Annotated in this window: 97 protein-coding genes and 2 pseudogenes (1 of these 99 running past the window's edge); 67 read left to right on the top strand and 32 right to left on the bottom strand. The window is 68.0% G+C overall.

What is annotated here, in order from left to right; all coding sequences use genetic code 11:
* A partial coding sequence (locus ACPW96_RS04165; RefSeq protein WP_425882125.1) for a M6 family metalloprotease domain-containing protein occupies positions 1-1598 on the bottom strand: 1598 nt, incomplete at its 3' end.
* Positions 1599-2106: 508 nt separating this feature from the next.
* Here ACPW96_RS04165 and ACPW96_RS04160 point away from each other — a divergent pair.
* The 4 genes from ACPW96_RS04160 to ACPW96_RS04145 are packed head-to-tail and all read left to right on the top strand — an operon-like array spanning position 2107 to position 4272.
* On the top strand, positions 2107-3204 hold the full coding sequence (locus tag ACPW96_RS04160) for a C1 family peptidase (RefSeq protein WP_425882124.1): 1098 nt from the start codon (positions 2107-2109) through the stop codon (positions 3202-3204).
* A 41-nt stretch (positions 3205-3245) separates the two neighbouring features.
* On the top strand, positions 3246-3458 hold the full coding sequence (locus ACPW96_RS04155) for a hypothetical protein (RefSeq protein ID WP_425818668.1): 213 nt from the start codon (positions 3246-3248) through the stop codon (positions 3456-3458).
* Positions 3459-3488: 30 nt separating this feature from the next.
* Positions 3489-3908: a hypothetical protein gene (locus ACPW96_RS04150; RefSeq protein WP_425882123.1), complete on the top strand. Its 420-nt coding sequence runs from the start codon at positions 3489-3491 to the stop codon at positions 3906-3908.
* A 4-nt stretch (positions 3909-3912) separates the two neighbouring features.
* The gene (locus ACPW96_RS04145) at positions 3913-4272 is read left to right on the top strand and encodes a protease inhibitor I42 family protein (protein ID WP_425818672.1); all 360 of its coding nucleotides are present in this window, start codon (positions 3913-3915) and stop codon (positions 4270-4272) included.
* Between the two features lie 46 nt (positions 4273-4318).
* On the opposite strand, the gene ACPW96_RS04140 is transcribed toward ACPW96_RS04145, so the two are convergent.
* Positions 4319-5038, bottom strand: coding sequence for a hypothetical protein (locus ACPW96_RS04140; RefSeq protein WP_425882122.1), 720 nt, complete (start codon positions 5036-5038; stop codon positions 4319-4321).
* A gap of 239 nt (positions 5039-5277) precedes the next feature.
* Between ACPW96_RS04140 and ACPW96_RS04135 the strand changes: the two genes are divergently transcribed.
* From ACPW96_RS04135 to ACPW96_RS04080, 12 genes are all read left to right on the top strand, one after another.
* Entirely contained in the window at positions 5278-6660 is a 1383-nt protein-coding gene (locus ACPW96_RS04135; protein ID WP_425818676.1) for an ABC transporter substrate-binding protein, read from the top strand.
* Positions 6660-7628 carry a carbohydrate ABC transporter permease gene (locus tag ACPW96_RS04130; RefSeq protein ID WP_425818677.1) on the top strand — a complete coding sequence of 323 codons (969 nt, stop codon included), beginning with the start codon at positions 6660-6662 and terminating at the stop codon, positions 7626-7628. Before ACPW96_RS04135 ends, ACPW96_RS04130 begins: the two co-directional genes overlap by 1 nt.
* Positions 7629-7637: 9 nt before the next feature.
* Positions 7638-8471: a carbohydrate ABC transporter permease gene (locus ACPW96_RS04125; protein ID WP_425882121.1), complete on the top strand. Its 834-nt coding sequence runs from the start codon at positions 7638-7640 to the stop codon at positions 8469-8471.
* A complete protein-coding gene (locus ACPW96_RS04120) occupies positions 8471-9730 on the top strand; it encodes a glycoside hydrolase family 32 protein (RefSeq protein WP_425882120.1) in 1260 nt (419 codons plus the stop codon). Before ACPW96_RS04125 ends, ACPW96_RS04120 begins: the two co-directional genes overlap by 1 nt.
* Before the next feature lie 117 nt (positions 9731-9847).
* Positions 9848-10864, top strand: coding sequence for a LacI family DNA-binding transcriptional regulator (locus ACPW96_RS04115; RefSeq protein WP_425818683.1), 1017 nt, complete (start codon positions 9848-9850; stop codon positions 10862-10864).
* A 64-nt stretch (positions 10865-10928) separates the two neighbouring features.
* A complete protein-coding gene (locus tag ACPW96_RS04110; RefSeq protein WP_425882119.1) occupies positions 10929-12596 on the top strand; it encodes an ABC transporter substrate-binding protein in 1668 nt (555 codons plus the stop codon).
* A gap of 61 nt (positions 12597-12657) precedes the next feature.
* Positions 12658-13635 carry an ABC transporter permease gene (locus ACPW96_RS04105; RefSeq protein WP_425818687.1) on the top strand — a complete coding sequence of 326 codons (978 nt, stop codon included), beginning with the start codon at positions 12658-12660 and terminating at the stop codon, positions 13633-13635.
* A 12-nt stretch (positions 13636-13647) separates the two neighbouring features.
* Entirely contained in the window at positions 13648-14691 is a 1044-nt protein-coding gene (locus tag ACPW96_RS04100) for an ABC transporter permease (RefSeq protein ID WP_425882118.1), read from the top strand.
* On the top strand, positions 14688-15605 hold the full coding sequence (locus ACPW96_RS04095; RefSeq protein ID WP_425882117.1) for an ABC transporter ATP-binding protein: 918 nt from the start codon (positions 14688-14690) through the stop codon (positions 15603-15605). The genes ACPW96_RS04100 and ACPW96_RS04095 overlap by 4 nt, the downstream gene beginning before the upstream one ends.
* Positions 15602-16636, top strand: a complete 1035-nt coding sequence (locus ACPW96_RS04090; RefSeq protein ID WP_425882116.1) for an ATP-binding cassette domain-containing protein — start codon at positions 15602-15604, stop codon at positions 16634-16636. Before ACPW96_RS04095 ends, ACPW96_RS04090 begins: the two co-directional genes overlap by 4 nt.
* Positions 16633-18117, top strand: coding sequence for a glycoside hydrolase family 32 protein (locus ACPW96_RS04085; RefSeq protein ID WP_425882115.1), 1485 nt, complete (start codon positions 16633-16635; stop codon positions 18115-18117). The genes ACPW96_RS04090 and ACPW96_RS04085 overlap by 4 nt, the downstream gene beginning before the upstream one ends.
* Before the next feature lie 60 nt (positions 18118-18177).
* Entirely contained in the window at positions 18178-19275 is a 1098-nt protein-coding gene (locus tag ACPW96_RS04080) for a glycoside hydrolase family 172 protein (RefSeq protein WP_425882114.1), read from the top strand.
* Between the two features lie 137 nt (positions 19276-19412).
* Here ACPW96_RS04080 and ACPW96_RS04075 read toward each other — a convergent pair whose 3' ends face one another.
* Both ACPW96_RS04075 and ACPW96_RS04070 read right to left on the bottom strand, forming a co-directional pair.
* Positions 19413-21032 (bottom strand): M28 family peptidase, encoded by a 1620-nt coding sequence (locus tag ACPW96_RS04075; RefSeq protein WP_425882113.1) that lies wholly within the window; start codon positions 21030-21032, stop codon positions 19413-19415.
* 166 nt (positions 21033-21198) lie between these two features.
* Positions 21199-21696 (bottom strand): MarR family winged helix-turn-helix transcriptional regulator, encoded by a 498-nt coding sequence (locus ACPW96_RS04070; protein ID WP_425882112.1) that lies wholly within the window; start codon positions 21694-21696, stop codon positions 21199-21201.
* An 89-nt stretch (positions 21697-21785) separates the two neighbouring features.
* On the opposite strand from ACPW96_RS04070, the gene ACPW96_RS04065 reads away from it, so the two are divergent.
* The 3 genes and pseudogenes from ACPW96_RS04065 to ACPW96_RS04055 all read left to right on the top strand — a co-directional run bounded on the left by ACPW96_RS04065 (position 21786) and on the right by ACPW96_RS04055 (position 24927).
* Positions 21786-23435 carry an FAD-dependent monooxygenase gene (locus tag ACPW96_RS04065; RefSeq protein WP_425882111.1) on the top strand — a complete coding sequence of 550 codons (1650 nt, stop codon included), beginning with the start codon at positions 21786-21788 and terminating at the stop codon, positions 23433-23435.
* A gap of 216 nt (positions 23436-23651) precedes the next feature.
* Positions 23652-23969: pseudogene (locus ACPW96_RS04060) on the top strand (GNAT family N-acetyltransferase); the annotation flags it as partial.
* 214 nt (positions 23970-24183) lie between these two features.
* Entirely contained in the window at positions 24184-24927 is a 744-nt protein-coding gene (locus ACPW96_RS04055; protein ID WP_425882110.1) for an ATP-binding protein, read from the top strand.
* Positions 24928-25002: 75 nt separating this feature from the next.
* Here the strand turns inward: ACPW96_RS04055 and ACPW96_RS04050 are convergent, their stop codons facing one another.
* On the bottom strand, positions 25003-27447 hold the full coding sequence (locus tag ACPW96_RS04050; RefSeq protein WP_425882109.1) for a glycoside hydrolase family 2 TIM barrel-domain containing protein: 2445 nt from the start codon (positions 27445-27447) through the stop codon (positions 25003-25005).
* Between the two features lie 302 nt (positions 27448-27749).
* Here ACPW96_RS04050 and ACPW96_RS04045 point away from each other — a divergent pair, with 302 nt between their 5' ends.
* Positions 27750-29594, top strand: coding sequence for a hypothetical protein (locus tag ACPW96_RS04045; RefSeq protein ID WP_425882108.1), 1845 nt, complete (start codon positions 27750-27752; stop codon positions 29592-29594).
* 104 nt (positions 29595-29698) lie between these two features.
* Here ACPW96_RS04045 and ACPW96_RS04040 read toward each other — a convergent pair whose 3' ends face one another.
* Positions 29699-30721: a LacI family DNA-binding transcriptional regulator gene (locus tag ACPW96_RS04040; RefSeq protein WP_425882107.1), complete on the bottom strand. Its 1023-nt coding sequence runs from the start codon at positions 30719-30721 to the stop codon at positions 29699-29701.
* A 343-nt stretch (positions 30722-31064) separates the two neighbouring features.
* Between ACPW96_RS04040 and ACPW96_RS04035 the strand changes: the two genes are divergently transcribed.
* The 7 genes from ACPW96_RS04035 (at position 31065) to ACPW96_RS04005 (ending at position 41404) form a co-directional block, all read left to right on the top strand.
* A complete protein-coding gene (locus ACPW96_RS04035) occupies positions 31065-32594 on the top strand; it encodes an ABC transporter substrate-binding protein (RefSeq protein WP_425882106.1) in 1530 nt (509 codons plus the stop codon).
* Positions 32595-32617: 23 nt separating this feature from the next.
* Positions 32618-33559 carry an ABC transporter permease gene (locus tag ACPW96_RS04030; RefSeq protein WP_425882105.1) on the top strand — a complete coding sequence of 314 codons (942 nt, stop codon included), beginning with the start codon at positions 32618-32620 and terminating at the stop codon, positions 33557-33559.
* Complete coding sequence (locus ACPW96_RS04025; RefSeq protein WP_425882104.1) at positions 33556-35349, top strand: dipeptide/oligopeptide/nickel ABC transporter permease/ATP-binding protein; 1794 nt, start codon at positions 33556-33558, stop codon at positions 35347-35349. The genes ACPW96_RS04030 and ACPW96_RS04025 overlap by 4 nt, the downstream gene beginning before the upstream one ends.
* Positions 35342-36193 carry an ABC transporter ATP-binding protein gene (locus ACPW96_RS04020; protein ID WP_425882103.1) on the top strand — a complete coding sequence of 284 codons (852 nt, stop codon included), beginning with the start codon at positions 35342-35344 and terminating at the stop codon, positions 36191-36193. Before ACPW96_RS04025 ends, ACPW96_RS04020 begins: the two co-directional genes overlap by 8 nt.
* Positions 36194-36299: 106 nt before the next feature.
* A complete protein-coding gene (locus tag ACPW96_RS04015) occupies positions 36300-37820 on the top strand; it encodes a family 43 glycosylhydrolase (RefSeq protein WP_425882102.1) in 1521 nt (506 codons plus the stop codon).
* A gap of 214 nt (positions 37821-38034) precedes the next feature.
* A complete protein-coding gene (locus ACPW96_RS04010) occupies positions 38035-39777 on the top strand; it encodes a DUF5605 domain-containing protein (protein WP_425882101.1) in 1743 nt (580 codons plus the stop codon).
* Positions 39778-39802: 25 nt separating this feature from the next.
* The gene (locus ACPW96_RS04005) at positions 39803-41404 is read left to right on the top strand and encodes a DUF5597 domain-containing protein (RefSeq protein ID WP_425882100.1); all 1602 of its coding nucleotides are present in this window, start codon (positions 39803-39805) and stop codon (positions 41402-41404) included.
* A gap of 3 nt (positions 41405-41407) precedes the next feature.
* On the opposite strand, the gene ACPW96_RS04000 is transcribed toward ACPW96_RS04005, so the two are convergent.
* Positions 41408-42313 carry a helix-turn-helix transcriptional regulator gene (locus ACPW96_RS04000; RefSeq protein WP_425882099.1) on the bottom strand — a complete coding sequence of 302 codons (906 nt, stop codon included), beginning with the start codon at positions 42311-42313 and terminating at the stop codon, positions 41408-41410.
* Between the two features lie 119 nt (positions 42314-42432).
* On the opposite strand from ACPW96_RS04000, the gene ACPW96_RS03995 reads away from it, so the two are divergent.
* Positions 42433-42867 carry a cyclophilin-like fold protein gene (locus tag ACPW96_RS03995; protein WP_425882098.1) on the top strand — a complete coding sequence of 145 codons (435 nt, stop codon included), beginning with the start codon at positions 42433-42435 and terminating at the stop codon, positions 42865-42867.
* An 89-nt stretch (positions 42868-42956) separates the two neighbouring features.
* On the opposite strand, the gene ACPW96_RS03990 is transcribed toward ACPW96_RS03995, so the two are convergent.
* A complete protein-coding gene (locus ACPW96_RS03990) occupies positions 42957-43265 on the bottom strand; it encodes a Dabb family protein (RefSeq protein WP_425882097.1) in 309 nt (102 codons plus the stop codon).
* A gap of 9 nt (positions 43266-43274) precedes the next feature.
* Here ACPW96_RS03990 and ACPW96_RS03985 point away from each other — a divergent pair, with 9 nt between their 5' ends.
* The 5 genes from ACPW96_RS03985 (at position 43275) to ACPW96_RS03965 (ending at position 47699) form a co-directional block, all read left to right on the top strand.
* Positions 43275-43559, top strand: a complete 285-nt coding sequence (locus ACPW96_RS03985) for a hypothetical protein (protein WP_425882096.1) — start codon at positions 43275-43277, stop codon at positions 43557-43559.
* Positions 43560-43626: 67 nt separating this feature from the next.
* Entirely contained in the window at positions 43627-44355 is a 729-nt protein-coding gene (locus ACPW96_RS03980) for a hypothetical protein (protein ID WP_425882095.1), read from the top strand.
* Positions 44356-44518: 163 nt separating this feature from the next.
* Entirely contained in the window at positions 44519-44902 is a 384-nt protein-coding gene (locus ACPW96_RS03975) for a YciI family protein (RefSeq protein ID WP_425882094.1), read from the top strand.
* Positions 44903-45166: 264 nt separating this feature from the next.
* On the top strand, positions 45167-46423 hold the full coding sequence (locus ACPW96_RS03970) for a cation:proton antiporter (protein WP_425882093.1): 1257 nt from the start codon (positions 45167-45169) through the stop codon (positions 46421-46423).
* 133 nt (positions 46424-46556) lie between these two features.
* A complete protein-coding gene (locus tag ACPW96_RS03965; protein WP_425882092.1) occupies positions 46557-47699 on the top strand; it encodes a peptidoglycan-binding protein in 1143 nt (380 codons plus the stop codon).
* A 5-nt stretch (positions 47700-47704) separates the two neighbouring features.
* Here the strand turns inward: ACPW96_RS03965 and ACPW96_RS03960 are convergent, their stop codons facing one another.
* The 3 genes from ACPW96_RS03960 to ACPW96_RS03950 all read right to left on the bottom strand — a co-directional run bounded on the left by ACPW96_RS03960 (position 47705) and on the right by ACPW96_RS03950 (position 49549).
* Positions 47705-48022, bottom strand: a complete 318-nt coding sequence (locus tag ACPW96_RS03960) for a hypothetical protein (protein ID WP_425882091.1) — start codon at positions 48020-48022, stop codon at positions 47705-47707.
* A gap of 14 nt (positions 48023-48036) precedes the next feature.
* A complete protein-coding gene (locus ACPW96_RS03955) occupies positions 48037-48390 on the bottom strand; it encodes a hypothetical protein (protein ID WP_425818897.1) in 354 nt (117 codons plus the stop codon).
* Between the two features lie 142 nt (positions 48391-48532).
* A complete protein-coding gene (locus ACPW96_RS03950; RefSeq protein ID WP_425882090.1) occupies positions 48533-49549 on the bottom strand; it encodes a hypothetical protein in 1017 nt (338 codons plus the stop codon).
* Positions 49550-49695: 146 nt separating this feature from the next.
* Here ACPW96_RS03950 and ACPW96_RS03945 point away from each other — a divergent pair, with 146 nt between their 5' ends.
* Positions 49696-49944: a hypothetical protein gene (locus ACPW96_RS03945; protein WP_425818901.1), complete on the top strand. Its 249-nt coding sequence runs from the start codon at positions 49696-49698 to the stop codon at positions 49942-49944.
* 57 nt (positions 49945-50001) lie between these two features.
* Here the strand turns inward: ACPW96_RS03945 and ACPW96_RS03940 are convergent, their stop codons facing one another.
* From ACPW96_RS03940 to ACPW96_RS03910, 7 genes are all read right to left on the bottom strand, one after another.
* Positions 50002-50775, bottom strand: a complete 774-nt coding sequence (locus ACPW96_RS03940; RefSeq protein ID WP_425882089.1) for a GNAT family N-acetyltransferase — start codon at positions 50773-50775, stop codon at positions 50002-50004.
* Positions 50776-50792: 17 nt separating this feature from the next.
* Positions 50793-51689 carry a universal stress protein gene (locus tag ACPW96_RS03935; protein ID WP_425882088.1) on the bottom strand — a complete coding sequence of 299 codons (897 nt, stop codon included), beginning with the start codon at positions 51687-51689 and terminating at the stop codon, positions 50793-50795.
* Positions 51686-53161 carry an APC family permease gene (locus ACPW96_RS03930; RefSeq protein WP_425882087.1) on the bottom strand — a complete coding sequence of 492 codons (1476 nt, stop codon included), beginning with the start codon at positions 53159-53161 and terminating at the stop codon, positions 51686-51688. The genes ACPW96_RS03935 and ACPW96_RS03930 overlap by 4 nt, the downstream gene beginning before the upstream one ends.
* Positions 53162-53257: 96 nt before the next feature.
* Complete coding sequence (locus tag ACPW96_RS03925; protein ID WP_425882086.1) at positions 53258-54205, bottom strand: sucrase ferredoxin; 948 nt, start codon at positions 54203-54205, stop codon at positions 53258-53260.
* A gap of 10 nt (positions 54206-54215) precedes the next feature.
* Positions 54216-55442 carry a cupin domain-containing protein gene (locus ACPW96_RS03920; RefSeq protein WP_425882085.1) on the bottom strand — a complete coding sequence of 409 codons (1227 nt, stop codon included), beginning with the start codon at positions 55440-55442 and terminating at the stop codon, positions 54216-54218.
* Complete coding sequence (locus ACPW96_RS03915) at positions 55439-55693, bottom strand: BatC protein (RefSeq protein WP_425818913.1); 255 nt, start codon at positions 55691-55693, stop codon at positions 55439-55441. The genes ACPW96_RS03920 and ACPW96_RS03915 overlap by 4 nt, the downstream gene beginning before the upstream one ends.
* Positions 55694-55830: 137 nt before the next feature.
* Positions 55831-57294, bottom strand: a complete 1464-nt coding sequence (locus tag ACPW96_RS03910) for a glutamate-cysteine ligase family protein (protein ID WP_425818915.1) — start codon at positions 57292-57294, stop codon at positions 55831-55833.
* A 298-nt stretch (positions 57295-57592) separates the two neighbouring features.
* Between ACPW96_RS03910 and ACPW96_RS03905 the strand changes: the two genes are divergently transcribed.
* The 6 genes from ACPW96_RS03905 to ACPW96_RS03880 all read left to right on the top strand — a co-directional run bounded on the left by ACPW96_RS03905 (position 57593) and on the right by ACPW96_RS03880 (position 60753).
* Positions 57593-57829, top strand: coding sequence for a DUF7455 domain-containing protein (locus ACPW96_RS03905; RefSeq protein WP_425882084.1), 237 nt, complete (start codon positions 57593-57595; stop codon positions 57827-57829).
* Between the two features lie 83 nt (positions 57830-57912).
* Positions 57913-58485, top strand: a complete 573-nt coding sequence (locus ACPW96_RS03900; RefSeq protein WP_425882083.1) for a YdeI/OmpD-associated family protein — start codon at positions 57913-57915, stop codon at positions 58483-58485.
* A gap of 54 nt (positions 58486-58539) precedes the next feature.
* Positions 58540-58968, top strand: coding sequence for a MarR family winged helix-turn-helix transcriptional regulator (locus ACPW96_RS03895; RefSeq protein WP_425882082.1), 429 nt, complete (start codon positions 58540-58542; stop codon positions 58966-58968).
* Entirely contained in the window at positions 58965-59711 is a 747-nt protein-coding gene (locus ACPW96_RS03890) for an alcohol dehydrogenase catalytic domain-containing protein (protein WP_425882081.1), read from the top strand. The genes ACPW96_RS03895 and ACPW96_RS03890 overlap by 4 nt, the downstream gene beginning before the upstream one ends.
* Positions 59708-59905, top strand: coding sequence for a hypothetical protein (locus tag ACPW96_RS03885; RefSeq protein WP_425882080.1), 198 nt, complete (start codon positions 59708-59710; stop codon positions 59903-59905). The genes ACPW96_RS03890 and ACPW96_RS03885 overlap by 4 nt, the downstream gene beginning before the upstream one ends.
* Positions 59902-60753, top strand: a complete 852-nt coding sequence (locus tag ACPW96_RS03880) for an SDR family oxidoreductase (protein WP_425882079.1) — start codon at positions 59902-59904, stop codon at positions 60751-60753. The genes ACPW96_RS03885 and ACPW96_RS03880 overlap by 4 nt, the downstream gene beginning before the upstream one ends.
* 584 nt (positions 60754-61337) lie before the next feature.
* Here the strand turns inward: ACPW96_RS03880 and ACPW96_RS03875 are convergent.
* Together ACPW96_RS03875 and ACPW96_RS03870 are read right to left on the bottom strand one after the other, a co-directional pair.
* A complete protein-coding gene (locus ACPW96_RS03875; RefSeq protein WP_425882142.1) occupies positions 61338-61649 on the bottom strand; it encodes a hypothetical protein in 312 nt (103 codons plus the stop codon).
* Positions 61532-62011, bottom strand: a complete 480-nt coding sequence (locus ACPW96_RS03870) for an alpha/beta fold hydrolase (RefSeq protein ID WP_425882078.1) — start codon at positions 62009-62011, stop codon at positions 61532-61534. Before ACPW96_RS03870 ends, ACPW96_RS03875 begins: the two co-directional genes overlap by 118 nt.
* Before the next feature lie 197 nt (positions 62012-62208).
* On the opposite strand from ACPW96_RS03870, the gene ACPW96_RS03865 reads away from it, so the two are divergent.
* Positions 62209-65265, top strand: a complete 3057-nt coding sequence (locus ACPW96_RS03865) for an alpha-mannosidase (protein ID WP_425882077.1) — start codon at positions 62209-62211, stop codon at positions 65263-65265.
* A gap of 14 nt (positions 65266-65279) precedes the next feature.
* On the opposite strand, the gene ACPW96_RS03860 is transcribed toward ACPW96_RS03865, so the two are convergent.
* The 4 genes from ACPW96_RS03860 to ACPW96_RS03845 all read right to left on the bottom strand — a co-directional run bounded on the left by ACPW96_RS03860 (position 65280) and on the right by ACPW96_RS03845 (position 72254).
* The gene (locus tag ACPW96_RS03860; protein ID WP_425818933.1) at positions 65280-65987 is read right to left on the bottom strand and encodes a VOC family protein; all 708 of its coding nucleotides are present in this window, start codon (positions 65985-65987) and stop codon (positions 65280-65282) included.
* A gap of 75 nt (positions 65988-66062) precedes the next feature.
* Complete coding sequence (locus tag ACPW96_RS03855; protein WP_425882076.1) at positions 66063-68324, bottom strand: RyR domain-containing protein; 2262 nt, start codon at positions 68322-68324, stop codon at positions 66063-66065.
* Positions 68325-68370: 46 nt separating this feature from the next.
* On the bottom strand, positions 68371-71355 hold the full coding sequence (locus tag ACPW96_RS03850; protein WP_425882075.1) for a hypothetical protein: 2985 nt from the start codon (positions 71353-71355) through the stop codon (positions 68371-68373).
* 152 nt (positions 71356-71507) lie between these two features.
* Positions 71508-72254 (bottom strand): CDP-alcohol phosphatidyltransferase family protein, encoded by a 747-nt coding sequence (locus ACPW96_RS03845; protein ID WP_425882074.1) that lies wholly within the window; start codon positions 72252-72254, stop codon positions 71508-71510.
* 86 nt (positions 72255-72340) lie between these two features.
* Between ACPW96_RS03845 and ACPW96_RS03840 the strand changes: the two genes are divergently transcribed.
* From ACPW96_RS03840 to ACPW96_RS03810, 7 genes and pseudogenes are all read left to right on the top strand, one after another.
* A complete protein-coding gene (locus ACPW96_RS03840; RefSeq protein WP_425882073.1) occupies positions 72341-73318 on the top strand; it encodes a zinc-dependent alcohol dehydrogenase in 978 nt (325 codons plus the stop codon).
* Positions 73315-73710, top strand: coding sequence for a 6-pyruvoyl trahydropterin synthase family protein (locus ACPW96_RS03835; protein WP_425818944.1), 396 nt, complete (start codon positions 73315-73317; stop codon positions 73708-73710). Before ACPW96_RS03840 ends, ACPW96_RS03835 begins: the two co-directional genes overlap by 4 nt.
* Positions 73707-74747 (top strand): glycosyltransferase family 4 protein, encoded by a 1041-nt coding sequence (locus ACPW96_RS03830; protein ID WP_425882072.1) that lies wholly within the window; start codon positions 73707-73709, stop codon positions 74745-74747. Before ACPW96_RS03835 ends, ACPW96_RS03830 begins: the two co-directional genes overlap by 4 nt.
* Positions 74744-75556 (top strand): SAM-dependent methyltransferase, encoded by an 813-nt coding sequence (locus ACPW96_RS03825; protein ID WP_425882071.1) that lies wholly within the window; start codon positions 74744-74746, stop codon positions 75554-75556. Before ACPW96_RS03830 ends, ACPW96_RS03825 begins: the two co-directional genes overlap by 4 nt.
* Positions 75553-76542 carry a lysylphosphatidylglycerol synthase transmembrane domain-containing protein gene (locus tag ACPW96_RS03820; protein ID WP_425819943.1) on the top strand — a complete coding sequence of 330 codons (990 nt, stop codon included), beginning with the start codon at positions 75553-75555 and terminating at the stop codon, positions 76540-76542. Before ACPW96_RS03825 ends, ACPW96_RS03820 begins: the two co-directional genes overlap by 4 nt.
* Positions 76539-77219: pseudogene (locus tag ACPW96_RS03815) on the top strand (RibD family protein); the annotation flags it as partial. The gene ACPW96_RS03820 and the pseudogene ACPW96_RS03815, both read left to right, overlap by 4 nt.
* Before the next feature lie 154 nt (positions 77220-77373).
* Positions 77374-79023 carry a sulfatase gene (locus ACPW96_RS03810; RefSeq protein ID WP_425882070.1) on the top strand — a complete coding sequence of 550 codons (1650 nt, stop codon included), beginning with the start codon at positions 77374-77376 and terminating at the stop codon, positions 79021-79023.
* Here ACPW96_RS03810 and ACPW96_RS03805 read toward each other — a convergent pair.
* A complete protein-coding gene (locus ACPW96_RS03805; protein WP_425882069.1) occupies positions 79013-79414 on the bottom strand; it encodes a hypothetical protein in 402 nt (133 codons plus the stop codon). The genes ACPW96_RS03810 and ACPW96_RS03805 overlap by 11 nt on opposite strands.
* Before the next feature lie 44 nt (positions 79415-79458).
* On the opposite strand from ACPW96_RS03805, the gene ACPW96_RS03800 reads away from it, so the two are divergent.
* From ACPW96_RS03800 to ACPW96_RS03790, 3 genes are all read left to right on the top strand, one after another.
* The gene (locus ACPW96_RS03800) at positions 79459-79803 is read left to right on the top strand and encodes a DUF2200 domain-containing protein (protein WP_425818956.1); all 345 of its coding nucleotides are present in this window, start codon (positions 79459-79461) and stop codon (positions 79801-79803) included.
* Positions 79804-79806: 3 nt separating this feature from the next.
* Complete coding sequence (locus ACPW96_RS03795; RefSeq protein WP_425882068.1) at positions 79807-80826, top strand: synaptic vesicle VAT-1 family membrane protein; 1020 nt, start codon at positions 79807-79809, stop codon at positions 80824-80826.
* Positions 80827-81004: 178 nt separating this feature from the next.
* Entirely contained in the window at positions 81005-81736 is a 732-nt protein-coding gene (locus tag ACPW96_RS03790) for an alpha/beta fold hydrolase (protein WP_425882067.1), read from the top strand.
* A 34-nt stretch (positions 81737-81770) separates the two neighbouring features.
* Here ACPW96_RS03790 and ACPW96_RS03785 read toward each other — a convergent pair whose 3' ends face one another.
* Entirely contained in the window at positions 81771-82799 is a 1029-nt protein-coding gene (locus tag ACPW96_RS03785; RefSeq protein ID WP_425882066.1) for a DUF4037 domain-containing protein, read from the bottom strand.
* Positions 82800-83049: 250 nt separating this feature from the next.
* Here ACPW96_RS03785 and ACPW96_RS03780 point away from each other — a divergent pair, with 250 nt between their 5' ends.
* The 6 genes from ACPW96_RS03780 to ACPW96_RS03755 all read left to right on the top strand — a co-directional run bounded on the left by ACPW96_RS03780 (position 83050) and on the right by ACPW96_RS03755 (position 89548).
* Positions 83050-83982, top strand: a complete 933-nt coding sequence (locus ACPW96_RS03780) for a PfkB family carbohydrate kinase (protein WP_425882065.1) — start codon at positions 83050-83052, stop codon at positions 83980-83982.
* Positions 83983-84257: 275 nt separating this feature from the next.
* A complete protein-coding gene (locus tag ACPW96_RS03775) occupies positions 84258-86945 on the top strand; it encodes a PQQ-binding-like beta-propeller repeat protein (RefSeq protein WP_425882064.1) in 2688 nt (895 codons plus the stop codon).
* A 207-nt stretch (positions 86946-87152) separates the two neighbouring features.
* A complete protein-coding gene (locus tag ACPW96_RS03770) occupies positions 87153-87803 on the top strand; it encodes a TRAP transporter small permease (protein WP_425818988.1) in 651 nt (216 codons plus the stop codon).
* A 5-nt stretch (positions 87804-87808) separates the two neighbouring features.
* The gene (locus ACPW96_RS03765) at positions 87809-88729 is read left to right on the top strand and encodes a TRAP transporter large permease (protein ID WP_425882063.1); all 921 of its coding nucleotides are present in this window, start codon (positions 87809-87811) and stop codon (positions 88727-88729) included.
* Positions 88675-89088: a TRAP transporter large permease subunit gene (locus ACPW96_RS03760; RefSeq protein ID WP_425882062.1), complete on the top strand. Its 414-nt coding sequence runs from the start codon at positions 88675-88677 to the stop codon at positions 89086-89088. Before ACPW96_RS03765 ends, ACPW96_RS03760 begins: the two co-directional genes overlap by 55 nt.
* Positions 89089-89110: 22 nt before the next feature.
* Positions 89111-89548, top strand: a complete 438-nt coding sequence (locus tag ACPW96_RS03755) for a type II 3-dehydroquinate dehydratase (RefSeq protein WP_425882061.1) — start codon at positions 89111-89113, stop codon at positions 89546-89548.
* Here ACPW96_RS03755 and ACPW96_RS03750 read toward each other — a convergent pair whose 3' ends face one another.
* Positions 89549-90628, bottom strand: a complete 1080-nt coding sequence (locus ACPW96_RS03750; protein WP_425882060.1) for a Gfo/Idh/MocA family protein — start codon at positions 90626-90628, stop codon at positions 89549-89551.
* Positions 90629-90950: 322 nt separating this feature from the next.
* Here ACPW96_RS03750 and dctP point away from each other — a divergent pair, with 322 nt between their 5' ends.
* Entirely contained in the window at positions 90951-92009 is a 1059-nt protein-coding gene (dctP, locus tag ACPW96_RS03745; protein ID WP_425882059.1) for a TRAP transporter substrate-binding protein DctP, read from the top strand.
* An 84-nt stretch (positions 92010-92093) separates the two neighbouring features.
* On the opposite strand, the gene ACPW96_RS03740 is transcribed toward dctP, so the two are convergent.
* Together ACPW96_RS03740 and ACPW96_RS03735 are read right to left on the bottom strand one after the other, a co-directional pair.
* Positions 92094-92873, bottom strand: a complete 780-nt coding sequence (locus tag ACPW96_RS03740) for an IclR family transcriptional regulator (protein WP_425882058.1) — start codon at positions 92871-92873, stop codon at positions 92094-92096.
* A 6-nt stretch (positions 92874-92879) separates the two neighbouring features.
* Positions 92880-93629 (bottom strand): IclR family transcriptional regulator, encoded by a 750-nt coding sequence (locus ACPW96_RS03735; RefSeq protein ID WP_425819001.1) that lies wholly within the window; start codon positions 93627-93629, stop codon positions 92880-92882.
* A 135-nt stretch (positions 93630-93764) separates the two neighbouring features.
* Between ACPW96_RS03735 and ACPW96_RS03730 the strand changes: the two genes are divergently transcribed.
* From ACPW96_RS03730 to ACPW96_RS03715, 4 genes are all read left to right on the top strand, one after another.
* Positions 93765-95612 carry a bifunctional sugar phosphate isomerase/epimerase/4-hydroxyphenylpyruvate dioxygenase family protein gene (locus ACPW96_RS03730; protein ID WP_425882057.1) on the top strand — a complete coding sequence of 616 codons (1848 nt, stop codon included), beginning with the start codon at positions 93765-93767 and terminating at the stop codon, positions 95610-95612.
* Positions 95609-95911, top strand: a complete 303-nt coding sequence (locus ACPW96_RS03725; protein WP_425819005.1) for a Dabb family protein — start codon at positions 95609-95611, stop codon at positions 95909-95911. Before ACPW96_RS03730 ends, ACPW96_RS03725 begins: the two co-directional genes overlap by 4 nt.
* Complete coding sequence (locus ACPW96_RS03720; protein WP_425819007.1) at positions 95908-96831, top strand: shikimate dehydrogenase; 924 nt, start codon at positions 95908-95910, stop codon at positions 96829-96831. The genes ACPW96_RS03725 and ACPW96_RS03720 overlap by 4 nt, the downstream gene beginning before the upstream one ends.
* Before the next feature lie 82 nt (positions 96832-96913).
* A complete protein-coding gene (locus ACPW96_RS03715; RefSeq protein WP_425882056.1) occupies positions 96914-97588 on the top strand; it encodes a TetR family transcriptional regulator in 675 nt (224 codons plus the stop codon).
* On the opposite strand, the gene ACPW96_RS03710 is transcribed toward ACPW96_RS03715, so the two are convergent.
* The 3 genes from ACPW96_RS03710 to ACPW96_RS03700 form a co-directional block, all read right to left on the bottom strand.
* The gene (locus ACPW96_RS03710; protein WP_425882055.1) at positions 97566-98327 is read right to left on the bottom strand and encodes an IclR family transcriptional regulator; all 762 of its coding nucleotides are present in this window, start codon (positions 98325-98327) and stop codon (positions 97566-97568) included. The two genes, ACPW96_RS03715 and ACPW96_RS03710, sit on opposite strands and share 23 nt — an antisense overlap.
* Positions 98324-99064 carry an IclR family transcriptional regulator gene (locus ACPW96_RS03705; RefSeq protein WP_425882054.1) on the bottom strand — a complete coding sequence of 247 codons (741 nt, stop codon included), beginning with the start codon at positions 99062-99064 and terminating at the stop codon, positions 98324-98326. The genes ACPW96_RS03710 and ACPW96_RS03705 overlap by 4 nt, the downstream gene beginning before the upstream one ends.
* A gap of 221 nt (positions 99065-99285) precedes the next feature.
* The gene (locus ACPW96_RS03700; protein WP_425882053.1) at positions 99286-100254 is read right to left on the bottom strand and encodes a ThuA domain-containing protein; all 969 of its coding nucleotides are present in this window, start codon (positions 100252-100254) and stop codon (positions 99286-99288) included.
* A gap of 324 nt (positions 100255-100578) precedes the next feature.
* Between ACPW96_RS03700 and ACPW96_RS03695 the strand changes: the two genes are divergently transcribed.
* From ACPW96_RS03695 to ACPW96_RS03675, 5 genes are all read left to right on the top strand, one after another.
* Entirely contained in the window at positions 100579-101178 is a 600-nt protein-coding gene (locus tag ACPW96_RS03695) for a dihydrofolate reductase family protein (protein WP_425819017.1), read from the top strand.
* Between the two features lie 36 nt (positions 101179-101214).
* Positions 101215-101550, top strand: a complete 336-nt coding sequence (locus ACPW96_RS03690; protein WP_425819019.1) for a YciI family protein — start codon at positions 101215-101217, stop codon at positions 101548-101550.
* Positions 101547-102773, top strand: coding sequence for an RNA polymerase sigma factor (locus tag ACPW96_RS03685; protein ID WP_425882141.1), 1227 nt, complete (start codon positions 101547-101549; stop codon positions 102771-102773). Before ACPW96_RS03690 ends, ACPW96_RS03685 begins: the two co-directional genes overlap by 4 nt.
* 460 nt (positions 102774-103233) lie before the next feature.
* Positions 103234-105978, top strand: coding sequence for a glycoside hydrolase family 3 C-terminal domain-containing protein (locus ACPW96_RS03680; protein WP_425882052.1), 2745 nt, complete (start codon positions 103234-103236; stop codon positions 105976-105978).
* A gap of 183 nt (positions 105979-106161) precedes the next feature.
* Positions 106162-106534: the 5' portion of a bleomycin resistance protein gene (locus ACPW96_RS03675; RefSeq protein WP_425882051.1), read on the top strand. It continues 5 nt past the right edge of the window; only the first 373 of its 378 coding nucleotides appear in the window; its start codon is at positions 106162-106164; its stop codon lies beyond the right edge, outside the window.

The raw sequence follows: 106534 nt of genomic DNA, 5'->3' as shown, positions 1-106534 counted from the left end.
GACGCCCACCCCGGAGTCTGCCGCACCAACGCAATGTCCTTACCCCCATACACCACCTCCGCCGGACCCGCGCCCCGGGTGTGGACGGTCATCGACGCGCTGACGGCGGAGATCTGCTCGATCTCGAGGCCTGATGCGCTGCCGTCCCACCAGTTGCTGTTCGGCCCTGTTGCGGCGCCGAATGCGACGGCGGCGCGGCCGTACAGGTCTTCGGCATCGCCGGCGTTGACTCTGCGCTCGAGGTCGAAACGGTTGTCCGCCTGTTCCAGGGAGCATTCGTAGTGCTCGGTCGGCGTCATCTGTTCGTGGCTGTTGTCGCCGTTGACGTCGACGTGCCAGATCGCCACGCCGGCGGCGGGCAGCGCCGCGTCGCGGCCGGACTGCTGACGGTTCTCCAGAATGAAGTACTCCGACGCGTTCCTGGGATGAATGAGGAAGTCGTTCTTGCCCGCCTCGACGGTCGCGGTCATCCCGCCGGCGAGTGTCGTAACCCGGGATGCCCATCCGGCGGCGTGCTTCAGGTAGGCGTCGACCTGTGTGGGGTTCTTGTTCGACCCGCCGAAGCACATCAGCGAGTAGTGACCGATCCCGTTGCCGACGTTGACCTTGTCGTAGTCGTACAGATCCGGAAAGTCACAGACCATGTGCCCGTTCTCGTGACAGAACGTCCTCAGGGTCAACTCGTCCCCCAGATCGGTGATCTGATAGTCCCGGAACCGGCGTCCACCATCGACGGAGTAAGTGTTGGCGAGGCCCCACGCGTGCGGCCAGAGGCCCTCGGACCATGCGTTGGAGCGAACGCCTGCATAGAAGACGCTGAGTGCCTGGATGAAACCGCCGGAATCCGCCGTCAACCCGGAGAAGTTGAACCCGCTCGCGACGAGGCCGTCCAAAGCCTCGCGGATCAGCTCCTGGGCACGCGTTCCGTACTTGATCGTCCGGTCGGTGTAGTAGGTGCGCGGGCGCGCGGCGCGGAAGTACGCGGCTACATGATTCTTGTAACGGAGCTTGCCGTCGGAGACATCTCGAAAGTAGTCGAACGCCGAGCCGTTATTGCCGAATCCGCTATAGCCGGGCTTGTTGCAGAAGTCATCAACCTGCTGGCGGCTGATCGTCTGCGGGAAGTCCGAGAAGTCGATCAGGAGCACGAGTCCGAGGTAATCGCCCGTTGTAGCGGCTGATGGGGGGGCACCTCCCGGCCCTTCGGGCGCACCCTGCGGCGTCACGCCGTCGGGGGGTTCGGCTGCTCGGCGCGCGCGGTCCTCCCGGCGTCGCTCCATCCATCGCGGGACGGACCCCATGGCCGCCTGGGCGCGCTCGGTGTGCGCGCGAGCCGCCTCACGGGTGACACGCACATGCTTGGGAAGCGGTAGGGCCTCGCGACCCTCCTCGCCGACCCGCGTGCCTGTCGGGACCAGTGTCTCGCCGTCGCCGGACAACTTCGCGTATTGGTAGTAGCCATCATCCGCGTGGACGACCGTGTAACCCTCGAGGGTCTCGAAGACGGCTTCGAACTGGTTCCCCCAGCCCCGCAGCGTCACTTGCGAGCCATCGGGATTGACGAACGTGAAGATTTCGCCGTCGAATGGACTGGCCATGTCCGGCCCCCCTCTTTGAGAGCTCGGGATCCCGAGGGCGGCCTACCAACGACCACCGTGTCGGGCAAAGCGAGCAAATGTTGACTGTACTGTCGGTTAGGAGCTGCATTCCGTCTTGTTGATACATCGGCGTGCACCCAAATGAAGGGTGTGGTCCGATCACGGGCTCCCCGACTGCTGCAGCTCCTCCGGCCAGGTCGAGCACGCCATTCCCGCTACTCCGGGTTCAGGAGCCAGATTTGCCGGCGACGAATTGCGGCGCCGACTCCCCAACTGGCCAGGCCCCGTGGCCTCCCTGCACGATCCTTCGCAGGCATCCCCATTGACGCGTCACACCGTATACCCAGATGACCTGGTTGTCTGTCCCCCTTTCGGGGGACAGGAGGAAACGGGAGCGAGTCAGAACCCCGGCTGCTGCAGCGCTCGAAAGTGACGTCGCGACTGGTCCTCTTGACACGAGTCTGGGCTAGGTATAGACGTTAGGCGAGCCACAGACAGGGTGGAGATCATGGCGAACGATGAACCGACGGTCAGTCAGATTCAGGCCGCTATCAAAGCAGACGGCCTCTCCTGGGAGGCAGAAGAGAACTTCCTCACGCAGATGTCGGCTGAGGAGCGCCGGGGGTACCTGGGAGTCATAGTCACTCCTGCCGAGATGGCCGCTCTGAAGGCTGAGACCCAAGCGCTCGCAGCTCAGGAGTCGGCATCATTCGGAGTTGCGGTCGGTGCGCCCACCGCCGTCGACTGGCGCACGGGCGGGTACGTGACCTCGGTGAAGGACCAAGGCGGCTGTGGTTCCTGCGTCGCGTTCTGCACCTGCGCCGTAATCGAATCCGGGGTGCGGATCAAGCTGAACAATCCCAACTACGGGATCGACCTCTCCGAAGCCTTCCTCCAGTTCTGCGGCGGCGGCAGTTGCAATGGCTGGGGCCTGACTTCAGGGTTGGACTTCGCGCAGAGCACCGGCGTCACGGACGAGGCCTGTATGCCGTACCAGGCGCAGAACATGGATTGCGGGGCCAGTCGATGCGGCGACTGGCAGAACCGGCTCACCAAGATCTCGGGCTATGCCGGTCATGCGACGATGGCGGCGCGCAAGGAGGCCGTCGCCAAAGGTCCGGTGCTGGCGGGGTTGGAGGTGTGGAGTGACTTCTTCGCCTACAACGGGACGTCCGTATATGTGAAGTCATCGGCGGCCACGAGGCTGAACCCGCCGGGTTACCACTGCATCTGCGTCGTGGGCTACGACGACAATCAGCAGTGCTGGATCGTCAAGAACAGCTGGGGCACCACGTGGGGAGACCAGGGGTTCGGCCGCATCGGGTATGGCCAAGCGGATCTGCTCATCGACTCGAGTTGGTCCTTCTACTCCGCGGACGTGGTGGTTGGTCCGGTCTTTCAAAGCACAAAAGTGACTCAGGTATTCGCTAGCCGCGACTCGCAGAATGCTTGGGCACACTTTCCCGGCATGGGATGGCGCCGCATCCAACCGGGAGCGGCCGACGGCGTTACGAACGTTCACGCCATCCTGACGGAAGCGTCTGCAAAGAATCTCACCGTTACCGTGCTCGTCGACGGCTCACAGATCTATCAGGCCTACCTGTAGTCCGAGCTAGCGGCCTACGTCGATTAAGGAGAAAAGGTTTCATGTGGACGAACATCAACCAGATCTATACCAGCCGTGACGCACAGAACGCATGGGCGCATCTCGCTGGTACGAACGCCTGGCACCGCATCCTCCCTGGAAGCGGCGACGGCGTGACGAACGTGCTCGTCGTCCTGGTCGCCGCCAAGGCGAACAACCGACAGGCCTACGTCGTGCAAGACGCCAGCGGCAACATCCTGCAGGCGTATCTGTAACGCCTGACGTGCGCATCGAGAGGATTCGTCGTGAGCTCTGAAGTCACCATCACGATCACCATTGGCGGGACTGGACAAACTGCGGCTACACACCTGGCCTCGGTCGACGTGGGCGCGCCACCCGCGCCCGCGGCGCTGGAAGAGCTCCAGACGGCCGGGACGGGCGAGAGCCCCGTCCCGTTGGAGGTCGCGCAGCTCAGCCGGCTCCGTGGCGAGGTCAGCCCTTCCAGTGCCGGGCTGCCCGAACCGATGCCTGTCGACCAGCTGTCTGCAGGCAGTTTCACGATGGCCCCGCCACCGGCCGACGTGTCGTCGCTGGCCTCTCAGGTCGGCGGCGGGTCACCACCGGCGCCCTTGTCTGTCGAGGAGCTTGCCGCGGCCGCTGACGCAGGGGGAAACTCGGAGCCGGCGGTGAGCCAACGCTCCAAGCCCAAGCCGCCCCGAGGCTGACCACGTGGCGGAGGTCCATCTGCAGGCATCCGACGACGGGGGCAGCGTCGCGGCCAAGGTAGGCGACCACATCGTGATTGTGCTGGAGGAGAACGCGACTACCGGGTACCGCTGGACGATTGCCGGCGCCACCGAAGCCGTCACGCTTGCCTCCGACGGGTATGCACCTTCTCCATCGGGGAATCTGCCCGCACCGGGCAGCACGGCGCCCACCGACCCGGTCATGGGGCGTGGCGGCAACCGTGAGTTCCGCCTCGTGGCGGTTTCGCCCGGCGTCGCCAGAGTTGTCTTGGCTCTGAAGCGGGAGTGGGAGGACGACGCATCGGGCATCGCCCGCTGGACGGCATCGATCAACGTCACCTGACGGCGGCCGCACGCCCGCCCGCGAGGCACCGTGATCACCGTCTTGTCTACGAGCCGGATCCCGGTTCTATGCCCGTGACTTTGGACGCGACGAGCGTGAACAGGCCCGTGATGATGAGCAGGACGAAGAGGAACTCGGCGCTGTTCTCTCTGAATGGCTCCCAGAGGTTCCACGCCGATGCAGGGATTGCAGCGCTCCACAGAGCGAACGCGATCGGTGCCAACACGATCGACCAGGCCAGCTTTCGCTTCGCGGCGGCAGACCTCTTCCGTCCGGAGGTCTTCTTGGCCCAAGCGGTCAGCCATATGAAAACGGGCGTCGCTATGAGTGCGATCACCCACAACGGTAATGAATAGTTCGGTGGCGAGCCGGCGTCCGCCGGCTGCATCATGGTCACAAACGCACCGTACGCGGCCACAATTTCGGCGGGAATCCAGAGGACGAGAACACCGAGCGCTGCCGTGAGCAGTTGTGGAGCGGTCTTGCTGGGTGGAGGTTGATCATTCCCGCCCTTGCGGGGTTCCGCAGCGACGATATCCACGATTTCCGACAGCGCGGTCGTTCGGGTGTCTGCTTCGTCGAGCTTACGTCGGACGCTCTCCAGCACCTCGGCGTCAGCGGTTCCGGCTACCTCGGTTCTTCTGCCAGGATCCGACGATTCTGACGGCTCGAACCTGGCCACGACGACGTTGGTTCTCGCTTCCGGAGATGCGGGGGGGAATGCGTCAGCGTCCTCGACGGCGGAGGCAAGACCGAAAATGCTCATTCTGCAAATCCTCCTTGAATTGCCTTTGCAGGCGCGCATGTCAGCGCCCACGATTCTTCGTACCATCTCCGGAATAGGCGCCCGGGGAGGCGCGTCGGTCAAGTCCTCGAGATTTTGGTCGCGCAGATCCTCCGAAGTGTGATATAAGCAGGTCTCTTGACGGGTACTGGCCGCGGAGCGACAATGAGCCCCAACGAGACCCTAAGCGGACGCTCTCTCGCCGGGGACGGAGCAACATCGTGGTTGATCTTTCACGCAGGGCGATGATCGCCCTTCTCGGTGCCGGGGTGGTCGGCACGGCAATATCGTGGCCGCGGCTCACTGGGGGCGACATCCCGGGCCGGGGATCCGACGCGCTGACTGTCGCGCTCTTCGGAACCGCTCAAGACGCGGCCGCCAGACAGGGTCTCATCGACGGATTCCAGGGGCTCCATCCCGACATCCCGGTGCGCATCATCGCCATCCAGGGACAGGACTGGAGCAACTACTTCGCGAAGATCCTCACCCTGGTGGCCGCCGGCACCCCGCCGGACGTCGTCACCGTGGCGACGGAGGGGACTCAGCTTTTCGCATCCCGAATGGCACTTCCCATCGACGAGTACGTCCAGCGCGACGCCGCGGAGATGCAGAACTACTTCGACGACGTCCATCCCTCGCTCGTCGAGGCGATGATGTACAAGGGCAATCTCTTCCAGCTTCCCGACAACTTCAACGCTGCGAACGTGTTCTACAACACGGCGGCGCTCGAGCGGGCCGGTCTGGAACGACCCCGAGACAATTGGACGCTCGACGACTTCTTCACTGTCGCCCGCACCATGCAAGACGCCGCAGAGGGTCAGTTCCTGCCGTACTTCTGGAACAACCGTTTGTGGGGCGGCGTGGTCCCGTGGCTGTACATCAACGACACGAGCTTCCTCAGCGAGGAGAAGGCGAAGGGCGGGGACTGGCTGTGGGACCAGTTCTACCCGAATGAGGCGCCCCGTGGCGGCGGATTCCTGTGGGAGAACGCGGATGCCCTCAACGAGAACTGCGTCGAGAGCTTCGGGGTCCTCGAGCAGATGGTGCGGGAAGGACTCGCCGCCAACCCGGCTCAGGGTGGCGGAAACGAGCTGGTCGCGCTCTTCTCGACCGGCAAGGTGGGCATGACCCCGGCCGGCGGCTTCTGGGCACAGGGGCTGAGCGACGCAGGCGTCGCGAACGATGACTACGACGTCACGTACTTCCCCAAGATGGCTGGGCAGCGCCACCAGTTCGGAGCCGGCGGCTACGCCATCATGCAGACGTCGCAGCGCAAGGACGAGGCGTGGGAGTGGCTCAAGTACTGCGTCTCCGTGGAAGGAATGTCAATCGCGCACCCTCGCCCGGATTCGTCACTGCCGCGCAAGTCGCTGAACGACGAGCTGTACGGCGCCGGAGTCGGGCCGCAGCACTGGGAAGTCTTCTACGACACGCTCGAGAAGTTCCCCACCACGGGCCCGATGCCCGCGCCGCCGCAGCAGGCGGCCGTCGAAGCGGCGCTCATCAAGAACGTCGTCGGCACGATCACGAACGGCCCGGACGGCGTCCGGCCGGGGCTGGAGCTCATGCAGCGTGATCTCGAACTGGCCTTGAGGAGATCATGATGTCGGTCACGGTGCCCACCCCCGCCGCGGAGCGTGCGGCCGTCGATGAGCTGGAAGCGGAACTCCACGGTCGCGGTCTCGTTGAGGACAAGGGCCACAAGGGGTCGCGCGTGCTGGTGTGGGTGTTCCTCGCCCCGACCCTGATCGGTCTCGGGCTGTTCACCTTCATCCCGATCATCGCCTCGATCGTGCTGGCCTTCTTCCGCTGGGACATCATCACGGCTCCGCAATTCGTCGGTGTCGACAACTTCGTCGAGATCGCGGCGAACCCCACGATCCGGGTGTCGTTCCTGAACACCATCGGATTCGTCATCACCGCCGTGATCGTGCAGCTTGCGGTCGCACTGGCGCTGGCGCTGCTCGTGCAGTCGAAGATGCCCAACTGGCTGCGGACGTTCTTCCGCTCGTCACTGTTCTTCCCGCTCATCCTGTCCGCGGCATCCGTCTCCCTCGTCATGTCGTACCTGTTCAACCAGGAGTTCGGCCTCGTCAACCAAGTCCTCAGCTGGTTCGGAGTTCCGGCCGTCGGGTGGCTGACCACGGGCTTCGGGGCGAAGGTCGTCGTGCTGCTGGTGTACGTCTGGCAGAACTTCGGCTTCACCTTCCTGCTCTTCATCGGCGGTGTCGCCGCCATCCCGAGGGAGGTGTACGAGGCGTCGGCGCTCGACGGCGCGACCGGCTGGGCGCAGTTCCGTCAGATCACCCTCCCGCTGATCAGCCCCACCATGCTCGTCGCTACGGTCATGGCGATCATCAGCGCGCTGCAGATCTTCGATCAGCCATACGTCCTCACGCGAGGAGGCCCCGGAGACGAGACGCGCACCGCGGTGATGGTGATCTACGAATCCGCCTTCCAGAAGCTGGAGTTCGGCCTCGCCTCGGCGGTCGGCATCGTGCTGACCGTCCTGATACTCGCGGTGACGGCCGTCCAATTCCAGCTCAGCAAGCGCTACGTCTTCTACGGGTGAGGTCGAAAGATGTCCATCGAAGCAGTCGCCACCCGCTCGCCGTTGAACACGCTCGGCAAGGTCGCCAAGTATGTCGTGCTGAGTATCGCGGTATTCCTCACACTCGGACCAGTGGTCTGGACGCTCATCACAGCTATGACGCCCACCGACCCCGTCACGAACACGACCCAGTTCGGCTTCTCAGCCTTCGCTGAGGCATTCCAGAGGATTCCGCTGTGGCTGTACACCTGGAACAGCGCACTGGTCACGCTTCTGGTGGCGGCCGGGCAGATGCTGACCGCGGCCATGGCGGGGTACGTCTTCGCCCAATTCGAGTTCCGCGCCAAGAATCTGATCTTCGCGCTCATCCTCGCCACCATGATGGTGCCGATGCAGGTCACGATCGTGCCGGTGTTCATGCTGATCCGCGGCATGGGCCTGGCGGACACACTGATGGCGCTCATCCTCCCGGCGCTGCCCACCGCCTTCGGAACGTTCCTCATGAGGCAGTACTTCATGGGGTTGCCGGCGGAATTGGGCGAGGCTGCCGAGATTGACGGCGCCGGCCCGTGGAGGGTCTTCTTCAGCGTCTACCTTCCGCTGGCCACTCCCGGGCTCGCCATCGTCGGGATCCTCGCATTCAACTACCACTGGAACGAGTTCTTCAGACCCCTGATCATGATCATCAGCGAGCAGAACTTCACCCTGCCGCTCGGTCTGGTGTCGTTGCAGGGAAACCTCGGAACGGGAGCCGTCTCGGTGGTGCTCGCCGGCGTCCTGCTGTCGATGATCCCCGCGCTCTTCGTCTTCATCTTCGGACAGAAGCCGCTGCGCGAAGGGCTGACGGCGGGCACGGGCAAGTGATGCACCCGGACCCCTCGTTCCCGGCGCTGCACGGGCGCCCGGACCACGGTTGGGTGAACGACCCCAACGGGCTCGCCGTCCTCGACGGCCGGTATCACGTGTTCTTCCAGTACAACCCGGATCGCCCCGTGCATGAGCGCATCCACTGGGGGCACGCGAGCTCGGAGAATCTCCTGCGCTGGCGCGAGGAGCCGATCGCCCTGGCGCCGCGGGACGGGGCGCCGGACGAGCGAGGCTGCTGGAGTGGATGCCTCGTCGATGACGCCGGGACGCCCACGGTGCTGTACACCGCGGTGAGTGCGGCCGGCCCGGGCGAGGCAGGCGTGGTGCTCGCGACCAGCGACCGCGCCGCCATCGAGTGGCAGCCGCGCAAGACGATCATCCCCCACACCGACGAGCCGCACGACATCCAGGTGCGCGACCCGTACGTGTTCGTGTTTGATGGTCGCCGGTATGCCGTGCAGGGCGGCGGCGCCGTGGGTGAAATGCCTCGGATCATGCTGTACGCGTGCGAAGACCTTCGCGAGTGGACGCTTCTCGGCAACCTCTTGACCCCGGATGACCCCGCGGCGGCCGCATACGGCGAGGCCGATGTCTGGGAGTGCCCGAACCTGTTCGAGATGGACGGGCGATGGGTTCTCATCATCTCGCCGCTGACCTTCCGTGAGAGCGGTGCGCAACACGGCGAGGTGTTCGCCCTCATCGGTCAACTCGAGCCGGACCGCGATTCGCTGTCCTTCCGGCCAGAGGCGACGAGCCGGCTCGACGACGGCGTCAGCTTCTACGCGCCCCAGGTGCTCGTGGACGGCGAGCGTCGACTTCTCTGGGGATGGACCCGGGATGAGGGCCGCTCGGCCGCGCAGATCGCCCAAGCAGGGTGGACCGGAGCGCTCACGCTCCCCCGCGAGCTGCGGCTGGAAGGGGACGCGCTGCGAAGTGCTCCGGCTCGGGAACTGGAGGGCCTACGGCGCGAACGCGTCCATCCCGTCGATGGCGTCATCGACATCGGAGCCTTCGAGATCGAGGGGACGGATGCCGGTGTACGACTGATCCTCGAAGGCGAGCGCGGGTCGGAGACGATCGTGGATGTCGACGGCTCATCGTCGACCGACATCCGGATTCTCGTGGACGGCAGCGTCATCGAAGTCTTCGTCGAAGGCACGGTGGCGCGAACACTACGCGCCTATCCCGATACCGGCTCCCGCTGGCGCATCCGCGGCGGCGCCGGGCTGCGCGTCTGGCGCCTGGGCCTCGAGTAACTCAGGATGCGGGCGCGTCCTGGGACTTTGTACTTGACGTCGCTCCTAACGCGAGTTAGTGTGGGTCCATCACCGACTAACTCGCGTTAGTTTCACCCCCGCTCAGAAAGCTCGCTCATGTCGAAGACGACTCGCCGACCGGTGACGATGAAAGACATCGCGGTGCGCGCGGGCGTCTCGCGCACCGCCGTCTCCCTGGTGCTGAATGGCCGGCAGTCCGTGGCGCTCGCCGACGAGACGCGGGCCCGCGTTCTGGCCGTGGCGGCCGAGCTCGGCTACCGCCCGAACGCGGGCGCCCGCGCCCTCGCGAATCAGCGGAGCGACTGGTACGGACTCGTCACGGAGATCGTGACCGCGCCGTTCGCCGTCGACATCATCAAGGGGGCGCAAGACCGTGCCCTCCTTGATGAGAAGTATCTGCTCATCGCGTCGACGGAGTCCGATCCCGTGGCCGATACGGCGGTCATCGAGCGCCTTCTCGAGCAGCGGGTCGAGGGTCTCCTCTTCGCGGCGACCTGGCACCGCGCGGTGACGCTCCCGGAGATCGCCCACGAGGTTCCCACTGTGCTCGTCAACTGCTTCGATCGGGAGGGCCGCTTTCCGGCCGTGATCCCCGACGAGCGCGCGGGCGGACGCCGTGCGACCGAACGCCTCCTCGCGGCGGGACACCGTCGCATCGGCTTCGTCAACCTCGACCCCGACATCCCGGCGGCCGTCGGCCGACGCATCGGCTTCCATGAGACTCTTCGCGAGGCGGGAATCTCAGCCGACGAGAAGCTCGAGATCTCCGGACACGCGACCGCCGACGGCGGCTACACCGCGGCATCCGCCCTTCTCGACCTCGCCGACCCGCCGACAGCCATCTTCTGTGCGAACGACCGCATGGCGATGGGCGCGTACGACGCCATCAAAGAGCGCGGACTGCGCATCCCCAACGACGTTGCCGTCATCGGATTCGACAATCAGGAGCTCATCGCGGCCTACCTGAGACCCGGACTCACGACGGTCGCACTGCCCTTCGAAACGATGGGCGCCAAAGGCGTGGAACTCCTCGCCGCCATCATCGCGGGTCAATCGACCGCCACGGAAAACGTGACGGTCGACTGCCCGCTCCTCGAACGCGCGTCGGTCTGACTGGACATCTGGTCCGGCGCGCAGCCCCTTCGGCTTCAACGAAGAAGAAAGGAACACCCTCATCATGACAGTTCACAGCAAAGCGGTGCTCATCGCTGCCGCTCTGGTGACCTCCGCGGCGCTCGCGCTCTCGGGCTGCAGCTCCGGCGGAGGCGGCTCCGCCCAGCCCGCCGACGGCTCTCAGCTCCTGACCATTCCGCGCGAGGACATGGGGACGTTCGACCGCAACTTCAACCCGTTCTCGAACCCCGAATTCCCGATGACTCAGCAGGCGATCTACGAATCGATGCTCATCTACAACCCGGCCGACGGCTCCACGACCCCATGGCTGGCGACGGAATGGGAGGTGACTCCCGACAGTACGGGCATCACCTACCACCTGCGCGAGGGCGTGAATTGGTCGGACGGCGAGCCGTTCACCGCCGACGACGTCGTGCTCTCGTTCGACCTTCAGCGCGAGATCCGCGGCGGCTTCGACTACATCGAGACCGTCACCGCCGTCGACCCGCTCACAGTGCAGTTCGACTTCAACGAGCCGTTCTCGCCCGCGCTGCTCGACATCGGGCAGCAGATCATCGCACCCGCCCACATCTGGAGCGAGGTCGAGGACCCGACGAAGTTCGCCAACGAGGAGCCGGTCGGCACAGGTCCCTACACCGAGGTCACGAACTTCCAGGCGCAGTCCTTCGACCTCGGGAAGAATCCCGAGTACTGGCAGCCCGAGAAGCAGAAGATCGAGGGCATCCGCATGCTCGCCTTCGCGGGCAATGATGGCGCGAACCTCGCAGCGGCCAATGGAGACGTGGACTGGGCGCCCCAGTTCATACCGAACATCGACGAGGCCTACGTCGCGAAGGACGCCGAGAACCGGTTCTTCTGGTTCCCGCCCACCGGGTCGATGATCAACTGGCAGTTCAACACCACCAAGGCCCCGTTCGACGACCCGAATGTGCGCAAGGCGCTGTCGATGGCGGTCGATCGCGAGCAGGTCACCGAGATCGGGATGCAGGGCTACACCGCTCCCGCCGACTGCACCGGTCTGAGCGGTTCGTATGACACGTGGCGCGACGGAGCCGTCGTCGATTCGTGCACGTGGACGAACCGTGACGTGAAGGGCGCGGGCGAGCTGCTGGACGACGCGGGCATCACCCTCGGCGCCGACGGCAAGCGGGTCCTCCCCGACGGCACGCCGTTCGCCTTCGACTTCTCGGTCGGCTCCACCTCGAGCGACTGGGTGTCGGTCGGCAACGTCATCTCGCAGAACCTCGCCGAACTGGGTGTCACCGTGACCGTCGCAGCCAAGGACTGGGGCGACGTGGTGGCCGGATACGAGAACGGAACCTTCGATTCCGGCATCGTGTGGAGCGCAAACGCCCCCACCCCGTACCAGTTCTATCGGGGCGTGATGGGAAGTGAGACGGTGAAGCCGGTCGGCGAGCAGACGTTCGACAACTATCACCGCTACGGCAGCCCGGGGGCCGACGCCCTGCTCGCACAGTTCGCTGCGGCACCGGACGAGGCCGCGCAGCACGACGTCGCGAACCAGCTGCAGGCGCTCTTCGCCGAGGAAGCCCCTGTCGCCCCGCTGTTCCCAGGCCCGGAGTGGGGCGCGGCGAGCACGGAGCGCTTCACCGGCTGGCCCTCCGAGGACGACCCGTACGCGACGCTCTCGACGCGCTCGCGGACGACGGTCCTCGTCCTGACCGCCCTCGAGCCAGTCGCCGCCGACTGAGAAACGATTCGTCCCGCTGCGTCGCCGACGCGGCGCAGCGGGACGATCCAGGAGGCATCACATGGGCTACATGCTGCGACGCTTCGGGTTCTACCTCGTCGCGTTCTGGGTGTCGATCACCCTCAACTTCTTCCTACCCCGCTTCATGCCGGGAGACCCGGTGTCGCGCATGGTCGCGCGCCTCCAGGGTCAGCTCCGCCCCGATCAGATCGAGGCCCTCAAAGAGTCCTTCGGGCTCAGCGACGCCCCGCTGTGGGAACAGTACCTGCGGTATCTCGGTCAAGTCTTCACCGGCAACCTCGGCTTCTCCATCTCGCGGTTTCCGACACCGGTCATCGACGTCATCACGAGTGTGATCGGCTGGACGCTTCTCCTGGGCTTCGTGTCGCTGATCATCGCCGTCGTCATCGGCAACGTGCTCGGCATCCTCGCGGCCTGGCGCCGCGGCGGAATCCTCGACTCCTACGTCCCGCCGTTTCTCATCTTCATCGGCTCGTTCCCGTACTTCTGGCTGGCGATGGGGCTGCTCTACGTGTTCGGGGTGGTGCTCGGGTGGTTCCCGGTGCGGCATGCGTACGGGGTGGGGATGACTCCCGAGTTCTCCCTCGCCTTCATCGGCGACGTGGCCTACCACCTGATCCTGCCGGCCGCCTCGATCGTGCTCGTCTCCATCGGCGGCTGGATGCTGGGGATGCGCAACACGATGATCGCCACGAACGCCGAGGACTACATCGTCATGGCCGAGGCCAAGGGCCTGGGCGCCAACCGCATCCGGACGAACTATGCGGCGCGCAACGCGCTGCTGCCCTCCGTCACCGCGTTCGGGATGTCGCTCGGCTTCCTCGTCGGCGGTGCGCTCCTCACCGAGGTCGTCTTCGCCTATCCGGGCATCGGCTACACGCTGCTCGCGGCGGTGCAGAACCTCGACTACCCCCTCATGCAGGGGCTCTTCCTGACGATCACCACCTTCGTGCTGATCGCCAACTTCCTCGTGGACATCGTGTACGTGCGGCTCGACCCGCGCGTGCGCGTGAGCTGAACGGAGCGCGTGATGTCACTCGCACAGAATCCTCAGGCGATGGCCGAGCTCGATCTCGGCACGGCGCCCGGCCCCGATGGCCAGCTCCTCGCCGCACCGCCCCCGCCCCGTAAGCGCGGCGGCGGGGGAGGGCTCCTTCGGGGCCTCGTCGGCAACACCAAGTCGGTGGCCGGCATCGCGATCCTCGTCATCTTCCTGCTGATCGCGGTCTTCGCGCCCGTCATCTCGCCCGGAGACCCCAACCTCATCACGGGGATGGGCTCCCAGCCGCCCTCGCCGGAGCACTGGCTCGGCACCACCGCGAAGGGACAGGACGTCCTCGCCCTCAACATCTGGGGCTCCCGCTCATCGCTCTTCGTCGGCTTCTCGGTCGGCATCCTGGCAATGCTCGTCGGCCTTCTCGTCGGCCTGGCATCGGCATACCTCGGACGCTGGGTCGACAACCTCCTGTCCCTCGTCACCAACGTGTTCCTGCTGCTGCCCGGCCTGCCGCTGCTCGTTATCCTCGCAGCGTTCCTGCCACAGGGGCTCGGCACCGTGATCCTGGTGCTCGTCATCACCGGATGGGCCGGATCGGCGCGCGTGCTCCGCTCGCAGGCGATGTCGATCCGTGGCAAGGACTTCGTCGGCGCCTCGCAGGTGACCGGTGAAAGCAGCATCCGCATCATGTTCCGCGAGATGCTGCCGAACATGGCGTCGATCGTCATGAGCACGTTCCTCGCCTGCGTCATCTTCGGCATCGGCGCGCAGGCGGGCCTCGAGTTCTTGGGACTCGGCGACATCAGCACCGTCAGCTGGGGAACGAACCTCTACTGGGCGAGCAACGACGGCGCCCTGCTGACCGGCGCCTGGTGGGTCTTCGTCCCTCCCGGCGTCTGCATCGCCCTCGTCGCATTCGCGCTCGCCCTGGTCAACTACGGCGTCGACGAGACGACCAACCCCCGCCTGCGCCGGCCGCGCCGTCGCACCACCCCCGACGAGCCCACGCGGGTAGCGGCATCGGCGGGGAACAACTCCGCACAGGCCGCGGTCGCCCAGAAGGAGCAGAGCCGATGAGCACTCCCTTGCTCGAGATCGAGGATCTCAGCGTCGAATACGTCACCGAAGCGCGCACGGTCCGCGCGGTCGATCGGGTCACCTTCTCGATCGCCGAACGCGAGGTGTTCGGGTTGGCCGGCGAGTCCGGCTGCGGAAAGTCGACGATCGCCAACGCGATCCTGCGCCTGCTGCGCGACCCCGCCGTGATCGCCGGAGGATCCATCCGGTTCGCCGGAACGGACGTGCTGGCGCTGAGCGCGAACGAACTGCGCGACTTCCGCTGGCGTCAGGTGGCGATGGTCTTCCAGAGCGCGATGAACTCGCTCAATCCGGTGATGACGATCGGCGACCAGATCGCGGACATCTTCACCACCCATGAGGGCGGGTCGAAGAAGGCCGCGATGGTCCGGGCCGGTGAGCTGCTCGACCTCGTCGGCATCCCGCGGGACCGCCTGCGGTCCTACCCGCATCAGCTCTCCGGTGGGATGCGGCAGCGCGTCGTCATCGCGATGGCCACGGCGCTGCGGCCACCCCTGTTGGTGATGGATGAGCCCACCACGGCGCTCGACGTGGTCGTGCAGCAGGAGATCATGGCGCAGATCAAGGACCTTCAGCAGGAGCTGGGATTCGCGATCCTCTTCATCACGCACGACATCTCGCTGATGGTCGAGCTGTCCGACCGGATGGCGATCATGTACGCCGGCCGCTTCGTCGAGACCGCGCCCGCGAAGGAGGTCTTCGACGCTCCGAAGCATCCGTACACGCGCGCGCTGATGAATGCGTTCCCGCCCATGGCGGGCCCGCGGACCCGTCTTCAGGGCCTCGGGGAGGGCGTGAGATTCCGCGACATCCCCGACCTGCAAGCGGTGACGCCCAGCCACTGGGTGGCGCCGAGCACTGACGAGAATCTGATCACGGAGGCGATCGCATGACCGACCACGACACCCCGGTGCTCTCGACGCGCGGACTGCAGAAGACCTTCACCATCGGGGGATCCTTCTCACGCAAGCAGGTGCGCGCCCTGGGCGGCGTCGACCTCGACATCGCCCACGGTGAGATCGTGGCGCTCGTCGGCGAGTCCGGCAGCGGCAAGTCCACGCTCGCACGCTGCATCGCGCGTCTCGAGCAGCCATCCGAAGGCACCTTCCTGTTCGAAGGCGAAGACATCATCGCCACATCCAAGCGGCGTGCGACGCGCGAATACCGGTCGGCGGTGCAGATGATCTTCCAGGATCCGTTCGGCTCGCTGAACCCCGTGCACCGGATCGGGCACTTCCTCGAGCGCCCGCTGCGCATCCACGGCGCAGCCTCCGGCCGCGCGGCGATCGAGCAGGCCAAGCGCCGACTGATGGCGAAGGTCGGGCTGCCCGACGAGATGCTCGACCGCTACCCGCACGAGCTCTCGGGCGGTCAGCGGCAGCGCATCGCCATCGCCCGCGCTTTGGCGGTGAACCCCCGGCTCCTCCTTGCCGACGAGCCGACGTCGATGCTCGACGTCTCGGTGCGGATCGGGGTGCTCAACCTCATGCGCAACCTCTGCGAGGAGCAGGGGATCTCGATGCTGTACATCACGCATGACCTCGCATCGGCGCGCTATCTGGCCGACCGCATCGTCGTGATGTTCGCCGGGGAGTTCGTCGAGGGCGGCGACGCCATGGAGCTGCTCGCACATCCCGCGCATCCGTACACGCGGCTGCTCATCTCCGCGGTTCCCGACCCGAAGCGCACGCAGCCATTCGATGCGGTCGAGCGAGCGCAGCTGCGTCGCGCCGTCCTGCAGCCGACCGAGTGCTCGTGGACGGGGAGGGCGGCCGAACCGTGCTCGGCCGAGAAGCCGGTGTTCCACCGGCTGAGCGAAAAGCCCGAGCACTGGGTGCGCTGCGGCCTGTACGCACCGCCGGCGGACGCGCCCGGAACCGCGCTCGAACAGGCCGCGGACGACCAGGAGAACGACGCCGCATGACCGCTCACTTCTCCGCCGGCGCCGCCGTGGCGTCTCCTGAGCTCGCGGCGCGTGCGGCACGAGACCCGCACCGGCCGGCCTTCCACTTCGTCGCACCGGCAGGGTGGCTGAACGATCCGAACGGGCTGACGCAGCGGGACGGCTGGTACCACCTCTTCTACCAGTACAACCCGTTCGCCCCGGTCCACGGGCGCATCCACTGGGGACACGCGCGCAGCACCGACCTCATCCACTGGGAGCACCTGCCGATCGCACTGGAGCCCGGCGACGGTCCCGACGCCGACGGCTGCTGGTCGGGCGTGCTGGTCGACGACGGCGGCGTCCCGACGCTTGTGTACTCCGGCCATCACGACGGCACCGAACTGCCCTGTGTGGCCACGGGTTCGGCCGACCTGCTGGAGTGGACGACGGATGCCGCGAATCCCGTCATCCCCGCTCCGCCGAGCGACCTCGACATCGTCGCCTTCCGCGACCATTGCGTATGGCGGGAACCCGCGCCGGACGGCGTCCCCGGGCGCTGGCGCCAGATCATCGGCGCCGGCATCCGCGGGGTCGGCGGAACCGCCCTGCTCTACGAGTCGGACGACCTGCGCTCCTGGCGCTATCTCGGACCCCTGCTGGTCGGGGACGCGAACGCTCAGCCCCGCACAGCTCCGGACTGGACGGGCACGATGTGGGAGTGCGTCGACCTGTTCCGGGTCGGATCCGCGGACGAGGGGGTCGACGTGCTCGCCTTCTCCGCATGGAACGACGGCGTCACCCACCACCCGCTCTATTGGTCGGGCGAATACCGCGGCGATCGCTTCGAACCGCGCACACTGCATCGCCTCGACCTCGGGGGTCGTTACTTCTACGCCCCGCAGTCGATGCAGGACGAGGCGGGCAGGCGCCTCATGTTCGGATGGATGCAGGAGGGACGAAGGGATGCCGCCGCCGTCGCCGCCGGATGGTCCGGGGTGATGTCGCTGCCGCGTGTGATCACCGCAGAGGCGGACGGAACGCTGCACCAGGCACCGGCGCCCGAGGTCGACGCCCTGCGCGCCGAGCTCCTCTTCGACGGTGACGCAGCTGCCGCGAGCCGTGGCGCGGTCGACGGCGATCAGCTCGATCTCGAACTCGAGGCGACGCTCGCTCCGGGCGGCTCCGTCGTATTGACTGTGCGGGCCACACCGGACGGCCACGAGCGGACCGTCTACCGACTGCGCCGGATCGGCGACGAGGCCCAGCTCTCGCTGGACCGGACGCGGTCCAGTCTCGATGAGAGCACTGACGTCGAGCCGCTGTCAGGCCCTGTGCCACTCGACGGCGACACCGTACGGCTGCGCGTGCTCGTGGATCATTCCGCGCTGGAGGCCTTCGCCAACGGCGTTCCACTCGCCGCCCGGGTGTACCCGACGAGCCCCCATGCCAGACGGGTCTCCGTCGACCTCTACGACGCACAAGCTTCGCTGCGCGCCTGGCGAGTGGCATCCGCTCGCTGACCTCAGTCCCACCAATCGGCAGCGGCCACGCTGCCTCGAAAAGAAGGTGACCCAAGACGAATGCTCACGCAGTGGAATCAACTTCGCAACGACGGAACCCTGCGCAGCCGCGCCATAAATGCGGAGAATCCGACAGGGGCCCCCGGCTCTGCGGGTTCAGCGAGCTCGCTGCTGGGGCCGGGTCGCAAGGGGAGCGCGTGGTATCAACTGCCGGCCGGGGAGTCCGTTACGCTCGCCGACATCAGCGGTCCCGGCGTGATCCGTCATATCTGGATGACCGTGACCGACAAGAGCCCCGCTGGCCCGTTTGTCTTGCGTGACGTGGTGTTGCGCGCCTATTGGGACGGCTCGGCGCACCCCTCCGTCGAGGTTCCGCTGGGGGACTTCTTCTGCAACGGCTTCGGTGAACGCACACTTGTCACCTCTGAACCGATCGTCGTCGCCCCTACCGGAGGTATGAATTCGTACTTCCCGATGCCCTTTCGTGCCGGGGCCCGCATAGAACTGCGCAGCGAGCACGCCGGTGACCTGGAACACATCTTCTTCCAGATCGACTACACCACCGGCGACGACTTCGACCAGTGGCCCGGCTACTTCCACGCTCAGTGGCGGCGCAGTAACGGCACAACGGCGCCGGGTGAGGACCACGTCATCGTCGATGGCGTGGTCGGCAGCGGATGCTACGTCGGCACCTATGTCGCCCTTGCATCGCTCCACCGATACTGGTGGGGGGAGGGCGAGGTCAAGTTCTACGTGGACGACGACACCGATCTGCCAACCCTCTGCAGTGCCGGGCTGGAGGACTACGCCGGAGGTGCGTGGGCGTTTCAGGACGCGCTGCGCGCCGAGCCGGAACCGAACACCCTGACCTTCAGCGCACCGTACTTCGGTTACCCGTTCTCAAGCGCCACTGACAGGACGAAGGCTTCTGAATTCTCCACGCCGATGCTTGCGATGCATGGACTCTACCGATGGCATCTACCGGACCCGGTCTACTTCCAGGGGAAGCTCCGCGTGGCTGTGCAGCAGATCGGCGCGTGGGATCACGGTCTGTTCGAGCGATCCGACGACATTTCCACGACCGCGTACTGGTATCAGACAACGGTGAACGCTCGCTTCGCCGCACTTCCTCCCGCGGCACGGCGCGCTCCGCGTTGATGCGCGGGGGCGATGGCCACAAGGTCGACGTTCACCCATCCGCCAACTGGGGAAACTCAGGGCGGCGACGGAGCCGGTCGCCTGCACACGAGAGGCGGGGGCGCGATCAGCACCCCCGCCCTGCTCAGTGCATCGAATCAGTCGACGTCGCCGTGCTCGTGGTCGGGCGCGAGGCCACCGCCACCGGGAAGGTTGACGGTGCCCTGCGGACCGGCCGGTGCCGGGAACGCGAGGTTCCCAGGTACCTTCTTGCCGACCACGCCGTTCACCGTCTCGGTGGAGTAGGCGTAGGTCAGCACAGCTGCCGCGATCGCGTCGGAGTTGACATCGAGCGCGTCGAGCGCGAGGTTGTCTATCGTGTCGCATGCCAGGTGGTAGCACGGGTCGTACTGCTGGCCCGCCTCACCGCCCCAGATCTCCTCCTGCTGCTCGGTCTTGGGCACTTCGGCGCCCGTGAACAGGCCGCCCGCCGGGATGCCGTTCTGTATGAACGCCTGGTAGTCGCTGCGACCGCTGAACTGCGCGTCGTCGTACGGCACGCCCGCCCATGTGTAGTAGCTCTCGAACAGGTCCTCGATCTGGATGGAGCCCTCGGGGATCGGTACGCCGGCAGGCGCATCCCAACCCGACTCGTCACCGTCGTACACCATGAAGATGTAGTTGGGCGAGGCCACCATGTCGAAGTTCAGGTAGAGCGCGACGTCACCGAGCGTGCCCTCCACCCGCTGCTCTTCGACCCAGGCGCGGGAGCCGAGCAGTCCGCTCTCTTCTGCGCCCCACCACGCGAAGCGGATGGTGTTCTCCGGCTTGAGCTTGGAGATCTGCTGGGCGATCTCCAGGAGCGCCGATGAGCCGCTGCCGTTGTCGTTGATCCCCGGGCCAGCCAGCACTGAGTCGAGGTGTGCGCCGGCCATGACGACGTTCGAGTCGTTCGTACCGGGCAGTTCCGCGATCACGTTGACCTGCGGACGCGACTCCGGCTCGTCGACGACGACGCGGGCCGTCGAGTTCGCCTGGGCGAGCGCAGCGCCGTCGGCGAAACTCGCACCGACGACCGGAATGCTGAGCGGCGTCTGGTTGATGCCGAACAGCGTGCCCGTCACGAGGCCGGAGCGAAGCTCGGTGTTGCCCTGGTTGAAGATGATCACCGCCTCGGCGCCCGCCGTCTGCGCGTTGATGGCCTTGACACCGAACTCGCACGTGCCCCGCTGGACCAGTGCGATGTCGTTCGTCCCCGAGAAATCGAGACCGACGAAGTCCGACTCGTCACATCCGCTCGTGACCGGATCGCGTGGCGGGTCGAGGACGATGTCGACCGGGATCACGTTGCCTGTGACCTCGCCATAGCCCGTTCCGGTGAACGTGCCCGACTCGTACTCGGCGGCGACCGGGGTCAGCTGCTCGAGCAGGGGCGGCGGCACGAAGGTGAACGGGAACTCGTCGAGTTCCACGCTCCAGCCGGCGGCTTCGAGCGTCTGGACAACGTACTCGACGCTCTCGGTGTAGCCGGTCGTGCCCGCCCCGCGGGTGTCGTCGTTGGCATCAGCGATGGCCTGTAACGCCTCCTCGTGTTCGAGGACCCCTTCCACGGTCACGCAGGAGAGGAGTTTCTCGTAGGTGTTGTTCGTGCGTGTATCGCATGCCTGAGGCGGGGCTGCGAACGCGCCGCCGGCTGGTACCAGCGCCAGGGCTGCGACCGCCGTCGTCGCGATCACTGCCGTCCTGGCGCGCTTGGAAAGTGTTGCAGATGGGTACATCGTCTTCCTTCCGTGCGGGCGTCTTCGTTGACACCCGTCCGGAGGAGCCTAATCGGAGCCTTGCGCGACCGGAAGCGCTGGTTCCGAGAACCTGCCTGGCAACGGTGGACGTTCTCCTCCCGCTGCGCAGTTCGGCCAGCACCGTGGCGTCCCTCAGGTCGGTGCGTCAGGACGAGAGATCGTCGGCGAAACGAGCGAGTCGCTCCTTCGCTCCGCGGAGATACCGGTGGATCGCCGCCTGTTCGGCTTCGTTGAACTCGGCTGCCAGGTCGTCCAGAGCCTCGAACAGGGGGGAGAGCTCGTCGAGCGCTCGTCTGATCGAATGCTCCTGCGCGATCAGTGAGACTCTGCGTCGATCCGACTCGGCACGCTGGCGAGTGATGTGCTCTGCTCGTTCCAGCCGATCGACGAGTTCCGTCGCAGAGCCGCTGGTGATCCCGAGCCGGTGACCGAGTTCCGCTGGCCCGATGGGATCCGATTCGGCAGACATGACGTGGGAGAACGCAGCGAAATCGAGCAGGCGAAGCCCTAATCGCGCCGCCAGCGCCTGGTCGACTTCGGTCGACGCCCTGTTCACAGCGCGCAGCGACCACGAGAGCTCCGCGGCGGACATCCGCGAGCGCTCGAGGTTCTCGACTTCGTCAGGAGTCTTGCTTGCCCTCATGGTTAGACACTACTTGACATTTAGCTCCGATACCATGAAACTCGAATACCGAGCTAAATAATGTAACATCCCGAGCTGGAGGCCCGATCATGACTTCGATCACTTACACCGGTGTGCTCGTCGTGGGTGCCGGGCCCGCCGGACTCACCCTCGCGGCTGACCTGCTCCGGAGGAACGTCTCCGTTCGGCTGATCGATCAGGCCGGGTCACCCGCGCCGACTTCTCGCGCGACGAGCCTGACGCCGCGCACGCTGGAGGTACTCGACGATCTGGGCATCGCGCAGGAACTCCTTGACACCGGGATCCGCATCCGGACGGCGGAGGCCTACCAAGGCCAGAATCGGGCGTTCCGGCTCACGTTTCCCGAGACGGGTCAGACCCGGTATCCATTTCTGCTCAACAACTCGCAGCGGCAGACAGAGGACCTGATGACGGTACGCGTCCGGGCGCTCGGAGGCACCGTAGAGCGCGAGCGCCGGCTCATCGGTCTGCGTCAGGACCGAAAGGGTGTCGTCGCGCTCATCGACGGGCCTGCAGGACCCGAAGAGATTCACGCGAAGTGGCTGATCGGGGCAGACGGCGGGAGAAGCACCGTGCGCAACACGCTCGGCATCCCCTTCGAAGGCAAGACGGGCACGCTTGAGGAGACGATCGTGCTCGGCGATGTCCACATCGACTGGAATCTGCCGTCCGACCGGCTGTATTCGTGGTTCAACGAGGATGGTGCTCTCTTGGCGTTCCCGTTCCGTGAGCCGGGTCGGTGGCGTATCACGGCGGCACTGAGTCCCGCCGAGGAAGCCGACGGGCGATTGATCGAGGACTCCATCGAACGATTCACCGAGCTCTATCAGCGGCGCACCGGAGACACCACGAGCCGCCTCACCGACATGCAGGGATTCTCCGTCTACCGCGTCAACCAGAGGGTCGTCGACCACTATCGGCGCGGCCGGGTGGTGCTGATGGGCGACGCCGCACACGTGCACACGCCCGCAGGCGGACTCGGGATGAACACCGGAATCCAGGATGCCTACAGCCTCGGGTGGCGCCTCGCGATCGCGGTCCAGCGCGGCGATGACACCGCGATCGAATCGTATGAGCGGGAACGTCGCCCCGTCGCCCTCGCACTTCTGTCGAGCACCGGCAACCTGCAACGCCTGTGGAGCATTCGCGACCGCAGGGTGCAGCACGTTCGCGATAGCGCGCTTCAGATCGTGCTGAATCTCGGCCCTGTGAGGCGGGCGTTCTTCGCCGGTGCCGGCCAGCTGAACGTCACGTACCGTGCACGCTCCCGAATCGGTCGACGGAGCGGTCCGCGCGTAGGCGACCGCATCCCGGATGTCCGCGTCGCGCACGGGAACACGGAGCAGTCGTGGCTCCATGAGCATCTACGCGGCACACAGCCCGTGCTCATCGTCCTGGCCGGTGATCGGATTTCGAACAGGGGCGTCGACGACCGGCTCACGGCACTGGCCCACGATGCGCAGCGGCGCAGTGTGACCCTGCTGTACGTCGAGGCCCCCGGCGTGGACCACGCCGAGCGGGGCGGTGTGACCACCGTGGTCGATACGCACGGCGACCTGCACCGGCGTTTCCATGCGCGCACCGCCCGATCGATCGTCGTCCGCCCCGACAAGCACATCGCTGCCATCAGCACAGCACACGACCCAGCGATCCTCGCGCTCGCCGAATCGCTCACGCACCGGCCCGAGACGATGAGCGAGTTTCCGCGACGAGCGTGAGAGCTCGAGTTGCCCGGGCCCTGAGCTCGCCCGGGCGTTCTCCGCTGAACGCGCCACCCACCAGTGGGCACGAGCGGAGTCGTTCCGCACCCGCTCCATCCGGGTCCTTCCGCGCACCTGGGCGCTGTTCGCGGGATCACGTGATGGTGCTCGCCGCCATGCCCGCGGCTCGATAGCCTCAGATATGCGCGCTCCCGTGGACGGACCCCGAACGCCATGACCGGGTGGCGCATCCGCGACTATCACGCTGACGACGTCGATGGCATCCTGCGACTGTGGGAGCAGATGCTCGCCGTCAACGCCGAGCCCGTCTACGGCCTGTCCGACGTCCTCGCCTCCTGCGCCAAGGACCACGCGGTCGTCGCAGTGATCGGCGAAGAGGTGGTCGGCGCGGCGATCGGGCGGGCTGCCCACGCGCAGGGATGGGTGGTGTTCCTCGCGACCGCGTCGCACGCTCGCGGAGCCGGCATCGGGTCGTCCATGCTGGCCGCGCTCGAGGCGCGGATGGCGGCGGCCGGCATCTCGAAGCTGTCGGCGCTGATGCCGGCGGCTGAGACCCGGGTGGGGGCATTCCTTCATCAGGGGTTCGCGTTGAAGCAGGATCTTCATTACTTCGAGCGGCATGTCCCTGTGCAGCGCGAGGAGCTGAAGATCCTCGCCGAGCTGGGCGGGCGTGTCCTTCCGCGCGGACTCTGGGACGGCGTCGGGGGAATGACCGCGGAGAAGGACCTGCTCGAGCGGCGTGGTGATGCCGCTCGCGCAATCCGAACTCGCGGACCGCTTCGGGGTCGTCCCGCCCCGCGCCATCGTGCTGTTCGGGCCCCCCGGCACGGGCAAGACCACCTTCGCCAAGGCCATCGCGTCGCGCCTGGAGTGGTCGTTCGTCGAAGTCTTCCCGTCTCGGTTGGCGGCGAACCCCGGGGGTCTCGCCGGCGCACTGAGAGAGACGTTCCTCAAGATCTCGGAGCTCGAACACGCCGTCGTGTTCATCGACGAGGTGGAAGAGATCGCCTCCCATCGCCAGGGCGAGCCGCCATCGCCGACGCAGGGCGTGACGAACGAGCTGTTGAAGATCATCCCCGCGTTCCGCGACCAGCCGGGACGTCTGCTGATCTGCGCCGCGAACTTCATCCGGGCACTGGATGCCGCTTTCCTCCGTCACGACAGGTTCGACTATGTCATTCCCATCGGCCTCCCCGACGAGCTGGCGAGGCGCGCGATCTGGGAACGTTACATCCCCGTCGCGGCGGTCGACATCGATGTGAAGGTGCTCGTCGAGATGACCGAGGGCTTCTCGCCCGCCGACATCGAATTCGCCGCGCGCAAAGCATCGCAATCCGCCCTGGAGAGTGCGGTGAGCTCGGGCGTCGACGATCCAGATGGGCCATTCCTGGGGGACTATGTCGCTGCGATATCGGCGACTCGAGCGACGGTGTCGGCCAAGGTGGCGCAAGAGTTCTGGGAGGACATCGAGAACGTCGGACGTCTCTGAAGACGCCGGGGCGAGCCGACGAACGGGATGGCCGAGAGGTTGTGGTCGTGTCGAAAGGGCAGCTTCTGGCGCGCCTCAGAGTGCGGTGACGGTGCCGGGCCGGGATGCGGTTACGCGCACGGTGACCGGACCAAGACTCCGGCCCGCTGCCGTCAGCGCGATCGACCCGGGGCCCGTCGGCCGGAGGACGGCCAGCAGCCGGCCATCGAAGGTGGTGTGCGAACCTGCGAGATAGCTCTCCTCGGTGATGGGCCGGGCACTGCCGAGACCCTGCAGCACTGCCGGTCCGGTCACATCCACCGTCACCGGCTGATCGCGTGATGTGAACAGCGTGCCGTCGGCGTCCACGATCTCGATAGTCACGTACGCGAGGTCGGCCGGGTCGGCGCTGATGACGTCGCGGTCGGCTCGCGCGCTCAGCATCCGCTCGCCGCTCGCACTGGCGACGGACATCTCAGCGCCTCCGTGTGCCACCGCGCGCAGGACGCCGGGCTGGTAGGCGAGCTCGAACTCCGCACGGAAGCGGTGTGCGGCTCCGGTCGGCTGCACCCCGACGGATTCCCCGTTGAGGAAGAGCTCGACGGACGCGGCATGGCTGTAGACCTCGACCATCATGGGCGCTCCCGGCTCGACGTCCCACGTCCAGCTGGACACCGTGTCGCTCCATGCCCACCCGAGGGCGCGACGATCGCGGCCATGTGATTCGGGCCGTCGCACCGCGATGTACGGTTCTGCGCGCAGCCCGAACACGATCTCGCGGTAGTAGGACGACGGGCGACGGTAGCCCGTCAGATCGAGGTCGCCGCAGTACGCGGCGAGCGCGGGATACGCCGAGATCGGCATCTCCTGGTCGGGCGCATCGGCGTATCGGGTGACGCCCAGTCCGGCCTCGCCGAGATAGTCGAATCCAGTCCAGGTGAAGTCGCCGAGAACGTGCGGGTATTGCTGCACCAGGGCCCAGTTGCGGTCGATCTGCGTGGCGAGCGTCTCGGTGCCGAGGACGATGCGATCCGGGAAGCGCTCGAGCTCGCCGGCGTAGCGGGACGCGGCGTAATTGTGCCCGGCGACGTCGAGAACGGCGTGGCCCTCGACGGTCTTCTCCGTCACAGCGTCGGAGAGGCTGATCTGGTCGATGAGCTCATCCATCTGGCTCATCAATTCGTTCACGCCGCCCGATGAATCCAGTTGCGCCACCTCGCCCTGGAACTGCGTGAGCGTGTCCGCGATGGTCGCGACGAAGCCGCTGATCCCGTTCGTGACGTAACGGGTCGAGTCGAGTTCGCGCACTTTCTCGGCGAGCGCGCGGCCGGTCACGGCGCCGAGCGGCGTGCCGATGTCGAGCACCTCGTTGCCGATCGAGTACATGATCACGCTGGGGTGCGAGAAGTCTCGCTCGACCATCGCCTCGACGTCTCGCTCCCACCATTCCGGGAAGGCGAGTGAGTAGTCGAAGGGGTTCTTGCCCTTGGCCCACATGTCGAAGGCCTCGTCCATGACGAGCATCCCGAGCCGGTCGCACGCGTCGAGCATGGGCGTGCTGATCATGTTGTGGGCGGCGCGCACCGCGTTGAAGCCGGCTGCCTTCAACAGCTCGATGCGACGTTCCTCCGCACGGGGGATCGCGGCCGACCCGAGCATGCCGTTGTCATGGTGGATGCAGGCGCCCCGCAGTTTCACCACTTCGTCGTTGATGCGCAGGCCGTGCTGAGGGTCGAGGCGGAGAGTCCGCACGCCGAACGAGGTGGTGCTCTCGTCGGGCGCGACGCTGTCTACGGTGAGGGTGCCATGCGCCCGATAAAGCGAGGGCTCGTCGACGCTCCAGCGTCGAGGCTGCGGAACGTACAAGCGCTGCCGCGCCAGGACGCTGTCGCCCGCGCGCACCGTGACCGGCGAGCTCGAAACGCCGACGGGTGCCCCGCCGGGATCGAACAGCCGCGTCTCCACCCGAGCAGTGACCGTGCTCACGCCCTCGTTCGTCACGCGATGCACGATCTCGACCACGGCACGCTCGTCGTCGACGTCGGGGGTTGAGACGCGAGGACCATCGCCGTCGAAGTGGACCATTCCGGAGACGTCAAGCTGAACTCCGCGGTGGATGCCGAGCCCCGAGTACCAACGCGAGTCGCGATGGGCGCGGGCCTCAACCCGCACCTCATTGGGTTCGCCGTAGCGGAGGAAGGGATCCAGGGCGATGCGGAAGGGGGCGTAGCCGTTGGGATGCTGACCGGCATAGTCGCCATTCACATACACGGCGGCATCCCGGTACACGCCATCGAACCGAAGCGACACGCGCTGGTTGCGCCAGTCCGTCGGAACGTCGAGGGTCCTCGTGTAGGCGACCGACCCGCCGGTGAAGTAGCCGGAGGAGTCCCCACTCGGTGCATCGGGCGTCCGGGGCAGGGCGAGCATTGCGTCGTGCGGCAATGTCACCGGCTGGGCGCCGACACCTCCGGACAGTTGGGCGAAGATGCTCTGGTTCGGCTGAACGGACCAGCCGGTGTTGAAGTCGATAGCGACCACGATGTCTCCTCAAACGCCCGGATTCTGGCGTCCGGGAGAGCGGGGTGACGCGGCGAGCTGCACTCCAGGCCCGTCACCTTGCATATCCCCAGGCTTGCACCGATTGGCGGCTAACCTCGTCGATTGCGCAATTATGCGGTTGTGTGACTGCGCTTGCGCAATAAACGTCGCTTCCGTTGACGCCGCGGTGCGGACGCTCTTAGCGTCAGCGTCTGTCGACTGCCGGTCACTCTTCTCTCGCCGCGGCATCCGGCTCGCATCGACGGTCGATGCGGATTCATCGATGAAGCTGAAGGAGAACCATGAATCGAGCACCTTCGCGCCGGAGGTCCCCTCTTGCGCTGGGAGTCGCCTTGGCGGTGTGCGCGGTGATGCTGCCTGCACTGCCGGCCGCCGCGGAACCGGTCGAATGCGTCACGGACGCCGCGGGCGCCATGCAGGTCACCGGCGAATGCATCGATCCGCTGTACACACAGCCGATCGTCGATGCCGAGACCGACGAAGCGTCTCCAGTCGCGCACCACCGAGTGTCCGGTCATTTCGAAGGCACGAACATCCAGTTCAACATCTACCTGCACCCCCAAGCCGACAAGGCCAAGTGGGACGGTCGATTCTTCCAGTACACCTACCCCACCACGTTCACTCCCGGCCAGAACACGTCGCGGGCGAGCGATCGGGCCATCGGATTCGCGCTGGCGAGCGGCGGGTACACCGTGCAGGCGGGGAACGACTTCCTCTCACTCGGGTACCGGCACGCCGCTGCCGCCGCGAAATTCGCGGAGCAGGTGGCCGCCGACTACTACGGCGGCGACCGGGAGATCTTCGGCTACCTCTATGGGCCGAGCGGCGGCTCGTTCCAGGCGGTCGGCGCGGCCGAGAACACCGACGGCGTCTGGCAGGGGTTCGTCCCGATGGTCCAGGCGGTGCCGGCGCCGAACAGCTACAACTTCAACGGCCGGTCCGCTGCCGAGCTCATCCTCGCCGACAAGGCCGATCAAATCCGCGACGCCCTGCTGCCCGGAGGCAGCGGCGACCCGTACGCCACGCTCGATGAGGCCGAGCGGGAGATGCTCACAGAGCTGCATCTGCTGGGCATCCCCTGGAAGGCCTGGGAGAACTCCGACTATCTGCTCGGCTACGACCCCTCCTACTTCGGCTCGGGCCTCGACTCCGACGACCCTCTCGCCTACGACCCGACGTACGTCGACGACTTCTGGAAGGCAGAGGGCTACCTCGGGACGGAAGACTCGCCGCTCGGCGCGCGGGTGCGCGCCGAACTGGCCGAGATGGGCGACACCGTCGGGCACCGCTGGAACATCGCCAAGCGCTTCGCCTACCGCTACCAGCTGCCGGCAGCCGGCGAGGGATGGATCGCGCTCGACCAGTTCCGCAACGCGGACGGAACGCCCCTCTATCCTCAGCGCCCGGTCGGCGAGCCCAAGTTCTCCGGCGCAGTGTCGGGGAACACCGCGTTCGACGGGTCGATCAACGGGAAGATGATCGTGGTGTCCAACCTCTTCGACAGCGACGCGCTGCCGCTGCACACCGACTGGTACCGCAAGCAGGTCGAGAAGAGCCTGGGCGCCGCGGCATCCAGCACCTACCGCGTGTACTTCACCGACCACGCCGACCACCAGGATGCCCCGCCTGCGGGAGAGCGTGCCCCCACCCTCGTCGACTGGTACGGCATGGTCGAGCAGGCGCTGCGCGATGTCGCCCGCTGGGCGGAGGACGGCGTTCCGGCGCCGGCATCCACCCGCTACGAGATCAAGAACGCTCAGATCGAGGTGTCCCCGTTCGCGCTGGTGCGACGCGGCATCCAGCCGACCGTCGACATCGGAGCTCGTGATGGCGTGATCAAGGCCAAGGTCGGCAAGCCGGTTCTTCTCGCTGCGGCCGCGCACACACCGGCCGGCGGGGGCAAGATCATCGCCGCCGAGTGGGACTTCGAGGGCGACGGCGAGTACGTGCCCGGCAAGGTCACCGCACCGCGGAGGATCGCCGCGATCGGGACGACGCACCGCTTCGCCGAACCAGGAACGTACTTCGTCAGCCTCCGGGTCACCGCCGAGCGCGACGGGGACATCGGCGCGCAGTACGCGCTGCTGCAGAACATCGATCGCGTGCGCGTCGTCGTCACCGAGTAGTCGACCGAGGAGCGGACGGATGCCGCATCCGGCATCCGTCCGTCCCTACGGCGTGCCACGACCGCTCGGGTCTGGACGACTGCAGGGCGGTGGGCCGACGACGCTTAGAAATCGGATGTCGGTAGCGTCGATGCCCTCACGATGAGTTCGCTCGGCAGCTCGACACGTTCGTGTCGCTGATCGTCGTGGTGCCGCAACCGGGTCACGAGTTCCACCGCCCGGGCGGCCATCGCTCGGAGCGGCTGTCGCACAGAGGTCAGGGGCGGGTCGGCCCTTGCCGCGCGAGGCTCGTCGTTGAAACCGACGACGGAGACGTCGTCGGGGATCTTCAGCCCGATCCGCGCCGCCGCGCGATACACGGCGAACGCCATCTCGTCATTGCACGCGAACACGCCCACGGGCGTCGGGGCCGTGCGAATCGCGGCGACCAGCCCCTCGGTGAGAGGCGCGTCCGTCCACTCCGAGTCGACGCGGAGAACCTCCGCTTCGGGTCGATGCTCCGCGATCGCCGCGCGAAACCCCTCCTCGCGCGCCCGGCCGAACCGGTACCGCGGAACCCCCGTCACGACCACGAACCTCGCCGCAGCGCTCGCCGCCAGCAGCGTGCCAGCGTCATGTCCGCCTTGCCAGTCCGTCGTTCCGACGCTGGCAAGTGCGCCCTCCGGGTCCGAACGAGGCTCGAGCAGCACAATGGGAATCCGAAGGCCTCGGATCTCGTCCAACTGTCTCGTGGTCGGACGGATGATTCCGATGACGACGCCGGAGGGCCGGCGGGTCGCGACCCGGGTTGGCCAGTCGTCGCTCGGATCGGGGCGTTCCAGGGTGAGCACGAGGTCGAACCCCAGCCGGAAGGCTGCCTCGCGTGCTCCTGTCGTCATCGCGTCCGTCCACGCGTCGTCGAAGCTGCCCAGCACGAACTCGATCAGTCGGGGGTCGAGGGTCGTCGGTCTTCCGCGATTCACCAGGCTCCGGTCGTAGCCGAGCTCCTCCGCTGCCGCGACGACCCGTTCTCGAGTCGACCGCGAGAGATCACCCCTTCCGGAGAGAGCCCTCGATGCCGTGGGCACAGACACGCCCGCAGCATCGGCGACATCCCGAAGCGTGACGAGTTCATCGTCCTTCACCACCGCCGGGCCTCCCAGCATCACTTTTGCGCAAGCATTCCATCACTTTGCGGATAAGTCACGGGCCGCGCCGCGAGGGCGCTCCTCGTACCCGACATGGTGCGGAAATTCCGCCTGTCCGGCGGTGTCGGCGCTGTCTCGGAGGAGCCCTCACTGGGCATGCTTGATGTAGCCACCGGGTCGTCGATCTGGGCTCGACCGCCGTCTACGTTGCGCAAAAAGGCCGGCCTTCGTTGTCGGCGGTGGGTTATCTGCCTAGCGTCATGGCAAGCGATCCGACCCAATGGAAAACGGATACTTTCGGGCACAGCTTGCCCCGCCAAGAGATCACAACAAAGGAGTTGAAATGCGTTTCACACGACGTGGCGCGATAGCGGCAGTGGCAATCCCTGCGCTCGCAGCCGTCACCGTCCTCACCGCCTGCGCCCCTGGGGGCAGCACCGGCGGAACCTCGGGCGAGGCAGGAGACACCCTCACGCTCGGCATGACAGCCGATCTTCCAGGCCTGAGCGTTCTCATCCAGCCGAGCTACCAGGGCTGGTTCGCGGATGCCGTCTGGGACTCACTGTTAATCTGTGACGAGTTCGGCAAGCCCTCGCCGCAGCTGGCAACGGAGTGGGAGTACAACGACGACCAGAGCGCCGCGACCCTGACGCTGCGCGAAGGAGTCAAATTCTCGGATGGCAGCGAGTTCGACGCCGCAGACGTCGAGGCCGCCCTCACCGCGGCCGGTGAGGTCAACGATCGCTTCGCGGACCTCACATTCGAGTCGCCCGACCCGCAGACGATCACCATCACGTGGCCGCAGCCGATCCCGACGATGGACGTCATTCTCTGCGAGCCCAACATCTCATCCTCGGAGGCATACGAGTCGGCGAATCTCGACACGACCGTCGTCGGTTCGGGTCCGTATCTCTACGATGCCGATGCCAGCACGCAGGGCTCCAACTACGTCCTGAAGAAGAACCCGGACTACTGGGACTCGGACACCTACCCTTTCGAGAACCTCGAGCTCAAGGTCTTCACCGACAACACCGCCGGCCTGAACGCGCTCAAGACCGGTCAGATCGACGGCATCCTCGCTGACGCCTCCACCGTCGAAGAGGCGAAGAGCTCCGGCAAGGAGGTGGTCACGCTGCGTGGCGTCACGACGCGCCTGCTCATCACGGATCACAACGGCGAGAAGATCCCCGCGCTCGGCGATGTCCGGGTGCGCCAGGCGATGAACATGGTGTTCGACCGGGATGCGATCGCCGAGGACCTGTACCGCGGCTATGCGGATCCGGCATACCAGATCTTCCGTGAGGGAAGCACCGCGTATCTCGAGGACCTCACCGAGGACCCATACCCGTATGACGTCGAGGCGGCCAAGGCGCTGATGGAGGAGGCCGGCTACGCCGATGGGTTCGCGCTGCAGATCCCGTTCTTCGAGGGGCAGGGGCACGACCTCCTGTTCCCGTATGTGACCGAGCAGCTCGGTCAGCTGAACATCACGGTGGAGCAAGTCAACCTGACCGGTCCGGACGCGTACACCGAGCTCCTCAGCGGCACGTACCCTGTGCCGCTGTGGCAGCTGGGCAACTATGGTGAGTCGCTGCAGGACATCAAGGACTACATCCTGACCGACGGCATCTGGAACGTCTCGCACCAGGCTGACCCGACGATCGACGCGCTGTGGCAGACGATCCTCACCGGCACCGACGAGGAGAAGGTCGCCGCGCAGCAGGAGATCAACCAGTACGTGATCGACCAGGCGTGGTTCGTGCCGATGGCGTACCCGGACGGCTTCTACGCCTACAGCCCGGACATCTCCATCCCCACCATGTCGGACTTCGCGGCACTGCACCCGCTGCTCCGCGACTTCCAGCAGAACTAGACAGCGACCGACGGGCCCCGGCTATGTTCCGCACTATTGTCATCCTCCTTCTCCGATCTGTCGGTGTGCTGCTCATCGTGAGCTTCTTCACCTTCTGCATCACCTTCAGCGACGGGATCGGGATCGCCCGCAGCGTGCTCGGACTCAGCGCGAGCGACGAGCAGGTGGCGGCAAAGGCGGCAGAGCTGGGGCTCGACCGGCCCCTGATCGTGCAGTACCTCGATTGGCTCTCCGGGCTGGTCACGGGCGACCTGGGTGCATCCTTCCTCACCGGCCAATCGGTGACCGAGGCGCTGTCCACCCGCGTGCCCGTAACGCTCTCCCTGATCATCCTGACGATGATCTTCACGACCGTCATCAGCGTCGTGCTCGGCGTCACCTCAGCGCTCTACGGGGGGTGGATCGACCGCGCGCTGCAGTTCATCTCGGTGCTCGGCGCCGCAATACCGGGATACATCCTCGGGATCGGCCTCATCTTCGCATTCGCGATCGCGATCCCGTACTTCCCCGCGACCGGCTACATCCGGGCCACCGACAGCGTGCAGGGCTGGCTCTGGTCGCTCACACTGCCGGTACTCGCGCTACTGGTCGGTGCGATCGCGAACGCGGCAGCACAGTTCAGGGGTTCGATGCTCGACGCCCTGTCGCAGGACTACGTGCGCACCCTGCGGTCCCGGGGCATCCCTGAATCGCAGCTGCTGTTCCGGCACGTTCTGCGCAATGCCGGCGGCCCCGGGCTGGTGGTGCTCAGCCTGACGACACTCGGCTTATTCGGAGGGGCGCTTTTCATCGAGGCGATCTTCGCCCTTCCCGGGGTCGGCTTGCTTTCCGTCTCTGCCGCGCTGGCGGGGGACGTGCCGATGGTGATGGGAGTAGTGGTCGTCGTCATCGTCCTCGTCCTGGTTGTCAACCTGCTCGCCGACGTGCTCGGTAGCCTGCTCAACCCGAAGGCGAGGATCCGATGACCGTCGATCAGCATCAAATCGACCCGAACGTGGACGGCACTGCCGCACTCACGAAGAAGCGCGTACGGCGGTCGACGTTCCTGTCGCTGATGAAGAATCCGTTCGCGGTGTTCGGCATCGTCGTCCTGTCGATCATCTTCGCGGCCGGGATTCTGGCTCCGTGGATCGCACCGTATCCGCCGAACGCGACCGACTTGGCTGCGACCAATGCTGCACCTTTCAGCGAAGGGCACCTTCTCGGGGCGGATGCGTCGGGGCGCGACATCCTTTCCAGGCTGATCTGGGGGACGCGCCAGACGATCGTCGCCTGCGTGATCGTGCTTGGCGTGTCGCTCTTGCTCGGCCTGACCGGCGGCCTGATTGCCGGGTTCTATCGCGGTCGACTCGAGGCGGTGGCGAACTTCGTATCCGACGTCCTCCAGTCGCTTCCCGGCATTCTCACGATCGTCGCGTTCTTCGCGTTGACGGGTCCGAACATCCCACTCTCGATGACCGTCTTCGGGGTCATGGTCGCGCCTTCGCTGTATCGCCTCGTGCGGTCTGTCGTCATCTCGGTGCGCTCCGAGCTTTACGTCGACGCCGCCAAGGTCGTAGGTCTCTCAGATCTGCGCATCGTCGGCCGCCACGTTCTCTCGGCTGTCCGAGCTCCCGTGATCGTGCAGGGCGCCTTCGTGCTCGCGACGGCCGTTGCGATCGTGGGCGGCGTCGACCTGATCGGGCTCGGCGATCCCTCTCAGGCCTCGTGGGGTCGTGTCCTGCAGGACGCGTTCAACAACATCTACACGAACCCGGCCAACGTCATCTGGCCGGCACTTGTGATCAGCCTCACCATTCTGGCCTTTGTCCTCCTCGGCAACGCCCTCCGAGACACGCTCCAGGCATCCAACCGCAGCGCCGCTCTGAAGCCTTCTCGTCGACGCGCGCTCAACACGGCTGCGCAGGATGCGCGCGTCGCCGGTGAACACGACCACGCCGCAAGACAGGACGTCCTTCTCTCGGTTCGTGGGCTCCGCGTCGGCTACCCGTCCTCGAGCAATGAGGTCACGGAGGTGGTTCATGGCGTCGATATCGACGTGCGCAAGGGGGAGATCCACGGCCTGGTCGGCGAGTCCGGATCCGGCAAGTCGCAGATCGCCTTCTCGATCATCGGCATCCTCCCGCGCGAGGCGGTGGTGCTGGGCGGCAGTGTGTTCTTCGACGGGAAGGATCTCCTCGCCGACCCGGCGCGAATGCGCAAGGTCCGCGGCCGCAGGATCGCCTACGTTCCGCAAGAGCCGATGTCGAATCTGGACCCCTCGTTCACCATCGGGGCACAGCTCATCTACGGTCTGCGCTCAGCGACCGGTGTCTCCAAGAAGGCGGCACGGGCCAAACTGCTGGAATTGTTGCAACGTGTCGGGATCCGCGACGCCGAACGCGTCATGCGTCTCTACCCGCACGAGATGTCCGGCGGGATGGCGCAACGCGTCCTCATCTGTGGGGCAATCGCCTCGGACCCCGATCTCATCGTCGCCGACGAGCCCACCACGGCTCTTGATGTCACGGTCCAGGCAGAGGTTCTCGAACTGCTGCGCCAACTCAGCAGCGAACGCGGTCTTGCGATGATCATCGTCACCCACAACCTGGGCGTTGTCGCCGACATCTGCGACACCGTGAGCGTCATGCGAGGCGGCCTGATCGTGGAACAGAACGACGTGGACACTCTCTTCGCCGCACCGACCAACCCTTACACCCGAGACCTGCTGGAGTCCTCTCGCAAGGTCGAGCTCATGGAGGTCGCAGATGACTGAGAAACTGCTGCAGATCAGCAACCTCGTGGTCCGCTACGGCGGCAAGCGGAGCGGTAAGACCGTCATCGAGAATGTCTCACTCGACCTGGCACCCGGGGAGACCGTGAGCCTCGTCGGTGAGTCGGGGTCCGGGAAGACGACGATCGGTCGTGCCATTCTCGGCCTGGCGCCGGTCACCGGCGGAACCATCTCCTTTCGCGGCCAGGAGATCAGCAACATCCCCCGTGCCCGCCGCCGTCAGATTGCCCGCGATATCCAGGTCATCTTCCAAGACCCATATTCGTCACTCAACCCCTCAATGACGGTCGAGAGCATCCTCGTCGAGCCGCTGCGTGCCGCCGGGGTGACCGAGGGACGCGCGAGGGTCCGAGAGCTGCTGGATGCTGTCGGCCTCCCCGCCGATGCATGGTCGCGCTACCCGCGCGAATTCTCCGGAGGTCAGCGGCAGCGCATCGCAATCGCCCGGGCGCTGGCATTGAATCCGTCGGTGATCGTGTGCGACGAGCCGACCAGCGCCCTGGACGTCACGACCCAGGCGCGGGTCCTCGAGCTCCTCAGCGATCTGCAGAAGGACACGGGTGTCGCATACCTCTTCATCAGCCACGACCTCGGCGTCGTGCACAGTATCAGCGACCGGATCGCCGTCCTCCAGGGAGGACGCATCGTGGAGCTCGGCGACGCGCACCAAGTCGCTGCGAATCCCCAGCATCCGTACACACATCGGCTGCAAATGTCCGCCCCCGTTGCCGACCCGCCACGCCAGCGCGCCCGCCGCGCCGCACGATTGCGGGCGCTGCACGACGAGGCCGCAAAGCCACCGGAGGGGGTCGAACTCGGCGCATGACGTGATCGCTCTCTGTCCACCGACTCATCGATAACACTCGTCAGGAACGTCATGCCCTACATTCCCGCGCCCCCCGGCACGACCTCGCTCGAACGGAGCGCCCCCAGTGCCTGAGCACACGTCCACGGCGAGTCGCGCAATAACAGACACGTCGGCAAACGGCGCATTCCAGCCGATCCTCCCGGGCTTCTACCCCGACCCGACGATCTGCCGCGTGGGCGATGACTACTACCTTGCAACGTCGAGCTTCGAGTACTTTCCGGGAGCGCCGATCTTTCACAGCACGGACCTCGTCTCGTGGACCCAGATCGGCAGCATCCTGACGACGCGTGAGCAGTTCCGGCTCACCACCCCCGGTCCATCGACGGGGATCTACGGGTCGACGCTGCGGTTTCACGGAGGGCGGTTCTGGTTCATCACCACGAACGTCAGCGACTTCGCCGCCGGCCAGGTGATCGTGCATGCCACCGACCCCGCCGGACCGTGGAGCGAGCCGGTCTTCGTGCCCGAGGCAGTCGGGATCGACCCCGACCTCTGCTGGGACGACGACGGCGAGAGCTACCTCACGTGGCATGTGCTCGACTTCACCGTCGGGGGACAGGGGATCCGTCAGGCGCGCATGGATCTCGAGACCGGACGCCTGCGGGAACCGCACTACCCGATCTGGCAGGGGTCCGGTATGCAGGCCGCCGAAGGGCCGCACCTCTATCGCATCGGCGACCACTGGTACATCCTGCTGGCCGAGGGCGGAACCGAGCGCGGCCATTGCGTCACGGCGGCGAGGAGCACGAGCCCGACCGGTCCCTTCGAACCCTGCCCGTGGAACCCGGTGTTCACCCATCGCAGCAGTTCTCACCCCGTGCAGAGCGTCGGACACGCGGACTTGGTGCAAGGACCCGACGGCCGATGGGCGGTCGTCTACCTGGGCGCAAGGCCCCGCGGGTCCACCCCCGGCTTCCACGTGCTCGGACGCGAGACATTTCTCGCCGGCATCGACTGGGTCGATGGCTGGCCGGTCTTCGACGAGTACAGGTTCGACATCCCAGTGCCGGATACCGCCTTCGAGGATGACTTCTCGGGGGCGGCGCTGGATCCGCGTTGGGTCGTTGCAGACGGTGAACCCGCGTCCACGGTGGAGCGCGATCCCGACGGCGGACTTCACTTCCCGTCGGCGGGTCGATCCTCCGCCGATCTGCTGTGCGCACGGGTGCGTGATTTCGCCTGGGTCGCCGAGGCGGTGGTCGAACGCGCAGGGGAGTTCCGCCTGCGGCTGGACGAGCGTCACTGGTGCGGTGTTGTGGTGGATGCCGGAACGGCCCGTGCCATCCTCCGGATCGGAGACGTGTGGCAGGAAGTGGCTGCCGCCCCTGTGAGAACGCCCCGCGTGACGCTTCGGCTCGAGGCATCCGTGCCGCGCAGCGCACCCGTGCCCTTCGGGTATGCCGGTCCCGACGACGTCACCCTGTCGGTGGACACAGGTGACGGCTTCGTGAAATTGGCACGGCTCGACGGTCGCTATTTCTCGACCGAGGTGGCGGCCGGTTTCACGGGCCGGATGCTGGCGCTCGGTTCACCTCACCCCGGTGGGCGCCTGCTGAGCGTGAGCTATCGGCCGATCTACGACTGACCGCGGTCGACGCCAGGTTCTGGTGCGAGCGGGGTCAGAGTGTGGTGCCGGTCTGTGCGGGCCTGACCGACGTTGCGCAATAACCGCCGGCGGTGCCAGCAAATTGCGCAAGTCCTGGCGGCCGAACGGCCCGTTTGACACTCTCGACGAGAGACAACGTGGTCCCCGGTCCTGCCGGGCGACGAGGCTCGATCCCGACTCAAGGAAAACCCCTATGCGCACCATTCAACGATCCACGCCCGTATCCGCTGTGCTCGCGCACGGTGACGCCGCCGCCGTCGTCCGCTCCATAGCTCCCGAGGTGCTGGATTCCCCGATGGTCGTCGAATTGGCGGACTTCCCGTCGGCCGCGATTCTGGGCCTCATCCTCGGCGATGACGACCCGCGCATCTCGCAGATCATGGAGGGCGTCGCCGAGTTCGAGGATCTCAGCCCGCGTCCGGCGGTGGAAGCCCCGATCGTCCCGGCTCCCGACTACGAGTCGGGTGCCGTGCCACGGGGAAGCGCACGGGTCGAAGCATCCCGGGGGGCGGGCGCGAACCGCCGCACGGAGATCGTGCTGCACGGTCCGTCCCACGGCAACCCGTTCGTGGACGTCGAGCTGACCGTGACCTTCCGCACAGTGGGCAAGGACATCACCGTCGGCGGCTTCTACGACGGCGATGGCACGTACCGGGCTCGATTCCTTCCGCCCTCGGCCGGTCGCTGGAGCTTCACGACCACCTCCAACGCCCGCTCCCTGGACGGCATCCACGGCACGATCAGCGTGTCCGAGAGCGATGCACGGGGACCGGTTCGGGCCGTCGACGGCGGGCACTTCGCATACGCCGACGGCACAGCGTACGTGCCGGTGGGGACCACTGCCTACGCGTGGACGCACCAGGACGAGGCGCTGCAAGAGCAGACGCTGCGCTCACTCGCCCAGGCGCCGTTCAACAAGATCCGGATGGGCCTGTTCCCGAAATCGTTCATGTTCAACGCCAACGAGCCGGAGCGGTTCGTCTTCCCCCGTGCGGAGGGCGGCGGCTGGGACACCACGCGCTTCGATCCGGAGTACTTCGCCGCCCTGGAGACGCGACTGGACCAGCTGGCCGCGCTGGGTGTCGAGGCAGACCTGATCCTCTTCCACCCCTACGACCGGTGGGGCTTCGCGACGCTCGGTCCCACCGCCGACGACCGGTATGTCGCCTACGTCACTCGACGCCTTGCTGCATTTCCCCACGTGTGGTGGTCGATGGCGAACGAATACGACCTTCTCACCACGAAGGGCCGCGAGGACTGGGACCGTCTCGCCCGCCTGGTCCGCTCGAATGACCCGTACGGCCACCCTCTCTCGATCCACAACTGGGTCGAGGTCTTCGACTACTCCGTCGATTGGGCTACTCACTGCAGCATCCAGAGCGGTGACTACACGATCGGCAAGTCCATCGCCCGGTGGAAGCGTGCCTGGGACAAACCCGTCATCGTCGACGAATCCGGCTATGAGGGCGACATCGACCAGGGGTGGGGCAACCTTCCCGCAGAAGAGATGGTGCGGCGCTTCTGGGACGCCACCCTTCACGGCGGATACCTCACGCACGGCGAGACGTACTACTCGGAGGACGATGTGCTGTGGTGGTCGAAGGGCGGCACGCTGCAGGGCGACAGCCTGCCGCGGCTCGCATTCCTCCGACAGATCATCGACGCGTCACCGACGGGACGGCTCGATCCGCTCCCCAGCGACTGGGACTTCCCGTCCGGCGGCGCCGACGGGTACATCGTGACGTACTACGGAGGACACCGACCTCGCTACCGCGATGTGCGCATTCCGGAGGGACGGACTGCCACCATCGAGGTCCTCGACACCTGGAAGATGACGATCGAACCACTGCCCGGCGACCACACCGGCCAGGTGCGTGTCGAGCTGCCCGCCCGCCCCTACATCGCGATCCGCGTCGTCCTGGCACCCGAGTCCTGAGCGCACCACCGCCGAGGAGAATCTGATGAACAGCCTTCTGCACCGCCGATTCGAGCATGGTCGTCTCATGCTGCACGGACGTCCGTACCTCATCGTGGGCGGCGAGCTCCACAACTCCGGGAGCAGCACGCGCGCCGCCATCACGGAGTCGCTGGATGCGGCCGCCCTCATGGGTGTCAATACCGTACTGGCGCCGGTCGCCTGGGAGTCGATCGAGCCCGAGGAGGGCGTCTTCGACTTCAGCATCGTCGACGCGCTGATCGGCGCCGCCCGCACCCACTCCCTGCACGTCATCCCGCTCTGGTTCGGAACGTGGAAGAACGGGATGTCGAACTACGTGCCCGGCTGGGTCAAGCGCGATGCCGCTCGCTTCCCGCGCATCCACACATCGGCGGGAACCCCCATCGAGGCGATCTCCCCGTTCTCTCGCTCCGCTTGTGAGGCGGATGCCCGCGCCTTCGCCGCGCTGATGCGTCATCTGAAAGAGCTCGACGATGGGGAGACGGTGTTGATGCTTCAGGTCGAGAACGAGGTCGGAGTACTCGGCGACTCCCGCGACCGGAGTCGACTCGCAGAGGAGAAGTGGGCGGATCCGGTGCCGGCAGCGGTGCTCGACGCGCTGGGTCGACTCGACGAGGGGCGTCTCCTGGGGGCGGTTCGGAGGACCGGCACGGCGAGGGACAGCAATTGGGAAGGTGTCTTCTCAGAGGAGGCGGACGAGGCCTTCATGGCAGCTGCATACGCGTCGTACATCGATGAGGTCGCTCGGGCGGGTCGCGCGGAATTCGACATCCCCCTCTACGTGAATGCCTGGGTCGACGCCAATGCGCAGAGCGATGGCGGAGAGGCCGGGTTCGCGCTCGCCGGCGGGGTTCGGCCCGGTGAGTACCCGAGCGGCGGACCGCTTCGACACACCGCGAGCATCTGGCGTGCGCTCGCGCCGACGCTCGACTTCCTCGCACCGGATCTCTATTTCGGCACGTTCGATGCGATCGCGAGCGAGTACGCCGCGATCGACGGAATCCTGTTCATCCCCGAGATGCAGTGCAATCGAACCGGGGTGGAGCAGATGTTCCGCGCAGTCGGTGAGCTGGGGGCGGCGGGCGTCGCTCCCTTCGCGTTCGACATCATGGCGAAGGACGATCCTCACTACTCGGACGTCACCGACGCGTTCCGGTTGCTGTCCGCGGCGGGGAAAGTACTCGAGCAGTATCCGGATGCCGAGATGCGCGGATTCACGCTCACCGGTGACAAGTCGACGAAGCGCCTCTTCGGCGATGGAGCGGTCGAGGTCAGCAGCAGCCACCTTGCCGAGACCTTCCCCTCGGAGAGGAACGGCGTCGGTTTGGTGGCTCGCGTGCGACAAGATTTGTTCTACGTGATCGGCCGCGGATTCGCTGTTCGGACAGTTGATGCGGGAGGCTCTCGGACCGGCTGGCTGGCCGTCGAGGAGGTCGAGCCAGAAGGCGATGACTGGCGGGTCAGACGTCGCCTGAACGGCGATGAGGTGGGAGGCGGCCAATGGATCCGCCTGCCCGCGCTCGACCAGACACAATCGGAGCTGTTTCCGATCCGGCAGAACACGCGCCTGTCGGGCATCCTGCGCGCGAGCACATATCGGTTTTGACCGTTACGCCGAGCTCTCCGACTTCAGCACGGCTGAAGAGTCGGCTGGATGTCGTTCTGTCGATGCCCAGTTGCCCAGCAGCTGCAGCGCCTGATGGTCCGGTGATCCCGGCTCGGCGGTGAGTACTGTGAGCTGGACGGCGGATTGGCCGACCAGGTCCAACCCGTTGAAGTGCAGGGTGAGGTCACCGACGGCATGGTGGCGGAATCGCTTCACGCCGGACTGGTGCTCCCACACGTCGTGGCGGCCCCAGAGGGTGCGGAAGTGATCGCTGCGGGTGGAGAGTTCCCCGACGAGGTCGTGCAGCTGTTTGCTGTGGGGGTCGCGCCCGGCCTCGGTGCGGAGTTGCGCCACATTGATCCCGGCGATCGCGTCCCATTCGGGGTAGAACCGGCGGGCGACCGGTTCGAGGAAGATGAACCGGGCGAAGTTCGGCGGGGACGTGGTGGCGGTGTTGATCACCTCGTCCATCAGGGCGCCGCCCAACGGGTTCCAGGCCAGCAGGTCCGTCCGGCCGTTGCCGATCAGCGCCGCGGCGGATTCCATCGAGTCGAGGAACCATCGGATGCTGGGCGATGGCCGCCAGACCGGCGTCGGCTTGTCCCCGCGCGGCGTTGCGGTCTTGATGCCACCGGCCTGCTGCGCGAGCCGATGCAGGTACTCCTTCTCCGCGTCATCCATCTGTAGGGCCTTCGCGAGTCCATCGAGCACCGCGTCGGAAGCACCGCCGATCGCGCCCCGCTCGAGGCGGGCGTAATACTCGACGCTCACCCCCGCGAGAGCGGCGGCCTCGCCTCGCCGCAGACCGGGCACGCGACGGTCGGTACCCCGGGCCACACCGACGTCCTCGGGTTCGACCCTCGCACGACGCGACATGAGGAAGTCGCGGACCTCGGAACGGTTGTCCATGACCTCAGGGTACGGCGGGGCCCTGCGGCACTGGGATGCCCTGCAAGGGCACGTCAGGACAGGAACTCCCGCGTAACCGTTCCAGACCGTTTGCTTGACTCATGCCCCAGCGTCTTGCCGTGACCCTCCTCCCACAGCCTCTGTTCAACACGATCGCCGCCGCCGCCGCAGTGCTGCTGACCGCTTCGTTGCCAGCCCCCACACCCGATCCACAAAGCGTCCGCGTCACCCTCGATGACTCCGCCGCTGCAGAGCAGTTGGCATCCCAGCTTTCACTCGAGCTGACCTTCGACGACCGGATGGGCACCGCAGCGTTCGCGCAGCTGCGACTCCCGTTGGTCATGGACGGGGGCGCCGTCATGAGTGAGTACCGGGCTGGTGACCTCGCCTACCTGGCCTCGGAGCAGAGCATCATCGTGTTCCTCACCGATGGATCAGCGGTCCCCGACGACGGCCTCGTTGCGCTGGGACACGTGACGAGCGGCATGGACGGAATCGCCGCATGCGTGCGGCACTGCCTGATCCAGCTTGTGGCCGACCCAGACGCGGGGTAGGGGTGAAGCTGGCTTCCGAGAGCGAAGGCATGGGCGTCACTATGTGGGGCGCCCTTGGGAGAGCACCGGAGTTGCCCCGACCGGCGACGTCACGCATCGACGTCGAAGACGACGACCTGTTCCGCAAACCGAGAAATGAGCTGCGCGACCGGTTGGTGCGCCGGATGCGGTAGGTAGTCGTCTCGGGCTGCGCTGCTGGCGAAGCTGACGATGAGCGCCCACTCGAATCCGCCCGCAAGTCCTTCCGGGCTGGTGTTCGCCCCGCAGTGAACGGCGAGTACTCCCTGGATGGTGTCCGGGAATGCGCTCGCCAGTTCGGTCAATTCTTGGAGGGCGGCGGCATCGGCATCCGGCTTCCAGCGGACGAGGACGACGTGCACAACGGATGGCGTGGTCATCATCCCACAATGCCCGAACCGATCGTCCCGTGGGAATCGACCCGGGTAAAGTGCCCCACGGACTGTGGTTCGGGAAGACGTTCCAGCACCACGCACTCGTCGGCGGTGTCGTCTTTGCACTCCGGGGGTGACGAGGACATCCCGTTCGAACTGACGGAGGAGTTCGCTGCGGCGCAGTCGAAAGTCACCGTTGTGGAGACCGCCGTCGCCCCGCATGGGTGGGAAGCGAACGTCGAGCCGGAACGCTTCCAGTCCGCGCTGACGGAATGGTTCACATCCGGGAATCCGGGCTGACGGTCGCCGCCTTCCGGGAAAACGGCGCTCACTGTGCGCGCGTGGCGAGCGGGTGTACGTTGCAACCGTGGATGGATCGCCCTCCGCATCGAACCCGGACCCCGAGTCGTTTCAGCGCATCACACACTCGCGCCTGTCGGACGCCGAACGCGAGTTGAATGACCTGCGCGCACGGGCGTACGGTCCGGCATCCGACATCGATGCCGATCCGGCGGCGATGGCGAGGCTGATCGAACTCGAAGCCGCTCACGCGGGCGCTCCGGCTCCGGTCACCGTCACACAATCCGTCGGCAGCCGTGCGGCCGAGGCGTCGCCGTCGCTGTGGCAGCGCGCCACCGCGACGCGGAGCCGCGCATGGTTCGTCGTCGGATCGACCGTGGTAATCGCAATCCTCATCTACGCCGCGGCCCGGCTCCTTGCACCGCAGCCCGACGCGACGCTGCAGCCCACCGCGGTGCAGCCGCCGAATAGCCCACTGATCCAGACGCTGGATGGCTTTGGCGAGGTTGCGGACACCACCACACTCCTCCGGTTCGAGCAGTACCACGACGTCAACGTGTGGTCCGTTGAGAACAGCCTGGGCAGCAATTGCCTCATCGCTTGGGACAGTGCAGGCAGCGGCCGGTTCGAATTCGAGTGCCTGCCACCGGGAAGGGAACTCGCCCTCCATCTGAACGTCGCGGCGGAGTCGAATGACGGCTTCGGCGAATGGCTTCCGGGCGGCAGCGTGGTCAGCCTGTATCTCCGCGGGGACACGGTGGACGTCTTCGTCCACACTCCGCCGGCATCCACCTGAACTCCGGGCGCGGCCAGACCATCGCCGTCGGCGTGATCGCGATCGGATGTCGCAGCAATAGTGTCGTATTCGAGCGTCGCCGTTCGTGGATAAGGTGTGCGACCCGTTTCGGGTCGCCTCAGGAGCCACGACCCGGCTCTGGTCCCGATGAGAGGAGACGGCAGTGCCGAAGTATCTGATTGCATTCAACGACGAGTGGGTGCCCGAGCACACCCCCGACGAACTGCGCGCCAAGAGCGAGGCGTCGGGGGCCGTGCTCGACGACATGAAAGAGGCGGGCGTCTTCCTCTACGGGGATGGGGGAATCGATGCCTCGACCGCGATCTTCAGTGTCGTGAGCGAGGACGGTAAGCCGATCTTCACCGATGGGCCGTTCGTCGAGACCAAGGAGCACCTCGGTGGCTTCGCCGTCGTGGACGTGCCCGACGATGACGCCGCGCGTTACTGGGCAGGACGGTTGGCCGTTGCACTGGACTGGCCGCAGGAGGTGCACCGATTCCCCTCGGACCTCACGGAGATCATCGAACGGCAACGGCCCGCGGGGTGAGTGAGAAGGCCCCGCGAAGTACCCCCCACCTCGGCAGAGGTGGGGGTTCCTCCGTTGACAGCGGGCGCCGATGTTCACGAGTGCGACACGGTCCTCTCCCGATCACCCTGATGATCCATGCAGGGGTCGGTTGGGAAGGCGTCTGCGTTCAGAGCATGCGCCGCGGGGATCGGGGGTCTACCGTATTGCTGTCAGCGCTCGGGAGGACCGGAGGGTTGTCGCCGTAGCGGATCATGGCCGACGGTCTGAAGAAGCGAGCGAATCATGGAGCCCGTACCTGCCGTTCTGAGTCTTGTCGTGCTCGGTTGGGCCGTGCTGTCCAGGCGCCTCGCCGGGTGGAACATCACCGGCCCCGTCGTCCTGTCGGCAGCGGGGTTCCTCCTGGGCAATCAGGCGTGGGGCCCGGTGCCCGTCGATGTCGACGCGCCGTCGGTCCACCTCCTCGTCGAGTTGACACTGGCACTCCTGCTGTTCTCGGATGCATCGAGAGTCAACCTGCCCACGCTTCGACGGGACGTCGGAATACCGGCTCGGCTCCTCGGTATCGGTCTTCCGGCCTCGGTCCTCCTCGGAACCCTGGCCGCCGCGCTCTTGTTCAACGACCTCACGTGGGCGCTGGCGCTCTTCGTCGGTGCGGCCCTGGCGCCCACGGACGCCGCGTTGAGCACTCAGGTGATCGAGGACGAACGTGTGCCGGCGCGGGTGCGCCGTGCCCTCAACATCGAGAGCGGACTCAACGACGGAATCGTCACACCGATCGTGGTGTTCGCGCTGGCGCTCGCCGCAACGCAGCTCGGCCATTCCGGTGAGGACTCCGGCGGCGTCGGCGCAGGACTGGAGCTGGTGATCGGCATTGCGATCGGCGTGGTCCTGGGTTTCGTGAGCGCGAAGCTGCTCGCCGGCGCGTCGCGCCGCGGCTGGGTCATCCACGGCGGTCGTCGCCTGGGTGCCCTCGCCACGGCCGTCGGAAGTTTCGCGCTCGCCGAGGTCCTCGGCGGGAACGCGTTCATCGCCGCGTTCGTGGCGGGTATGGCCTTCGGTGCGGCGTTCCCGCCCGACGTCGCAGCGGTGGACGAGGTGGTGGAGCTGCCCGAACTGCTGGGAGAGGTTCTCGCACTCGGAGTGTGGTTCCTCTTCGGCGCGGCTCTGGTGCCTTTTGCGCTCGAGCACGTCTCGTTGGCGACTCTCGCCTATGCAGTGCTCAGCCTCACGATCATCCGGATGCTTCCGGTCGCGGTCGGGTTGGCCGGAACAGGACTGGACACGCAGACCGTCGGCTTCATCGGCTGGTTCGGACCGCGTGGACTCGCCTCGGTGGTGTTCGCGATCCTCGCCATCGAGCAACTGGGCGAGTTCGAAACAGTCGGCCCCGCGATCTCCGTCGTCGCTGTCACCGTGCTTCTGAGCGTGCTCGCGCACGGCGTCTCAGCAGGTCCTCTTGTCCGACGGTACGCCCGCAGCCATGGAGACGGCGCCCCTGGCGGGCACAGCGGTCCGCGCGCTCGCCGCAGAGGTGCCTGAGCTGCGGTCATCTCCCTACCGATTCTCGCGATCGCGCGGCCCGCTGCAGTCCGTGCCAGGACTTTCGCGTGCTTCTCCGGCGACGGGCTCTGTCAGGATGGGGACGAAGGTCGGGCGCCGAAGGAGGCTGGTCATGAAGATCGACGCTGCCAGGGTGCGGTGGCTGCGACGTGCGAGTGCCACGTGCACCGTCATCGTGGCGATCGGTCTCGCCGGGTGCGCCGGTGACGTCAGCAGCGTCGATCGGGCGGAGGCGCAGGTCGCCGCGAAGGAGAAGGCCCTGACCGAGGCCCAGGCGCAGCTGACCGCTGCGTCGGACGCCTTCTGTGGGGCGAGCAAGGCCTACATCGCGGCGCTCGACCGTTATGGGGACGTGCTGAATGAGACCGCACCCACCGTCGGCGACGTGAGGGACGCTGGCGCGGACCTCACTGATCCACGCGAGGATGCGTTCGAGGGCGCCGAGGCCGCGGTCGACGCCCAGCGGGAGGTCGTGACTGCCGAACAGGAGTTGGAAGACGCGCGTGCCGCACTGGAGCAGGCGAATTCCGGCGCCTCGGCCGCCCCCGGCGAGCCTGATGCCGCCGACCCGACCTCCACTCCCCTCGCGCCGGCCGCAACCGTCGAACGGGTCACGCAGGCGGAGTCGGATTTCGACGCCGCGCTGAGCGGGATCACCGACGACACCCCCTTGACGGACGCATCCGAACAATTCAACAGCGCCGTGGTCGCGCTCGAGTTCGCCTGGCTGCGGCTCTTCGTCGACGCCGGCTGCGTCTCCGACGAGCAGACGGTGCATGCCCAGGCGGCCGCGAGCGCGTACACGACGGCGTTGCAGCAGGAGCTCGCCCAGGCGGGGTACTACGCCGGTGCGATCGACGGGCTGTACGGGCCGGAGACGGTCCGGGCGGTCGAGGCGCTGCAGGAAGCCAGCGGCCTGCCGGTCACCGGCACCGTCGACAACGCCACCGCCGAAGCGCTGCAGGCGGAGCTGCTGGCGCTCGGCGGAGCCGCCGCGCAGGAATCCATCGCCACCACGGCGGCCGTTCAGCAGACCCTGAAGCTGCTCGGATTCTGGGACGGCCCCGTGGACGGCATGTGGACACCGGCTCTGACCGAGGCGGTGCAATCACTGCAGGTTGAGCTGGGAGTCGAGCCGACCGGCGCGGTGGATGCCGCCACGATCAACGCCTTCCACACGGCCATCGAAGAGCTCGCGAATGCGGAATCGCCCGAGACCCCGGTTCCCGCTCCGTCGACCTCGGACGAGCCGTAGGCCGATCACATCGTCGCAGGGGCGCCCTGCTCGGCCGGTTCCGGCACGATGCTCAGCCCGTTGGGACCGCTCGCGACGAGCATGAGCTCTTCGACCCATTCCCGATTGATGCGTGGTGGACGGCTGCCGAAGAAGTGGAACTGGAGGGGCACCGAGGGGCTCATCCAGAAGCTCCGGTGCCCACTGCCGTCCGCGACTTCGACGTCGAACATGAACGACTCCGACCGACGGAGCTTGTTCATGATGACGATGCGCAGATGAGCGAGCGTGCGCTCCTCGATGTCGATCGCGGTCGTCGACGAGTCGTAGATGAACCGTGCCATGCGTCTCTCCAGGATCAGGCGTGCGGCTGCGGGACCGCACGCGTGGTGTCGACCGGGGTCTGAGCTCCGGTGTCGTGCTGTGCGACGAGAGCGATGCCACCCGAGGAGTTCGCGGACTGCGCGAGCTCCTCGATCCAGTCACGGCTCAACATCGAGGGTTCGGGATCGTCGAAGACGAAGCGCATGGGAATCGACGGATGGAGCCACAGCGTCGAGCGCCCTCGAGGCTCGTCGTCGGTGTGACGCCAGGACACCGTGAAGCTCTCACCGCGCCGCAGCTTGGTGACAGCGACCACCTTGAGGTGGGCGAGCGCGCGATCCTCGATCCGGATCGGCGTCGCCGACCCGCCGTAGTACATGGTTCCCATGGCGTGTCCTTGAAGATCTGGCTGCTTCGAGACCTCTGCTCGCTGCAGCCGCATGCTCGGGCCGTGCGGATGCTGATCGGCCCTGGAGGACCGCAGCGGGCCGCCCCGCGGAAGCGGGACGGCCGCTGGGTGAGGCCGTGGCTCAGAGGGCCACGCCGTTGACGAACACGCTGATCGCACCGGACGCGGTCACCGCGCCGGGGGTCACGTCGCCGTAGGCGAGGTCGCCATCGATGATGTCACCGGGGACAATGTCGCCGGCGACGATGTTGCCGTCGAGGGTGGCGAGGATCGTGACGTCTTCACTCACGGTGACGTCGCCCTCGGTGATGACGCTCTTGACACTGCCGGGGACGATGTTCTTGTTGCCCTCGACGCAGACGTCGGGGTTGGCGTTCGGGTCGGACTCGAACTCCTCGGCCCATGTCGTGGCGCCGAAGTTGAAGTCACCGATCCAGACGTAGGGCTGGAAGTCGTATGCCTCGAAATCGTACGCACCGAAGGAGTACTCCCCGAAGGAGTAGTCGCCGAGCGACGGGGTGCCGTAGGCGGGTTCGCCCTCAGCCACGAACTTCGGGTCGCCGGCGGCGAAGCCGGTCAGGGTGAAGCCGGTGATCTGGTTGCGCTGACGCGCGTCGTAGGCGACGGTCGCGGCGACCTTGCCGGTCAGGTCGCCGGCCCGGGTGCCCTCGCGGGTGCCGGTCGCGGTGCCCGTGCGGACACCTTCGCGGGTCCCCATCGCAGTGCCGACGCGCTCGGCGGTGCGGTCACCCGCGCGGGTGCCGGTCCGGACCTGCTGGACGCTGTTGCCGGTGGTCTTGGTGCAGGAGAGCGTCTGGATCATGACCTGCTCGGCGCCCTGTTTGCCGAGCTCGACGCCGTACTGGACGGCCGACTGCGTGCCCGACTGCGTGCCGGACTGGGTGACGCCCTGCGTCATGGCCTGGATGGCGTCCTGCGAGGTGGTGAACTTCAGGCTCTTCGCCTGGGCCTGCATCTGGGCGTTGTTGAGGCCCAGCGCGGTCTGCACGTCGCCCTTGCCGACGAAGCCGCTGCCGGCGCTGTCGATCGTGACGGCCGCCTGCGCGGCGCCGGCGCCGCCGAGGGCGAGGGCGGTCGTGGTGGCCGCGATGAGCGCGACCTTGCTGATGCGACGCATCTGATGTGTGTCCTAACTTCCGACTTTGGATAAGTGGGCCGCTCACTCCGTTGCAGCGGCCTCTATAGGCACTCTATATGAGTGCTATACTCATGACGAAGCCGCGGTGTGGTTCTTTCAGCGTTCTCTCTGGTAACCTTGCGGCCATGCCCCGTCCCTATGGAGACCCGGTTGAGATCGTGACCGCTCCGATTCCGGCGCAGTCACCGTTCATACCGCTGGACGCGAAGATCGTCATGGGTGCGGTGGCTCCCGCATCGCCTGAGCCGATTCCGCTGGTGCTGCTGCCGGGATTCGAGTACCGCCTGCGAGAGTGGCGTCATCCCGAGACTCACGCGAGCCACTGGGTGCTCGAGCGCAGGAAGTCCGGCCTGCGGAGCGAGGACGAAGAATAGGCCGACCGTGCAGAATCGCCTGCGGTCGGGGAACGCTGGGCGGGGTCCAGCAGCGGGTCAGACGGGCCGGCGCACGACGATGTAGGTATCGCGCTCCTCGGCGGCAGCGAAGCCTCGCGCGTCGAACAGTGACCGCGGTCCACAGAACGACGTCGAATCCTCGCCGGTGTCCGTCCGGCGCGGGTATCCCTCGACGTATCGTGCGCCGCGTGCGGCCCCGTCGGCGACGACGCGATCGAGAAGCGCCGATGACACGCCGTGGCGCCGGTAGGGCGGCGCGATGATGAAGCAGGACACGCCCACGACGGTGTCGGGCGCGGGGCCCTCAGGATCGACGCCGCTGTACTTCGCGTAGGTCGATCGCGGCGACGCGTTGACCCAGCCGGCCGGTCGGCCGTCGACGTAGGCGAGGTAGCCGAGCGTCGCTCCGGATCGCAGTCGCTCGATCATCTCCGCGCGTACGTCGCGCCAGGGTCGCTCAGGAACTTCGCCGGTATGGGGATGCAGGCAATAGCACGACCCCCAGTCCGGATTGTCGGGAAACGCTTCGCGGTCGAAGAACCGCAGCCAGTCATCGATGCGTTCCTCGGTGACGGGATGCACCTCGACCGAGCCGATCGACGGAAGCCGCCCGACGGGGCCGTCCTCGCGCACCGACGCCTCCGCGAAGTTGCGCGCCCAGATCCGCACCTCGTCTTCGGGGTACAGCACGTCGTGCGTGGCGCGGACATGTGCGACGAGCTGCTCGACCAGCGCGTCAAGCCCGTCGCCCTCGAATCGCGCGTCCTCTTCGAAGCACTCGATCCACATCGAGACACTGGGCGTCGTCACTTCTCCAGCCTCCTCCGCTACCCGATCGCCGTACCCGGAACGATGACGACCGGCACCGGCGCGTGACGGACGATCTTGGATGCACTCGAGCCGAGGAAGACCTGCGCGAGCCTATGCGTCGACGACGACCCCAGCACCATAAGGTCGCCGTCGGCCCACTCGACCCCAGTGACCGCTTCGCCCCAGTCCGAACCCTCCGCCATCGCCAGCTCCAGACCGTCGCCGGTGACCCCGATCGAATTCAGGTGGACCATTGCCTCGGCCTGCGCCGAGGCGGCCTGCACCCCCCACAGGTCGATGACCTGGGTCTCGGCATGGCTGACCGCGCTGGTGACCGGGCGCCGTGATGGGCGCACGAGGAAGGTGACCACGCGCAGTCTCGCCGACGCGCGCGTGCTGATCTCGGCCACTCGTGTGAGAAGCGACCAGCTCGCGTCGTCGTCTCGGAAGGCGACCGTGATCCGCGTCACTCCGTTCGAGGTGTTGTGTCCCCGCGGCGCGATGGCCACCGGCACCGTCGACGAATGGACCAGCCGGTCGGTCTTGGACGTCAGGCGGATGCGGCCCGGTTCGGCGTCGTCGCCCGAGGCCACCACGAGAATCTCGGCATCCCTTTTCGCCGCCTCTTCGAGGAGCGCCTGGGGCACCGACCGGCCGGCCACCCAGACCGCAGACCCGTCGATGTCCGGATGCTGCGCGAGGTCGGCGGCGGCGAGGGCTGCGCTGTCCGCCCCTTCGCCGGCCGCCCATTGCTCGTACTCCCGATCGGTTCCCGCTGCGAACGGCGTGCCCCACCCTCGCGGGACGACCGACACGGCGACCACAGGCTGGGGAAGGGACTTCGCCAGTTGGCAGGCGAGCTCGATGGCGCTGCGGTCGTGCTTGTGTGGCGCGTAGCCGACGACGTACGTCATACCTCGGCCTCGGGGTGGATCGGCTCCGAGATCTCTTCGTCGGAGGTGTAGTGGCTGAGCGTGGCGTGCCGGCGTCCGTAGAACAGATAGAAGGCGAAGACGATGGCGAGCCAGGTGACGCAGATGATCCACGTGATCGGCCGCAGGCTCGTGAGCACGTAGACGCACACCAGGACCGTCAGGATCGGCACCACCGGGTAGAACGGGACCTTGAACGGTCGCTCCAGGTCAGGGCGCCGGCGCCGCAGCACCATCAGCGAGATCGCGACGACGCTGAACGCGACCAGCGTTCCGAACGAGACGCTGTCCCACAGATAGTCGGAGGGCACGAACCCCGCGACCAGCGCGACGACGATCGCGACCACGACGGTGTTGAAGACCGGTGTGCCGTGCTTGGCGCTGACGGCGAGGAACTTCTTGGAGACCATGCCGTCGCGGGAGATCGAGAACAGGATGCGGGTCTGGCCGTACAGCGTCACGAGGGTGACGGAGAAGACCGAGACGACCGCGCCCGCGGCGAGGATCGTCGCCCAGATCGGCGTGCCGGTGACGAGCTCCATGATCTTCGCGAGACCGGCCTCGCCCGCTTCGGGGGTGGCGAACCACTCGACGGGCTGTGCCGCGAGCCCGGCGATGCACACCAGGACGTAGAAGACGGTGACGATGAGCAGCGCGCCGATGATGGCGCGGGGAATCGCCTTCTGCGGGTTCCTCACCTCCTCGCTCGCCGTGGCGACGGCATCCAGTCCTATGAAGGAGAAGAAGATCGTGCCGGCCGCCGCACTGATCCCCGCGGCCTGTGCGAAGAAGTTCGAGAAGTGGTCGGCGTTGAAGGCGGAGAACCCGATGACGATGAACATGGCCAGCACGCCGAGCTTGATGCAGACCATGACCGCATTGATCGTCGCGGACTCGGAGGCGCCGCGGATGAGGAGCAGCATGCACAGCAGCACCAGTACGACGGCCGGCAGGTTCACGATCCCACCGGTCGCTACGCCGTCATCCCCCGGCACGAAGGAGGCCGAGAGCTCCCTCGGCAGCTGGAACCCGAAGAGCTGATGCAGCAGTTCGTTGAAGTACCCGCTCCATCCGACGGCGACCGCGGAGACGGCCACGCCGTACTCGAGCAGCACGCATCCGCCGACGAGGATCGCCGCGCCCTCGCCGAGCGCGTGATACGTGAACGAGTAGCTCGAGCCGCTCACCGGGATGGATGACGAGAGCTCGGCGTAGCACACCGCGGCCAGCCCGGCCGCGATCGCCGCGAGGAGGAACGAGAAGATCACGGCTGGGCCAGCGACCGGGATCGCCTCGCTCAGCACGAAGAAGATGCCGGTGCCGACCGTGGCGCCGACCCCGAACATCATGAGCTGGAACGTGCCGAGGTTGCGCGTGAGCTCCTCGCCCGGATGGTGGCGGTGCTGGAAGATGATGGGCTTGCGCCGCAGCAGCTGTTTGCCGAGATCGGACATGTCGGACTCCGTCGCGTCGTCGCCCGCTCCACCGTCACGGGGTTGCCCAAGTCTGGTCCCCGCTCCGGCCCAGGGCAAGGCCGGTCCGGCCGGGCGTCAGCCGCCTGTCGTGCCTGCCGGGCGCCGGGAGATCGACTCGAGAGCGAACTCACGGACGGAGGCCGGACGTGTTGCCGCGCACGTGCTGAGCAGCGGCGCCGACATCCGCTCGTGCATCGTCACGGTCACGATGTCACCGCCATGGCCGAGGTCCACCCGCCATCCCCCTTGCGCCGTGCGCTCCTCTCGCAGCGGCGTGAACGCTCCGATCCGGGCATCGCCACTGCGCGAGCGCCCGAAGGATTCGGCTGCCTGCGTGACATTGCTGAGCGAACTGCGGCCACGGTAGTACTGATCGACGAGTTCGCCTTGGAGGTAGCGATCGATGATGGCAACGGCATCCGCTGTCGGCACTCGCCCGTAATACAAGCCGTGAGGCAGGACGATCATCGTCGCGGCGAAGCGATCGCCGCCGAGGTGCGAGCTCTCCCACGTCTCCTCGGGGAATGCGCCGGCGAGCGCCTTGGCGACCGGTCGACCGCGAACGGCGCAGCACTGGTCGTGTCGCGCGTGCGTGCACACCAGCACGACGGGCCGGTCGGATGCTGTGCCGGCCGTTCCGTCGAGCGGGATGTCGAGAAGTTCGGCCGGGTCCTCGACGACTCCCCAGCGCACCGACTCGAGGCCGGTACGGGCGTCGGCCACCGCCCACCGCCACCGCCGCTGGGAACGGCGCTCGTCCGCGCGACGGCCGTACCGCCGGATCGCGACGGTGCGCATGCCGGCGCCCTCGGCGCGCCGCACGAGCGCCCGCCCGATCGCCGGATCGAGGCGTGACTGGAAGAAGGCGTGCGCACCCCATGCGCCGTCGATCTCGACGAGCAGCCAGCGAGCGCCGAATCCGCCGGTGCCCGCGAGGGGATCGTCACGTTCGAGCGAGCGGTCGCTGCACGGCTCCCACGCGCCGGTCGGCTCGAACGTCGCGGGAAGCGCCGTCGCGCTCATGGACGACCGATCATCGGGGAACCAGCACGCCCTCGCGGAGCAGTCTGCGCGACACCACGAGCGACGAATTCGGGTCAAGCCCTGGCAGCGCCCCGGCGAGCTGGTCGCGCTCGCGGAGTGCATGGACAGCGGAGGAGGCCTCAGCGGGCAGCGCGATGGACTTGTCGGGGAGCACGATGCGCACCGTCCCCTGGTCATCTTCGATGCGCGCCTGGAGGGCGTTGCGCCATCCGAGGCTCGCGGCGGGATCGAGGCCTGTCAGCACGTCGATCGTGGCAAGCGGCCGCACCGGTTCCGGACGGACCGCCTCGTGGAATGCACGCCGCAGCGCCGCGGCGATCGGGCCGGCGCCCGAGGCCGCGTCGAGGATCGCGTGAGCGGCGGCGACGGTGGCCGCCAGGTCTGCATCGAGCGAAGAGGGGTCCGCATAGTCGATGCCGAGCGGCAGTGGATGTCGCAACGCCGCGTCGTCTCCCGCGTGCGCGAGCAGGCGGGAGAGCAGGTCGTGGCGCGTCGTCGCCCGCACTCCGATCGTCAGGTGGATGGATGTTCCGCCCTGCGCCACCGCCGAGTGGATCCATCCGCGGGGCAGATACAGCACGTCTCCGGGCTCGAAGACCGCATCGATCCGAGGCTGCGTGCGCGCGCGTTCGGCCACCGCCTCCCGGTGATCCGTCCACGGTTGGTCGGCGAGCGGATGCCGGTGCACCGGTTCATGGATCGTCCAGCGCTTCGCGCCCGCGATCTGGATCACGAACACGTCGTGCGTGTCGTAGTGCGGGTCGAACCCGCGCGACGACGCCGGAGTGACGTACGCGTTGACCTGCACGGGGTGACCGAGATCTGTGACCAGCTGCCGGGTGAATGCGGCGATCGGCTCCCACGTGCGGTGCAGTCCCTGCAGCACCAGCGTCGCGCCGCCGGCGAACTGCTCGAGCACCTTCGACGAGTCGAGCTGGTCTCCGATCTCTGCGCCGAATCCGCCGGACCCCGTGAACAGCGACGACGCCAGCACCGTGCCCTCAGAGGCCATCCGCGCGAACGGTGTGCGAAGGCCCCTCTCGGCTACGAGCTCGTCGACCGCCCTCGCGCTGAACAGGTCGCCGAACCCGGCTGCGCCGGGGGTGAGGAGCGGCTGCTCCCCCCAGTAGTCACGGCCGAACTCCGCCGTGGGAATCGCGGTGAGGCGCGCGAGCGCGGGTCGATCACCCGGTCCGCGCGAGGCGACCTCGCTCAAGCCGATCCGTCGGCACCGCCGTCATGACCACCGGTGTTCGCGCCGCCGTCCGCGGGTCCTTCGCCTGCGTCCGCGGATCCGTCGGCACCGCCGTCGTGACCGTCGGCGTTGGCGCCGCCGTCCGCTGGTCCTTCGCCTGCGTCCGCGGATCCGTCGGCACCGCCGTCATGACCGCTCGGGTTCGCCCCGCCGTCCGCCGGCCCCTCGCCGGGTGTGCCGGTGGTCGTGATGTCGTCGTCGTTGATGCTCATGTGCAGCCTTTCAGAATGGATGTGGCGCGATTGGATGTGGCGAGGTTGGGCCGTTTGCGACAATACCCGGGCCGCCTCGCCCCAACGAGGCCTTGACATCGCCCCTCGCTCTCGGGGTCCGAGGCGGATGTGGTCGGTCAGCCCCAGGTGTGCACGGGCTGGTTCGTGTGCATCCCTTCCCGGTACTCCAGCAGGGTGGCTCGCAGGGCGTCGTAACGCTCCATGCGCGAGCGGCGATGCATCCTGTCGACGAACCACTCCGCGCCGGTGATCCCGGTGAGGCACCGCTGCTCGATGATGCCGAGCAGCCGTTCCCGCTCGGATGCCGGAACTCCCCACGCCTCGAGGCCCGTGTGCGCGAGAGGCAGGAGTCTGCGCAGGACCAGCTCGGTGACGGGCACCTGTCCGACGCCGGGCCAGTAGATCTGCGCATCGATCCCGTGGCGCGCGGCGGTGTGGAAGTTCTCCTCGGCCGCGGCGAAGGACATCTGCGACCACAGCGGTCGCCCGCTGTGAGCCAGCGAGCGCACGAGTCCGAAGTAGAAGGCCGCGTTCGCCACGATGTCGGCCACCGTCGGGCCGGCCGCAAGCAGCCGGTTCTCGACCCGGAGGTGGGGCACGCCCTGAGAGATGTCGTAGACGGGTCTGTTCCACCGGTAGATGGTGCCGTTGTGCAGCCGAAGCTCGGCGAGCTTCGGCGTGCCTCCCGACTCGAGGACCTCCACCGGGTCTTCGTCGTCGACGATGGGCAGCAGGGCCGGGAAGTACCGGACGTTCTCTTCGAAGAGGTCGAACACGGAGGTGATCCAACGTTCGCCGAACCACACGCGCGGGCGCACGCCTTGTGCCTTCAGCTCCTCGCTGCGGGTGTCCGTTGCCTGCTCGAACAGCGGGATGCGGGTCTCGCGCCAGAGCTCCCGACCCAGCAGGTAGGGCGAGTTCGCCGACACCGCCAGCTGCACGCCCGCGATCGCCTGCGATGCGTTCCAGTACGCCGCGAACGACTCCGGCGACGTCTGCAGGTGGAACTGCGTGCTCGTGCAGGCAGCCTCGGGCACGATCGAGTCAGCGGTCGTGACCAGCTTCTCGCGTCCGGCGATGGAGATCGAGATGTCCTCGCCGCGCGCATCCAGGATCTGGTCGTTCAGCAGCGCGTACCGCGGGTTGGAGCTGATGCTGTTCCGTCCGAGATGCTTCTGCGCGAGCGTCGGCAGGATGCCGATCATGACCTGGTGGGCCCCGACGGTCGAAGAGCGCTCCTCGGCGTTGTTCAGGCTGGCTCGCAGCGTGTCTTCGAAAGTGGAGAGCCCGCCATCGCGAAGCCGCGCCGGCGGCACGTTGATCTCGATGTTGAAGCGACCCAACTCGGTCTGGAAAGCCGGATCGGCGATGGCCTGCAGGGCCTCGGCGTTTCGCATCGCCGGGTCGCCGACATCGTCGATGAGGTTCAGCTCGACCTCGAGTCCGGTCAGCGGGTCGTCGGTGTCGAATCGCGCCTCCCGCAGCATCCGCGCGAACACGTCCAGGTTGCGCCGCACCTTCTCCCGGTGGCGGGTCCGGTCGGCACGAGTGAACTCCTGCGGCGCGACGTCTTCACCCATGACGGCACAATAGACCCGCCGCGGTCAGCCAGGAACGGCCTAGCGGACACCGCCGGACGTGTGCTCAGCGGGCGGTGGCGATGTGACGTGATTCGTGACCGTATCAAGAGGGCACCGGTCGCCCTCTCTCTGTGTACAAGCACGAGGCGCAAGGAACTCAGAGGACCGAGTTCGATCCACCTTCGTGGTCCGCAGTCTCCACATCAACAACAGGGAATCCGCTCACGCGCTCCAGATGGAGCCTTCCACCTCGAACGCCCGGACGGATCCCGCCCCATCCCGCGAAAGGGTGTGACTCATGGACGAGCCACCCGTCGACATCGTCGACCGACACCGTACCGACGTCGCGAGCGAAGCCCGCGAGTACTGCGACGCCTGCGCCGGCACCGGCGCCCACGTCGAAGCGTTCGTGTTCGCCGAGCTTCCCTCGGGACTCTCGGTCGCCTACTGCGCTCACCATGGCACGCGGTACCTCCGACGGCTCCGTGAGGTCGCGCTGGTCCTCATCGACCACCGGCATCTCGTGGCGTCCTGACTGCAGGGAACGATGCGACACGCATCCGGCCCACGCGGGCGTCGGGCCTCACGCGCTCGCGGGATGAGAGCTATCCTCCCGTCATGGTCAGCCACGCCGACAAGCCCGAGTTGCATGTGGACACGGTCGCGGACTGGGAAGCGTGGTTGGACTCGGACCCGGACCCGGTCGGGGTCCGGCTGCGACTGCGGAAGAAGGCGACGACCCAACCCGGGATCACGTACGCCGAGGCCCTCGATATCGCGCTGTGCTTCGGGTGGATCGATGGGCAGTCGCACTCCCTTGATGCCGACTACTTCCTCCAGACCTTCACGCCGCGGCGACCGCGAAGCATCTGGTCGAAGGTCAACATCGGTCACGTGACCCGGCTGATCGACGAAGGTCGCATGCGGCCGCAAGGCCAGCTCGAGATCGAACGGGCGAAGGCGGACGGGCGATGGGACCGCGCTTATCGCCAACGCGACGGCGAGCTCCCCGTGGAACTGCAGGAAGCACTGGACGCGAACCCGGAGGTCGCCAAGGCCTTCGCGTCCCAGTCGGCGCAGAACCGATTCGCGATGGCCTTCCGCGTGGCGAACCTCAAGCGACCGGCTTCGCGAGCGGCACGCGTCGCCGAATACGTCGAGATGCTGAAACGCGGCGAGAGCCTTTACTGACGCGCTCTTAGATTCCAGGGAATATAGTTCCCGGTGATGCAGTTTTTATAGATCATGGACTTCTTCACTTCGCTTGTTCGCTACGAGATCGACCTGTGGAACGCCATCGAGGACGCCCTGCGGAGTCAGGGTCAGATCGGCTTGGCCCGATTGCAGGCGGTCAGCGTTCTCGCGGAACACGCCGGTGCCGGCCGGGTGCACGACATCAGCGGGGAGATCGGGATCACGGTCGGGGCGGCGAGCAAGCTGGTCGACCGTCTGGAGCGGGATGGGCTCGCCGTGCGCAGCCCCAATCCGGACGATCGACGGTCATCCTTGATCGCGTTGACCGCCGACGGCACGCGCGCACTGCACGCGGCCGCCGATGTGCGGGACACCGTTCTCGGGGCCGTCATCGATCCTGACGCCGAGCGAAGTGCGTTGTCCGCCATTGCGGCTCTGCAGTCCAGGCTGGACGAGTATAAGAAGGCGGGCGCGGCATGAGCGCGTCGATGCGCGCCGTCGTCGTGGACCAGCCGGGGCCGCCGGAGGCGTTGCGAGTCCGCGAGGTCCCTAAGCCGACCGCCGCGGAGGGTCAGGTCCTGATCCGGGTCGCGGCGTTCGGCTTGAACCGCTCGGAGCTGCACTTCCGCCAGGGGGTCGCGTACAGCGGAAGCTTCCCCCGCATCCCCGGTATCGAGGCCGCCGGTGTGGTGGAAGAGGCGCCGGGTGGCGAGTTCCCACGGGGCACGCAGGTCGTCACGATGATGGGCGGGATGGGTCGCGACTTCGACGGAGGGTATGCGGAGTACGTCCTCGTCCCCGCGCGCCAGGTGATCGCCTTCACCAGCGATCTGCCGTGGCACGTTGTCGGTGCCGTTCCGGAGATGCTGCAGACCGCCAACGGGTCGCTGACCGCCGGACTGGACGCGCGCGAGGGGCAGAGCGTCCTGATCCGCGGCGGCACGTCATCCATCGGGCTGGCCGCCACTGTGCTGGCGAAGCTGCGAGGGATGACGGTGTACGCCACCACCCGCCGCGACGCTGCCCGCCCGCTGCTGGAAGTGACAGGCGCCGACCACGTGCTCATCGATGACGGGGATATCGCCTCCCGAGTGCGCCGCATCGAGCCTGCCGGCCGCGCGACCGTGCCGATCGGACGCGTCTACAGGATGCACGAGATCGCGCGGGCCCACCACGACATGGAAGAGGGAACCGTGGGCGGCAAGGCGGTGGTGCTGACATGATCCCCCCTCTCGAGATCTGGCACGCCCGCCACATCGCCCTCGCCCGCGCCGCCGCACGTGAGCGCGAACCGGTTATCGACGACGAGGAGACGCGCGAACGAGCACCAGGCGCCCCGAGCCGGCCCGCGAATTCATCCGGAGAAGACCACCGCGACCTCGTCGCACCACGCGAGACCGTGAAGGGGAACTCATGAGCAGCGCACCGACCATCGCCATCACCGGAGCTACCGGCGTCGTCGGCGGCCACGTCGCACGAGAGCTCGCCCACCGAGGCGTGCCTCAGCGTCTCCTGGTCCGAACGCCCGACACGGCCCGTCAGCTCCCGGCGGCGCCCGTCTTCCGATCCAGCTACAGCGACCAGGACGCAGCCCGCTCTGCGCTCGAGGGGGTCGACACTCTTTTCATGGTGTCGGCACACGAGAGCCCCGACCGCATCGACCAGCACAGGTCATTCGTCGACGCCGCGGTCTCGGCTGGGGTGACGCACATCGTCTACACATCCTTCGCCGCAGCGGCACCCGATGCGACGTTCACCCTCGCCCGCGACCACTGGGCGACGGAGCAATACATCCGGGCCTCAGGGCTCACGTGGACGTTCCTCCGCGACAGCTTCTACCTCGACTTCATGGAGGCCCTCGTCGGTGACGACGGAGTCATCCGCGGTCCGGCCGGGCAAGGGCGCACTTCTTTCGTCGCCCGCGCGGATGTCGGCCGCACAGCAGCAGCAACGATCCTCGACCCCTCCGCGCGCGCCGGCCGCGTCTACGACCTCACCGGTCCGGTGGCGCTCACCCTGGCCGAGGTGGCCGCCACCATCGGCCGCATCCGCGGACGCGACGTCACCTTCCACGACGAAACGACCGAGGAGGCCTACGCCTCCCGCGCAAGCTACGGCGCGCCCGGCTGGCAGGTCGATGCCTGGGTCACCACCTACACCGCCATCCGCAGCAACATCATGGCTCCCGTCAGCTCAGCCATCGAGGACATCACCGGCAGGGCCCCGATCGACCTCGAGACGCACCTCCGATCCACCCCACGCTGACGCAGGCATGAAAGGTGCGTGGAGCACGGGGGTCAGCCTCCGACGTGTATGACGGGCCGGTCCATCGGGTCGCTGTCGTTCGCTCGGAGGATCTCGCGCACCACGGGTGCCGTGTCGCCGCGGCCGAGGAGGAGGTAGCGTCCCGACGGCCCAAGCTGAGAGCTTCGCTCAACTCCGATGCGCCTTCTCGGCCTCGACAGGCCGAGGCGGATCCGCCTACGCGCGTATCTGTGGGATTGATCGATCGTCACGGGGCTTCGGGCCAACTTCTTTGGGCAAACCTGAGGATCCGGTCTTGTCCCCCTTAAGGGGGACAACGTAACCTCGATCACGAAGACGCGGCGCTGGGGAGTCGACCGCGATCCTCGAATCTGGAAGGGATGTCCGGCGCTGGGGCGCGGGACATCCAGGAATCCGGAGGATCCCCCGGGATGCAGTCACAGCTGCACCCCGGGGGGCCGACCGGGGTCCGTCCAAAAAGACCGCCTCGTGCGCCAAGTGCCGTCAACAGGCATGTCGCCCAGACGCCACGCCCCGTTGGCCGGGGCAGCCTTGGGCCTGGCTCGCCTGAGACAGAGAAGTGTTCAGCGCGCCGACTCCACGATCGCGGTCACCTCAGCGGCGATCTGGTCCGGCACGACGGGCAGCATCCCATGCGGGGTGTCAACGGTGATCATCTGGGATGGGTCGAAGTGTGCGATGAGATCGGCCTGCATGTGCCGGATGCCGGAGACAAACTGTTCCGCGCTTTCGGGGTCTGGCGCTTCGAGGGATTCGGTCACGAAGATCGTGCCCGGCACCGCCGGAATGCGGTTGAGCGCGACGCGGGCGATGGGGTACGCGCCGAGGCCGTCGATCTGCTCGCGCGTGGCCTCCCATGCGTCGGGGGCAGCCACATGCTCTCGGGCAGGAGGGCCCGCTCGATCTCGTCTTCGGACGGGAGGGTCGGATCCAGGAGGACGACGCCCGCGACATCCTCTGGATGCGTCCCGGCGTAGGTGTAGGCGATCAATCCGCCGAACGACCCGCCGACGAGCACGACAGGCGTGGCGAGACCGAGCCGCTCGATCAACCCCCGAAGGTCGGCGACCGTATCCGTCACGGACAACGGTCCTTGCACTTTCGCGCTGTCGCCGACGTTCACCCGCTCGTATTCGCAGTACGTCGTCTCGGGCGCGATGCGCTGCTGCAGGTGGGGGGAGTGAGCCCATGAGTCCGAGTCGCCCTGCGGAGACGAGGGGCTTGAAAGGTCGCGCACCAGCGGCCGGGTGGTGAGACTCCTCGCTGAAGGTCATGTGAACGAAACACGGAGGCGGGACTAGGCACCCGCTCGATGCCGTGCAACGGTCGTAGCGACGAGCGACGACGAGGACTCCGCGCCATACCCACCATGGGGCATGTCAGCGCGGCCGTCCCGTTTCGACTGCTCCTATCACCGTCAGGAGGGCTGCCAGCGTGCCAGACAGGGATTCACACCGGATCGAGCTGCGCGTGGACCGATTCGTGCGCGAACGTCTGCAGCCTGCTTCCGTGGTGGCCACGGCATCCGTCGCGCTCGCGGCCTGGGAAGCGCCCGATGAGCCGGTGCCCTTCGAGGAGGTGCCGCACGACGCCTTCACCCCCTTCCGGGTCGGCACTTCGTGGGGCAAGCCGTGGGGCACGACCTGGTTCGAGGTCTCGGGGACCGTTCCCGTCGATTGGGATGCCGGCGCCGAGGACATCGAACTGAAGATGGACCTCGGCTTCTCCCTCACGCAACCCGGTTTCCAGGCGGAAGGCCTCGTCTGGTCCCCCGAGGGAGTGATCCTCAAGGCGCTCGAGCCGTTCAACGACTACGTGCGCCTCGGCGTGCGGCCCGGAGACCCGTTCCGGGTGTACGTCGAAGCCGCGTCGAACCCCGACATCGGGGCCGGCTTCATCGACTTCCGCCCCTCGGGCCTGGGCCGGAAGTCGGCCGCTTCCTCCGATGCGCTCTATGCCCTGCGCCAGGTCGAGCTGCTGCACCGGGATCCTGAGGTCGGCGAGCTGATCGCCGACGTCTGGACGCTGCGCGGCCTCGCGAAGGAGCTTCCCGAAGGCTCACCCCGGCGGGCCGCGATCCTGACGGCGCTGGACGAGATGGTGGACGTCGTCGACCCGACCGACGTGTCCGGCACGGCCTCGACCGGGCGCGCTGCCCTCGCCGGTGCCCTCGCGTCGCCCGCGGCGGCGACGGCGCACACCGTGTACGCGGTGGGTCATGCGCACATCGACTCGGCGTGGCTGTGGCCGGTCCGAGAGACGATCCGCAAGTGCGCGCGCACCTTCTCCAACGTCCTGGACCTGATGGAACAGGATCCCGACTTCACGTTCGCGTGCTCCTCTGCCCAGCAGTTCGCCTGGATCAGGGACGGCTACCCGAAGCTTTTCGAACGGGTCCGCGCACGGGTCCTGGAAGGAAGGTTCATCCCGGTCGGTGGCATGTGGGTCGAGTCGGACACCAACATGCCCGGGGGAGAGGCCCTCGTGCGGCAATTCATCGAGGGCCACCGGTTCTTCTTCGACGAGTTCGGCCTCGAATGCCGGGAGGTGTGGCTGCCCGACTCCTTCGGACACTCCGGCGCGCTGCCGCAGATCGCCAGGGCCGCCGGAGCGGACTCTTTCCTGACCCAGAAGCTGTCGTGGAACGAGGTGAACCAGTTCCCGCACCACACCTTCCTCTGGGAAGGCATCGACGGCACGCGGATCTTCACCCACTTCCCGCCCGTCGACACGTACAGCGCCGTGCTCTCGGGCGGGGAACTCGCACACGCCGAGCGGAACTTCCGCGACAAGGGGCACGCGAACACCTCCCTCGTGCCCTTCGGGTTCGGGGACGGCGGGGGAGGCCCGACCCGGGAGATGATCGCGGCGGCGAGACGGACGAGGTCCTTGGAGGGTTCGCCGCGGGTGCTGCTCAGCACGCCTTCGGCGTTCTTCGACGATGCCAAGCGCGAGCTCGCAGTTCCCGCGGTGTGGGTGGGAGAGCTGTACCTCGAGTTCCATCGGGGGACCTACACGTCGCAGGCCCGCACCAAGCGGGGGAACCGGCGCAGTGAGCACCTGCTGCACGAGGCGGAGCTGTGGGCGGCGACCGCCACGGTGCGCACCGGCGCAGACTATCCCTATGAACAGCTCGAAGCGGCGTGGCGACTGGTGCTGTTGCAGCAGTTCCACGACATCCTTCCCGGGTCATCGATCGGGTGGGTCCATGACCAGGCCGTGCAGAACTACGAACGGATCGCCGATGCTCTCGAAGGGATCATCACGACGGCCATCGCCGTACTGACCGGCGAGGACGGGTCTTCCGAGGAGCTGCGCCTCGACGGCGCGGAGCTGCGCCTCAACGGCGCGCCCGTTCCCGTCGACGGCGTGCCGGCGTTCGGTTTCGCTCCGATGCCGGATCATACGCCGGTGCCGATCATCGAGACGGACACCGGATACACGATCGACAACGGCGTGCTCCGTGTCGTCCTGGACTCCGCGGGGCTCGTCACATCGCTTCTCGACGTCGCCGCCGACCGCGAGGTCGTTCCGCCGGGACAGAGACTCGGCATCCTGCAGCTCTTCCAGGACACCCCCACGACGTGGGACGCGTGGGACATCGACGTCTCGTACCGCGCGTCGGGGAGCGACCTGATCGACACCGACTCGGTGTCGATCGTCACGCTCGCCGATGGGACCTCCGCGCTCCGCACGATCCGGACCGTCGGCTCCTCGACCGTGATCGCACAGACGATAAGCCTGGGTGCGGGCAGCAATGCGGTCGACTATGAGACGCGCATCGACTGGCGCGAACGGCAGCGGATGCTGAAGCTCGCCTTTCCGGTGGATGTCCACGCCGACGCGGCGGCGTCGGAGATCCAGTTCGGTCACATCGTGCGGCCGACGCACACGAACACGAGCTGGGATCTCGCGCGCTTCGAGACACCGGCGCACCGATGGGTGCACGTGGGTGAAGAGGGCTTCGGGGTGGGAGTGGCGAATGACTCCACCTACGGGCACGACATCACCCGCCATGCACGATCGGGAGGTGGCACGTACTCGGTCGTGCGCCAGACACTCCTGCGGGCGCCCCTCTTTCCGGATCCGGAGGCCGATCAGGGCGAGCACACCCTCCGCACCGCGATCGTCGTCGGCGACATCGGTGAGGCGATGCGGCAGGGATACCGCCTCAACATTCCGGTTCGAGAGGTCGTGGGCGTGGCTTCCGACCGCACGGCGCCCCTGGCGCGGAGCGATCGCGAGAACGTCGTCGTCGAGACGGTCAAACTCGCCGAGGACCGCACCGGCGACGTCGTCATCCGCCTGTACGAAGCTCGAGGCGCGCGGTCGACCGCCACGATCCGCTTCGGGTTCCCCTTCGCCACCGTGCGCGAGACCGACCTCTTCGAGCGCGAAGTCGCGGCATCCGTGCTGACTGCAGGGGCACGCGAAGTCACGGTGGATATGCGACCGTTCCAGCTGATGACACTGCGCGTGACGCGGGGGTAGCCCGAGTCCGCTGCTCAATCCTTCTTGACGGCGGAGACATCGACGCAGACGACGCCCTCGTTGCCGTCCTGGTCGGCGATCACCGTGAGCGATGGCGCGTCAGTGGCGTCCACGACGGTCCCACCCGCGGCGATGGCGGCGGCGATCCGCTGCTCGGCCACCTCGGGCGCCACATAGACCTCGATGTGGAGCCGCTGACGCGGAGCTCCTTCCTCGCCGGCTTCGCCGAACCACAGGTTCGGCACCCGCGCCGTGGCGTCCCGGATCTCGTCGCTGGGAGACCCGCGCCCCTGTGACTCGGCGCTGCCGGTCAGCAGGGCGGCCCACACGGGCGCGATGGTCGCGGAGTCGGCCGTCTCGAGGCCGAGCTCGATGTGGCTGACCGAGGCCGGGTCGGCGGTGATCCCGTGATCGGAGGCGATCTCGGTGATCCGTCGCGCGAGATCGACGTCCCGCTGGGTCACCCACTCGACGGCGTGTTCGGTGCCCTCGTCGTCGCGGTACACGGCGTCGTCGCTGGTCAGCTTGAGATCGACGTATCCCTTGCCCATCGACACGCGCGGGTGGTGGCCGAGCGCGTCACCCGCCTCGCCCACCGCGACGACGAACCGTGCCCCGGTTCCGAAGTCGTCGACGACGTACCGGGCGTGCAGCCCCTGGGCGAGCTTGCGCCATTCGGTCAGGTTGGCTGCGGCGATCTGTCCGCCACCGAGCATGTCCATAGCCGGGGAGTCTAGACCCGGGGTCAGCCGCAAAGACAGTAGAGAATCCACTTCCCCCATGCCGGATCGCCGGGGTCACTGCTCGGGTGCGTAGGTCCGCTGGAAGTGCTCGGATGGGACGACCCAGCGCTCACCGCCCTGTCCCTCGACCACCCAGTCCCCGGGCTCGGCGCGGGCGGTCCCCTCGAGCGTTTGGACGATCGTCGTCGTGCGAGCCTGCATCGCGCGGACGACTCCCCGCCGCCGCCACCGACCTTCCCCCGCCGGTTCATAGGTGGCCTCGAACTCGGGGGCGCGGACGGACCACATCCGTTCGCCATCGTGCACGCGCCAGTCGCCCCGGTGCGCCTCCATCGTGCTGCCTCGCGCCGTCTCCCAGGTCCAACCGTTCGTCAGCAGCTCGGCCGTCACCTCTCCCAACCGCCGATAGCGCCCCCATGTGCCTGCGGCATCACGCACCGGCCGGGAGACGTAGCCCAGGGTGCGCAACAGCGCCAACGCATCCCGGACGGAGCGGCGCGACTTCTCTCGATTCGCCTCATCCAGGTCCGACCACTCGATGAGCCCGGGGTGTCGGCGCCGGGCATCGTCCCGCCGCTGACCGAACCGCCATCCTGCAGCGAGGTAGTGGGCCCGCCACGACTCGTGCTCTCGCTGCGTCATGATCTCCAGCTGCTCCTCGGTCGGCAGCACATCCCCCGGGTCGCCATCGCCCGTGGCAGGCCCCCACGATCGGCCGACCGCGACGGCCGATGCGAGCGTCGCACGGATGAGCCGGACGTTGCTCTCCTTATAGAACGCGGGCAGTCCCGCATCCCACCTCCGCCGCGCCGGAACAGCGGCGTCTTCTCCGTAATCCGCGAGGAAGTTGGTGTGCGCGATACGCGCCACCCTTTCCCAGCGATCGGGGGCGCCGCCGAAGTCCGAGAAGCTCAGCGCGAAGGGGTAGAGCCCCTCCATCACGGGCTCTTCAGGGATCGCACCGTCGTCGGCGACCTGCGCGTACACCGGCCACCCAGGACGTGACGCCGCCAGTTCGGTAGGACTCAGTCTGGGGCGTTTCGAGCCCGGGGCGGTCATGACCGCTGGTGACCGGGCGCTCGCGAGCGCCTCGGTGAAACCCGAGGTGGGGTCGTCACACGGGAAGGCGTCGACGTCGTCCGCCGCGTTCCCGAAGGCGCGCTGGTGGAGCGCATGCTGCCGAACCAGCGCCTCGGCATCCCGACCGACGATCGCGATGCGAGGGGGACGGGGTCCTTCCGCCGACCTGAGTGCCTTCAATTCGCGGCTGCGCTGCGCGACCTCGGCGGCGATTGCGAGCACAAGACCGGACTCGCCGTGCACGGCGACCAGATCGTGGCCGTCGTCCATCCAGCGGGTGACGAGCCTTTGAGCGGTCGCCTCGTTGAGGCCCACCGCGTCCACCGCCCACAACGGCCGGTCGACTTGGCGGCGCCGCCAATACTCCGCGACCCACGCGTCATCGATGCGCACGACGACACGCACGTGCCGATCGCCACGGATCGCATCGAGGTGCTGAGACAGCCGCTCGAACCGCAGCATGTTCGTGCCCGTGTCGGGGCTGAGGAGGTAAAGGGCATCGAGCGCGATCCGGCCCCGCCGCAGGGAGAACGAGCGCAGCGCGCCGTCGGCCGAGTCCCCCCACCGCAGCACGACGATGCCTGCCTGGCGCTGCAAGGGCGGGGGTGGATCAATGGCCTCCGCTCGGACGATGATGAGAGTGCCAGGGGCCGTCCGCCTGCGGATCGCGGAAGCGGCAGCCAGCGTCACGTCCAGCGGGCCGTCCACGACCACGCGTGATCGCGCACGTCGCATCCGGAGCACATCCAGCTGCGTCCGGAAGACGACGGCCGCCGCGAGAGCGAAACCGAGACCCACGGTCGCAATCGCGAGGAGTCGGGCAACCGTCAGCGCGAGCGGGGGGTCCGCGGGGCATCCGCTGACGCTGCCGAAGACCTCGGGTGCGCTGCCGACGAACAGCCCGAACGCCCAGGTGAGGGGGCTCCAGAAGGCGACGGACTCGCTGGCGCACGTGGAGTAAGCGGCGAGCCCGAGCCCGACCGCTGCTGTGCCGATCAGGAGGATCCCCGCGAGAGGCCGAGCGCTGTGCTGCCTGTGGCCCCGTGGAAAGACGAGCACCCCGAGTGCCAGCGCCAGCGCAACCGCCAGCGTCACAACCTGCCACGACTGCGGGTCCCAGAACGGGGACCAGACTCCTACGGGCGAGCCGAATGGTGTCAGTGCCGCGATGACGAGGAGGGCTCCTACCGCGATGCACGCCGCGGCCGCGATGGCGATCGCGATCCGCCTCAGCACGACGTGCCGCCAGAGTGTCGAGCCGGCGCCACGCGCCCCGCTCGCTCTACGAGCACGGCGGGTCCGCCGGTGTCAGCACACCGATGAGCGTCTCCCACTCGCCGGCGGTCACGACTGAGCCCGCCGTAGCGCAGGCAACGTCCACCTGCACGGCAGGGTCGAGCTCCAAGCGGGTCGCGATGGTGGCCTCCGGACTTGCGCCGTAGAGGGTCGTGATGAGCGCGCCTCCGTTCGGTTCGAACGCGTACGCTCGCACGGCGCTCTCGTATCCGTATGGCAGCGGGATGCTGTTGACGCGGGTGGCCGTGGTGACATCCACGAGCTCCAGGCCGTTGGCGGTCGGGATGCCGACGATGCCGTCGTCGCGGATGATGAGGCGACTGTCCTGCAGCCCCCCGAGATTCCTCGCTGCGGTGGATGACACCGTGCGGGTTTCACCCGCGCCGGACTCGTCGATCAGCCAGACCGGCCCCCCGTCGAAGACCACGACGAGCGTGCCGTCCACGACCGTGGCGTCGATGAGCACCATACCGGCGGGCACCTCCAACTCGGTCATCAACTGCCGGGTGGAGACCTCGAAGATGCGGACCTTGTCGGGACCGGCGGTGACCGTCGCCACGTCGTACTCGCCCGGGTCGGTGAGCGTGACAGTGATGCCGTCGTTGGAGAACCGTGCGCTGTCGTAGCCGCTCTCCCCGTCTGCCGCGCTCAGCTCGATGGCCTCGACGGCCCCACCGGTCGCCGCATCGAGGACGAGGATTCGGCCGTCGCTGGCGGCCACGGAGACGGTTCCGTCCTCGTTCAGGTGCGCTTCCAGCAGTTCGATCGCATCCGCTCCGTCCCGGGGCAGTCCTAGCCCCCACGCGACGATGCCTGCGGGGACCTGGGAAGCGTCGGGCGGCTGTCCGGGCCATATCGTCGCCAGAGTCGCATCGTCGAGCCAGACGAGGGGGGCGGGCGGTTTACCGGAGACCCAGGCCGGATTGCGCAAGGCGAACTCATCGCCGGGCATGGTCCAGGTCATCGAGGGTCGTTCCCCAGAGGAGCCGGGCACGGCTGCCACCTCCAGCGTCCGCGACTCGAGATCGTAGGTGTACATGCTCTGCCCTGTCGCAGAGACACCAATCGCCGAAGCTCGGCAGTCATTGAAGTACGGAATAGCGGTGCACTCGTCCAGCGGGCGAATGGCGCTCGCATCGACCGCCCTGCCGAGCGATTGGACATGCCAGACCGACAATGCGTCGTCTGCGGCAAGGACGAAGCTCTGCGAGTCGGCGAGAAACGCGCCGTCGGTCACGTCTGCGACACCGGAGAGCCGACGTGCGACGCCCTCCGCGGCACCCTCGGAGTCTTCGACCGGCACCAGATAGATGCCGGTCGAGTCGACGGCGAGGAGTCTGCTCCGATCGGGGCTGAGCGTCAGCCAGCTCGGCGAAGCCAGTGCCACGTCGGCGAACAAGGGGGCATCGTTCCCCGGCGCCTGGGCCGTCGGCCAGATGTCGACGCGCGACGCGTCGGTCTGGGCGGCCCGGATCACGACGTCGAGCGTGGGCGGCGTGTCGAAGAGATCCGTCCAGGGATTCCACGGCACGCTCATCGGCTCTGCAGACGCGTCATCGCTCAGGTCGATGGTGGTCCACGTCGACCGGAGCGACATCACGCGGAGCGTCGTGTCATCGACGAACGACATGTCCTGCGTCGAGTGCTGGAAGTCGCCGCCGGCTGTGAACAGGGGATCCTCGAGGGTGGTGTCCGGATCCAGGTCGCCCGTGGAATACAACTGGATGGCGGACGACGGCTCGCTGCCGACACGGTAAAGCGTGGCGGAAAGCGCCCACCTCGCACCGTCGGGCGCGACCGCGAGTCCCCACAGGGCACTTCCCTCGGGCATGTCGATGTAGACCGGGTCCTGCCCACCCTGGGCCACACCGACCCGGGACTGCCCTCGCGCGAGCACCACATCGGCGGATGCCGCGATGGCCACACGCTCGACCGGCTCACCGAGGTCGAGCCGCTCGGCGGGCGCGGCGCCCGGGGCTGTGCCCAGCGTGTAGACCGTCCCGTCTCGTGTTCCCACGGCCACCGTCGAACCGCCGTCAGGCGCGACCACCGTGATGTCTGACGGGAAAGTCCTGAAGTGGTCGAGGTTGGGGGTGCTCACGGTCGCCTCGAGAAGGACGGTGCGCGCGAGCGAACTGTCTTCCATCTCGATGCCCCCTGCGGCGAGCAGCGAGGCCAGGCGGAGATCGGTGGGGAGAAGTGCCGATGCCAGCGCGCTCAACTGACGCGCGGCGATGGATGTCGCCTGCTCGCCGATCTCCTCTGACTGCCGCGCGACTTCTTCCGCCTGACGGGCGACCTTCTCTGCCTGCCTGGCCACTTCGTTGCTCTGAATCAGGGCGATGATCGCGGCTCCGACCGCGGCCACGAGGAGGACGGAGAGGGTGGCGATCGCTGCGCGTGTGAGCCGCCGCGTCTTGCGGTGCTGGGCGACGTCGTCGCCGATGAGTTCATCTCGAGGGATGCCGCGGATGGGTGCGGCGAGATCTGCGACGAGGTCCTGGAATCGCGCGCCCGCCGTCGGGTCGGTCGCTTCGGTGACGAACCAGGCCGCGTCAACCCACCGCGGCTCCTCCGGGAAGGCGCCGCGAAGTGACGGTGGGATCGGGCTCTCCGGGGTGAATGACCGGCTCGTCGCGTCCCATGCCATGCTGCCCTGCTGCACGACGAGCAGGATTCCCCCGACGCCCTTGTGCTCCACCCACCAGCCGACCTCTCGGTCGACGTAGGCCGACTGCGCCGCCTCGGGTGTGGCGAGCAGGATCAGGTGCTCGGCCTCTCGGAGCGCGTTCTCGATCGTGCCCCACAACGCAGGGTTGGCCGACATCGACGAGTCGTCGCGGAACACGTTGCACGCCCGAAGGCGGTTCCAAGGGCGGGCGAACTGCTCGATTCCACGCTCCAGAGCCACGGCGAGCGGGCCGGACGCGCCCCGCGAATAGGAGAGAAAAGCGTCCCACGTCCGAGCCATGGCCGCTTCAGCCGCCTTCGCGGTCGCGCTGTCGATTTCCCATGTGACCCTCTCCCTCAGGAGCGCCTCGCGCGGCCCAGCCGCGCCTCACGTGCCTAGCAAGTTAGTGGAGTCGCCTCCGCGGCGAAAGATACATGGTGGGCGAGATCGCGCTAGGCCTCGCGGCCGGTTCCCGCCGCGGTCTTCGCGCCCTCCTCGGCGCCCGGCGCGCTTCCCCGTCGACGGATGAGCCATACCGTGTCGCGACCGAAGGATTCCAGCAGCAGCGTGAGAGCGACCAGCACCCCGGCGAGTCCCGCCCACGCCGGCGTGAGAGTCGAGGCGGCGAGAACCAGCGCGATGCCCGCGACCGCCGTCACCACCTTGCGGGAGTAGCGATGCGGCAGCGTCCTCCGCATCCATGGCAGAAGCCACCCGGCCGCGACGAAGACGTAGCGCAGCAGGCCGATGGTCAGCACCCACCAGCCCATGCTCGGGGCGAGGTAGGCGCTGAGGACGAGCAGGAAGAAGGCATCCACCTCCATGTCGAACCGGGCCCCCAGCTCGCTCACCGTGTTCGTGATCCGTGCGATCCAGCCGTCCACCGCGTCCAGCGCGAGGGCGATGCCCGCCAACCACACCAGCAACGGCACCGAAACCGACGCCGTGAATGACGTCGCCACAAGTCCTGTGACGACGCCCACCATCGTCGAGCGCAGGGCGGTCACCCCGTTGGCCCAGCCGAACGGAATTGTCGTCCTGCGGTTCAACCCCCTGGTCAGCAGGGCGTTGGACACGACAAGGTAGAGGAGTCCGGCGGTCCATCCCGCCACCGACAGCGCGGAGACACGGTCGACGGCGAACAGGCCGACCGCGCCCACGCCGATCGACGAGAGCGGAGCAAGATGAACCTTCGACACGGGGCGCTCCGTTTCCTCCTCATGGATACCATTCGGAGCACGCTGCTCGGGTCGTCTCGCGTTCGATTCGAGAAGAAGCCCGCCTGATGCGCGCGACGGCGTTCTGGGTGGATGGGCCCGGCGCGGGATCGCTTCGGAACGAGCAGCTCCGCGAGCCGGCGCCCGGCGAGGTGCTGGTGCGGACGCTCCACACCGGCATCAGCCGGGGGACGGAGTCGCTCGTGTTCCGCGGCGAGGTTCCTGCCTCGGAGCGGGACCGGATGCGCGCCCCGTTCCAGGAGGGCGATTTTCCCGGCCCCGTCAAGTACGGCTACCTGAACGTGGGCGTGGTGGAGCAGGGCGCCCCCGACGTCGTCGGCCGCACCGTCTTCACTCTCTTCCCGCACCAGTCGGCGTTCGTCGTCGCGGAGTCGGCGATCTCGCTCGTCCCCGACGGTGTCCCCGCCCGACGGGCGGTGCTCGCGGGTGCGGTCGAGACGGCGGTCAACATCCTGTGGGATGCCGCCCCCCTCGTGGGGGATCGCATCAATGTGATCGGTGCGGGCATGATCGGATGCGCCGTCGCGCGGCTGGCCCGCGGCATCCTCGGGGTCGACGTCACGCTGGTCGACGTCGACGCCGCCAAGGCAGAGGTCTGCGGGCGCCTCGGCGTCGCGTACGCCCACCCTGACGATGCGCCGAGGGACCGCGATCTTGTCGTGCACTGCAGCGGATCCGGGGGCGGGCTGCAGCTCGCCCTGCAGTCTGCCGCCACGGAGGGCGTGATCATCGAGGCCAGCTGGTACGGCGATTCGCCCGTGAGCCTGCGGCTCGGCGGCGACTTCCATTCCCGCCGTCTCACCATCCGGTCGAGCCAGGTCGGAATGGTAGCGCCGCGTCGGCGAGGCAACCGGACGACGGCCGACCGGCTCGCTCTTGCGCTCCGCCTGCTGCAGGATCCGGCGTTCGACGAACTGCTCACGGGCGACTCCCCGTGGCGGGATCTTCCGGATGTCCTCGCGGGCATCGCGGGAGGAACCGCGCCCGGCCTCTGCCACACCATCGATTGGAAGGACGCCGGATGACGTACTCCCTCACGGTCCGTGACCACATGATGATCGCGCACAGCTTCTCGGGCGAGGTCTTCGGTCCCGCGCAGCGCCTGCACGGGGCCACCTTCATCGTGGACGCCACCTTCCGTGCGGCCGGTCTCGACGCGGACGGCGTGGTGGTCGACATCGGGCGTGCGTCCGACACGCTGCGCGGCATCCTGTCGGCCCTGACGTACCGCAACCTCGACGACGAGCCCGAGTTCGCCGGGGTCAACACCACCACCGAGCGGCTGTGCAGCGTGGTCGCGGAGCGGCTGGTCGAGGCGGCGCGGTCCGGCGCGCTCGGCGGCGCGCCGCTGACGGCGATCGAGGTCACGCTCCGCGAGTCGCACATCGCGTGGGCGTCGTTCGAGGTGATGCTGTGAGCGGCGCCGACGGGATGCTGTGGCTCGTCGTCCCGCAGGGGGTCGACGATCCGACCAGGGTGAGCGGCGGCAACGTCTTCGACCAGCGGGTGCGGGAAGGGCTGAGGGACCGAGGCTGGCAGGTGCGGGCGGTGGAGGTCGAGCCGGATCCGGGGACGAGGCTCGCCGAGGAGCTCTCGCGCGTTCCGACGGAAGCCGTCGTGCTTGTCGACGGTCTGGTGGCGATGCGGGCCGCCGGCGTCATCGAGGCCGCCGCGGGGCGGCTGCGCATCGTCGTGCTGGCTCACATGGTCGTCGGCGCGTTCGCGGGCGCGGATGCGCGGGACATCGAGGGCGAGGCGCGGGTGCTGAGCTGCGCCCGCCGCGTCATCGTCCCGAGCGAGTGGGTGCGTTCGGAATTCGTCGAACGAGGGCGTGTCGCGCCGGAGCGCGTCGTCGTGGCGATGCCCGGGTCGGACGACGCGCCGGAGGCCCGCGGGACAGCGACCGGCGGGGCCCTGCTGTGCATCGGGGTCGTCGCCCCGCACAAGGGACAGGACACGCTGGTCGACGCACTGGTGCAGCTGGGCTCGAGGATGCCGTGGACCTGCACGATCGCCGGATCCGTGGCGGTGGACCCCGGGTTCGCGGGCCGTGTCGCGGCGCGAGCGGAGGGCGCCGGTCTGTCGGAGCGGATCACCTGGGCCGGTGTGCTGACCCCGATCGAGCTCGACGCCGAGTACGCCCGCGCGGACCTGCTGGTCGCGCCGTCGCGCACGGAGAGCTACGGAATAGCCGTGGCGGAGGCGCTGCGGCGCGGCGTCCCGGTGCTCGCCAGCCGCGTCGGCGGGATCCCCGAGGCGGTGCGTCCGGGTGTCGCCGCGGTCCTCGTGCCACCGGATCGGCCGGATGCGCTGAGCGACGCCCTGCGACGGTGGATCATCGATCCCACGCTTCGTGCGCGCCTGACCGATGAGGCGCGCAGAACCAGAACGCGTCGTCCCCGGTGGAGCGACACCGTAGACACGATCGATGCGACCCTGGCGGGCCTTTCGTGAGCGTCGTCATCCCGGTCTCGGCCGAGTGGCTGACGCTGCGGGAGGACGTGGATGCGCGGTCGCGCTCACGCGCGCTCGCGCTGCGGGCAGCCGAGATGGTGAGGGCGCCCCTGACGGTGCACGATCTCGGGAGCGGCACGGGCTCGATGATGCGATGGCTGGCGCCGCTTCTCCCCGGACCCCAGACGTGGGTGCTGCATGACTGGAACCGCGCCCTCCTCGAACAGGCGGCTGCACAGCCGGCTCGCGACGGCGAAGGGGTTCTCGTCTCGGTGCGGACGAATGTCGACGGGCTCGGCCGGCTGCGCGCGAGTGCGCTCGCGGGGGCATCGCTCGTGACCACCTCCGCCCTGCTCGACGTGCTGGCCCGCGAGGAGATCGAAGCGATGGTGCGGGCGTGCGTGGAGGCGGGCGCGCCCGCGCTGTTCGGTCTCAGCGTGACGGGAGGGGTGGAGTTCGAACCGGCCGACGCGCGAGATCACGCGTTCCAGACGGCGTTCAACGATCACCAGCGCCGGTCCGTCCACGGCCGGCGCCTGCTGGGCCCGGATGCCGCGGGAGTGGCGACAGACCTCTTCGGGACCGCCGGGTGGTCGGTGCGCGTAGCGGAAACGCCGTGGGTGCTCGACTCGGAGGACCGCGAACTCGTCGAGGAGTGGATGCGCGGCTGGGTCGCGGCCGCCGTGGAGCAGCGCCCGTCCCTGCGGAAGCCGGCGGCGGAATACGCGGCGATGCGTGCAGCCCGCATTGCCCGGGGCGGGTTGCGCGTTCTCGTGCATCACCAGGACCTCTTGGCGTGGCCGCCATGACCGCGGTGGTCCGCGAGCGCTCGCCGGAGGCGGCCGTATCGCCGCCGCGGTGGCGACGTTGGGCGCAGGTGACCGTTGGAGCGGGAATCCTCGCGGCGATCCTCATCCAGGTCGGGGCCGAGCCGTTCCTGCGAGGGCTGGCGTCGGTCTCGCCGTGGGCCATCGCCACGGCGTTCGCGCTCACCGCCGTGGCCACGGCGGCCGCCGCGTGGCGATGGCGCCTGCTCGCGTCCCGTCTGGGGCTCGAGCTCGGGTGGGGCGAGTCCGTTTCGGCGTACTACCGCTCGCAGTTCCTCAACACGGTGCTTCCCGGGGGGGTCGTCGGTGACGTCCATCGAGCCGTGGAGCACGGGCGAAGCGTCGAACAGGTCGCGCAGGCGGCGCGCGCGGTGGCCGCCGAGCGAGCCGTCGGCCAGGGGGTGCAGCTCGTGCTCGCCGCGGTGGTGCTGGCATCGATCGGATTCTCGGCCTACGCTCCGGCTGTGGGGCCTGTGCTCGGAGTCGTTCTCGGCGTCGTTCTCGTCGTCGGCGCGGCGGTCGCCGTCGCCCTGGCAAGCCGTCGCGCCCGCGCGGCGCTCGCGCACGAGCTCGCGATCCTGCGGGGTGCGTTCAGCTCCGCGAGCACGGTCGTCCGATTGGTCGCGGCCTCGACCATCGTGGTCGCGGCACATGTGGGAACCTTCGTCGTGGCGTGCGCGGCGGTGGGCGTCGACGCGACTCCCGGGCAGATTACGGCAGCGGCCGTTCTCGCGGTGCTGGCGTCCGCCATCCCGCTGAGCATCGGCGGATGGGGTCCTCGCGAGGGCGTCGCCTCGTGGGCGTTCGCCGTCGCGGGGCTCGGCGCGGCGACCGGCATCGCCGCTTCGACCACGTACGGCGTGCTCGCGATGATCGCCGTCGCCCCCGGTGCGCTCGTGCTCGCGGCATCCTTCCACCGTCGTCGCCGCGGCGTGGCGTCGATCGATGCCGGCGGGTGGACGCGATGACCCTGCCCTACGTCACTCTGAGCTGCGCGATGTCGATCGACGGCTATCTGGACAGCGCCGTTCCCCGTCGCCTTGCGATGTCGAACTCCGAGGATTTCGACCGGGTGGATCAGCTGCGCGCGGACAGCGACGCGATCATGGTCGGCGCATCCACGGTCCGCCGCGACAACCCGCGCCTGCTCGTGCGCAGCGAAGAGCGGCGGCTGCTTCGCCTCGCCGCGGGGCGGCCGGCGTCACCGGCGAAGGTCACGATCACCGCCACCGGCGACCTCCCCGTGGAGTCGTCGTTCTTCACCGTCGGCGATGGCGACAAGCTCGTCTACTGCCCGCGGGGAGCGCGCGAGCGGATCGCGAACCGGCTGAGCGGCGCAGCCACGGTGGTCGGGCTGGGTGAGGAGGTCACAATGAGGGATGTCGCGGCCGACCTCGCCGGCCGCGGAGTCCGGCGGCTCATGGTCGAGGGAGGTGGCCGGCTGCACACGCAGTTCCTCGTCGAAGACATCGTCGACGAGCTGCAGCTCGTGGTCGCTCCCTTCTTCGTCGGCGATTCCCGTGCACCCCGCTTCGTCGAGGCCGGCCGCTTCCCGTGGACGGCCACGAGACGTGCCCGGCTGGCCGACACCCGTCGCATCGCCGACGTGGTGCTTCTGCGCTACGCACTGTCTGACCGGTTCCCGGGAGCAGACGCCATCGACGAGCTAGGCCGGCACGGCCGGCGCCCTTCCTTCGATCGCCTCGACCAGCTCGAGGACGGCGACCCGCGCGAGAACCTCGACGGATGCGATGAGGGTGCGGGGGAGGCGTTGTCCGCGGGACCTCCCCTGCGGGACCGTGACCGCCGATCGTGACGCCCGGTTCGGGGAGGGTGACCGCCTCTCGCGCGGCGCTCGCATCTCCACGGTCGCCGCGTGCGCCGCACTCCTCGTCGTCCCTCTCGTCCCCGGTGCGCTGACGACCGGAACGCCCGCCGCATTGCTGGGCGTGCCGGCCGAGTCGTTGGCGATCGTGCTCGTGCTCCTCATCGTCGTGGCGCGGCCCGTGCGTGCGACAGCCGCGGGTGTGTTCGGGGCGGTCGTCGTGTCGGCGATCCTCGTGGCGGTGCTCGACCTCGGCTTCCGGGCGATGATCGACCGCCCGTTCAACCTCGTCGAGGACGGTGGAGCGGTGCTGAGCGCCTGGGGCGTCGTGCGGGATGCGGCCGGCACGGGCAACGCGATTCTGACGGTGCTGCTGCTCGCCGCGCTGGCGGCCGCCGCTGCCGTGGCCCTCGCACGCGCCGCGCTGCGCGTCGGGGGAGCCGCTGCGGGCGCGGGCAGACGAGGGGGGATCGCCGTGGCGGCCGTGACGGTGGCGTGGCTCGTCGGCTCGCTGGCGGGGCTCCAGGTGCTGCCGGGCACGCCCGTAGCGGCATCCCGGGTCGAGGACACCCTCATCGACTCATCGGCGCGCGCGCTCACCAGCATCCGGGATCAGCGCGCGTTCGAGCGGGCGCTCGAATCGGACCGTCTCGACGGGGTGCCGGCGCAGGAGCTGCTCGCCGCCCTCGCGGGCAAGGATGTGGTCGTCGCCTTCGTGGAGAGCTATGGACGTGTCGCCGTCGAGGACTCCGCGTTCACGGACGGCATCGCACGCGCGCTCGACGAGGGTGGCAGCCTCCTCGAGCGAGAAGGGTATTCGTCCCGGAGCGCGTTCCTCGCCTCGCCCACGTTCGGCGGCGTGAGCTGGCTCGCCCACGCGACGCTGCAGAGCGGTGTCTGGGTCGACTCACAGGCGAAGTACGACCGGCTGATGGCGGGGGACCGGCAGACCCTCAGCGGCGCGTTCGCGCGCGCCGGATGGCGGACGGTTGCGGTCGTCCCGTCCAACACGCGGCCGTGGGAGGCGGGCGCGTCGTTCTACGGCTTCGACACCGTGCTCGACTCCCGCAACATGGGCTACCGCGGCCCGGCCTTCGGATACGCGCGCATGCCCGACCAGTACACCTGGCAGGTCTTTTCCGACCGGGAGCTCGGCAACGGTCGCCAGCCGGTGATGGCCGAGATCGATCTGGTCTCGTCGCACACACCGTGGACACCCCTGCCGAGTCTGGTGCCCTGGACGCGGGTGGGGAACGGGTCGGTGTTCGCCGGCCAGGCGGCGGAAGCGGAGTCGCCGGTCATCGCGTGGGCCGACCCGGATCGAGCCCGGGTGCTCTACGGCCGCTCGGTCGAGTACGCGCTGCGCACGATCTTCTCGTTCCTGGAGACCTACGGCGACCAGGATCTCGTGCTCGTGGTGCTCGGCGACCACCAGCCCGCACGGATCGTCAGCGGCTCCGAGGCGGACGGCGATGTGCCGGTCACGATCATCTCGAAGGACCCCCAGGTCTTCGCGAGCATCGCGTCATGGCGATGGGAGGACGGACCACGCCCGTCCCCCGACGCGCCGGTGTGGCGGATGGACCGGTTCCGCGACCGGTTCGTCGAAGCGTTCAGCGGTTGAGCGTGCGGGGCGTGCGGAAGACGAGGGCGGTGGTGATGGCGAGCACCACGATGCCGATCGCTTCGAGGATGACGGTCTGCGGGACGAGCGTGAAGTCCCAGGTCTGCGAAATGCCGAACAATCCGACGGTGAGCGCGAGGACGAGCGCGAGCAGGGTGGCGATCAGGAACAGCAGGCTCAGCACGGTCGCCAGCTGAAGGAGGCGGCCGTGCAGAACCAGCATCGCGATCGCCAGAACGAGTGCCGCAACCGCGTTGAGGGTGAATGCCACGCCCAGGATGCCGCCGACGCCGTTGAAGACCAGGTAGAGGTGGATCCCGCCCGCCACGAAAAGCAGGACGGCGCTGAGGATGCGCATGATCCAGAGAACGCGCTGGTTGGTCTCAGCCATCGACTCACCCTTCGCACCACGGCGCCGCGAAGTACGCTAGCCCCGTGCATAGAATCTTCCGCACCAGCGTGGCATCGGTCTACCCCCTGTACGTCACGAAGCTCGAGAAGAAGGGGCGCTCGCAGCACGAACTCGACGAGGTGATCCAATGGCTGACCGGGTTCGATGAGCCGACGCTGAAACGACAGCTCGATGATGGTGCGACCTTCGAGGAGTTCTTCGCGGACGCGCACGTCAATCCCAAGGCCTCGCTGATCACCGGCGTGATCTGCGGCATGCGTGTCGAGCAGATCGAGGATCCCCTGATGCAGAAGATCCGCTACCTCGACAAGCTCGTCGACGAGCTCGCGCGCGGCAAGGCGATGGAGAAGGTCCTGCGGCAGGCCTGAATCATGAAGCGGGTCGTGATCGTCGGCAAGGGTGGCCCCGAACAGCTGCAGGTGCGAGAGGCGCCCGACACCGAGCCGAAGCACGGTGAGGTGCGGATCCGGGTTCGGGCCAGCGGCATCAACTTCGCCGACATCCTGGCGCGCAAGGGTCTTTATCCCGATGCCCCGCGCCTCCCGGCTGTGGTCGGCTACGAGGTCTCCGGCGTGGTGGATCGGGTCGGCGCCGGGGTCGGCGACGCCTTGACGGGCGAGGAGGTCGTGGCTCTGACGCGCTTCGGGGGCTACTCCGACGTCATCTCGGTGCCGGCGGGCCAGGTCTTCCGCAAGCCCGCTGCGCTCTCGCACGAGCAGGCGGCGTCCCTTCCGGTGGCGTACCTCACGGCATGGCAGCTCCTGGTGGTCATGGGTTCGCTCAAGCCTGGCGAAACAGTGCTGATCCACAACGCCGGGGGCGGCGTCGGGCTGGCCGCGATCGACGTCGCGAACCATCTCGGGGCGACGATCTACGGCACTGCAAGCGCCGCCAAGCACGCGTTCCTGCTCGAACGCGGCGTGCACGAGGCCATCGACTACAGGACGACGGACTGGGCCGTCGAGGTGGACCGACTGACCGGTGGCAGGGGAGTGTCGCTCATCATCGATCCTCTGGGCGGGAAGAACGCGAAGAAGAGCTACAACGCCCTCCGTTCGGGCGGCAGGCTCGGGATGTTCGGGATCTCCGCCGCGACTGCCTCCAGACTGCCCGGGCCGCTGGGACTGGGGCGGGTCGCGCTCGGAATGCCGTTCTTCCATCCGGTGTCGCTGATGAATTCGAACCGATCGGTCTTCGGCGTGAACCTCGGGCACATGTGGCACGAGACCGGCATGATCGCGGGCTGGATGCAAGCCCTGCTCGATGGCGTGGCGGAGGGGTGGGTGCGTCCCCATGTGGACCGGACGTTCCCGCTCGCGGATGCCGGAGCCGCACACACATACATCGAGGAGCGCAGGAACACCGGCAAGGTCGTTCTGACCACCACCTGACACCGCCCCGCCCCGAGATCGGCGATCCGAACGTCCGGGCTGTCGAAAACCCTGGCGGGGTGCGCCGCGCGCACCCTATGGTGTGCGAGAAGGCTCTCCTCCGGCACCCCGAGTTCCCTCGCAGCTCCACCACCGCAGCCTCACCTCGCCCTTCGGCGCCCCCACAGAAAGAAGTCGCATGTCTGAGAGCAAGCCCACCATCGTCCTCGTCCACGGAGCATGGGCCGACGCGTCCAGCTGGGACGCCGTGACCAGGTCCCTGCAGTCGCAGGGATACACCGTTCTCGCACCGCCGAATGAGCTGCGCGGCCTGCAGTCGGACGCCGCCTACGTCGCGTCCTTCCTCGCCCAGCGCACGACCGGGCCGGTGGTGCTCGTCGGGCACTCCTACGGCGGCGCGGTCATCACGAATGCCGGTGCACGAGGCGGCGACGTGAAAGCCCTGGTCTACGTGGACGCGTTCATCCCCGACGAGGGGGACACCGTGGTGAGCCTTCTCGCCGGTTCGGGGTCGGCGCTCGACGTGGCGGACCCGACGACCGTGCTCGATGTCGCGGGCTACCCCGGCGCGCCGGAGGGCGCCGCCGAGGCCTTCCTCAAACCCGACACCGTGCACACCGCCTTCGCGCAAGACCTGCCCGAGGCGGACCGCTGGACCATCGTGGCGACGCAGCGACCGGCATCCTTCGTGGCGAACGTCACCCCCTCGGGCGCCCCGGCGTGGAAGACCATCCCCAGCTGGGCGGTGCTGGGCACCGACGACCTGGTCATCCCCATCGGCCTGCAGCGCCGGATGGCCGAGCGCGCCGGCGCCACGATCAGCGAGGTCGCCGCCTCCCACGTGTCGATGGTGTCGCAGCCCGAGGCGACCCTCGCGGCGATCCAGGCGGCCGTGGACGCGATCGGCTGACCGGAGGCGCCGGCAGGGCGCGGCCGGCCTCGCCCTAGGGGAAGATGACGCGTCGGCGCTCCTGCGGGTCGACGAGGATGTCCACGAGGTCCGTGCGCTGCTCGATCGACCCGAGCCCTCGCGGCAGTCCGCGGACGTCCTCGTCGCTCACCGCATCGAGCAGGCTCGCCTCGATCGACGGTTCCGGATGCAGGAACGGGCGATCCCAGAACGGGATGGTCGCGTTCGGGATGTCGGTCAGCCCGGCGTCGTTCTGCATCCGCAGCAGAAGCTGCAGTCCCTCGGCGAGAGCACTCTGGCGGTCCTGCCAGCCGGCCGCCGTCTGCACGCGGTCGATGATCGGGCCGAGCTCGCTCGCGCACGGCAGCCGGTCGAAGAGGGTGCCGAACCACTTCGGGTAGGGCGGGAAGCGCCGCTCCAGCAGGAATGCCAGGTGCATCACCACCTGGGTGAGCCGTGCGGCGATGATCCGCGAGCCTCGTTCGTCGCCGACATCGCCGGCGCGGCCCATCAGCGGCATCTCCTGCTCGAGGCGGATCCAATCGGCGGCGAGGACGTAGCGCCACACGTCATCCGGATACCACTCCAGCGTTCGCCGCGCGGCGCTGATCTCTCCGATCTCATCGGTGAAGAGCGGGCCGGCGGTCACCTCGAGCACGGCTTGACCGGACACAGCCAGCCAGTCCCGCGGGGACGCCCCGTCGCGAGGATCGAAGCCGAGGTGCGCGATCAGGAAGTCGTGCGCCGAGCTCACATCGACGTGATGCCGTTGAGCGCTCCGCCCCGTGAACGCGAACCTCACGGGCAGATCACGGAACTCCGGCGGCAGCGATCGTTCCAGCTCCTCGTCGACGGCGACGACGTCGCCCGGTGGAACGAGCAGATTCAGACGCAGCCCCCAGTCGTGATCTCGCGAGGTCTCGTCATCGAGCCCCAGCACGTCAGAGCCCGCTCCCAGTCGTCCTGCCGCGTGCGGCATGCCGGGAAATCGCTCGAGGAGGAGCGGTCTCACGACCTCCAGGTAGTAGGCGCGGGCGACCTCCACGCCATTCCCGCCGCTCATGCGCTCAGCATGCCATCCGCCCGCATCGCGGGCCAGGGCGGTGTGCGGCGCTCCTGGCACTAGGGTGCGATCGGCTCCCGGATCAGCTCGGCCACCGCCAGCACGAGTTCCGGTCCGTGGCCGGGCCGTCGATGGAAAGTTTTCGCCACACAGCTGCGGGTGGCAGAGCGGCTGAAAGGATGCAAGGGGTACCGCCAGCCCTCGTTGAACCCGCGCGCGCACGCGGGGGCTGGCAGAAAGGAAGTTTTCGGTGAAGGTAGCGGTGGTCGGAAGCATCAATCTGGACGTCGTCGCCCGGGTCCCGCACATCCCCGCACCGGGGGAGACGCTCCTTGCCCGCAGCTCGTCGCGCGGCGGCGGTGGGAAGGGGGCCAATCAGGCGGTTGCCGCGGCCCGGGCCGGCGGCGCACTCGTCGCGTTCATCGGCTCGGTGGGCGAGGACGGCGACGGGCAGGCGCTCCGCGCCGCGCTGCAGCGGGACGGGATCGACGTTACGGGGCTGGAGTCCATCGGCGCGGCCACAGGCGTTGCGCTGATCTCGGTCGCCGACGACGGCGAGAACGCGATCGTCGTGATCTCCGGCGCCAATGCCGTGGATGCGCCCCTGTCGGGGCGTCAACGGGCGCTGATCTCGACCGCCGACGTTCTCGTCGCACAGCTGGAGATTCCACCGACTCGGGTGCTGCAGGCGTCGGGCCTGCGAAAGCCCGGTGCGCTGTTCGTGCTCAACGCCTCCCCGTCATCGCCTCTCGCCGAGGAGGGTGTGGCGCGCACGCTCCTCTCCGCGGTCGACGTCGTCGTGGTGAACGAGCACGAGCTGCGCGACATTGCGCGAACCCAGACGGGGACGGTGGATGCCGCGATCGACCAACTGGCGGAGCGCGTCGGCGCTCTCGTCGTGACGCTCGGGGCGGACGGATCGATCATCGCGGTGGGTGCGGAGCGCAGGAGCGTTCCCGCGTTCCCCGTCGAGCCGGTCGACACGACGGGCGCCGGCGATACGTATTGCGGCGTGCTGGCCGCGCACCTTGCGGCCGGGCAGGGCCCGCTCACGATCGACGGGATCGCGGAAGCAGCGCGCCTCGCCGGTGCGGCGGCCGCCCTCGCCGTAGGAAAGGCGGGCGCGCAGGCGTCCGTCCCGACGGCGGAGGAAGTGGACGACCTGCTCGCGGGGGCATCCTGAGCGACGACTTCGATCCGCTTGTCCCGCGCGGCATCGGTCGCTGACGGGACGGTTCTCTACATCCCTTCGTGTACCACTCGGCGGGCCGCATCCCTTCGTGTACCACTCGGTGGGCCGGAGCCTTGCCTCCCCTCGCGAGCGACGGTTAGCGTCCAGGCGCCGGATGGCCGAACCGATCCATCGAATGGATAGGGCCGGCCGGCCCACCCCACGGGTGGACTCGGGCGCGCGGTGGCACGCCGGAGACGAGATCGAGGACGATCAAGGAGTCGAGGATGCGCAGACGTCTGATGAAGAGGATGGGGACCGTGGGGCTCGGGGCGCTGGTGGTGCTGGCGCTCACGGCCCCACCCGCCTACGGCCTTGCAAGGCCCACCGAAGCCGTCCCGCCCGCGGGGCTGACGGGTCTGGAACCGACGGGCGCCGACATGCCGACGGTCGGCGGCAACCTCGGCAACCAGCACTACTCCGGGCTGACGCAGATCGGCAAGGACAATCTCGATCAACTGGCCCCCGCGTGGCGCACCCACGTCTCCGCCGTCGCGCCCGCGAGCGATGATGTCGGGCAGCAGACGACCCCCATCGTCGTGGACGGCGTCATCTACCTCGACACGCCGAGCGGTGGGGTGATCGCGGTGGACGGCGCCAGCGGTGATCCCGTCTGGAAGTGGGAGAACGACGTCTACGGCCTGTCCGGCACGCGGCGCGGCGTCTCGGCCGGCGACGGGAAGATCTTCACGCTCGCGGGCGGCAACCGCGTCGTCGCGCTGGACGACGCCACGGGGGCAGAGGTCTGGGCCGTGCCGGCTGCCGGCCCGAACGGCGAGGACCTCGGACGCGTCGGCAAGGTCGCGACCGTGTACTACGACGGCATCGTCTACGCCCACGCGGCCGACGGCGACCGCGGCGCGGTCGTCGCGCTCGACGCGAGCGACGGATCGTACCTGTGGCACTTCTTCGGCGGACCGAAGCGCGGCCAGGTATTCACCGGCGTCGACGGCGTGCCGTTCGACGCCTCTGCGACCTGGGGTCCCGTGCTCCCCGACGGCACGGACTGCGCCGAGGAGGGCGGGGCGACGTCGTGGATCCACGGCGCCGTGGACCCCGAGCTGAACATGTACTACATGACCTTCGGCAACGCCCGCAGCTGCACCTCATCGCAGAACGGGTCGCTGCGGCCGGGAGACAACCTCTTCTCGAGCACGATGGTCGCCGTCGACGCCTCGAGCGGCGAGTACAAGTGGCACTACCAGTCCATCCACCACGACGTGTGGGACATGGACAACGTGCACCCGCCGACCCTCGCCGACATCGAGGTCGAGGGCGCCGAACGGAAGGTCGTCTTCTACGGCAGCAAGTCGGGTCACCAGTTCGTGCTCGATCGCACCAACGGCGAGCCCGTCCTGCCCGTCACCGAGAAGCCGATGATCACCGACTCGCGGCAGGCGCACTCGCCGACGCAGCCCTTCCCCGAGAGCCGCCTCCTGCCGGAGTGCGTGGTGTGGGAGAAGCTCGACCAGGAGAACATCCCGGGCGACCCGTGGCGTGCCGTGCCGAACTACAACGGCTATCAGCCCGACGCGGACGGGAACCTGGTCTTCAACCCCGACAGCTACGTCGCGGCCGACGAGCCGTTCCTCACCTACCCCGAGGGCGCACCCGACCACCGCGAGGGCTGCATGTACGACCCGCAGTGGGATCTGCCGATCCTCTCGACCACCAGCCAGAACGGCGGGGCCGACTGGTCGAACAACGCGTACAGCCACAGCACGAACCTCGTCTACTACCCATACGGCACGAATCCGGTGGCGCACTGGAACGGGGCGGCCGCCAACGGTCAGCGCGCGATCGGGCAGTACCAGACCGGCGGAATCCTCGCCTATGACGCGTCGACCGGCGAGGTGGCATGGAAGAACCACCTCGGCACCGACATGTCGCACGGTCAGGGACCGCTGGTCACGGCATCCGACCTGCTCTTCGTCGGGCAGATCGACGGGCGTGCGCTGGCGATGGATGCCGGCACCGGCGATGTGCTGTGGGAGTTCCAGACGGGCTTCGGGATCGCAGCCGCACCGGTGACCTACGAGGTCGGCGGCGAGCAGTATGTCGCGGTCTTCGCCGCGGGCTCCACCAACCCCTACGGCGGATCGGTGACGCAGGGCGACTCGCTGTGGGCGTTCAAGCTCGGCGGTTCGTACACCACGGAATCGGGCAGCCAGGAGGGACCGGACACGGCGCCCCTCTCGATCCGTCGCCCGGTCAGCGGTGCCGCGGTCGAGGGTGCGACGGTGGGCAACACCGTCCTCCTCGCCCGGAGCAGCCGAACCGCCGACACAGCGGTCGCGCGGGACGCGACCACCCAGAGCTCGATGCAGCCGACCCACCTGCGGGTGCCCGTGGGGACGACGGTGACCTTCCGAAACCCGGGTGCGGAGACGTTCCCGAACTTCCCGAACCTGCTGCCCCACTGCGCCACGCAGTTCTTCGAGGGGGAGTTCAACGCCACGCTGCAGCCGGGGGAGAGCTACGAGCACACGTTCGATCGTGCCGGCGACTACTTCTTCAACGACTGCACAGACCCGCGGCCCACCGGAAGGATCGAGGTCTACCTCACGCCCGAGGACCAGCCGGGGTCGCTGCGGTTCACGCCGGGCACGCTGAATCTGCGATCGGAGACGGGCATCTTCACGGGTGTCGACGGCAAGGTCACGGCGCACTTCGAACTGCCGGCGGGCGCCGTGTACGACGGCGGAGCCGCACTGCTCACTCCGCTCTCGCAGACGCCGATCCCGGCCGAGAAGGTGACGGCCAACAAGAACCGGCTGATCGTGCAGTTCGAGAAGGCGGATGTCGACAACAACGTGCCCACGGGGGAGGTCAGCCTCACCGTCGTGGCGAGGGTCCTGCAGGGCGGCGTGCAGAAGCAGCTCACGTCGACCGCGACCGTGACGGTCGTGAAGTAGGCCGGTCGCCGGCATTCCCGTCCGCCTCCGTCACCGCTCCCCGCACCCGCGGGGAGCGGTCGGCGGGGGCGGGCGTCCGCGCGCCGAGCGGCCGCCGTGTCCCATTCGGCGAGACTCGACTTTGCAGAGGTCGGTTCCACGATCCAGAGTCGCAGAGGCGGTCGCGCGCACGCGCGCGGCCCCACCGCACCTACAGAGAGGCTGGCCATGGTGCCTGACAAGGACCCCGGGGAGTCGAGGGAGCCGGAAGAGCCGAGTGAGCCGGCAGAGCGCGCGGTGCCCGAGGAACTTCGCGAGTCGATCTACGGGCACACCGACACCTTCTACACGGCGCCCAAGCTGAACCAGGGGGTGCCGCCGGACCCGAGGTTCATCCGCATCCTCTCGGCCGTGGAGCTCGCGATCGGCGTCGCGCTGTTCGCCCTCCTCTTCATCGGCGTCATGTACCAGGTGGTTGGTCGCTACCTGCCCGGGATCGGCTGGGTCGGTGCCGGCGAGCTCGCCCTCCTCTCCATGGTCGCCATGACGTTCATCACGACCGGCTACCTGGTGGGTCGCAACGGGCACATCGTGATCGAAGTGTTCGACCAGCTGCTGGCCGGCACGAAGCTGTTCGTGGCGCTGCGCGTGATCTCCGCCGTCATCATGGTCGCCACGAGCTTGGCGCTCGCCTATGAGGCGTTCGTCAAGATCGAGACGGAGTGGATCCGGGCGAGCGCCGCCATGCACATCCCGCTCGGGGTGCTCTACATCTTCGCCCTCGTCGGCTTCCTCTCCGCCGCCGTGCACTCGGCGATGAAGATTCCGTATGCCAACCGCCCGGAGCACAAGCTCGACATCTCCGAGATGGAGGGCTGATCCGCGTGGATCTCTGGCTCTACATCCTGCTGCTCGTCGTCTTCCTGCTCCTCCGGGTGCCCGTCGCCTTCGCGATGATCGCGCCCAGCATGCTGTACTTCTACAGCCACGGGCTCTCGTCGGGCTACGCGATCTCGTCGATCGTGAACGGCATCAACAGCTTCCCGCTGCTCGCCGTGCCCCTGTTCATCTTCGTCGGCACGATCGCGAACCACCTCGGCATCGCAACGCGGCTGTACGACTTCGCGAAGGCGCTGCTTCCCCGGCTCCCCGGCAATCTCGCCTACGTCAATCTCGGGACCGCGATCGGCTTCTCGTGGATCAGTGGCTCAGCGCTCGCCGACGCCGCGTCCACGAGCAAGGTGCAGATCCCCCAGATGCTGAAGGCCGGCTACCCCTACGGCTTCTCGGCCGGCCTCACGGCATCCGGTTCCCTGATGAGCACGGTGATGCCGCCGAGCATCCCGGCGGTGCTCTTCGCCGCGACCGCCACGATCTCGACCGGAGCTCTTTTCGCCGGCTCGATCCTGCCGGCACTCCTCATGGCCATCGGCCTCGCGGTCTACGTCTTCATCTGGGTGCGCCTGCACCCCGAGGTCTCGACGAGCCGCCGCTTCGACGGCGCGATGCTCCGCAAGGCGACGGTCAGGGTGCTCGGCCCGATGCTGCTGCCGGTCATCATCCTCGGCGGAATCTTCAGCGGGCTGTTCACCCCGACGGAGAGCGCCGGCATCGCGGCCGCCTACATGCTCCTGCTCGGGGCGATCTACCGCACGCTGAACCTGCGGGTCTTCTGGCGCGCGGCCAAGGAGACCGTGGTCATCTCCGGCGGCATCCTGCTGATCCTCGGCGCGTCGAACCTCATGGGCAGGTGCTCGCCCGCGAGCAGGTCTCGCGCAACCTCGGAGAGTGGCTCGCGAACCTGACCGACAACCCGGTCGTCTTCCTGCTGCTGCTCAACGTGCTGCTGATCCTGCTGGGTATTTTCTTAGAGGCGCCGCCGGTCATCCTGGTGCTGGTCCCGATTCTCATGCCCATCGTGGCCGCCTACGGGATCGACCCCGTCCAGCTCGGCGTCATCATGATCCTCAACCTGATGATCGGCTCGCTGACGCCTCCGGTGGGCGCCGTGCTGTTCGTCGTCGGCTCGATCACGCGCAGACCGATGGGCGAGCTCTTCCGCGGCATCCTGCCCTTCCTCATCCCCCTCGGCGTCGTGCTGATCCTGCTGACGCTCTTCCCGCCGATCGTCACGATCGTGCCCATCCTGCTCGGCTTGATGTGACGACCCCCGGAAAGGAACACCCGTGACCAGGAAGCTCTACGTGCTGAACGGCCCGAACCTCGACATGCTCGGCCAGCGCGAGCCCGAGCTGTACGGCAGCGCGACGCTCGACGATGTGCGGGACGACTGCGCGCGCGTGGCCGGAGAACTCGACTTCGATCTCTTCTTCGCGCAGTCCAACGCCGAGCACCAGATCGTGGACTGGCTGCATGACGCGTTCCGCGAGAAGGCGACGGTGGTGATCAACCCGGCAGGGTTCAGCTTCCGCTCGGTGCCGGTTCTCGACGCGCTGCGGATGCTGGAGGCACCGATCGTCGAGATCCACATCACCAACATCCACGCCCGCGACGCCGCGCACCAGCACTCACTCGTCTCATCCGTCGCCCGCGCCGTGATCGCGGGGGCCGGCGTGTTCGGGTACGAGCTGGCGATCCGCGCGGCCGACCGCCTCACGCGGTGATCAGCGGGGGTCCAGCTCTTCGGCCCGGAACTTCGCGACATCGACCGTTTCGCCGCTGCGCGCGGCCAGGGCGGCCGCCTCGACGAGGGCGAGGGTCCGCGACGCGTCCTCGGCCGACACGAGCGGCTGGGCGGTTCCTCGGGCGACGTCGGTGAAGTGCTCGAGCTGGGCCGGGAATGCTCCGCCCGCGGGGACCGGGAGGTAGGTGCGGGAGAGCGGTGAGTGCCAGTCGGGCGACACCGACGGATCGTAGGCGTACGTCGCGAGGTTCGGCACGGACAGAGCACCGCGAGTGCCGACGAGCTGGTAGGCCGTGCCGTCGGGCACGAAGGGGAACGCCGGGGTGTCGTTCGTCGACTGGTCCCAGCCCCACGGCGAGACGCCGGCGTCGGAGGCCAGGAAGCCGCCGATCGCACCGCTTTCGAACCGGAGGTTGATCGACACCGTGTCCTCGACGTCGAGGTTCCTCGCGTGCGAGCTGACCATCGCCTGAACCTCCGCGACCTCGCCGAGGAGGTGGCGCAGCAGGTCGAGGTCGTGCACGAGGTTGATCAGCATCACGCCGCCGCCGCGCTCCCGGTGCCACGGGATCTCGGTGAAGTACGCGTCCTCCTTGCGGGCGGACCACAGGCCGCTGACGGCGACGACGTCGCCGATCACGCCCCTCTCCAATGCGCTGCGGGCCTCGGCGACCGCGGGGTGATGGCGACGATGGTGGCCCACCAGCAGGCGCGCGTCGAGCCGCGCAACGGCCTGGACGAGCCGGAGGGACTCGGCGTAGTCCACGGCAACCGGCTTCTCCAGCAGCACCGCGACGCCGGCCTCGAGGCACTGGATCGCCGTGTCGACGTGGAGGCCGCTGGGGTTCGCGATGATCACCGCATCGAGGCTCTCGGCCCGGAGCATGTCGCCGGCATCGCGATACGCCGGGCAGCCGAAGGCGGTGTCGGTGGCCGCGGGATCGGCGACGGCGCACAGCTCGGCGCGGGATGACGCCTCGATCAGCTCGACATGCTGTCGTCCCATGAAGCCGACGCCGACGATGCCCATGCGGAGGGCAGGAGGCTGTGGGCCGGTCATGCGCACCCCTCTTCTGGAGTCCGGGCGGGTGATGGACCCGAGCGTATGCCACCATGGGACGACGTGCGGGATCCGTCCCATTCAGCGGGGACACCGGGTGTCCAGCGGTCCCACGCGGCATGTTCCACTCGCCGGGACATCGCTTTGCGAACCGCACGCAGTGGGCGAGAGTCGGCACTGCCACCGGGCCGTTTCATTGACAGCGTGGTCGACGATGCCCTTGTGAACTGCAGGAACCTCGTCGACCGGATGTCGCCGTCTCGGCCACCGATTGACACATCAGCGCCCGCACCAGGACGTGCGCACAAAAGAGGAGAGTCCCATGGGCACAGCCCGCTCGACGCGCCGAGGCCGCATAGCCGCGTCGGTGCTTGCAGCAACCACCCTCGTCGTCACCGGCTGCGCCGGTGGTGGCGCCGCCCCCGAAGGCGACGCCACCGAGAGCGCCACGGCGAACGAACCCGTGACCCTCACCGTCGCGACGAGCCAGAACGAGCAGACGCCGAACTACTACTGTGGCGTCGAGCTGCTGAAGGAGCGCCTCGAGGAAGCCGATATGGGCTTCACTGTCGAGCTGTATCCGGCGAGCCAGCTCGGCCCCGATGCCGACCGCTTCCCGCTCGTGCAGGCCGGCGACATCGACATCGACCTGCAGGGCGCGTCCGCGCTCAGCTCGACGTTCGAGCCGATCGGCGTCGTCGACGCGGCCTACGCGTTCGATGACGTCGACCACGCGTTCGAGTGGATCGACGAGGGCTCGGAGGACCTCTTCGGGCAGTTCAAGGAAGCCACCGGCGTGAGCATCGTCGACGGGTGGTTCTTCGGCAACCGCACGTTCACGACGAAGGACGTCGAGGTCACGAGCCCCGACGACCTCGAGGGCGTGCCGATCCGGTTCCCGAACTCGCCGGCGTTCCTGGCGAACGCCGAGGCCCTCGGCGTCACCAATCCGGTATCCGTGGCGGTGGAAGAGGTCTACACGGCGCTGCAGCAGGGCATCGCCGTCGGCCAGGAGAACCCGATCGTCGCGACCCGCTCGTCGAGCTACGACGAGGTGCTCAACACCGCGATCCTGAACAACCACAACGTCGGCATCCACTGGATCCTGGTCAGCGACAAGACCTACGAGAAGATGAACGACGAGCAGGCCGCACTGCTCGAGGAGACGATCCACGGGATCCGCTCGGAGAACGCGGAGTGCGTCGACGAGGCCACCGAGGAGATCCTCGACGAGTACCGCGCCGACGAGAGCTTCACGGTGATCGAGCAGGAGGACATCGACATGGACGCCTTCATCGATAAGGCCGAGGCCTACTTCGAGAACTACTTCACCGGGGAGACCCTCGAGGTCTACCAGGCGATCCGGGAGATGGCCGGCTGATCGCAGCCGACGAGCGAGCGGGGTGGGTGCGAAGTTTGCACCCGCCCCGTTGCGCGTTGTGCGGTTCAGGAGTCGGGTTCGGGTTCAGAGAACTCGACCGGCACCCACTCGGCCGGCAGCGAGTCGACGGGTGAGGGTCATCGCGGCCGCGCGGACGGCGGGGGCGGCGCGCTCCGGATCCAGCTCTTCGCTCGTGCCTGTGACGGAGATCGCCGCGATCGGAACGGTGCCGGAGCCGAGGATGGGGCCGGCGATGCAGCAGCGACCGGCCGCCGACTCGCCGTGCTCCGAGGCGAACCCGCTGCGGCGGGCCTCGGCCAGCTCCGCGAGGAGCGCGGAAGCATCGCCGGTCGTGCGCGAGGGGAGCCGGCGAAGGTCGGCGTTCACGATGCGTTCGGCGACCTCGGGCGGCGTGAACGCGAGGATGGCCTTTCCGAGCGCTGTGGCAGAGCCGGGCAGTCGCGTCCCGACACGCGCCACGGGCGCCTGCGTCGGCCGGCCCCGCACGACCGAGAGGAACACCACGTCCGTTCCTTCGAGCACCGCGAGGTGGACGGTCTGACCCGTGAGGTTGCGGAGCTCGGTCATCACGGGAAGGGCGAAGTGGCGCAGCCTGCGCGGCTGCTCGACCGTCTGACCCATCTCGAACAGGCGGACGCCGAGATAGAGCTTGTCCCCTTCTCGATCGAGCAGTCGCTGCCCCACGAGGTCGTTCGCGATCCGCGACACCGTCGACTTGGGCAGGTTCGCGCGCCGGGCCAGCTCCGAGACCCCGAGCCCCTCGTCATCCTCCCCGAAGGCCTCGAAGACCGCCGTGATGCGGTCGAGGACGCTGACCGATTCGGTCCAGTCGGCGGTTCTCACGGTCGCCTATGCCGCCGTGAGGCGACGGGTCACGCTGGCGCCGGCGGCGCGGACGAGCGGCGCGACGCGTTCGGCATCCATCACCCCGCTCGGACCCGCGATCGAGATGGCGCCGAGCACGGCGGAGTCGGCCGAGAGCACCGGGCTGGCCACGGCGAGGATGCCCGGGTACGAGACCTCTCGGTCCGTGGCGATCACCGACGAGCGGATGCGGCCGAGCTCCTCCTTGAAGCGCACGGCCTCGTCGGCGACCAGCCGCGCGCTGACGCGATCCACCACGCTCTGGTCGGCGCAGAACGCGAGGTACGCCTTTCCGCTCGCCGTCGTGAGCACGGGTGAGCGCATCCCTGCGCGGGTCGGCAGCATCGGCAGCCGGCCGGCCACGGCCGCGATCGACACCATGTCCGTGCCGTGGTGGACCCACAGCCCGACCCGTTCTCCCGTGAGGTCCCAGAGGTTCCTGATCACGGGGGCGGCGGCAGCGATGAGGCGCCGGGGGAGACTGGCTCGCGCGCCCAGTTCGAACAGGCGCAGCCCGAGAGTCACCCCTTCCGCCGTGCGCTCCAGGTACCGCTGCTCGACGAGCGCGGCGACGAGTCGCGAGACGGTGGATTTCGGCAGTCCGGTGTGCGCCGCCAACTCGGTGATCGAGCTCGATCCACCCGAGTCCTGCACCGCGTCGAGGATCGCGAAGATGCGGTCGAGCACCGAGGCCGAGCGGGCGGGCGACCTGTTCCATTCGGCGAGACTCGTCATCGAGGATCCCCTTCCACCGGGTTGAATCGTCATCGATCGCCCATCTGCGATCGAACGTACTAGTTAGTACGTTTTGATGCAATGCTCGTTACGGGAACGATGCAGGCGCCAAGGACGGTGCCTACGGGAGGTGTCATGCGAACGTCGGTCGCCACGGTGTGCCTCAGCGGAACGCTCGATGAGAAGCTCGTCGCCGCGCGCGCTGCGGGGTTCGACGGTGTGGAGATCTTCGAGCCGGACCTCGTCGCGTCGCCGTACTCGCCGGAGACCATCCGCGATCGCGCGACGGAGCTCGGGCTCTCGCTCGACCTCTACCAGCCCTTCCGGGACTTCGAAGGAGTCGGCCCCGACCTGCTCGCCCAGAACCTGCGACGCGCGGGGGCGAAGTTCGCGCTCATGAACCGCTTAGGCATCGACACGATGCTGCTCTGCAGCAACGTGGGCACCGCGCGCAGCGGCGACGAGCAGCTTGCCGCCGTGCAGCTGCGCGAACTGGGTGATCTCGCGGAGCGATTCGGCGTGCGCGTGGCATACGAGGCCCTGGCCTGGGGGCGGTTCGTCGACAGCTACGAGCAGGCGGCGCGCATCGTGCGCCTGGCAGATCACCCCCGCATCGGGGTGTGCCTCGACAGCTTCCACATCCTCTCCAAGGGTCACAACCCCGAGGCGATCGAGACGATCCCGGCCGACAAGATCTTCTTCGTGCAGCTCGCCGACGCGCCGCTGCTCTCGATGGACGTGCTGTCGTGGAGCCGTCACCACCGGCTGTTCCCCGGCGAGGGCGGCTTCGACCTCGGGGCGTTCATGGGCCACCTGGCACGCACCGGATATGACGGCCCCGTCTCGCTCGAGATCTTCAACGACACCTTCCGTCAGTCCGACCCGTTGACCACCGCGATCGACGCGCGGCGGTCCCTCCGATGGCTCGAGCACGAGACGGCATCGTGGCTCGGCGCGTCCGCGGGCGGGCGCGCCGCGGGGATGGCCCCATCCGCGCTGCCCGCGGTCGATCCGCCGGCCGGACTCAGCTACGTCGAGCTGCGCCCCGACGACACCGACGACATGCGGGCGCTGCTCGCCCAGCTGGGGTTTCGCGCCCATGGTCGTCACCGCACGAAGACCGTCGAGCTGTGGTCGCAGGGCGCCGCCCGCATCGTGCTCGGCGCCCCGGGGTCCGACCGCCCGCAGCCGACCGTCGCCGGCATCGGGCTCTCCGTGCGGGATCCCTCAGCCGCCCTGCTGCGGGCGACGGAGCTCTTCGCGCCGGAGATCCCCCGCGAGGAGGGTGCCGGCGACGAGCCGCTGGTGGGCGTGCGCGCGCCCGACGGCTCGGAGGTCTTCTTCGGTGCCGCGACGGATGCCGAGCCGCGATGGGTGAGCGAGTTCGGTGCGCCCGACGGCGACGGAGTGGGCGGAATCCTCTCCGTGGATCACGTGAACCTCGCGCAGCCGTGGCAGCACTTCGACGCGGGCGTGCTCTTCTTCCACTCCGTGCTCGACCTGCGCACACAGCCGTCGATGGAGGTCGCGGCGCCCGTGGGTCTCGTGCGCAGCCAGGTGCTCAAGAGCGCGGACGGCACCGTCCGAATCGCTCTCAACCTCGTGCCATCGGGTGCCGATCGGGACGCCATCCTTCCCCAGCACATCGCGTTCGCGGCATCCGACGTCCTCGCACTGGCGCGATCGGCGAGGGCGCGGGGATTCCACCCCCTCGAGATCCCGGCCAACTACTACGACGACATCGAAGCGCGGTACGACATCGACCCTTCGCTGCTGTCCGAACTGAAGGAGCTGAACGTTCTGTACGACCGCGACGAGGCGGGGGAGTTCCTGCACTTCTACACGCGCCCGATCGGCACGGTCTTCCTCGAGGTCGTGGAGCGGCGGGGACGCTACGAGGGCTACGGGGCGCTGAACGCGCCCGTCCGCCTGGCCGCCCAGTATCAGCAGCGCGGCGAGGCCACGAAGCGGGTGCCCGCATGATCCGCCATGTCGCCGTCTTCCGGTTCTCGCCGGCGTTCACCGCAGAGCAGCGGGAGCACTGGATGTCGCTGCTGCGCGCCCTCCCCGCGCAGATCCCCGAGCTGCTCAGCATGAGCGTGGGCACCGACGTACACGGCGGACCCGCGTCGTACGAGCTCGCTCTCGTCGCGGACTTCGCCGACCTCGAGGGCCTCGAGGCCTACACGCGGCACCCGGCGCACGCCGAGGTGCTCCGCATCTCCGCACCCGTGAAGACCTCGCTCGCGACCGTCGACTTCGAGATGCCGGACGCCTCGTGACACCGGGCGAGCGGAGCACGGGCCTCTCCCCGCATCCGCCCGGCACCGGATACCTGGTCGGACTGATCGGCGAAGGCATCACCGCATCCCTCTCTCCGGCGATGCACGAGGTGGAGGCCGCCGCCCTCGGCATCGAGTACGAATACCGCATCCTCGACCTCCTGCAGCTCGGCAAGGAGGCCACGGACGTCGGCGTCCTCCTGCGCGACGCGCAGAGCGTCGGGTACGCGGCGATGAACATCACCCACCCCTGCAAGCAGCTGGTGCTCGGCATCGTCGATCAGCTCGATCCGGATGCCGAGCGCCTCGGTGCCGTCAACCTCGTCGTCTTCGACGGCGGACGCATGATCGGGTACAACACCGATTGGATGGGCTACCGCGACGGGCTGATCGCGGGGCTGCCGGGGGCGTCGTTCGAACGCGTCGTGCAGGTGGGATGCGGAGGCGCGGGTGCGGCCACCGCGTACGCTCTGCTGTCGTGCGGCACCGCCCGGCTGGACCTGTCGGACGTGGACGATCGACGAGCCGAAGATCTGGCGGCGCGCATGCGCCGCCTCTTCCCGGCGCAGACGATCGCCACCGTGCCCACCGACGGGCTCGCCGGAGCCATCGCGCACGCGGAGGGAGTCGTGCACGCCACGCCGCTGGGGATGCTGCACCACCAGGGGGTCGCGTTCGACGTCGGTCTGCTGCCGCCGGGCTCGTGGGTCTCGGATGTGGTCTACCGGCCGCTCGAGACGGAGCTGATCCGGCAGGCCGCCGAGCGCGGCCACCCCGTGCTGGATGGAGGCCGGATGGCCGTCGGCCAGGCATACGCTAGTCTGCACATCATCACGGGCCGACGACCCGATCGCGATCGGATGGAACGGCATTTCCGCACCCTCGTCGAGGTGGAGGAGCGGTCGGGAAGACCGGGATGACGGGCTGCGTACGCCCGGATCCCGCCTCGGCGCCGGCGATGATGCGAGAGTGCGGGGCGCACGGCGGCGGAGGGAGCCCCCGATGACCGATCGGCTGAGCGAGGCCAGCGACATCGGGCAGACAAGACGCGCTGCGCGCACCCGCGAGGACATCCTCGAGGTGGCGACGGCGGAGTTCGCCGCGAACGGATACGCGGGCGCCCGGGTCGATGAGATCGCCGCACGCACGCGGACGACGAAGCGGATGATCTACTACTACTTCGGGTCGAAGGAAGGTCTCTACCTCACCGTGCTGGAACGGGTCTATGCGCAGATCCGCCGCGTCGAGCGCGGCATCCAGATCGACGAGCTCTCGCCGGAGGATGCCCTCCGCAGGCTCGCGGAGGCGACGTACGACCACCACACCACGCACGAGGAGTTCATCCAGCTCGTCAGCATCGAGAACATCCACCGCGCGGAGCATCTGCGGCGTTCCGAGACGATCCTGCGGGAGAACGCGACGGCCATCACGGTGCTCGAGCAGGTCATCGATCGGGGAGTGCGGGACGGCGTCTTCCGGGACGACATCGACGCCCTCGACGTGCACATGATGATCAGCGCCTACGCGTGCTTCCATGTCGCGAACCGGCATACCTTCGCCGCGATCTTCAAGAGGGACATGCTCGAGCCGGCGCTGCAGCACTCGCACCGTCGGCTCATCGGAGACATGATCGTGGCGACGATGACGGATCGGCCTACCGACCTCGGTTCGCACTGAGACGGCACTCCACACTGTGCGCGGCCTCGCGGACCGCCGATGCCGCACGCGCCGGATCGAATCGCTCAGTAGGCCCTCGCAGTCCGAGCGCCGCGATCGCACCCCACGACGGGAAGACCACGGGGCTCGCGACACCCGCGATGTCGTGACCGGACTCCACGCTCTCGAGGGCGACCCCCGTGCGCTGGATCTCGGCCAGCTCGCGCTTCAGCCGCCCCAGCTCGGCCGTCGCGTCGGGTGCCCACTCTGTCGGCATCCCAGGGAGGATCTTCTCGATCTCGTTGGCGGGCGAATGGGCGAGCAGCACCTTCCCGAGAGCGGTCGCGTGGAGGGGAGCACGTTCGCCGATGCGCGAGGCGGATGGAGCGGGCGCTCGCGCGCGCATGACCGCGATGCACATCATCTCCGCCCCGTCGCGTATGGCGAGCTGCACCGATTCGCCGGTCGCGTTGCGGAGCTCCGCCATGACGGGGAGGGCCGCGATCCGCAGCTCCTGCGGCATCTCCGCGAGCTGGCCGAGTTCGAACAGCCGCAGGCCCAGGTGGATGAGGGCTCCGTCCCGCTCGAGGTAGCGCTGACGCACCAGGCCGGCGACGATGCGGGAAACGGTGGACTTGGGCAGGCCAGCGCGCAGTGCGAGCTCGGAGATGCCGAGACCGCGATCATCGCCATCGAAGGCCTCGAAGACGGCCGTGATCCGGTCGAGGACTCCGAGCGCGTCGGGAGCGGCATCCGTCATGCCACCTGCAGCGCCAGCCGGTGCGTCAGCGCCAGAGCGGCACGGCGCACCAGCGGCACCATCCGCTCCGCATCCATGTCGGCGACCGGCCCCGCCACCGAGATCGCCGCGACCGGCTGGTGCTCCGGAGAGAGGATGGGGCTGGCCACGCCGACCACGCCGGGGAACGTCTGACAGCGATCGATCGCGACCGACGATGTGCGTACTTCCGCGAGCTCGCGCTCGAGAGCGTGGCGGGCCCGCGGGTCGAGCCCCGTCGTGATCCTGCGCAGCACGGACTCCTCCGTGGTGAACGCCAGCACGGCCTTGCCGAGGGCCGTCGTCGCCGAGGGGACGCGAACGCCCGCGCGCGAGGGCGCGGGTCGGAGCCGGCCTCGAACGGAGATCACTGAGAGCATGTCGCGTCCGTCGCGCACGGCCACGTTCAGGTGCTCGCCGGTGGCGTTGAACAGCTCCGCCAGCACCGGAAGGGCGGCGACGGTCAGGCGGCGAGGGGTGCTCGTGCGCGCACCGAGTTCGAAGAGGCGCAGCCCGATCCCCACGCCGTCGTCGGTCCGCGAGAGGTAGCGCTGGCGCACGAGATCGGCGACCAGGCGCGAGACGGTGGACTTCGGGATGCCCGTCGCACGCGCGATCTGCGTGATCGTCGTCGAGCCGTGCGACTCGCGAACCGCCTCGAGGACGGCGATGATCCGGTCGAGCACGGACACCGGCTCGCTCCATTGAGCGGTTCGCATGAGTGCAGTATGCGGGGGCGTTCGGGCAACGGCAAGGAAACGCAGAGCCGATGCCGCATCCGTCCCATCCAGTGGAACCGGCGGCATCGGGACGTGTCCTTCTGGGCGGACGAATCATCTCTGTCGTGGGAGGATGCGTCTCGTTCTGGGCCCGACGAATGGGCCCGGAACCGGCGATGCCGGCCCCGGGCCCCTCATGACTCGCCGTGACGCGGGAAAGATCAGGCCGCGCAGAAGGGCTTGATGCCCATGGCGCTCTCCAGGCCCTCCATCACGTGCCGCTTGAAGAACTCGTCGCCCGGCAACGGAGCGGCGGTCCAGGCCGCGGCGTCGTGGCCGAGCGTGGTCAGCCACGCCTTGCCGCCGTCGTAGTACTGGCACCAGCTCACGGGGTGCGATTCGCCGTGGCCGGCGACGGTGGCCTCGCTCGTGGCCCGGTCGACCTCGAGCAGCACGTTGACGAAGCTCGGGTAGGGCGTCAGGTTGTACCACTCGTCCTTGAACGCCCACGTCTCGGGCAGGAAGGAGGTCGACACGTCCCTGCCGTTGATCGTCTCGACCGTTCCGTCGCGATTGGGGCCGTGGTTGTAGAAGTTCGCGCCGCCCAGCAGGCCCTCGTAGTACTCCCAGTGGTATTCGGCACCGAATGCGTTGTGGATGCCGACGAAACCGCCGCCGCCGCGGACGTACTGCATCAGGTTCGTCTGAGCCGTGTCGTCGAGGGTGTCGCGGTTGGAGCTGAGGAAGACGACGGCCTGGTAGTTGTTCAGCCGCGAGAACGAGGCGAGGTCCTCGGTGTAGTCGACGGCGATGCCGCGCTCTTCCGCCCACGCCTTGAGACCGGCCTGCGCGACGTTGTCGGCGTTCAGCGGCGGGTTGAGCCCCGGCGCCAGCGGTGTGCCGAGATGGGCGTGGCGCGGACCCGCCGTGCGGCTCCAGATGAGGATGCGCTTCTGCTCACCCTCCACCCAGCCGTTGCCCCACTCGTTGTAGCACGCGGGGTCGAGGCCGCGGCAGACGCCGTAGTCCTTGATCTCGTCCAGATAGATCTGGCTGGCCGTCGCCGGCTGTCCACCCAGCCCGTTGCCGTTGCCATTCCCGTTGCCGGCGGCCGTTCCCGCAAGCATCATTCCTGCGCCGAGCGCTGCCGCGGCGACGAGGCCGACGGCGGAGCGTATTGACGATCTCACGTGATCTCCTTCGATCGTTCCTGGTGTGGCTCGGCAGTGCCGGGGCGACATCCTCCGGTGCGGCGATGCGGTCTGCGGTACCCGACCGAGCGGCGGGGGTGCATTCGACCCCCGGCTGGTGCGAATCTAAGCGGGGGCAGGAGGGCGATCAACGGCCGTTCCACCCAGTAAGCCGATCTCCCGTGCCGGGGTGGAACGCCCGCGGTCGGTGTTTTCGTACGACCCCGCCTCACGGGTTTCCGACGACGTGTCGGATGGGCGCGCCGCCGTTCGTAGTAAGGGTGAGAGGTCGCCCGCGGGGCGGCCCAGAGGAGGATGCCCATCATGAAGCTCGTCACCAACACGCAGATCACCGTCGACGGCGTGATGCAGGCCAACGGGGGCAACAACCCGACGCTCGACCCCGGATTCGACCGCGGTGGCTGGGCCCTGCCGGTGGGGGATGAGGAGTCTACCGGCTACATCGGCGAGTGCTATCAGCGGGCGGACGCGTTCCTGTTCGGCCGGCGCACCTACGAGCTCTTCGCCGGGTACTGGGGGGTGCGGGACGACTTCGACAACCCGTTCGTGAGCGCCCTGAACTCACGACCCAAGTTCGTCGCATCGAACACTCTCACCGACCCGCAGTGGGCCGACACGACGGTGCTCTCCGGAGACCTCGAGTCCGGCATCCGTGCGCTGAAGGAGAAGCCGGGCGGCGAGCTGCAGGTGCACGGCAGCGGCCGGCTCATCCGCTGGCTGCTCGAACGCGAACTCGTCGATGAGATGACGCTGATCGTGTGCCCCGTGATCGTCGGTGCCGGCACGCGTCTGTTTCCCGAGGCGGGCAAGGACTTCTCGCTCGAACTGGTGGATTCGCGCCGGTTCGCGACCGGCATCCTCGCACAGACCTACCGCCCCGCCGGTCGTCCCCGGTATGCATAGCGGTACGATCCACAACCACGTCCCGAAAGGTGCGAGATGCAGTATCTGGTATCCGTGATCGATGACAAGACGAACTCCGGCACGGCGGAGGAGATGGTGGCGATCGACGACTTCAACGACCGCCTTCGAGCCGGCGGTCACTGGGTGTTCGCCGGCGGCCTCGCAGACCCGAGCACGGCGACGGTCATCGACGGACGCGGCGAGGAGCCCGTGTTCACGGACGGCCCCTTCCTGGAGTCGAAGGAGCACATGGCCGGCTTCTGGATCATCGACGCCCCCGACCTCGACGTCGCACTCGCGCTCATGACGGATGGCTCCAGGGCGTGCAATCGGCGGGTCGAGGTGCGCCCGTTCCTGGGGGTGGGGGCCTGATCGACGCGCGCGACGCGATCACCCGAGTCCACCATCAGGAGTGGGCCCGGGTGGTCGCCTCGCTCGCCAAGCGCTTCGGCGATCTCGACATCGCCGAAGAGGCGGCGGCCGAGGCCTTCGCGACCGCCGTCGAGCGGTGGCCGGTCGACGGCGTTCCGCCCAATCCCGGTGCGTGGCTCACCACGACCGCGCACCGCAAGGCCATCGACAGGATCCGGCGCGAGAGCCGGCGCGACGAGAAACATCGGGAGGCGCTGATGCTCTCCGACCGAGAGCCGCCCGAGCCGCTCGGGGTCATCGACGACGACCGTCTGCGGCTCATGTTCACCTGCGCTCATCCGGCGCTGGCGATGGAGGCGCGGGTGGCGCTCACGCTGCGCATGGTGGGTGGTCTGACGGTGCCGGAGATCGCCGCCGCCTTCCTCGTGCAGGAGGGCACCATCGGGCAGCGGATCACCCGGGCCAAGCGCAAGATCGCGGCCGCCCGCATCCCCTACAGGGTGCCGGCCGCTCGTGATCTGCCGCTGCGCATCAGCGGGGTGCTCGCGGTGCTGTACCTCATCTTCAACGAGGGCTACCTCGCCACCGGCCCGGGTGAGGACCCCGTGCGTCCCGACCTCACGGCCGAGGCGATCCGGCTCGCTCGCCTGATCCGCACGCTGCTGCCCGAGGACGGCGAGGCGGCCGGCCTGCTGGCCCTCATGCTTCTCATCGAGGCTCGTCGCCCGGCGCGGATCTCGCCCGAGGGGGAGCTGGTTGCCCTCGGCGACCAGGACCGCGACGCATGGGATCGCGCGCTGATCGAGGAGGGCCATACCCTCGTGCGCGAGCGCCTGGGTGCGGGGGTGGCTCCCGGGCGGTACCAGCTGCTGGCCGCGATCAACGCGGTGCACACCGACGCGCGGGATGCCCGCGCCACCGACTGGTCGCAGGTACTCGCCCTCTACGACCGGATGGTCCGCCTCGACCCGTCACCGATCGTCGCTCTCAACAGGGCGATCGCGATCGCGGAGCTGCGGGGTTCGCAGGAGGGGCTCGCTGAGATCGACCGCCTCGGTGACGCGCTGAACGGGTACCACGCGCTGCACGCCGCCCGCGCGGAGCTGCTGCGCAGACTGGGGCGCGACGGCGAGTCGCGCACCGCCTACGACAGGGCCATCGCGCTCACCGGCAACACCGCCGAGATCGCGTATCTCGCGCGCCGCAGGGACGAGCTCGGCTAGGGCTTGCACCCGGTGGGGACATCGGTGCCCTGTACCTGACGCTGCCTGGCCCGCGCAGCGCGCCCGCGCTGCAGTTCTTGCCGCGCGCCGCGCAAACCTGAGCCGCGTGTGGCAGGAAATGCAACGGGAGCCGTGACCGCACATTCCTCACCGGACCGCGCTCGGCCCTGAGTACCCACGCGGCGCCGGTCCAAAAAGAGCGCTTATCCCACCTCGGCCACCTCCGCGTCTACCCCTTGCTCCGCCTTTCTGAACTCGGATAGACCCGGGACTCCACACCGCAGCGGTCCGACGATGGAACGCCGCGGCCCATCCCCACATCGATTGGGCTTCAATGAAGAAATCTACGAGCGTGTTCGCGGGAAGCACCCGCGCACGCGTCCTGGTCGGAGTAGCGGCAGCCGCTCTCACGATCAGCGTTCTACCGGCGCAGGCCGCCTTTGCGCAGGATCCTGCGTGGATGAACACAGCGCTGTCTCCGGATGAGCGCGCAGCGCTCGTCCTGCAGGAGATGACGCTGGAGGAGAAGGTCGAGCTGATGACGGGGGACCAGGGCGAAGCCCCGTCCGCCTTCTACAACGGCCCGATCGACCGGTTGGGCATCCCCGAACTTCGAATGGCGGATGCCACCGCGGGTATCGCATCCCGCGGATGGACGCTGCCCGGGACAGGGGACACAGCGACGGCGCTCCCGGCCAACCAGGCGCTGGCCGCCACCTGGGACCCGGACCGCGCTCGTGATTACGCGGGCGTGGTCGCGGACGAGGCCCGCCAGACGGGCCACGAGATGCTCCTGGGACCCAACTCGGACCCGACCCGCAACCCGTTCTGGGGTCGCCAGGCCGAGACGGCGAGCGAGGACCCGGACCTCAATTCCTCGATGGTCGTGCCGTTCGTGCAGACGGTGCAGGAGCGGAACGTCATCGCCAACCTGAAGCACTACACCGGCTACACGCAGGAGGTGAACCGAGGGCTCGGCCAGAACTCGATCATCGACGAGCGGGCGCTTCACGAGGTGCACACGTACGCGTACGAGAACGCGATTCGCGAGGCCGACCTCGGGTCGGTCATGTGCTCGTTCAACAAGATCAACGGCGTGTACGCCTGTGAAGACGAGTACGCGCTCGACACGGTGCTGCGCGATCAGCTGGGCTTCACCGGGTTCGTGATCACGGACTTCGGCGCCATCCACTCCACAGTCCCCTCCATCGTCGCCGGCACCGACATGGAGACCGGCACGGCCGCCTTCTACGACGGCGCACTGCTTGCCGCGGTGCAGTCCGGCGAGGTGCCGGTGTCGCTGGTCGATCGGTCGGTGCTGCGCATCCTGCGCACGATGTTCGCCATCGGGGTCTTCGACAACGACTACACCCCCACGGCGATTCCGGTCGAGGAGCACGGGGCGATCGCCCGCGAGGTGGAGGAGGATGCGATCACCCTGCTGCAGAACGAGGACGGTGTGCTGCCCCTGGACCCGGCTGTCGGCTCGGTCGCGGTGATCGGTGGCGACGCCAACATTCCCTCGGCGCTCTCCGGCTCGGCATACGTTCAGCCGACGTACACCGTGTCCCTTGTCGATGCGCTCACCGCTCGCGGTGCGGCGACTGGCGCCGAGGTGCGCTACGAGCCTGGCAATGACCCGGTCACCCCTGCCAACATGATCGAGACGGCGGATATGACGGCCGTACCCTCTTCGGTGCTTCGGCCCGAGGTCGGGGACGGTAACGGTCTCACCGCGCGCTACTACCCGACTGCCGATTGGAGCGGCCCGGCCGGTGTGGAGCGTACAGAGCGGCAGGTCGCGTACGACGTCGGGTTCCTCGGTGGCGGGCCGGCCTTCGCCAGCCTGTACGCGTCTCAAGTCGAGCCCACGCCGTCACTCGGCGGTCCCGCCGGGGGCGGGGATCAGTCGGTGCGCTACACCGGCACGCTCGCGCCCCCGACCAGTGGCACGTACGTGCTGGGCGCCACCGGCTGGGGTGACGCGCGCGTTTACATGAACGACGAGTTGATCATCGATATGACGGGCGAGAACGGTCGTCGCGACGTGCGCTCGGCACCTCTGGAGCTGACGGCCGGCGAAGAGTACGACCTGCGGGTGGAGTACTCGCAGACACGTCCTCTGGTGGGTCTTCAGCCGGGCACGTTCCTGCTGCAGTGGTCAACGCCGGAAGGCGCCCTGTCGCCGTCCGCGCAACTCGCGGTCGAGGCGGCGGCGAGTTCCGACGTCGCGGTGGTGTACGTGCGCACGCTCGAGGGTGAGGAGCGCGACCGTGTCTCCTTGAAGCTCCCTCAGAGCGCCGACCAGCTCATCAGTGCTGTCACTGCGGTCAACCCGAACACCGTCGTCGTGCTCGCGACCGGCGGAGGCGTGACCATGCCATGGCTCGACCAGGCCCCGGCGGTGCTGCAGAGCTACTTCGGCGGACAGGAGGAGGGCAACGCGCTCACCTCGATCCTGTTCGGTGACGAGGATCCGTCCGGTCACCTCCCGATCTCGTACCCGCGCAGCGAGAGCGAACTGCCGCTCGGGGTGGAGAACCCGTGGGCGGGAATCGACAACCTGGACGTCGAGTTCTCGGAGGGTGTCAACGTCGGCTACCGCGGCTACCTCGCCGCGGGGGTGGATCCGCTGTTCGCCTTCGGGCACGGTCTGTCCTACACCGATTTCTCGGCCGACCAGGTCAAGGTCGGCAAGTCCATCCGCACCACCGGGGGAAAGGACACGGTCGATGTGCAGCTGCGTCTGGACAACGTCGGAGATCGTACGGGGACCGAGGTGGTGCAGGTGTACCTGGGCGCACTTCCCGGTGTCGATTCCCCGCCGCTCAAGCTCGCCGGCTACGCCAAGGTGGAGCTCGACGCGGGAACCGGCGAACAGGTGAAGATCACGCTGGACCGGCGGGACTTCTCGTACTGGAACTCCGACGCCGACAAGTGGGTCGTGCCGACAGGAGATGTCGCCGTCTACCTGGGGACCTCGGCGGCTGAGGTCGAGCAGGTCGGCACCGTGAAGGTGGTGGACAGCGGGATCGACAAGCGGATCCGGGCCATCCTTCTGAAGGTCATCGCCTGGCTGAAGCTGCACCCGCGGGCCGACCTCGAGGAGATCCTCCGCGCTCGCCTTGACAACGCCAACATTCCCGTCACCGAAGAAGAGATCCGCGAGCTGGTCCAGCAGGCGCGGGAGCTCATCCGAGGCTAGGAACGGCGGTTCGACGCTGAAAGCAGACGTTGCCGCCCACCGATCCACACATCGGTGGGCGGCAACGTTCCCGCACGGGGGCGTGAGAGTCTCGCCGTACGGACCGCGAAGCCGCCAGAACGGCCGTGGATGATGCGCTCCGACGCCGTTGCCGCGGCGGGTCCGCCCGGGTAGCCTGCAGCCGTGAGCGAGCGCGCCGTCCCCATCCTGCCCAGTCGCGACCTCGAGCAGACGCTCGAGTTCTACGCGTCCCTCGGATTCGAGAATCGTGGGGCCGCCCCGGACGAGTGGGATTACCTCATCGTCGGCCGGGGAGGGATCGAGCTTCACTTCGTCCGGGACGAAGACGTCGATCCCCTCGCGACGGCTGGTACGTGCTACCTGTTCGTCGATAACGCCGACGAGCTGTTCCGTGCCTGGTCCGACGTCGTCGTGGATGACCCTGAAACAGGCAGTCGGCTGATTCCACCTTCGGACACCGAGTACGGCATGCGCGAGTTCGCGCTCGTCGACCGGAGCGGGAATCTCGTTCGCGTCGGCACCGTGTCGGCGACTG

The organism is Micromonospora sp. DT81.3, assembly GCF_049847225.1.
Classification (GTDB): Bacteria; Actinomycetota; Actinomycetes; order Actinomycetales; family Microbacteriaceae; genus Microbacterium.
Note: the sequence above shows the minus strand (reverse complement) of the source record. Positions and strands in the feature narration are given on the sequence as shown.

Coding starts and splice junctions, on each gene's coding strand:
- ACPW96_RS03935 (WP_425882088.1), bottom strand. CDS start 51,689: ATGACGTACGTCGTCGGCTACGCGCCACACAAGCACGACCGCAGCGCC.
- ACPW96_RS03835 (WP_425818944.1), top strand. CDS start 73,315: ATGACGTACTCCCTCACGGTCCGTGACCACATGATGATCGCGCACAGC.
- ACPW96_RS03705 (WP_425882054.1), bottom strand. CDS start 99,064: ATGCGAACCGCTCAATGGAGCGAGCCGGTGTCCGTGCTCGACCGGATC.
- ACPW96_RS04025 (WP_425882104.1), top strand. CDS start 33,556: ATGACCGTCGATCAGCATCAAATCGACCCGAACGTGGACGGCACTGCC.
- ACPW96_RS03680 (WP_425882052.1), top strand. CDS start 103,234: ATGAACACAGCGCTGTCTCCGGATGAGCGCGCAGCGCTCGTCCTGCAG.
- ACPW96_RS03690 (WP_425819019.1), top strand. CDS start 101,215: ATGCAGTATCTGGTATCCGTGATCGATGACAAGACGAACTCCGGCACG.
- ACPW96_RS03950 (WP_425882090.1), bottom strand. CDS start 49,549: ATGCGTCGCATCAGCAAGGTCGCGCTCATCGCGGCCACCACGACCGCC.
- ACPW96_RS04000 (WP_425882099.1), bottom strand. CDS start 42,313: ATGGACAACCGTTCCGAGGTCCGCGACTTCCTCATGTCGCGTCGTGCG.
- ACPW96_RS04020 (WP_425882103.1), top strand. CDS start 35,342: ATGACTGAGAAACTGCTGCAGATCAGCAACCTCGTGGTCCGCTACGGC.
- ACPW96_RS03965 (WP_425882092.1), top strand. CDS start 46,557: ATGAAGATCGACGCTGCCAGGGTGCGGTGGCTGCGACGTGCGAGTGCC.
- ACPW96_RS04105 (WP_425818687.1), top strand. CDS start 12,658: ATGGGCTACATGCTGCGACGCTTCGGGTTCTACCTCGTCGCGTTCTGG.
- ACPW96_RS04055 (WP_425882110.1), top strand. CDS start 24,184: ATGCCGCTCGCGCAATCCGAACTCGCGGACCGCTTCGGGGTCGTCCCG.
- ACPW96_RS03715 (WP_425882056.1), top strand. CDS start 96,914: ATGACCGATCGGCTGAGCGAGGCCAGCGACATCGGGCAGACAAGACGC.
- ACPW96_RS04045 (WP_425882108.1), top strand. CDS start 27,750: ATGAATCGAGCACCTTCGCGCCGGAGGTCCCCTCTTGCGCTGGGAGTC.
- ACPW96_RS04100 (WP_425882118.1), top strand. CDS start 13,648: ATGTCACTCGCACAGAATCCTCAGGCGATGGCCGAGCTCGATCTCGGC.
- ACPW96_RS04065 (WP_425882111.1), top strand. CDS start 21,786: ATGACTTCGATCACTTACACCGGTGTGCTCGTCGTGGGTGCCGGGCCC.
- ACPW96_RS03725 (WP_425819005.1), top strand. CDS start 95,609: ATGATCCGCCATGTCGCCGTCTTCCGGTTCTCGCCGGCGTTCACCGCA.
- ACPW96_RS03795 (WP_425882068.1), top strand. CDS start 79,807: ATGAAGCGGGTCGTGATCGTCGGCAAGGGTGGCCCCGAACAGCTGCAG.
- ACPW96_RS03840 (WP_425882073.1), top strand. CDS start 72,341: ATGCGCGCGACGGCGTTCTGGGTGGATGGGCCCGGCGCGGGATCGCTT.
- ACPW96_RS03775 (WP_425882064.1), top strand. CDS start 84,258: ATGCGCAGACGTCTGATGAAGAGGATGGGGACCGTGGGGCTCGGGGCG.
- ACPW96_RS03960 (WP_425882091.1), bottom strand. CDS start 48,022: ATGGCACGGTTCATCTACGACTCGTCGACGACCGCGATCGACATCGAG.
- ACPW96_RS04030 (WP_425882105.1), top strand. CDS start 32,618: ATGTTCCGCACTATTGTCATCCTCCTTCTCCGATCTGTCGGTGTGCTG.
- ACPW96_RS04070 (WP_425882112.1), bottom strand. CDS start 21,696: ATGAGGGCAAGCAAGACTCCTGACGAAGTCGAGAACCTCGAGCGCTCG.
- ACPW96_RS03890 (WP_425882081.1), top strand. CDS start 58,965: ATGAGCGCGTCGATGCGCGCCGTCGTCGTGGACCAGCCGGGGCCGCCG.
- ACPW96_RS03695 (WP_425819017.1), top strand. CDS start 100,579: ATGAAGCTCGTCACCAACACGCAGATCACCGTCGACGGCGTGATGCAG.
- ACPW96_RS03885 (WP_425882080.1), top strand. CDS start 59,708: ATGATCCCCCCTCTCGAGATCTGGCACGCCCGCCACATCGCCCTCGCC.
- ACPW96_RS03790 (WP_425882067.1), top strand. CDS start 81,005: ATGTCTGAGAGCAAGCCCACCATCGTCCTCGTCCACGGAGCATGGGCC.
- ACPW96_RS04085 (WP_425882115.1), top strand. CDS start 16,633: ATGACCGCTCACTTCTCCGCCGGCGCCGCCGTGGCGTCTCCTGAGCTC.
- ACPW96_RS03905 (WP_425882084.1), top strand. CDS start 57,593: ATGGACGAGCCACCCGTCGACATCGTCGACCGACACCGTACCGACGTC.
- ACPW96_RS03990 (WP_425882097.1), bottom strand. CDS start 43,265: ATGACCACGCCATCCGTTGTGCACGTCGTCCTCGTCCGCTGGAAGCCG.
- ACPW96_RS03915 (WP_425818913.1), bottom strand. CDS start 55,693: ATGAGCATCAACGACGACGACATCACGACCACCGGCACACCCGGCGAG.
- ACPW96_RS04010 (WP_425882101.1), top strand. CDS start 38,035: ATGCGCACCATTCAACGATCCACGCCCGTATCCGCTGTGCTCGCGCAC.
- ACPW96_RS03895 (WP_425882082.1), top strand. CDS start 58,540: ATGGACTTCTTCACTTCGCTTGTTCGCTACGAGATCGACCTGTGGAAC.
- ACPW96_RS03735 (WP_425819001.1), bottom strand. CDS start 93,629: ATGACGAGTCTCGCCGAATGGAACAGGTCGCCCGCCCGCTCGGCCTCG.
- ACPW96_RS03945 (WP_425818901.1), top strand. CDS start 49,696: ATGCCCCGTCCCTATGGAGACCCGGTTGAGATCGTGACCGCTCCGATT.
- ACPW96_RS03770 (WP_425818988.1), top strand. CDS start 87,153: ATGGTGCCTGACAAGGACCCCGGGGAGTCGAGGGAGCCGGAAGAGCCG.
- ACPW96_RS04075 (WP_425882113.1), bottom strand. CDS start 21,032: ATGTACCCATCTGCAACACTTTCCAAGCGCGCCAGGACGGCAGTGATC.
- ACPW96_RS04095 (WP_425882117.1), top strand. CDS start 14,688: ATGAGCACTCCCTTGCTCGAGATCGAGGATCTCAGCGTCGAATACGTC.
- ACPW96_RS03955 (WP_425818897.1), bottom strand. CDS start 48,390: ATGGGAACCATGTACTACGGCGGGTCGGCGACGCCGATCCGGATCGAG.
- ACPW96_RS04120 (WP_425882120.1), top strand. CDS start 8,471: ATGCACCCGGACCCCTCGTTCCCGGCGCTGCACGGGCGCCCGGACCAC.
- ACPW96_RS04130 (WP_425818677.1), top strand. CDS start 6,660: ATGTCGGTCACGGTGCCCACCCCCGCCGCGGAGCGTGCGGCCGTCGAT.
- ACPW96_RS04035 (WP_425882106.1), top strand. CDS start 31,065: ATGCGTTTCACACGACGTGGCGCGATAGCGGCAGTGGCAATCCCTGCG.
- ACPW96_RS04110 (WP_425882119.1), top strand. CDS start 10,929: ATGACAGTTCACAGCAAAGCGGTGCTCATCGCTGCCGCTCTGGTGACC.
- ACPW96_RS03750 (WP_425882060.1), bottom strand. CDS start 90,628: ATGACCGGCCCACAGCCTCCTGCCCTCCGCATGGGCATCGTCGGCGTC.
- ACPW96_RS03850 (WP_425882075.1), bottom strand. CDS start 71,355: ATGGCTCGGACGTGGGACGCTTTTCTCTCCTATTCGCGGGGCGCGTCC.
- ACPW96_RS03910 (WP_425818915.1), bottom strand. CDS start 57,294: ATGGGTGAAGACGTCGCGCCGCAGGAGTTCACTCGTGCCGACCGGACC.
- ACPW96_RS04155 (WP_425818668.1), top strand. CDS start 3,246: ATGTGGACGAACATCAACCAGATCTATACCAGCCGTGACGCACAGAAC.
- ACPW96_RS04005 (WP_425882100.1), top strand. CDS start 39,803: ATGAACAGCCTTCTGCACCGCCGATTCGAGCATGGTCGTCTCATGCTG.
- ACPW96_RS03710 (WP_425882055.1), bottom strand. CDS start 98,327: ATGACGGATGCCGCTCCCGACGCGCTCGGAGTCCTCGACCGGATCACG.
- ACPW96_RS04125 (WP_425882121.1), top strand. CDS start 7,638: ATGTCCATCGAAGCAGTCGCCACCCGCTCGCCGTTGAACACGCTCGGC.
- ACPW96_RS03970 (WP_425882093.1), top strand. CDS start 45,167: ATGGAGCCCGTACCTGCCGTTCTGAGTCTTGTCGTGCTCGGTTGGGCC.
- ACPW96_RS03930 (WP_425882087.1), bottom strand. CDS start 53,161: ATGTCCGATCTCGGCAAACAGCTGCTGCGGCGCAAGCCCATCATCTTC.
- ACPW96_RS03805 (WP_425882069.1), bottom strand. CDS start 79,414: ATGGCTGAGACCAACCAGCGCGTTCTCTGGATCATGCGCATCCTCAGC.
- ACPW96_RS03985 (WP_425882096.1), top strand. CDS start 43,275: ATGCCCGAACCGATCGTCCCGTGGGAATCGACCCGGGTAAAGTGCCCC.
- ACPW96_RS03880 (WP_425882079.1), top strand. CDS start 59,902: ATGAGCAGCGCACCGACCATCGCCATCACCGGAGCTACCGGCGTCGTC.
- dctP (WP_425882059.1), top strand. CDS start 90,951: ATGGGCACAGCCCGCTCGACGCGCCGAGGCCGCATAGCCGCGTCGGTG.
- ACPW96_RS03860 (WP_425818933.1), bottom strand. CDS start 65,987: ATGGACATGCTCGGTGGCGGACAGATCGCCGCAGCCAACCTGACCGAA.
- ACPW96_RS03730 (WP_425882057.1), top strand. CDS start 93,765: ATGCGAACGTCGGTCGCCACGGTGTGCCTCAGCGGAACGCTCGATGAG.
- ACPW96_RS04090 (WP_425882116.1), top strand. CDS start 15,602: ATGACCGACCACGACACCCCGGTGCTCTCGACGCGCGGACTGCAGAAG.
- ACPW96_RS04140 (WP_425882122.1), bottom strand. CDS start 5,038: ATGAGCATTTTCGGTCTTGCCTCCGCCGTCGAGGACGCTGACGCATTC.
- ACPW96_RS04115 (WP_425818683.1), top strand. CDS start 9,848: ATGTCGAAGACGACTCGCCGACCGGTGACGATGAAAGACATCGCGGTG.
- ACPW96_RS03900 (WP_425882083.1), top strand. CDS start 57,913: ATGGTCAGCCACGCCGACAAGCCCGAGTTGCATGTGGACACGGTCGCG.
- ACPW96_RS04080 (WP_425882114.1), top strand. CDS start 18,178: ATGCTCACGCAGTGGAATCAACTTCGCAACGACGGAACCCTGCGCAGC.
- ACPW96_RS03785 (WP_425882066.1), bottom strand. CDS start 82,799: ATGAGCGGCGGGAATGGCGTGGAGGTCGCCCGCGCCTACTACCTGGAG.
- ACPW96_RS03820 (WP_425819943.1), top strand. CDS start 75,553: ATGACCGCGGTGGTCCGCGAGCGCTCGCCGGAGGCGGCCGTATCGCCG.
- ACPW96_RS04160 (WP_425882124.1), top strand. CDS start 2,107: ATGGCGAACGATGAACCGACGGTCAGTCAGATTCAGGCCGCTATCAAA.
- ACPW96_RS03925 (WP_425882086.1), bottom strand. CDS start 54,205: ATGAGCGCGACGGCGCTTCCCGCGACGTTCGAGCCGACCGGCGCGTGG.